Below are 115,343 nucleotides of genomic sequence, written 5' to 3'. Positions count from 1 at the left end.
TCTATCGGTTCTCCTTGCAGCGACGGCATAGATTCGGTGAGGGCGTGTATGATCTCTGCAATGCTTTCCTGACTAAAACCTTTTATTGGCTGCTCATCAATATCGATACCCGACAGTGGCGATATTTCTACTGCTTGTTGCTGTGTTTCTGTGCTTACTTGTAGCACCAGACCTTCTCGCGTCTCAATACGCTGATTTCCCACTGGAAGTAGTTTATCGAGCGGGATCTGATAACGGTATAGACTAAGTGTTAAGAGCGTCATGTTCGATCCTTAAGGAGGTGTAGAGTCAAGGTATCACAAAAAGCTTGGCTACTTGTTAGGTGAATATTATGACCTGCATTTTCGAAATAATGCAGCGTAATGGGCGCCTTGTGTTGCCAGCGCTGTGCCAAATGGGTAAATTTTTGGTCTTCTTTACCTACAAAATAATGCCAATTACTTGCTGATTGGTTAGGTAAATTGGACAAATCTTGTTGCTGCCCTAATGAAGTTGCCAGATAGATGCTGCGAAGGCCTGCGGCGGTATTGTTAGCCCGACGTTTGATCAATTGCGATCGAGTATCATCGGTAAGGTCAGCAAATACGCCTTGGCGATACCAAAGCGACAGAAATTCGCTCATTGTCAGATTTTGCAGGCGTTCATCCCACAGCTCGTCGCTTTGGATTCTATCATCGCGTAACGTCTGATTATCGAGACCATAATGGCAAGATTCGAGTGTTACGCTAAGTATCTTATCTGGCATTAACTGGACAATATGCAGCGCGATGCGGCCACCTAATGAATACCCGAGCAGGTGGAAGCGAGACACATTAAGTGCCGCAAGAGTATGCTCAATCAGTTGTGATACCTGTATAAACCCCGGCTTATCAAGTGTGATGCTAGGGCTATTGCCATGACCTGGTAAATCGAGACAGACACAATAAAAGTGCTGACTCAGGCTTGGCATTAATGCTTGCCAATCTTGCTTATCGCCTAAAAATCCATGTAGTAATACCAGGGCAGGCTTTGACGGATTGCCATAGCAACTTGAGGCTAATATTAGCTCTGTCTTATCCATGCTGAGATTTTTGCTATCTGATTACTGGCCTGATCTTGCGCGACACTCACCTCTATTACTGACGGGCCATGGTGGGCGAGGGCATCACGGTAGACCTCATTAAAGCTGACAATATCATCGACTTGGTTATAGGCAATACCGAACATAGCTGCACCGTAACCGAACTCAAAACCATGGGATAGCCGGTAGTAATCGCTACGCAGTTTCTCATCGGGTACAGGTAATAGATTGAAAATATTGCCGCCATCATTATTGAGGATCACTATCACTAACGGGCTCGATTGTTTGGCTGCGATCGCTAACGAATTTAGATCATGTAATTGAGACAGGTCGCCAATGATAAGCGTTGTCGGCTGTTTCTTATGTGCGGCAATGCCACATGCCGTTGCCAGTAATCCATCGATACCCGATGCGCCACGGTTAGTGTAGACAGAGGATGCCATCGCTGTGATTGGCGCATACATATCATATAGCCGCACGGGTAAGCTGTTACCAATGAACAATTGTTGATCGGTTTGACTTGCAATGGCGCGGATAACTTGCGCCTCACCAAACTCTCCTTGGTCGATCTGCCGCTCAAACAGAGTGGCTAATCTTTCATTGAGCTCGATCAGCGGCGTGGCCCAGTTGGCCTCAGATGATCTTTGCCAAGGTAGTGAGGTAAATGAACTTACTGAGTTTAGCCAGATCTGTTTTGCACTGTGGCTTGGATCTAACCTTTGCTGCAGGGGTAATACTTGCCAGTAGTTTTTCCATTTCTGCTCATCTAGGTAGTTAATCAGGCGTTTAGACAACAAACGTCCACCAAATACTAATACCTTATCGGCCTGTTGCAATAATGCTTTGGCTTTGGGCAGCAAGAGTAATTGATCGATATTGCCGATGGTTGCACCATGCTGTCTCAGCTGAGATTGCGCATCAGTCAGCACTGGCCATCCAAGTTTATGTGCTAGCTCGACAATAAGTTCAGGACGCTGTTGTGGCGCGAGTGTACCGACCACGATAACGCCTTTTCCATGGACAAACCTCGCTAGCGCATCGGGTGTTGGTGCGCTTTCAACTTGGGTCCTAGCATATTGAGTGTAAGGCAATGAGGTATGTTGCCAATTTCCGAGCGTGCTCAAATAGTCGCTAAAGTCGGCGCTCATGGTGTCAGGATAAAGCGGCTCTCGATACATACAGTTAATATGCACGGGCTGAGTTTGGTTAGCGATGGCCGCATCTAAGGTGGTCAGTAGGGCTTCTGGCCGAATGCTCAGATCCGGTGTCGGGAGATTTACCTGCTTGGCATAGTTGGCAAAAATAGCAGGTTGAACAATCGCTTGATTGGCGCCGCAATCGAGCAATTCAGGTGGCCTGTCGCCCGACAATACAATCAATGGCACCTGAGTTAACCAAGCTTCGACGATAGCCGGATACAGATTAGCGACAGCCGTACCAGAAGTGGTAATAATGGCCACGGGTGCACAACTGGCTTTAGCCAATCCCAGCGCCATAAAGGCTAATCCACGTTCATCGAAATGCAGATGTTGCTTTAATTTAGTTTGTTTTGCCGCCGCAAGAGTTAATGGCGTTGAGCGAGAACCCGGCGCCATACACACGTGCTGAACGCCGAGGCGTGCAAGTTCTTCTAAAATGAGGGAACCCCAAAGTAGATTTAATTCGGCTGTTTTTTCAATCTGCATAATTGGTTGGCCAAGGTAATGATTGTATTAGTTTATCTTGAACTTAACTTTAAGGGAAACTAAGCCACTAAACTGTTAATGAAAGCCAAGTTCGTGGCTTAACTTAGTAGCGTAAACAGCTACCCCTGATTATCGATCCACTCGCTCATTACGACATGGGTTTTTATTTTGATGATATCGGTTTGGGCGTCGATGTACTCTCTAATTTCATGTAAGCGCCGCATCGACTCAGCTTGTACATAGACGAGTAAATCCATATCGCCAGTAATACCGCGGCAGGTGACAACTTCAGGGATTGATTGAAACACGTGTACGACATCGGCGCAGCGAGGACAGCGATGTTGGATCTCAAAATAAGCGGAAACGCCCTCTTTTTGAGATTCACTGAGTAAAACCTGATAGCCGCGAATAATACCGGTTTGTTCGAGTTTTTTGATCCGCTCAGACACTGCGCTTCGAGATAGGCTCACGGTGTCAGCGATACTGGAAACGCTTTGTCTGGCATCTTGTCTCAGTGCGGTGATGATTGCCTGATCGAATTTGTCCAAGATTCATTCTCTCTGTAATAAGGCGACGAATTGTCGGTTTATTGTGGAAATTCCGTTAAAATGCAGGTTGTCGGCATAGCTTCGTCGGAATGGTATGACAGTTTGTACCTGCGGCTCAGTCTATACTAAAGCGATTAATAACCCTAGTAGATGAGAAGATGAACCAGATCCAAGGCTCCATAGGTCGTTGGCAGGGCGCAGGTTTGATGGCCACCACTTTGTTAGGTACAGGGGTGTTCATTCTCCCGCAGATGACCATCGCATTAGCTGGGTCGGGCGCATTGCTTACCTGGATATTACTGACCTTGGCTATTATTCCTGTCACTTTGGTATTTGGTCGTCTTGCGGGTGTGTTTCCCCATGCTGCTGGGCCTGCTTATTTTGTCGAAAAGGCCTTTGGTCGCACCGCAGGTCGAACAATAGGTTTGATTTTTCTGTTGGTGGTTCCCCTTGGTGCACCCGCTGCAATTATGATGACGTTTCAGTTCGTTAATGAGCTGGTTCCGCTATCGGGCTGGAAGCAAGTGCTGACCGAGTTGATGCTGTTGGTTGTGCTGCTGGCAATCAATCTCAGGGGTATTCAAGTTTCTGCCAAGCTGCAATTTGCCTTAACGATCGCGATAGTCACAGTTGTGGTGGTCATGTTTGGTGCTGGTGGGGCAAAGTTGAGCGACCTTGAGCTTGCCGTTCCTGCGGCTGGTAGTGATATGAGCTTAGTGATGGCAGCGGCAGGTATCGCTTTCTGGAGTTTTCTCGGCATAGAAGCGATGACCCATCTTGCTGGTGATTTCAAAAATCCAAATAGAGACATGTTACCCTCAATGATTATTGGCACCGTCCTAGTCGGACTCGTTTATGTTGCCTGTACCCTCCTGTTATTATTTGTGCCGCCAACCGATGGTTTAGCTATGGTCGTTGCTTTTGACCAGCTCGTTGGTGGTTATGGCGCACAGATCATCGGAGTGCTTGGCATTGCGGGCGGCTTATCAACGGTAAATGTCTATACCGCCAGTGTCGCTAGATTGATTTGGAGCTTTAGCCGTGAAGGTGTATTGCCACGTTATTTCGATCAACTTAATCAACATCGAGTCCCCGTAAGAGCGCTGACAGCGGTATTGTTGACCATGGCTGGAGTTATCGTACTTACCTACCTGTTTGGTCAAGAACTTGAGCATTTGATTGCCTGGACTAACGGTATTTTTGTCATCATCTATTTTGCAGCAATGCTGGCCGCAGCAAAACTGCTTAGAAAGCGTTATCTGCCGTTAGTGGTTTGTGGCGTGTTGTTTTGCCTGATGATGGCCATCGCGTTAGGAGCGAATATGCTCTACGCCGTTTCATTGACTGTTGTTGTTGCGCCTTTACTGTGGTGGCAAAAGACTCACCATGTCCGTAAAAATATTGCCTTAACTAATCTTTAAGATGGACATTTAAATCTCAAGAACAATAACCCAGTGTTAAGTTTGTCCTTGCCATCACACGCCCACTGCACGAGCGGGCGCTGGCTTGTTCATTAAAAACGTATACCAATCAGTATCAAAATGATCGACTCAGCGTGTTTCTTGGCAACTCATTCAAGGCAATGGATGGTGGAATGGTTATTCCCTTGTGAGGTCTTGTATGTTCCCTACATACAAGACCTCATCAGCGCTAATCTTTAGTGCTAAATCGTCGCTGAGCGATCACATCTTTATACTCATTGGTATCACTGGCGTTCTGGTGAGTTTTTCACGATATAACTCCTTTTGATATCCTTGTGAGATGTTTTTTAGTCTATGTTTTATCTACTATCTGGCAGATATAGTGAGTAAGAATGATCAATGTAACGCTGCTCAATCATATAGATGAACTACCTAGGCTCCCTAAGGCTATTAGTGAACTGCTTGAAACCGTTAACCAAGAAGAGGCTTCTGTAACGGAGATTTCGGCAAAGATAGGTCAAGATCCATTAATTGGAATGCGGGTGTTACGGCTTGCTAATTCAGCTCATTACCGGCGGAGTCGCGAAGTATCATCTATTGAAGAGGCGGTGATTCGATTAGGAATAAAAACCGTTAAAACATTGGTGATTGCTTCTGCGGTTATTAGTGCCTTACCAAAAGTAGAAGAGATTAATGTCGAAAAGTTTTGGGGAAATACGTTTGAAGTGGCTATTACTGCGCAAGAGCTAGCAAGGCATTGTAGTTCCGCTAGTGATACCGCGTTTACTTGTGGGATTATTCATGACATTGGCGATTTGCTGATTGTTTTATTAGAGCCAAATGCCGCTAGTATTATTCATGCCGCGGTTGAAGCCGGAGCCGATAAAGGAGAGGTTGAACAGGCTCAGCTAGGTTTTCAGTCGCATGAGCTTGCCGCACTTTTAGCTCAAAACTGGAAGTTTTCATCTGTACTTATTGCGGGCGTGATGTATCAGAGAAATCCTCAATCAGCAGATCCATTTTCTTCTTATGCCGCCTTAATATGTTTAGCCTATTGGGTAATCAAGCATTGGCCTGATGTGCCGGAAGATCAACAAGCCAGCTCTCTTTTTGCTAAGGGGGTGAGCCTAGGGATAAGGTTAGATGTTACAGGGTTAGTCGATAAACTTAGCGAACAGCGAGGTAAAGGTTTTGAAATGGCTGTTTTATTAACTTAGTTTACCCTACTTATCCTATCCATTTGGTTGGCCTGATATCGCGGCATTGCGCATCTGTATCAATTCGCTATGCTTTAAATGTAATAGCTCCGCAGTACGGCGTATTATCTGGTCTTCATAACGACAAAGCGCTCCATCAGCATAAGCAAGTTTCCACATTGCCAGGATCAGTTGCTGTTTCTGTTCGATAGAGCATTGTGAGTTTATCTCATTGGTAAATTCATAGAGAGAGGTCGAACTACCTTGAATGGTTTTGGCTTCTTCTATTAAGGTTGCAATTTCATTGGGATTTAATGATAGCGAAGCCGCTAGCATCTCTGGTAGTAGTTTGGCCTCCTTATCATCTAGGGTTTCATCGGCGTAGACCACTTCTAATAATAGGCTTATGGCTGCTAGGTGTAGATGTTTGGCCTGCTCCTCTGCGGAGATAGGCTCGATGTGAGAGGTGAGAAATTGTTTTAGTTTTGCGATCATCATTCATGCCCTATTTGAGTCTCATGTTTTTTTAGAACTTGATAATGAAAAAGAGTTCATCTTAATCAGATGAACTCTTTTTCATATAACAGCAAGCAAAGAAGGGACTATAAAATAGCACCTAGGCCTTGCATGAGTAAGTCAGTAGTACCTTCACCCGCATTGGCGTCAAGATAACCTTTAACAATATCAACCATTGGTTTGGCTAGCTCTTTTGAAATACCGAGTTTTTCAAATGAGTCGTATACTTGAGCGCCACCTTGTAAAGATGAACCTAAGTCGCCTGCCTTTGATAATAATCCGGACATACCTGAATCATTGTCTAGGGTTGGAGCTGCACCTAATAAACTATCAATTCCTGGAATCGCACTGGCTATGGGAGCAAAACTATCACTACCGAGGGTTGATTTTGCCAGAGTGAGTAGACTTCCAAGCCCACCTTCTGCCTGCGATTGATTTAAACCTAACTGAGACATCACAGAGCCTACGAGGTCGTTATTCTCTGTTTGAGCTGCAACGGGCTTTGTTTCCTCTTTTTTAGTGAGGTCATCAAACCATCCTGCTGAAACGGGAGCATTTAGGAGCAGAGTTGCGAGTAACACGGGAACAACGGTGGATAATTTCATTTATAGCCATCCTATGGTGAAAACTTCCAAATTTGACAGTTATTTTAGCGCAATTAGGTCTAGATTTTGTATCTATTTTTAGACATCTGTTGTGCATTAAATATGAAATTTCGGTATCCTGTCCGACTTACTGGTTGGTTTACAATTATCTAATGGAAAGACCTATGTCATTATCAGCGATTTTGACCGAAGCATATAACTTCTTTCGCAATCATATTAGTCAGTTAGCAATTCTGACGGTGCCGATTCTATTTATTCAGGTTGGTATTCAAATGTGGTTAGGGATGGAGATTAACAGTGCCGATCTCGAAAACCCACAATTTGGCGCCTCACATATGGTCGCCATGATAGTGTTGTTACTTGTATTTTCTGTGTTAATTGCTTCTTTAACTCTGTTTATGGAAGTGAGATCACATGGTCATGAACCATCAAATGCGATGATTTTAAAGACCAGTTTCAGTTTTGTTCCCGGTTTACTTCTTGCTGGGGTTTTCTCTGGTATGGCGATTATCGCGCCAGTGATGTTGTTTGCCGCGTTTGGACCATTGTGGTTGATTGGCTTAGTGATGAGCATTTACATATTTGCGCGTTTGGCCTATGTAAACTTTATGGTGGTTGTAGAGCGTTTAACACCGCTGACAGCAATTAAAGGTAGTTTTAAATTTAGTGGGCCTATCGTATTTAAAACACTATTACTATTAATGATTTATATTCCATTTTCATTATTTGGTGGTGCTTTATCCAGCCTTGCAGAAAATGTGGGCTTACCTTTAATGTTGATTGTTGAGGTGATAGTGGCCTTCTTTGGCTTGTTTGTTAACGTGGCCTTATTCCGTTTATATATGGTTTCTCGCCCGAATATCGACGAGCAAGTTTAACGACTCTGGCGTTTTTAGGGTCTGAACATCAGACCCTATTTGTCATTTTATCGGAGTGCGAATCGTGTTGACAGATACCCAACTTGTTACGCAATTATCCCCTGAACTTGGCGAAGATTATCGGATTGCTAAAAGTTATGTGCGAGATGTTCCGACTCAAGCACTACTGCATATTCGTAGTTTTACCCATAAGTTGACAGAGTGTCTGGCTAAGTCGCAACACATTGTTTTTGATAGCCCCAATCTATACGACCGCATTGAAACGCTAAATAAAGAGCGAGTGATTAATGTTCGAGTTACTCGAGCTTTACATCGACTGCGCGGTGATGGCAACCGCGGTGCTCACCCTGAAAAATATCATTTGACCACACAAGCGCTCCAAGAGATCGCTGAGCGTTCTATTGAGCGTTTGCTTAAATTAGTGGTCGATCTCTATGCGCATCTTCATCAAAGTGAACCGCCGCAATATCTGTTTGAGCCGTTCGATTCTATTGCTGGTCGCGATTTATGCTATCGGGCTGTAATGGAAAATGATCCAGAGGCGCAATACATAGTCGGCATGTCGCTTAAAACTCGAGCGCTTATCCAACGAGAGCAAGAGCAAGCCCTCGATGATAATGATCAACAACTTGACGTTGTTAACCAAAGCGATGAAAGTTTTAAACAGGCGGGATACTGGTTCGCGCAAGCAGCACCTCATCACGTCGATGCATTGTATGAGCATGGCGTGAGTTTGCTCCATGGATATAGTGGAGAGGTCGATAGAATCGCTGGTGAAAATGCAATAGTTGCAGCGGCTAAAGCTGGCGTAGCCAACGCGATGGCATTACTGGGTTATTTTTACTTAGTGGGTGGCGAACATATAGAAGTGAGTCAAAGTGATGCGCTCCATTATCTGCAAGCCGCTGCTGCTTTAGATCAGTCAGAGGCGATGGCAAATCTTGGCGTGCTTTATTACCAGCAGGCAAATTATATACAAGCCTATCACTATATTTCCTCTGCAGCTCAAGCGGGATTCCCCCATGCACAATATCATTTAGCCTTGATGTTAGCTCGCGGAGAGGGATGTACTGCGGATCCTTTAGCGAGTGAACAGTGGATGGCCGAGGCTGCAGAACAAGGTCAGCTGGATGCGATGCTAAATCGTGCTCAGCAGATGCTCAATAACGAAAACACCTTAGGTGATGACTTCAGCGTTGCTGAGCGATATCTTCGAGAAGTCATCAAGTATGGACATAGCGTTCCTGCAATGATTGAGCTGAGTATCGCTTTAGCTGATGGTATTTTAGGCCGTATCGATGTGGTCGGTTCTGCTGCACTGCTTAAGATGGCGCGGCAACGAGCTAACGAGCGTGAGCTGGAAGTCATCACGCCGTTGTGGAATTCTTTAGTGTTACAGATAGAGAATGTACTTAAGGTCACGACCAACTCAGAAGAGTTAGTCACCCTCCAACGCGCACAAGAGCTTTTGTCTGAGTAATTTGTTAGCGATCACTTTTAAATTGATTACAGTTGAGATGGTGGCACTAGCTCCATTTATTCTGCTTAATCAATTACGCCAACTATTTTGAGTAAAGAGCCAGTTTGATCGAGGAGCAAGCTTTACTCGTTAGGATTGTGTTCAAAGGTACGACCTTGGCGCGGAGTGTTACCAGCAAAAGGGCCTTTATCATTAAACCGACTTGAGGTTTCGGCTGATGCTTGTTCCGCTTGCGGCTCAAAGCCATAAAATCCTTGAGTTTGCTGGCGAAATTTTGCCAGTTGTCGTTTTAAAAATAGACGACCAAACAGGCTCAAGGTGATAAAGCTCAATGCACCAATTAGAATGACAAAGGGAAGCGCTAGCAAGACCAATGTCATGACGATTAAACCGATAGCAAATGCTAGCCAACCTTTGCTACCAGAGAAGCGACTCTGGAAAGGTGTCTGCTGAAATTGATGATAGATCATAGTTTCTCCTATATTTGCTAAGGTTTGATTCTGCACATTGTCTTATGAGATATCACGTTAAATTAGGTTAATCTTTGCCAAAAACTGTAACCAGATATCTTTTCTAGCCAAGCTGCATCTAACAGCCGTTAGCTTAACTTAGCCAACATTAACCTAGGCTGAATCAAGTTTATCTTGTTGGTTAAAAGCGTCCGCGACACTTTTGCAGATGGTCTCTCTTATCCATTTATGCCCTGGTTCATCATTATTGCGCTCATGCCATAACAGTACATAAGCCAATGGCGAAAACGCGAGCGGCAGCGGTAATTCCACCAGTGGATAGAGTTTCTGGGCGTGGCTGGCAAAACTTGAAGGTAGCGTAAAGATCAGGTTGCTATGAGCACAGATACTGGCGGCGCCATAAAAGTCAGGGACGGTCGTACTTAAATGGCGACGATGGCCGAGATCGGCTAAGTGATAATCGAGTGCCCACCATTCATTGCCTTCACAACGCACCTGCACATGAGACATCTCTAGATAGATGTTCAAGTTCCAGTTTCCCGTTTTTAGTGCGGTCAGGATCGGGTGGTTGCGCCGAACTAGGCACACTTGGTGGTCGGTGAATAGGGTTTGATGGGCAATCCCTTCCGGTAATCGGTCGGTAACGATATCCGATTGCGGCGTCATGTCTCGCCCTGCTATACCAAAGTCAATTTGACCTTTTTGTAGTCCAGCTAATGATTCTTCCGTCCAAAGATAGGAATCGAGCCTTAGATTGGGGGCGTTGTTTAGCAGTGGGCCGATAAAGTAAGGGATGAGTGTCTCGTAGGCACTTTCGACCATGGATATGGAAAACTGCCGAGTACTGCTTGCTGGAACAAATCGAGGAGGTTGAGTAAGTTGATACAGTCCTTGCAGCATGTTCGGTAACTGTTGCCCCAATATTACTGCGTGAGCCGTGGGTTTTAGCCCATGAGCGGTGCGAATAAACAACGGATCACCTAAGGTATCGCGCAATCGGTTGAGGCTTTTGCTTAGAGCCGATTGGCTTAAGTGCAAGCGATTCGCCGCACGAGTGACGCTACGCTCTTCGAGTAAGACTTGTAAAATGACCAACAGATTTAAATCGATACGAGCGAGGTTATCCAGATTCATATGATATTCCTTAAAGGAAATTAGCTTTTGAAATTATACCATTTCTGTTCATAACATCATTCATCTAAAATAGACCCTAATTGCTTCACCCTACTTTGATTAGATAAAGAGACCCCATGCGCCGTAATTTGTTACCCATTTTAATGTTAATGGTCGTGCTTAGCCCACTCGCCATCGATATTTATCTGCCTTCAATGCCCACAATGGCAGCAGAATTTGCCGTATCTGCCAGCGATGTCCAATCGACATTAGTTTTGTTCCTATTCGCCATGGGTGTGGGGCAGGTTTTAATTGGTCCGCTGGCCGATAGATATGGGCGCAGACCTATCGCAATGGCTGGAATATTACTCTATATCGCCAGCAGCTTACTCGCTGTCGTCGCGATGGAATTTCATTGGTTGCAGATCGCCCGAGTGCTACAGGGATTAGCGGCCTGTTCCACCTCAATTGTGGTATTTAGTGCGGTACGAGACTGTTTTAGCCCCAAAGAAGGTGCCCGTTACTACAGCTATTTAAACGGTGTGATCTGTGTGATCCCAGCGTTAGCACCGACGCTCGGTGGGCTATTGGCGTTGCAGTTTGGTTGGCGCTCGACTTTTGTGTTTATGACACTGTATGCCATTTTGATCATGATAGTCGTAGGTTACCGACTTCCAGAGACGCGCCCCGCAAACACAGTTACAACTGGGCCATTGTATCGTTGGTCGCGCTATAAGCCGGTATTAGTTGACCCACATTTCTTGTTTTATGCATTTGCCTGTATGGCGGGAATGGCATCAATACTCTGTTATGTATCCTACGCTCCAGTATGGTTAATTGAGCGAATTGGTGTATCTGAGTTGACCTTCAGCGGCTTGTTTGGACTGAATGCTGTGGTCAATATTGTCGCTTGCTTTACCGCTCCTATGGTTATTCAGCGCTTAGGCAATCGTCGCACAGTCGTTATCGCGTTAAATACGCTAGTCGCATCAGCCTTATTGCAGGTCGCTGCACAATGGTTTGGTCCGCAGGTTGGCTTGGCAGCGGCTTTCGCCTTTATGTTACCTATGATGTTGTTATGTATTGGTTTTGCTTTGTTGCTTGGCCCCGCAACAAGCATGGCACTAGCCGGTTTTGGTGAGCGCGCAGGTACCGCCGCGGCCATGTTAGGTTTTATTCAAATGAGTGGCGCATCTATACTCGCGGGAATGATTCAGCAAACGGATTTACCTGCGCCTTACGCTGTAGTGGTTGTGATGGGCGGGTTGGCAACCTTGTTACTGACTATGATGACGATGAGTCGTTTAGATCATTGGCATCAGGAGCAACATGCACATTAATTAATCGCTTTATCCAAAACGCAACACCCTTTAGCCTGTATTACTTGACCATAATGCAGGCTTTTTTTGTACACTATAAATCTATCTTCTTTATTTGAGAATGTTTTGAAACGTCTAAATTGTCCTCATTGCCAGTATCCTATCAATGCTTGTTTATGCGCCAGTATTCGGCCACTTTCTACGAGTGTTGAGCTTATTGTGTTGCAAGATCCTAGCGAAGTTAAGCATGCTAAAAATAGCGTGAAATTGATGAAGGCTGTCATGAAAGATCTGCGGGTGGTGGTTGGGGAGACTACTGAAGATTTTATGTCACTTAGGGCTTATCTCGATGAGCAGACCAAACCTATTTTTGTGTTATATCCATCAGAGGTGAGTCTAAGTGTAGGCGAATTATCGCCACCTAAAGAGGCGATCTTGTTGCTGCTTGATGGTACTTGGCGTAAGGCATTTAAATTATTAAAGCTCAATCCATGGTTGAACCAATACCCTGCGGTGCATCTAGATCTCGACTCTCCCTCCCATTACACCATTCGAAAGGCGAAGCGATCTGACAGCCTATCAACCCTTGAGGCCGCAGCGATGGCGATCAGCATTATTGAGCCCAGTTGCGATGTGTCACCGTTGACGGATGCACTAAGTGCACTGGTTGATCAGCGTTTAATGGCAATGCCACTTTCTGTAAGACAAAGATATTTAAGCTAAAAGTAGTTTTTGCAAAACTTGTGATAAATATCAGTGTTTGCTAATCATCTTTGGGTACGGATCACTTTAATGAGTTTGAAAATCGGGTCTAATAGTCTCAGTCACTTGGATACAGGTGGTTAGATAGTTGTGCCAGTACACTGTCCATGCAGGGAGGCAGTGTTGCGCATATGCAAATTGGCACGGCTATCGGTTCAATGCTCGCTAAAATTAATCGAGTTGAAGTGTTCAGCAGATTCGGGATGACCAAAGAAATATCCTTGTCCGAACCCCTTGCCCATAGTTGATAATATCTGTTTTTGTTTAAGGGTTTCGATTCCCTCAACTACAAACTGAATATCGAGTGCCTGAGCGAGTTGGATCATCGCCTGACATAGTTCTTTCCCTTGTGGTTCACTTAAACGCTCAGCAAACCCAGCATCAATTTTTAAAGTATCGATAGGTAATGTTCCTAGCTTACTTAAGGATGATAGACCCGCGCCAAAATCATCTATAGCGATTCTAACTCCAAGAGATTTAAGCTGATTTAACGTTTGTTTTACTCGCTCTGGTTGCCTTAGTAATGCCGATTCAGTGATCTCAAGCACTAGGCCTTTAGCCGGAAGTTTGCTTACTGCAAGTGCATGTTTTACCTGCTTGAGAAAATCAGGGTGTTCTAGTTGAATAGGCGATACATTGACGCAGGCTTGTAACTGACAACCGTGCTCTTTGCGCCAAGAAGCAACTTGGCTACAAGCTTGGGTAAGGACCCATTGACCTACGGTGATTAATAATCCCGTCTCTTCCAATAGCGGAATAAAGTTAGAGGCTTCGATTAAAGTACCGTCGTTTTTTTGCCACCTGAGTAGGGCCTCAGCTCCAATCACGCGACTGTACTCAAGATCGACGATTACCTGATAGGCCAGTTTGAATTGCTTAAGGCTATGGGCATGGCGTAAATCGTTGAGCATATTTAATTTATGTTCGGCTTCAAGGTGCATATTGCTGTCGTAAAACAGGACGTGATTAGGACTTTTTTTGGCGCAATACATTGCCGTATCGGCTAAGCTCAGTAGCTGTGAGGCTTGGTGTCCATGCTCGGGGAACAACGCTATACCTACGCTAGTACCTAAGTAAAATTTTTGTCCATCGATCTCAAATGGTGCATCGAAGATTGACAGCAGCTGTTGTGAAAAGGCTTCGATTTCTGCGCGACTTTGGCAATCTTGTAATATCAGGGTAAATTCATCGCCACCCAGTCTAGCAATATCGGCTTTTTCGATACAACTGACTTCGAGTCGCGCCGAGACCAATTGCAGCACCTTGTCCCCAGTTGCATGGCCGAAACAGTCATTGATATTTTTGAACCCATTAAGATCCATAAACATCACCGCGCCTAATTTATCTGGATTAGCTTGGTTATCAATTAAAGCCTGATTCAGTAGTTGTTTGAGCTGATGGCGATTGGGTAATCCTGTTAGCGTGTCGACCATCGCCTGTTCGGTTAGACGTAATTCGAGTCGTTTTTGGACACTGATATCGCTAAACAGTGTAACGTAGAATACCTCCCCCTCGATCTGAATTTTTCTACAGCTCTTCCAGGCGGGGAACTGGCTGCCATCGGAGCGTGATTTAGTGATTTCGCCTTGCCAGCTACCTCGCTCTTTTAAGCTTTTTAGATACTCGCTGTTTTGTTGTGCGGCATCTTGATATAAGCCAATTTCTTCCGCTTTTCTGTCGATCAGTTGGTCGGTGCTATAGCCGCAGATACGGCACATGGCCTTATTTACGGCAATTATTTTATGGGAGGCGTCAGTAATATAAACCGCTTCAGCGCTATCCTCTAAGATGCTCGATACTAGCTGCGGAGGTAAGCGTTCAAAACCGTTAGCGATATTACGTCTGACACTGCGGCGGCGATTAGTGGGTTCAAATAGCACTAAATTAACGGGGTGATCTGCCAGTGTTGCAGGGTAAATTGTGACTCTAGTTGGTAACTCACCACCAAGCTGGCTCATATGTAACCAATTAAAGCTTATCTCCTCTCCATTACTGGTTTTATCGATCATTTGTTGTGAATATTCGACACTATTTTTACCTGAAGATTGGATTCGCGGAGAGAAGTCATAAGGAGTCGCATTGATGAAACTATCTTCCTGTGTCTGAAAATAGTCGAGGGTGCCTTGGTTTGCCGCACAAAAAGAGTAATTCTTTAATATTGCTAAGTTCTGGCTGTCGGGCGATTGACACCAAGCTTCAATTTTATGCTGGATGCTCGAGCGAGTGGACGTTAATTGACTAAGTATCTGAAACCATTGGCTCATCCATGGTTCTCCGTTAAAGGATATAATCAATGATCCTATGGCTAACAACGAGTTAATCATTGTTTCATTGTGATAATAGTAAAGTACCTCGAATACTGTTTAGACTCAATTATATAGGTCATATTTATTCGATAATTGGGCTATTTATCCAAACAATTACTACAATACCCTTGCCATAGTTAAGGAATCGTTAGTTGTATAATCTCCATATCAGTTGATCTAGTATCATTAATGACGAAAAGTGGCGGTTATAAAGGAAGGAACATAAAAATGATTGGTGATAAAAATCGAGTTAAACAATGGGGACAGGTGCTGTTTTTTCTGTCTTTAGTGAGCACGAATGTACTCGCTGGTGGTGACAAGAGTCTTTCCGAGAAAGCCGATGACGCTAAGGTGTTATCGCAACAACTTGAACAAACTGAATTAGACAAGGCTCGCCAAGCGGCTAGGGATAACTCTACTCGTGAACAACAAGTATTAAAGGGACTACAACCTCGAGAATGGGAAAGTGACCAAAAAGAGAAAGCCCAGAAGCAGTTTAGTGAGCGCGAGAGCCGCGAGGAAAAGTATTTGCGTGAGGCTAAAGAAGCCGCAGCGCAAGAACGAAAAATCCCTACTCCCTGATCCTTAATCCATCATCCGTTATTGTTAATGGCCTAACTAATACCTAGGAAACCCTGTGAATTGTTGTCCTTTATGTAGCAGCACTGCGTTATCATTTTTTCATCGCGATAAACATAGAGAATATTTGCGTTGCGATGTGTGCCAATTGGTGTCGGTGCCACAGACTTATTTATTAAGCTCTGCCGATGAAAAAGCCTTTTATGATCATCACGAAAACAATAGTGAAGATTTAGGTTATCGACGTTTCCTTGGTCGAACTTGGGAGCCGTTACTTGAGCGTATATCTCCCACCATGCAAGGACTAGATTTTGGTTGTGGCCCTGGGCCAACCATTAGCGTTATGGCCCAAGAGTCTGGACTCGCGATGGAAAACTATGATCTGTATTATTTCCATAGGCCAGAGTTACTCGATCGCCAATATGACTTTATCACCATGACTGAAGTGATAGAGCATGTGGCCGATGCTTCTGCGCTGCTAGCCCAGCTAAACGCTATGCTGAAAGCAAATGGTGTACTTGCGATTATGACTAAGCGGGTATTAGGCGAAGAAGCGTTTAGGCATTGGCACTACAAGAGCGATCTTACCCATATTCGATTTTATAGTGCTGCCACATTCGAATGGATAGCGAACCATTTTCATTGGCAACTTGAAGTCATTGATAATGATGTGGTGTTTTTTACTAAAGCCTAGAATTGTTGTTCTTACTTAACCTGAGCTCGGGTTAAGAGATTGCATAACGCTAGATGAATTAGCCATTTTACGTTCACTATCCCGATTTCAGGTGACTTGGTTTTTTTGCTGTTGAAATAGGTGATTGATAATTACCTTTTGCACAAACTCTTCGACATTGGTATTGGCTTCCTCTATTGAAAAGCCATACTGATATTGGGCGCTATCATCGCTTGGTGGTTGAATGTTTTTGATGGTGATAGGCACCGCTAAGGTTTCTAGTGCATTGTTAATTTTGACTTGAATATAGTAGCGCTGTCCTGGTTGGCAATCTTCAAGACTAATACCTGTGTATCCACCACCTTTAATCGAGATATCTTGTAAATAGCCATTTGATATTGATGTGCTTTCATAGCCATCATCGGTTTCTCTGTGCATCGATGCTGCGACAAATATCGGAATACGCGAGTGTTGTCTTAGCGCTACGCTTTGTAGCTCAGAAGGATATTCGATGATTAACCAACGGCCGGTATGATTAACGAGTGTTTTGATTTTGCTTCTAAAAGCCAAAATACTGGCTTCGGGATCATCACTATTAATAATGCGAACAATCACTCCTTGTCCCTGACGAATAAAGTCTTTGGCCGCTATCCATTGTTTATCATTGCCAAGCGCCAAGATAACCGAATTATTGGGATCAACGCCGATCAGCCGTGTACGTAATCTTATGGGCTGTGTGGGCGTAAGTATTTGTAATTGAGTCTCGGTATTGCAGCTCATGCGGTTGAGATCAGCAAAATTTGTTTCGCTATTATTTAGCAAGATTTGTCTCCCTATCGCAGGATGAAATGAGAAGTGTTTATTATCCAACATGATATCTATAGCAATACGTTACAATTAAGTTGTCAGTACATCAGCATAATACACTTGATTTCATTTGCAATTTAGCCTCTTATAGTGACGTTTGTTTAGGAGCTAATTTGTGACTTAGCCTCCAAACTCCTTTATTTTTATCTGCTCACTAAGAGGGAACGACAGATGATGCGAAAGATAATCGCATTGTGTATGTCGATTGGAGTGTTATTCACTTCAGCGGCGACACAGGCAACACAAGCGGAAGATATTAAAAGCTTCACGCTAGATAATGGTATGAAGATTATGGTGTTGGAGGATTCATCAATACCTAATGCCAACATGTATCTATTTTGGAAAGTGGGTTCACGTAATGAAGTGCCTGGTATTACAGGGATCTCTCATTTCTTTGAACACATGATGTTCAACGGCTCAAAAAAGTATGGTCCTAAGATGTTCGACCGCACTATGGAAGCCGCAGGTGGCGCCAATAACGCTTATACCACAGAAAATATTACGGTCTATACCGACTGGTTTCCATCTAATGCGCTAGAAACCATGTTCGATCTTGAAGCCGACCGTATTGCCAATCTCGATATCAACGAGAAAATGGTAGAGAGTGAGCGTGGCGTGGTCGCATCAGAACGTACCACAGGCTTAGAAAATTCTAACTGGCGAACGCTGCAAGAAGAGATAAAAGGCGCGGCCTTTAGAGCTCACCCTTACAGTTGGTCTGTGATTGGACACGAGTCAGATATTGCCGCTTGGACACTCGATGACTTAGTGCAATATCACAAAACCTATTACGCACCTAATAATGGAGTTGTTGTGATTGCGGGTGATGTAAAACTCAATGAAGTTAAAGCATTAGCTAATAAATATTTTGCACCTATTCCAGCTCAAGCTCCACCACGCGAAGTTAAAACGGTAGAACCACTGCAAAAAGGTGAACGCCGCGTCTATGTACAAAAAGCCTCGGTGAGTACACCGAATGTGATGCTTGCGTATCATGTGCCAGCCACCACCAGTGATGATTATTACGCTTTAGATCTGCTCTCTTCAATCTTAACCACAGGTAACAGCTCTCGTCTCTATCAAGGCTTAGTTGAAAAACAGGTCGCGATTGAAGTCGAAACCTATATGCCGATGAGTTTTGACCCTAATCTTTTTTATGTCATGGGGGTCGCCAATCCCGGTATTACAGCGTTAGAGCTGGAAAAGGGCATGATTGCTGAGATAAACCGCATTGCTCGTGAGGGTGTTAGCCAGCATGAGTTAGAGAAGGTCAAAAACATCAAGTTGATGAACTTCTATCGAGCGATGGAAACCATTAACGGTAAAGCTAATACCGTAGGGACGTATGAGCTCTATTTTGGCAGTTACGATAAACTGTTTAATGCTCCAGAGGCTTATAATAAAGTCACACCTGAAGATATTCAGCGTGTTGCACAAACCTATCTACGTCGCGCTAATCGCACCGTTGCTGTACTGGCGGCTACAGAGGAGAGTGACGAATGAAACTCTTTATAAATTATATTCCGCAGAAATTATCACGACTTGCATCTGTATTTGTCATCGCCAGTGCGGTGGGACTCGCAGGTTGTGCTGCAACTCAACAATCGGTATCTGTCGATACTGGTAGCTTTAAGATGCCTGCCTACGAGCATTATCAGCTAGATAATGGCTTAAGCGTCTACTTGATGCCGCAAAAAGAGGTGCCGCTGATCACCGTTAATGCGGTGGTAAGAGTGGGTGCGGTCAACGACACTACTTCGGGTGTTGCTGGGATGACGGCCCAGTCTTTGTTGCTCGGAGCGAATGGCAAATCTAAGTCAGATATCGAACAGATGGTCGATTTTCTAGGGGCATCAATTGGGGCTCAAGCGGGTAAAGAAGGCAGCTATGTTGGTGCCGACTTTATGGCAAAAGATGTCGATAAGATGTTGCCGTTAGTGCGTGACTTGCTGGTCTCACCCGATTTTGATGCCAGTGAGTTTGATAAGCTGCGTCAACGTGAGATGGCGGGTCTTGCTCAAGCGAAAGAGAGTCCACGCAACGTGATTGGTCGTTACTTCGATAAGTTAGTTTTTGGTCAACATCCGTATGGCAATCCTAGCTCGGGTACTCGTACCTCTTTAGAAGAGTTAAATGTGTCGCAGCTGCGCGCGTTTCATAAGAGTTACTATCAACCAAGCAACAGCTCGATTGCTATCGTTGGTGACTTTGAACCTGCTGTAATGAAAACTAAGCTCGCTAGTTTGTTTGGCACTTGGAGCAACGGTGAGGCAGTACAAGCTCCTATGCTTGCAAAGCAGCAACCAACCCTAGATAAGAGTCGAGTGCTTTTGGTTAATAAAGGTGATGCCATTGAAACGACATTTTTAATCGGTGGTAAAGGTGTTGCTCGCGACAACCCTGATTACGTTGGCCTTCAGGTGGTTAATACCATTTTGGGTGGGCGATTCACCTCATGGTTAAACGATGAATTAAGAGTCAACGCTGGTTTAACCTATGGTGCCCGCTCTGGTTTTACACCTTATTCAAAGGGTGGCGTTTTTAGAATTAGTACCTTCACTAAGAGTGAAACCACTAAGGAGGCTATTGATTTAGCGCTGAAAACCTACGCTAGGCTGTGGGAGAAAGGGATAGATCAGGCAACCCTAGACTCGGCAAAAGCCTATGTCAAAGGACAGTTCCCGCCTAAGTTTGAGACCAGTGGTCAAATGGCTGAGTTATTGTCGGATATGTACTTATACGGCTTCGACGATGCCTTCATCAATGACTTCCAAAAGAATGTCGATGGATTAACATTGGCCGATACCCAGCGACTCATTAGCACGCACTTCCCTCAAGATAAGCTGCAATATGTGCTGATTGGCAATGCGGCAAAAATTGCCGACGTAGCTGCTCAGTATGGCGAAGTGATTCAAGTTGAAATTGATGCTATTGGGTTTGATCAATAGCTACTAAAGCTCATTAATAACAAGCCTCTGAAATGATATCGATTCAGAGGCTTTTTTATTTTTCGTCAGAGTTTAATTGAATGATGATAAACGCTTGCGATGGGATAGTTTGCCGTCGTTGGCGCAAAATGGCACTTTATACTAATTGGTTGTATACCCATACTTAGGGCAACTTGTATCGTTACATAGGATGACATTGAGCTATCTAAAAAAACTACTATTGGCTGGCATAGTGGCCAATATTTGCTGCTTATCTCCGGTTTATGGGATGGAAAAGATTCCACTAGCTAACTTTTGTGATGTGCTTGCAGGTCAGTGGCGTGGCAGTGCATCACAACCACAATCGCAGTCACAACCCAAAATGGTCAGTGTCGAGGCGATCTGTTCCGCCGATAAGCGCCAATTGATCCTCTCTGTCAGCGAGCATGCTCGTTACCCGTTTAGCGAAACTTGGTGGTTTAGAGATGTGGCTCCTGAGGTATCTTTGCTGTATTACAACGGTGTTGATGAGGATAAATACCAAAATTTTAGCCTGTATGAGGATAGCAATGCCTTTACCTTGTTAGGTAAAGGCATTGTGCTGCAGCGACCGGTATTAATCCAGTTAAGGTTTGAGCGTCAGGATAAAGGCTGGTTATGGCTGCAAAACTTGCAATACTTAGATGAGGACGATGACCAGTATAGGTTATATAGAGCCATCGCCATGCAACCACAATGATAACAACAGTGACAACGGCAATTAGCGCAACAATAGACTCGCTAATGATCAATTGCCCGAGTGTGAGCTTAAGAGTGACGGTAAGTGTCGGTTAAAGCGCGCCTTCATAACCAATTTGTCGCCAAGCTTCATAGCTGATGATCGCGACCGCATTTGACAGATTCAAGCTACGGCTACTCGCCGCCATAGGGATTCTTAGGCGTTGAGAGGTGGGTAACGATTCGATAATCTCTATTGGCAAGCCACGGGTCTCAGGGCCAAACAACAATACATCCTCTTTTTCAAAACTCAGTTCGCTGTGCGGGCGACTCCCTTTAGTGGTGCAGGCCATAATGCGTTTACCGGCCATCGCTTCGAGAAAACAGGAAAAGTCCTTATGACGCGTCACCCGTGTTAAATCGCTGTAGTCTAAACCTGCTCGGCGTAGTTTTTTTTCTTCTAAATCAAATCCAAGTGGCTCAATTAAGTGCAGTTGGCAGCCATTATTAGCACATAAGCGAATGATGTTACCTGTATTAGGGGCGATTTCGGGTTCATAAAGGGCGATATGGAACATGCTGGCTTACCTTTGGATAGAAGAGTCGCGATTATACGGTAAAAGTCGATAGTGGAAAACGTCACTGTGAGTGGGATCGTGATTCTCGACATCGCTATCAACATGGCTGCTATTTAGGTTTATATTGCTTAAGGCGGTTATTAATTGATGAGATAGGTATGGAGCTGGCTAAACTTTCACGTATTAGCATGAAACACTTAATCACGTTGCACGTGATGCTGGACACCTTGAGCGTGACAGATAGCGCTCGACGTCTGTGCCTGAGTCCATCAACGGTCAGTAAGACACTGAGTCAACTGCGTAACAGCTTAGATGATGAGTTGTTTTACCGTAATGGTAATAAGTTAGTTGCCACGCCAGTCGCCAGTCGCCCGTCGCCTAGGACCGAGTGTGCATCAAATCATTAATGATATGAATCAGATGGTTAGCCAGGAAACGTTTAATCCTGCAGTGTATGAGGGCTGTTTTTCATTAGCCATGCGTGAAAGCACCTTTGAACTGCTCGCCGCGAAGTTAACCGCCACGGTGCTGAAAACCGCTCCCAATATTCGCTTAACCATCTGTGCCAAGGAGGGAATAGGCTTCGACGGTTTAGTGCAAGGCTCGCTCGATTTTATCATATTGCCCCATGATCGCAGCCAGCCACCTATCACTCAGCAAGACTTGGTATGGGAAACTTTAATCGACGATAAGATGGTGTGCTTAATGAATCCAGCGCACCCGTTGGCCGCTCAAGAGACCATTAGCATGGCTGATTACTTAGATTTTAGCCATGTGGGGATTAGCGACGCCGACTTAAATATTCCCTTCTTTGAGATGCAGTTAGCCCAGCAGTCCCGTCAGCGTGCCACCCCTGTGGTTGTGCCCGATTTTGGCAGCGCGGCGCTAATGTGTCATCACAGTGAACTGCTGTTTACCTGTTCTCGTCACTGGGCTAATACCGCTTTGCAGGCTCGGGGTTTGGTCACTAAGGCCCTGCCGTTTGACTATGGCAAGGTCGCCTACAGTTTAGTTTGGCAGCGTCAGAGCATGAATGATCCCGCTTTGCGTTGGCTCTATCAACAGATAGTGGACTGCTGTCTAGCGGCGTTTGAGTGAAGGTGACATGTTGATTTCTAGCGCCTGCTTTAGTAGGTATTGAGCAGAGTGTTTGAAGGCCAAAACCGTGCTTACACGGGGTCATTTCTCTCTTCGATTTGACTTCATATGGGACTACCAACGCGTTAAAAGCTCACGCGGTGTTGTCGGGTAGACGACACTTGTTGCCAAGTGCCGCCCCCCTAAGAACCCTGCGTGCAACTTTCACTGCACTAGGCTCAAGCCTCCACAAAAGCATCGTTTGATACCCAGCAACTTATAAAGCAGTGAGAGTAGGTTCATTCCAAGCGTTACGAGCTTGCCTTTTCGATTTTCTCCTAGCCAAGTATTCTTGGTATTGAGGATCGAATGGTATAGCCGCACTTCGAATTTTCACATGTCTCTCAATAGGCACTTTGGCTATTTGGAATAGATTGAATTGGCAATCCATATCCTTGACCTTCTGCCAACCGTGAAATTGCCATTGGCCTTTTCGGTTGATGAAGTATTTAAGGGCTACCCAAGTCTTAGACTTTGTTGGGTGACGCCTTACTGCCCAGTGCCATAACGAATAGAATAGTTTGTGCCCAACATACCCGAATACTTGTTTAGCAACGCAATGTCGATAATAATTCGCCCAACCCCTTAGTTTTGGATTTATCAGTTTGATAAGATCGTTAACAGGGATGGTTGCGTGCTTTTTGATGAGTTCGCGCAGGTTACTCAAGAACAACAGCGTGTTGGATTTACTCGGTTTAATGAGCAATTTTCCTTTGTACTTCCTATGATTGAACCCTAAGAAGTCAAAACCATTGCTGATGTGGGTAATATGCGTTTTCTCTTCGGAGAGTGTTAAGCCTCTTTCCGCTAAGAAATCAGCGATCAACGGTTTGATATCGTTCTCGAGCACTTCCTTTGAAGCGCAGGTGACGACGAAATCGTCGGCATATCCAATAAAGTTGGCTCTGGCACCCTTTTTGAGTGCTGTAGACTTTATGCGCTGCTCAAGTCCAGCAAGAGTCATTAGCATCAAGGTGGGGGATATAACTCCTCCTTGTGGCGTGCCCTCATCAGTACGATAAAACAGCCCTTTGTCCATAAAACCAGACTTTAACCATTGTTCCAACATACGTTTATCGATGGCGATGTTATCAACTAGCCATTGATGCCCGATTTTGTCGAAGCAGGATTTGATGTCTCCCTCAAGAACCCATTGCGCTGATTTCTTTTGAACCAAGCATTTGAAGCACTGATCGACTGCGTCAGCAGTGCTACGATTGGGTCTAAATCCATAGCTGTTAGGGTCGGCAAGCGTCTCCGATATAGGCTCTAATGCAAGAAGGTGGAGCGCTTGTTGTGCTCTGTCTATCATGCATGGGATACCAAGAGGTCTAAGTTTGCCATTCTTTTTGGGGATATAGATACGCTTGAGTGGTTTGGCTTGATATGCCTTCCTGCTCAATTGATTTACTGCTTTCATGCGGCGGGTATCTGTATTCCAGATAACACCGTCTATTCCAGGCGTTTTGCTGCCTTTATTTTGTGATACACGCTTAACAGCAAGAAGTTTTGCTGAACGCGAGTGAGTCAGTATCCACTGCAACGCTTTCGCTTTACCGTGTTTCCCTTCTCGTGTTGCCTTTGCAATACGCATCTGAAGCTTTAATACAGGCGGTTCAACGGATTTCCAGTCTATTGACTGCCATTGAGCGCTGTCAGGAGAGGCACTAATTTCTGTTGAAATCATCATTTGCGTTTCTCCTTGAATAAAGTTCTTCAAATTATCTTGCAACGGGAGACCAGTCGGAAGTGGGCTCACTTTCGTGACCAGACACAAGTCTGTATCTGCATCGTTACAATGCAGCCTTTGCTTTTTCCAACCTCCTATACCCACATCGCTATCGGCCAAATCAGCTTTCCCAAAGGGAGCGATATAGGCTTACCGTGTTCCGTATGTCGCGCAATGTCAGGTTAGATGCCCGCTATAGTGCGAAGAGCTTAACGATTACGAAAGAGCATGGGGCAATCTCTTTCCAACTCTCATGCCTTTTGGCTACAGCGTATTAACCACTTCCGCTGTTTCATCACATAACGCACCTTGCGCGGATTCACTTATGTTCATCATACTGACTACCTAGCACTCACCCAATTTGTGGTTATCAGGAGGATCGTTCTCTCACGATTCGGATCCCGATCGGTCTATAACCAATCTTCATTACATTGTCAGAGCCGCTACTTTATTCAGGCTCCTAGGTTCATCTGGTGATACAGATGGTTCACTCAAAAGCGGTGAACAGCGCTTCATACGACCTCACGTCGCACGCCCCAAAATGTGTTAGCTTTGTTTTCGACACACGCATTCGCATTGGGTTATTCAACCTCTTCTACTTGGTCAAATATCATCTATAGCAGCTATCTTCTATCGACCTATTGCCTATTTATTGGCGAAATCAAATCTCCTACCCTTGTTTGAACACACAGTGAAAGCAGGTGATGTAATGGAAAACAGTGCCAGATTGCGGGAGTTCATTCAGTCCTTCACCCATTTGATAGAGCAAGCCGATAATTATGAGGAGCGTATCTTTGTCGAGGGTAAAAACCTGTTATCAGAGCTTATTCGTCATGATGATTGGTTGCCTGAAGAGTTTGCCAAGCCGAGCGTAGAAAGGTATCAGCAGTATTTGCTCTATTGCGATCCGCTGGAGCGTTTTTCCGTGGTGAGTTTCGTATGGGCGCCGGGACAAACCACTCCAGTACATGATCACACTGTGTGGGGCATGGTGGGCGTCATGCGCGGCGCCGAGTTGTGTGAGGAGTATCAGCTTTGTGCTGAGCATCAGCGAGACTCTGCAACCGCTGGTTTGCGAGCCATTGGTTCACATCATTTGCCCACAGGTAGTGTTGATCTTGTATCACCGCGCATCGGCGATATCCATAAGGTATCAAACGCCCTCAAGGATAGGGTATCGATTAGCATTCATGTCTACGGCGCTAATATCGGTGCAGTAAAACGCTATGTTTATGATCTTCATTCTGGGCAGATAAAGCCATTTATTTCAGGGTATTCAAGCAAGGTAATTCCTAATATTTGGGATTGTTCAACAGCGCAGGCTTCTACTTATTGATGTTGCAGGTTGAGTTCGCTAATTTTCTCCCCCCTCTTTTTTTTAACCACATTTGGTGCGATATTGGAAACCATAAGCTGTTATTTAAATTGAATAGATTTAAATTCACAATGACCAAATGAGGTTGGATGTCATGGAAGAAAATTTAGTAAAGCAAGAAGGCTGCTATCTCTCAACATTAGAGCATATGCAAAGTTTTATCGGACGGTGGTTTTATATTTATACCGATAGGGGCGTACTAACACTGACATCTGCATCGTTAACATTCAAAAGTGACAAACAAGTATATGCGATTCCTTTAGATGCAATTTCTAATATTGATTTAGGGAATTATCCACGCACGGCTAAACCTTTTCCTTTGAAGTATATAAAGGTTACGTACAGTGAAGGGGGGGAAAATCACACAGTGATACTAACTCCCAATAAATCATGGGTATCTTCTGTCTGGAAAACGAATAAGGCGGTTGACGACTGGCTGTCGTTATTGACGAGTTCGGTTTCCCAAGTAACCCAAAAGACCCATGCTTAACGCCATAGAAGTGAACCTATGTTGACATTGAGCTGAGTAGGTATTGGTGGAGCGTGTTTGAAAGCCGTACTTTAATGGTTGTTCATTGCTTGTCGTACTGCGTTTGCCTTTTTGCCCTCTTCCTCGGGCCTGAAACAACACCGCTAATCAACCATTTAACTATGGTTTCAAACCAATCGTTTAATGACTGAATTAGGCAGAAGTTCGAATAGAAGGCCGGGAGCCATTTGACTCCCTGCCTGATGATGGCTATTTGGGCTCAAAGGTAAAGGATTGTCCTGCGAGCGCAGCTTCATACATTAAACCGCCTTTGGCGGCAGTAAATACTGCCATGCCATTGATGTAGGCGGCACTTGCAGCCTTGTTGCTGCCCGACTGTCCTGCTCCGGCTGAATTACCTGTTGTACCGACTTGAGCGTTAGCCCCAATATTAATCGCGACCGCCGAGGCGTTGGCGTTGAACTCGAAACTACCGCTAGTAAACTCCTCATAGGCTTTGGCATTTTTGAAAAAGATGATTTCGCTATAGGCTTGTCCGCCTAACTGGAAACCTATCGACAGTTGCGACAAGCTGGTATCACCAGTATGGACGCCGCCTTTATACACGCGACCTTTGCCGTAGGCGGCACCTATACCAATTCCGCCTTTTCCGACAGTTGGAAAGATGGCATAACCATAAGCGGTATTAAAAAATTGCTGGGTATCTGGGGCTTTTTTGAAATTGTTTATCGCTTCACCATAGCCATCAGCGGCAAGTGAAACTTGAGAGAAGAGCAAGCCAAGCAAGACGCAACAGCTAGTCGCTAAGGTTGATATTAACTTTTTCATTTTGGTCTCCAATCATTTAAGTCTGTTTAGCATACGCTCAGATGGAGAGCAATTGAATGGCTGTTGATTAAAAAAGCACCTAAAAAGGTGCTTTTTCATGGTTTGTCAGTTTAGGTTAAGTTATTCAACCTCTTTGCCTAACACGTAGTGTTCAAACCATTTCTGATCCCAGTCCATTTTGGCCGCTCTATGCTGATATTTGCTTAGACCGTGACCCTCTCCGGGGTAGATGACAAGTTCCACAGGCACATTCAGGTAGTGCTTGAGTGCGCGGTAGAGACCCTGCGCATGCCCTAGAGGTACACGTTGGTCATTTTCACCAATATGGATAAGGGTTGGGGTTTTAATCTTATCGGCATGGGTTAATGATGAACCGTGAGTGTAAGCGTCAGGCTTCTCCCAAGGTAGGCCTTGCATAAAGTTGATCACATGGCCAGGGGTATCTTCAAGCATCCATTGTAGGCGTTGATCAAATACGCCGGCGCCAGAACTTGCGGCTTTAAAGCGGGTTGTGGTGCTAATCAATGCGTTGGTGAGATACCCCCCGTTGCTCCAGCCCATGACTGCCATCTTGTCGCCATCCACAATGCCTTGCTCGATAAGATGATCGACACCAGCCATGATGTCGGCCACTTCGATATCGTGTTCGTTGCCGACTAAATCGGTGAGAAATTTGTCGCCATAACCAGTAGAACCGCGGTAGTTAGGCGATAAAAGTGCCCAACCATTGGCAGTAAAGGTTGAGCGACCATAGGAGCGGTGTTGCAACGCGTAAGGAGTTGCAGACGTTGGCCCTCCGTGGATTTGGACGATTAAGGGGAGTGGACCATCCCCCTTTTTATAACCAGCGGGTAGATCCAGAATACCTTCAACTGGGGTGCCATCTGGCGCTGTCCATTTGACTACAGATATTTGCGGTAAGATCCAGCTATCGACTTGTGGGTTAATATTGGTGATGCGCTTATATTTGGCTTTCTTACTGGCAGCATCGGCGATAAACAGATCACTAAAATGATCTAAACCGTTATGACTAAAGGCGAGCTTTTTACCATCGTGGCTAAAGCTGTAGCTGCCGATCACTAAGTCGCCAGCGATGACTGTGCGTGTATCACCTTGTTGGTCACCATCGATTTCGCTACAAAACAGTTTTACGCGAGCATGATCGGCGCCGCGATAGCAGATTTCATTGCTGTTAGGGCGCCACTGGATATCGCTGGAGTTCAGTGTCATATCACCACTGCGGCTCACCTCAATGACGTTGGCTTTATCATTCTTTGGTGTTGCGACAAATAGCTTACCTGGATGGCCATCAAAATCGATTCTAAAGGCTAACTGTTGATTGTTTTCATTCCAGTCGAGCCCAAGTAGCCAGCCGTAAGGTGAAGGAGCGTTATCACGCCAAGCGCTGTCAGGCAGTACTTTGTTAGTGGCCGTTTTAGTGTCGAAAACTTCGATGTCAGACCAACCTTCAAGGTTCACTAGTTCGTTGTCTGTGGTGGTAATTCGGGCAATTTGGCTGGCATCAGCGTTGACATTAAACTCCCAGACCACTTTATCATCATCCAGTAGCACGCTTTGTTGGTAGTGCGCTAAATCGAGCTTGTATAGCGGGTTAGTAGTGACTTTACCATGACCATATTTCGGCGTGCTGTGGCTGGCGCGCATTCCCGCCCATGGATCTTTATCAGTCTTGGTCTTATTGCCGAGAAAATAGAGTGTGCTGCCATCGTCGCCAAGTTGGAAAGCGTTAACACCCTCAACTTCTTTTGTTACTGGCACACTCTCGCCGCCTTGAATTGATAACCTAAAGACTTGGGATTTGCCGTTGTAGGGGGCTTTTTTGTCTTCGTTGGTTTGTTTGCCTATGTAATAAATGTATTGTCCGTCAAGGCTCCATTGAGGGCTTGATTCACTCTCATTAGTGAAGGTTAGGCGTTTGGTTTTGCGGGTTTTGGTGTCGATAAGCCACAGATCTTTTTGCGCTTTATCGAGTTCTTTGTCCCAACGCGATTCTAACCACACTGCCTGCTTACCATCAGGGCTGAGTTGGACATTGCTCATATTCGCGATGTCGAAAAAATCACTATTGGTTATCTTGTGTGTACGTTCTGTTGCGATAGCTTGACCATTAAGGCCGATAAATCCAGCGGAGATCACCGCAAGTACGGTGAGTTTGTTTACCCTTCCCATCTTGATCCCTTCTGTTATCAATTATCATGATTTTTGAGCGCCTGAATGGCTGCCAGATACCTTAACTCAAAATACTAGTCGCTGGAATCGGTTAGCGATTTTTCTCATCTTGCATAACCTGTTGCAGATAGTTGAGCTCTTCGGCATTGAGTAATTGTTGGCTGGCTTTTTGGGCGGAATTGTCACTTATCTGGTTGGATAAGCTTCCTCTAAGGTAAGCTGAGGTCGTGATCTGTTTGAGACCGTATATCGCTAAGGTATATACGGTAAGTAACAAACACAGTCGGGTTATTGCTTGAGCCGTTACCGTTACATGATCACCGAAGTAGAAGGGCAAAATAACCAGCATTGTGCGCACTAACCAATTAGCTAACATGGCGAATGTGAGAGCGAGCAGCCAGCGAAACTTAATATCTTTAAGGCTGTTTTGATGGGCTCGATGAGAGCGTGTTCTAAACTGTTTTAATAGCTTGATGATCAGATAAAAATAGATCGCTGTTTGTAGGCTCAGTAGCCCAGGTAGAATCGAGCCTAGCAGAGTGACATGGCTGAGGCCATTTTGAACGTGTGTATTAGGCGTACTAATATAGGAGCTAAAATCGCTATTGAAGGTGAACACGAGACCGATAGTGATGATTAAAATAAGGGCCGGCGAAAAGTGCCAAGAAAAGCTAATTTGGCGTTTTATATTATGTAAGCTGCGATAACAATATAGGTAAAGCAGCGGCATCATCAGAAAATAGACAGGCACAACTAAAATAAACAGTAACTGCATAGGCAAAGGAGAGTTGTGCTTACTGAGCAGACCGGTAAAAAAATAGAGTGCAAGTAAACTAAACTGGGCGCTGAGTAATTTATGGTTACCGTTTTGGTCGTGGTAAAGATAACGAATATAGATACCCAGCCCGATGCAGTGCAGTCCGCCGAGTAATGAAAGCCACCAATAGCCTTCGAGTAAGAAGTTGTTGTACGTCATATTCATATGATGCCATTGTCAGCGCAAATTACTCATTGGCGCAAGTAGATTGTTTGATTTTACGCCAATAAGGTGTGTGAAGTTAGATCGTTGAAAGTTGTCTGTAGTTAGGTGACGTTAAATTGATGACAGGCTTCGTTAAAATTTAGTCGACATTTTCTGTTTAGCGATTCTGATATGTCGATTGGAAGCGGCTGCTGGTGGCTTACCAGGAGTAGAACCTCGCTCATTAAGTAAGTGGCGAATAGCCATTATAGGGTGGGGCAGTAACATGCGTGGCCCCGAATAGATCATGATCTCGCGCGCTTTGGCTTTTAAATCGGGTTTGTAGCAATGTACTGGGCATTTATTGCACGTAGGCTTAGCCTGACCATAAGGGCAGCGGTCAAGTTTGGTATGAGCGTATTTGAGAAATGCGTGGCAATCGGGGCAGTTTGTTATATCACCTTTTGCTTCACAATGAGCTTTACAATAGATATGTACCATGGCGGCGATGGTATTAAACTCTTGTAGCAGTTTACCACTTAGGATCTCTTCGCTCATGACATATCCGACTTATTTACTAGGTTATAGCTAGATTAGCGCTGGACGAAGATGAATACAAAAACCATGTTTGAATTTATGAAGGTGCGCACAAAATAGAGGTTTAATACAGACAGATTAACCAGAGTTCTGGGTGAGCCTAGTGGTTAATTTAGGGCCAGATCCGCTAATTTGGACACTCTTTTTGATACCCGAGTGAAAAAGAGGTATAAACAATTGATTTATAGCAAGAGAACCGATTGCTAATATCGGTTACTATCTATACATATTTATAAAATGCAATTAGCCTTAACGGCACGGTCAACTAACGGTGGATGATAATGAAATATATAGCCATTATTTTACTTGTAGCTGTCGGAGTGTACTTATACAAACGAGCACAGCGACTAGCACAAGAGGAGCAGCAGGAAGCACAACAACCTGTTGAGAAGATCGTGTCGAGCGAGGAGGTTACGCCTTCGACTCCTGTAGACAACGTCGAGGAGCCAAAAGGTGAAGCTTTAGAGTTTGAATCGGCTGCCGCAGTTGAAGTTGTCAGCGAAGAGGTTAAAACTGCTGCAGAGCCAGAGCCAGAGCCAGAGCCAGAGCCAGAGCCAGAGCCAGAGCCAGAGCCAGAGCCAGAGCCAGAGCCAGAGCCAGAGCCAGAGCCAGAGCCAGAGCCAGAGCCAGAGCCAGAGCCAGAGCCAGAGCCAGAGCCAGAGCCAGCCTATAAGATGGTGGCAGTAACCGATGAGTCGTGGGCCAATGAGAAATTAGCTAAAGCGTTAGCCGAATATCGCTCAGCTCCAGGTGTCGAAGATAAACATCTTGCGCTGCTGCAAGCCATTGCAGAGTGTTATAAGCAGCGTAAGCAAGACAAGTATCGTGATTATGGCGCGGCATTGTCGCCCTATTATCAATCGTTATTTGCAGTATTGCCTACACCAAGTCATGAAAAAGGGATTGGCTTTATGCAATTGGCGACCTTGCTTAACGATAGCGGTGACTTTGATGGTGCCCTAGAGGTTTGTCAGGCAGCGATAAGCTATGGCTTAACCGATGGTACAGTGACAGGGTTTGAGGGGCGCATAACCCGCATCGAAAAAGCCAAGGCAAAAGCGCAGAAGTAATCTACTGCAACGCGGACTCAAGCCGTGTAAAATGCAATAAAATTGACGTTAAAGGCGAACATGGTTTCGCCTTTTTTATGCCATAAGCATTTATCTCTGTAGGTGTGTGGTACAGATGCCGTTATAGCCATAATTGGAGGTTTTATGAATGTTCGCTTGCTCTTGCTGTTAAGCGCTGTGTTACTGGGAGCGACAGCTTGTACTCAGGTTCCTCAATGGACACTATTTTATGTCGCCGACCAAGATAAGATGCCTGAGGGAGCCTTAGCGCCCCATATCGCAGGTTATTACGAACAGCTGGAACAATGTTTAGCGAAAGGGGCGGGTATGGTGAAGCTCAGCCAATCTGGCAAAGGCAGTTATAAATGTGGTTATGAGTGTAAAGATGATCAAACTGGTGATGTGCAATGCGCTCGCTTTGAGCGAGTCCCCGCATTATGAAGTCGGTTTTAGATAGAGAGTCAAAAAGTCTATCGATTAGTGACGATATTTCATTCGACCAATTTGATCGCTTCGCTGATCCCCTAGCTGAAGCGTTGGATTGCCGTGTGATAGAGCGTCATTGGGGCGCAGATCGTCATCAATGGTTATTGGAGTTCGAAGGCACTCTGTTGCAGCTCCACTATGAGTTTTATGGCGATATTTGTTGGTTGTCTGTTGAGCGTGACGATGACTTTGAAGTGCTAGAGTATTTAGCGACATTATTGGAGTTACGTCGATGAGTGATGTTCAAACGAGCGCAAGTTTTCATTATCAAGCGTTAACCCCAGATCTTATTCTCGATGCGATTGAGTCGGTGGGCATTTACCCTGAAACGGGTTTACTTGCTCTCAACAGCTATGAAAATAGAGTGTACCAGTTTCGTAGTGATAGCCATGAGCGCTTTGTCGTCAAGTTTTACCGTCCTCAGCGCTGGAGTAATGAGCAAATTAGCGAGGAGCATCAGTTTTCTGCAGAGCTAGCGGAGCAGGAGATCCCTATCGCGACTCCAGTGATTATTGATGGTAAGTCACTACAGGAATACCAAGGTTATCGCTTTGCCCTATTTCCCTCTATGGGGGGGAGAGCATTTGAAGTCGATAACTTAGATCAGCTTGAAGAGGTCGGTCGCTTTATTGGGCGCATGCATCAATATGGCAAGGCAAAATCGTTTAGTTATCGCGATCGTTTGTCGCCTGAATTGCTAGGAGATGAGTCACTGGCATGGTTAAAGGCCTCAGGCCATGTGCCTCCTAGCCTTGAAACGGCTTATTTTACGATTGTTGAGCAGGTGCTCGATAAAGCTAAGTTGTTGTGGGCGGAGGTCGATGCTAAGGAGATCCGGTTACATGGCGATCTTCATCCGAGTAATATTCTTTGGACACCAGATGGGCCCGGTTTTGTCGATCTCGATGATGCAAAAATGGGCCCTGCAGTACAAGATATTTGGATGATGCTCGCCGGTGATCGCCAACAGCAAACCTTACAGTTAGAGGTATTACTCGAGGCTTATGAGGAGTTTTGTGATTTCGATAAGCGTGAGTTAAAACTTATCGAGCCACTGAGGGCGATGCGAATGCTGCATTACAACGCCTGGCTTAGCCGTCGATGGGAGGATCCAGCTTTTCCAATGAACTTCCCTTGGTATGCGGAAGAGAAGTATTGGGAGCAGCAGATCTTAGCATTTAAAGAGCAGTTGGCGATGCTAGATGAGCCTCCATTAAGCTTACTGCCAAATTACTAAATGGTGTTTAGCTAACCTGAATCCAGGTTACTTAGACTTTTTGTAACTAAAAAATGAACTTATGTGCTTGAGATACACTCGAATGCACATTATGTTATTGTCCAAATTTGTATTGTGACGGTGTTATAGCACCAAAAGGAATGATTATGAAAAAAGCGTTACTGGTTGCACTGGCATTACTCATCGCGCCTATGGCGGCATTGGCTGCGGATTACAAAGAGGGGGTTCATTACACCGTGGTAAATGATGGTCCAGCCACAGCCAAACCTGAGATTGCCGAGTTTTTCTCTTTCTATTGTCCTCACTGTTACAGCTTCGCTAAGGTACAAGTGCCGCAAATTAAAGCTAACTTGCCTGAAGGTGTAGTGTTCAAACAAAATCATGTTGAGTTTATTGGCCGTGAGATGGGACCAGAGATGTCACGAGCATTCGCTGTAGCGCATCAACTCAATGTAGACGAAAAGATCGAAAAAGCCTTGTTTGCAGCAATCCACGATCAGAAACAGCGCTTTGTAAGCCGTGACGATATTCGTCAGGTGTTTATTGCTAATGGTATTGATGGCAAAGATTTCGATGCCGCAGCAAACTCGTTTATGGTGAGCGCTCAGATGGCGCAGATGAAGCGTGCCACTGAAAATGCTAAGTTGTCAGGTGTGCCAGCCTTAGTGGTTAACGGTAAGTATCGCGTCGAAACAGGTGCGATTAAATCTTACGATGAGCTACTCGATATCGCTTATTACCTTACCACCTTGAAGTAAGCCCTCAGTAGGAATTGATATTAAAAGGAGCCTTAGGCTCCTTTTTTGTTTTCAGCCCTAAACCACCTAGTTCGTAGGTGGTTATCATCAATTAGGCTTTGTCTTACATAGTGCGAATCAAGCTTACTGGTTGGTATGATATAACTGTAGTGGCCAACGCCCCATAAAGACCTAGGGCGACGCATTTTCAGGCTTTAGGTTTGTGAGGTCCCATGTTGTGGCACGTCTTCTTGAACAGTGGGATTGAAGCTTTGCTATTTATAGGCCATAAATTATAGACAAAAAAAACCGCATTTCCGGTCGCTATGGAAATACGGCTATTGAGCTAAATAGCTCTATTTACCCTGAGTAACATAACCAATCTACCAGTGTGTCAAAATTTTGGCAAGTGACAAATTTGTGTTTTGTGCTAGCTATTAGTCTGATAGACAACACAAATTTTAGGGTCTACAGCAATCGAGAGCAATTTTTTACAAAAAAATGGTTAAGGAGGTGAAACTATCGTGGTAAAAGGTTTGTCCAACCTAAGAATAATAAGAAATAACGTATAGCCGTTTGCTTGGAGGTCTCTATGAGGGTTTTTCCTGTCTACGCACCAAAACTTATCGTAAAACATGCGCGCATCTTTGTATCTGGAGTGATTTGGGTAAAAGATTTAGGTCGTCTAGAGTTCGATAATGGTCGGTTTTTATTGCCGCGTCAGAGTTTGCCCCAAGTTAAGCAGGCTATCACCGAATTAAACCAGCTGATCCAGAATCAGCATAACGAAGCGAAGACGGCTTAAGTCTTCGCTTGTTTCTGGGCGAATTTACTCGCTCACTTCATCATTTAGCAAGCCAACAAGTCCAGTGACCTTCTCGTTCCACGAGTTTAGGTCTTGGCTTAGTTGTTGGTTCTTTTCTGTTAAGCTGCTATTTTTCTGTTTCTCTTCTTCAAGCTCCATTTTTAGTAGCTCAATCGTTTCGAGTGCAGCTTGGATTTTTGTCTCCAGCTTGGACAGTAGTTCAAGGCTCATCGGGAGTCCTAATAGTTTCTGGATGGGGTTATGATTCTATCAGCGCCTGCGTCTCAGTGAATAGCTAATTTATCTCAATCGAGTAAAAAATAAGCGATAAACAGATTAAACATCGTTTATTTTGTGCCAGCCTTGCTGTAACTGTGTTTTTTGCTTGTTCGCTTGCGTCTTCAGCCTTTGCTCCAGCTGCTATTATCTGCTCTATGGTTTAGATTTTAATGGGCTTTAAACTCATATCACCACGCGTAGACACGATTTATTAAAGGTAATATCAATTAGTATAAAGATGCGATCACTCAGCGACGATTTAGCACTAAAGGTTAGCGCAGAAGAGGCAAGATCTTTTGCACTCCAGCTTAGGTTTCTCAACGGCTAAAACCAGATCAAACAAGGATGCTTTATCTAGTTTTAGAGCGGTATCTCTTACGAGATACTTTTAGCTTTGCTCAGATTGGAGATGAGCTAAGCTTTAAAGACACGAGCGGAGATATTTTTTAGCCTGATGCTTTTGATGTCTTGCCGTAACCTGTTTACTGATTCGGAGAAGTGAGTTTATCAATGTGTTTAATGCGAATGTTTTAGACAAGCGTTCGATGCCATAGATTACCGAATGGCAGTGGCTTTGCCTGTTGATTTGACGCTGGAAAACCCTGAGTTACCTACCGAGTCTGTTTCAAAATCTGTACTCCTTTGTTGATGAAGAGTTTGATGACAGCCCCCATTGTGCTTGACTTTATTGCGGTGCGTCCATAGTCTGCTTAGTCAGTAATCAAGGTGGTATGCAATGCACATAAACTATAATTTAAAACCTGCGTCTGAGCGCCGTACTGAGCAGTTTGAACCAGAAACCAATGTTGGATTCGGTAATTTAAGAACTGATCATATGTTTTTGATGGATTATCGTGATGGGGAGTGGCGAGATCCAAGAATCGTTCCCTATGGACCCTTTGAGGTCGCACCTGGCGCTATTGCGCTGCACTATGGCCAATCAGTATTCGAAGGTGCTAAAGCCTTTATGCATGAAGATGGTGAGATCTATACTTTTCGTTTAGACAAAAACGCCGAACGTCTTAACCGTAGTGCCGATATTCTTTGTATTCCCGCGCTGCCTGAAGCGATGCAGCTTGCCGGTATTAATGCCCTAATCGACGTGGACCGTTTGTGGTTCCCGATGCAAGAGGGGGCCTGTCTTTATATTCGTCCCTTTATCTTTGCCACTGAAGATCGTCTCTCCGTCAGTCCAAGTCAGCAATATACATTTTGTGTAATGCTAAGCCCAAGTGGTGCCTATTACGCTGATGGTTTCGATAAGGCGATTCGTTTGCTGATCACTGAGCGTTTTCACCGTGCGGTGTCTGGTGGTACAGGCGCCTCTAAAGCGGCTGGTAACTACGCTGCATCATTGAAAGCGGGTAAGGCTGCAGCTGAGTATGGGGCAGCGCAAGTGCTCTATCTTGATGCGAATAACAAGCAGATTGAGGAAGTGGGGGCGATGAACCACTTCCACGTGCTGAAAGATGGCACCATTATTATTCCTAAATTTACTGACACCATTTTGAAGTCAATCACTTCACAATCGATATTGGATCTGGGTGAGCAGTTGGGTTGTGAAGTGCGTCAAGAGACGGTGATGTTGGATAAGTTTATTAGTGACATTGAATCTGGTGAGATTATTGAAGCGGGTGGATTTGGTACCGCGGCGGTTGTCTCTCCGGTAGGTTCTTATATTTTCGAAGATAACCGTGTCATCACGGTCGGTGATGGTGGGGTAGGTGAACATACTCGCCGTATCTATCAGGTATTAACCGATATCCAAAAAGGTAAGCGTGAAGGGCCACAAGGTTGGATCCAACACGTTGAACGTATAGCCCTCTAGCTAATACATGACATAAATAAAAAGCGCCTAAGGCGCTTTTTATTTATAAGATCTTCAACATATGTTGTGAGTAATTTTAGCCGTTTTACTGCGCGTTTGAAGTTGATTCAACTTGTTCACTAACGAGTTGAGCTGAATTATATTTGAGTAGAATTTGGTGGATTTGCTCATCTTTTTGTTGCCACACGCCGTTGAGCCAACGTTGGAATTGGGCTCTGCACTCTGCATCGTTAAAATAACGAGTATTATCGACTTCTGGAACGGGTAAGGTTTCAATGCGAATCACGATACGTTTAACTTTGCCGTGCATCACTTCTGCTAGGGTATCGTTTTTTGAGTCAGGGTAGACTAATGTCACGTTGAGCAAGTTAGTAAATTGTTCGCCCATCGCAGAGATGGTAAATGCGATCCCGCCGGCTTTAGGCCGAAGTAGATAGCGATAAGGAGAGCGCTGACGCGCATGCTTCTCTTGTGTAAAGCGGCTGCCTTCAACATAGTTGATGATGGAAGTTGGAATGGTTTTAAACTTTTCACAAGAGCGACGTGTCGTCTCTAAATCTTTGCCTTTTAATTTGGGGTTCTTTCTTAACTGTTTAGCGCTTGTTCGGTTCATGAAAGGCATATCGAGTGCCCAACAACCTAAACCTAGAAAAGGCACAAAAATGAGTTCTTTCTTTAAGAAAAACTTAAGCATAGGGATATTGTTGCGCAGTACATAGGTTAGTGCAGCAATGTCAAAACCACTTAGGTGATTGCTAATAAGTAAGTACCAACCATCTTTCTTAAGTCCTTCTAAACCTTCGATATCCCATTCTATTTTGGCGATAAGGTATAAAATACCGCCATTACAGCAGGCCCAGCCCCACATAAAGCGATTCATTATCAGGGTGAGGACATTTCTAAACGCTGATATAGGTACCAGCAATTTTATTAGGCCACCGACAAAGATTAGGCTGCTCCAAAGCGCAGTATTGATGATCAATAGCAGTGTGCTTAGAGCGAATAATATTGAACCTGGTAAAAAATTTAACATCTTTGTGAAACACCTTTTGAATACAAATTATTGCTTAGCGAGTTTTTCAATAGTGAGATCTTTCTGTTTCCAAATTTGATTGAGCTCGTTTTGAAAGCCGATTTTAAACTCTCTATCATTCATATAATCACCACGCATGGTGGGTGCTATTTCTGATACTTTGATATCGACTCTGATCTGTTTGACTTTGCCTGAAATATAATCCCAATAGCTTGGTGTTTGACCTGGGTAGTAAATTGAAACATCAATTAATTTATGAATTTTCCCGTCCATTGCTGATAGGGCAAATGCCATTCCACCCGCTTTAGGTTTAAGCAAATGTTTAAATTCGGAGTTTTGTTTTTTGTGTTTTTCTGGGCGAAAGCGGGTACCTTCAACAAAGTTCATTACACTGACAGGTTTAGATTTAAACTTGGCACAGGCTTTACGCGTGATTTCAATATCTTTTCCCTTGAGCTTAGGGTTTTTACGCAGTTGAGCGCTGCTGTAGCGGCGCATAAAAGGAAAGTCTAATGCCCACCAAGCAAGCCCTAGAACAGGAACATAAATCAGTTCCTGTTTTAGGAAAAACTTTAAGAACGGGATCTTATAGTTAAATACGCGTTGCAGCACTGGAATGTCAACCCAAGACTGATGGTTCGCAATGACCATATACCACTCTTTGGTCGACAGTTTAGCATTACCTTCGACAATAATTTCTACAGGATGGAATAGGCGCTCTATAACCGTGTTCACACTAATCCATGATGTTGCGCAGTGATCAAGTAGATAACTACAAGCTGTGCGTAAGGGAGTGATTTTGATTAGTTTTATGATACTTACCAATAAGATAGGTATTACCCAGAAGACTGTGTTGACGACATAGCAACTAAAAGCCACGCAGCCTCTTATTAGTGATAAAACCGAGCCCATTTAATTCCCCATTAAAAATTCGGAGACCTATGTTACTCGCCCTAGCGCTTGAGCTCAATGATCACGTGTTAAGCTCTGTGCCGATTACAATTAGAAACCCTAAAAATTCGACAATACCCTAGCAGTTACTCGCCCTAGCGCTTGAGCTCAATGATCACGTGTTAAGCTCTGTGCCGATTACAATTAGAAACCCTAAAAATTCGACAATACCCTAGCAGATACTCGCCCTAGCGCTTGAGCTCAATGATCACGTGTTAAGCTCTGTGCCGATTACAATTAGAAACCCTAAAAATTCGACAATACCCTAGCAGTTACTCGCCCTAGCGCTTGAGCTCAATGATCACGTGTTAAGCTCTGTGCCGATTACAATTAGAAACCCTAAAAATTCGACAATACCCTAGCTATCTTCGTTTAATCGCTTGATGCTGAAAGACCCCGAACCCCGAACCCCGAACCCCGAACCCCGAACCCCGAACCCCGAACCCCGAACCCCGAACCCCGAACCCCGAACCCCGAACCCCGAACCCCGAACCCGAATTAATAACTATTTTTCAGGCTGTTTAATAGCCTATCCATCGCCCTATAGCCTAATGCTTGGGCTATATGGCTGCGATCGACATGGGGTGATTGCGCTAGATCAGCAATGGTTCTCGCGACCCGTTGTAAGCGATGATAGCTCCTTACCGATAGGCCGAGTCTATTGACGCTTTGTTCTAGAAATTCGAGATCGGCTTGAGTAAAGCCAGACGTCTCTGCCAGTTGTTTTCCTGTTAATTCGGCGTTGAGCACGCCTGAGCGATTGAGCTGTGTTTCTCTGGCTAGCTTGACTCGTTCGGCAATGGTTGCGCTTGTTTCAGTTGCCTGTTGTTTTTGAGTCAGAGTCCCCTCGGGAAGTCTGGGGACATCGATGGTGAGGTCAAATCGATCGATAAAGGGACCTGATAACCGTGACAGGTAGCGCTGGATCTGATCAGGTGTGGCCCGAGCATTGGCGGTATCGCCGCAGGGGCTTGGGTTCATCGCAGCGATAAGCTGAAAGCGACTGGCAAAGGTGAGTTTTGCTGCCGCACGTGAGATCACCACTTCACCTGTCTCCATGGGTTCACGTAAGCAATCGAGAACTTTGCGAGGAAACTCGGCAACCTCATCTAAGAAGAGTACACCTCTATGGGCCAATGAGATCTCTCCTGGTTTAGGGTGGCTTCCGCCGCCAACCAAAGAGATCGATGAGCTCGTGTGATGGGGGCTGCGAAAGGGGCGATGATAAAATTGTGACACTGGAATCGCGCGGCCTGCGACAGAGTGTATTGCGGCAACTTCCAAGGCTTCATCGTAGCTAAGTGGTGGCAATAGTTGCATTATTCGGCTAGCGAGCATGGTTTTTCCTGTGCCTGGAGGGCCTAGAAAAAGGAGATTGTGATTACCTGCCGCTGCTATCTCGAGCGCCCGTTTTGCCTGATATTGGCCTATCACGTCACTAAGGCATTTGTGGTTGGAGTCGATCTCAGGCTTTAGCCATTCAAGCCCTTCTGTAATGCTGGGGAGTTGTTGATGACCATGTAGATATTCGCTTAACCCAAGTAGGTGGCTTGCGAAGTAGGTTTTATGATAGCCCACTAAGTCAGCGTCGCTGCGATTATCGAGTGGGATCACCAATGTTTTTGATTGTTTTCTGGCATCGACAATGACGGGTAGAAGTCCAGAGCAGAAGCGAATATGGCCAGACAGCGCCAGTTCACCGACGAATTCGTGATTTTTTAGGGCTGCATCAGGTATTTGTTTTGAAGCCGCTAAAATTCCAATAGCGATGGGAAGGTCGTACCTGCCCCCTTGTTTGGGAAGATCTGCTGGCGCGAGATTGACAGTAATACGTCTTTGGGGGAACTCGAATCCAGCATTGATAAGGGCGCTACGTACGCGCTCCTTGGCTTCTTTGACCGAGGTTTCGGGAAGGCCCACAAGACTAAATGCTGGCAGACCATTACTCAGATGGACTTCAACTGTGACTTCTGGGGCTTCAACGCCAAGACTGGCTCTCGTCGTTACACAGGCAATAGCCATAAACAAATCCTTTTGTTTTTATTGTTTTGCCAAAAAAGAGTGGTTTCATTTTTTGATGTTTAAAGTGTAGCAGTTAACCATTAACTTGTTGTGGTTAACTGGATTTTGCAGGCGAGCGTAGCGATTTATGTTGCCTATTGGCTATTTTCTGATATATAGACGCCATTATCTGTTTACTATCACAAATTAAGATAGGTGCGGCATGGCATTAAATCGTGTCGTTGGCGCAATCCACATCACGTCTTATTAGTGTAAGAGCCGATATAATCTGTAACTCACCCCTTCATATTGTTATGCGCGGCTTTTAACTTATTGAAAGTTCGCCGCTAGTTGGGAGCAGGGTCGCTGTTGGCCTGTCGTTGTAAAGTTAGGTGTAAAATGAGTTTCTTTGATAATGCGATGATTATCTTGTTGTTAATCGGCACTAGCTGCTTCTTTTCCATGTCTGAAATTGCCTTAGCCGCCGCGCGAAAAATTCGTCTGCGTTTAATGGTGGATGAGGGGGATGAACGAGCAGAAAAAGTGCTGAGTTTGCAGTCGCATCCAGGTAATTTTTTCACTGTGGTGCAGATCGGCTTAAATGCCGTCGCCATTATGGGCGGGATCGTCGGTGAATCAGCCTTTACTCCCTATGTTAAAGCCGCACTTGTTCATTGGGTGAGTGAACCTTGGTTAAGCCAAGTTAGCTTTATTGCTTCATTTTCGATAGTGACTAGTTTGTTTATTCTGATCGCCGACTTGATGCCCAAGCGAGTTGCAATGGCAATGCCCGAGCGTGTTGCGGTGACCTTAGTTGGTCCCATGTTAGTCTGCATTCAAATTTTGCGGCCATTGGTGTGGTTTTTCAACGGCTTAGCGAGTATTGTTTTTCGAGTGCTACAGATCCAAACCGTGCGTAATGATCAAATTACCTCTGACGATATCTACGCCGTGATGGCTGCAGGTACCGAGGCTGGTGTATTAGATAAGGGCGAGCAACAGATGATGGAAAATGTGTTTGAGATGCAAACGGTTCCAGTCACCTCTGCGATGACAGCTCGTGAAAGTTTGGTCTACTTCTTGATGCAAGATAGCGAGGAAGACATTAAGCGCAAAATTACCAGTGATCCACATACCAAGTTTTTGGTTTGTGACGGTCAACTCGATACCATTAAAGGTGTTGTCGATGCGAAAGAGCTGTTGATTAGAGTGATTAACGGCCAAAGTATTAGTTTTAAGGGCAGTTCTCTGGTTCGTCCGAGTTTGATTATTCCTGATAGTTTAAGCCTATCTGAGACGATGGAATATTTTAAGAATAGTCGTTCGGATTTTGCGGTAGTGATGAATGAGTATGCCTTGGTGGTTGGTATTGTGACGACCAATGATCTGCAGAGTGCAGTAATGGGTGCCTGGTCATTACATGAAAGTGAGGAGCAGATTATCGCCAGAGATAAAAACTCTTGGCTCGTTGATGGTGTGACTCCGATAACCGACGTGATGCGTGCCTTTGCGATTGAGCAATTTCCCCAGAGTCAAAATTATGAAACCATTGCGGGTTTTATGATGTATATGCTTAGAAAAATTCCTAAGCGTACCGATTTTGTCAATTATGCAGGGTACAAGTTTGAGGTGGTTGATATTGATGCATACAAGGTCGACCAACTTATGGTGACTCGATTAGAAACAATTTCTGAAGTTATCGCTGTACCAGAATAGCACTGCAATGGTGGTGGTTTAGGCTAAGTCGGTTTAAGCTAAGTTTAGATGGAATATGCTTGTCTTGAAGTCACTTCATAGTCACTATTTTTCTGCTTGCTTTGGTACATGGCAATATCGGCATTCTTCATTAATGTTTCTCTATTTTCCCCATCGTGCGGAAATTGAGCGATACCGATACTGATCCCTACAGCGAGCGAGTGGCCCTCACAATAGATATCCTCAATGACTGCGTTGCGGATTTGCTTTGACAGCGTAATGGCATGGTCTAGATCCGCAGAAGGCAGGACGATAGCAAACTCATCTCCGCCAAGCCTGGAAACTAGCGCTGGTGGAGATACTAGCCTGTTGATTCTATCCGTAATAATTTTTAGCACTTTATCTCCGGTGTCATGACCAAGGTTGTCGTTGATCATCTTAAAATCATCAAGATCCATCATAATAAAACTGAAAGGTTTTGAGAGATTTTTACAATGTTGTTCTAATTGTTCATAGAGCAGATGGCGATTTGCCAGTTCGGTGAGTGGATCGTGATTAGCTTGGTAATGCTTCTCTTCAAGTATGTTATGTAACTGTAAGATGGTTTCTTGGCTCATTTTGATAATTATCCAGACAAATATACCGCCTCCACAAAAGATGGCTGATACGATCATCTCTAATGTTTCGGTGGCTATGCCTAATAGCATCCATATAAAACCAATATACCCGACGATAAATATTCCGATCATAAACATCAGCAAACGCCAGCCCAGTGCTTGCTGAGGGTGAAGATGGCAGAGGTGATAGCTGGGAATTAGTGATGCAAGTAGTCCTATCAAGCCAATTAATACGATAAATATGGCGATTGCTGTCATAAGGCTAAGCTCCACCTTTTTTTATTTTGATATTAAGTATAGGTGGCTCGCAACGGATAAGCTTTGCCAGATTTGATTTGTGGATATTTACCTTACAATAATCTGTCGATTGTTAGTGGCGAGCATTCTGCTAGAGCACTTTTATTTATACTCATCGAAGTTATGCCAATGAGTATAAAGAGGTGTTTGCTCTCACTTTTTTATACTGATTGGTATTAGTTTAACTGATTTAACTCTTGCAGAAATGCAGCGATAACTGGTTCATCTTCACGACTCTTTTTGCTGCAACATCCGAGTTCAAATGGCGGAATGGCCACAGGTGATGGCAGCTGTTGAATTCTGTCTTTTACAGGGCTGTTGTGGATCACGACTTCAGGCGTAATACTCACGCCGCATCCCAATGCCACCATTGAAGCAATGGCCTCTTGACCTGAGACTTGGGCATAAACATTGGCATTGAGTCCTAGCTGTTTAAACCAATTATCGATACGGCGTCGTCCGGGGCCGTGCTCAGGGATAATAAATGGGAGTCTGTCCCAAGGGATATAGGACTCGGTAAGTAGTTGTTGCACTGCACATTTAAACGTGGGGGCGATAATGACCAGTGGCACATCATCGATTTTTATAAAGTGCAAAGAATCAGGCAAAGCTTCTGGTAAGGCGGCGATACTGATGTCGGCACGATTTTGGCGCACCATCTCTACTGCATTCGCGGCATCGCCGGTTGTGAGTGCGATTTCTACTAAAGGATGTTCATTTCTAAATCTATCGAGTAATCCTGGCAGGTGACTATAAGCAGCGGTGACCGAACAATAGAGGTTAAGTCGCCCACGTAGCAGATCTTGCTTCGGATCGAGTCTGTACCTGAGCTTACTCCAGTTATCTAAGGTCTGCTCGGCAAAGTGGCGATACTCAATGCCAGCATTTGTCAAAGTGACGCTGCGGTTATCCCGTTCAAACAGTTTGGCCCCCACTTCCTCTTCTAATCGTTGCATGGTTCGAGTTAGTGTCGATGGACTAACATGCATCTGCTGTGCGGTTCTTGCAAAATGTAGGCTGTTAGATAGATGGAGATAGAGCTTTATTGTACGAATATCCATACGGGGACCTTAGGTGATTTGCTTAAACCTTAAACTGTTTGTTGCAACATATGCAATATGACATTCCAAATATATCATTTTAAGCAATGGTTGCTATAGGCTATAGTGATTTTAATCACAGCTTGGCAACATTTGGTCAAGCCAGTTTTTTACGTTTTCATTCAAAGGTGGAACATCTGATGGCTAATTACTTTAACTCTCTGAACTTGCGTCAACAATTAGAACAGCTAGGTCAATGTCGTTTTATGGACCGTAGTGAATTTAGCCAAGGCTGTGACTATATCAAAGGATGGAACATCGTTATTTTAGGTTGTGGCGCTCAAGGCCTTAACCAAGGTTTGAACATGCGTGATTCAGGCCTAAACATCTCATATGCACTTCGTCCACAAGCCATTGCAGAAAAGCGCGCTTCATATCAGAAGGCGACCGGTAACGGTTTCCGTGTGGGGACTTTCGAAGAGTTAATTCCTGATGCAGATTTAGTGCTTAACTTGACTCCCGATAAACAGCACACCGACGCCGTGAACACTGTAATGCCATTGATGAAACAGGGCGCAGTGCTGTCTTACTCTCACGGTTTCAATATTGTCGAAGAGGGGATGCAAGTTCGCCCTGATATCACAGTGATCATGGTTGCGCCTAAGTGTCCTGGTACTGAGGTTCGTGAAGAGTATAAGCGTGGTTTTGGTGTGCCGACACTGATCGCGGTTCACCCTGAAAACGATCCTAAGGGTGATGGTTTTGAAGTGGCAAAAGCTTACGCAAGTGCAACGGGTGGCGATAGAGCTGGCGTGCTGCATTCATCGTTTATCGCCGAAGTGAAATCCGATCTAATGGGTGAGCAGACTATCCTGTGTGGCATGCTGCAAACGGGCGCGATTTTAGGTTATGAGAAGATGGTTGCCGACGGTGTTGAGCCAGGTTATGCCGCTAAATTGATTCAGCAGGGTTGGGAAACGACCACTGAAGCACTTAAGCATGGTGGTATCACCCATATGATGGATCGCTTATCAAACCCAGCCAAGATCAAAGCGTTTGAGATGGCCGAAGAGCTTAAAGGTATTCTTGCACCGCTATTTGAAAAGCACATGGATGACATCATCAGTGGTGAATTTTCTAAAACCATGATGGCAGACTGGGCTAATGATGACGCCAATTTGCTTAAGTGGCGTAGCGAAACCAATGAAACGGGTTTTGAAAATGCGCCACAATGCGACGAAGCTATCGATGAACAAGCCTATTTCGACAAAGGAATCTTCCTTGTCGCCATGATTAAAGCGGGTGTTGAGCTTGCGTTCGATACTATGGTGTCAGCAGGTATTGTTGAAGAGTCGGCTTACTACGAGTCACTGCATGAAACGCCGCTAATTGCTAACACCATTGCGCGTAAGCGCCTGTACGAGATGAACGTGGTTATTTCTGATACCGCAGAGTATGGCTGTTACCTATTTAATCACGCAGCAGTGCCATTACTGCGTGATTATGTAAATCAGATGTCACCAGAGTATCTAGGTGCGGGGCTTAAAGATGAGGGTAATGGTGTCGATAACCTGCGCTTAATCGAGGTTAACGATGCGATTCGTCATACTGCCGTTGAATATATCGGTGCTGAACTTCGCGGTTATATGACCGAAATGAAGCGCATCGTTGAAGAAGCTTAATTAAGTTAATATCACTAGCTTAGCCCAGCTTAACCCTATGGGCTTAAAGCAATAAATACCAAGCTATGTTTGGTCTATGATGACTAAACATAGCGAATAATTTTGTCAAATGAGTGGAAAAGTTATCTCGGTAGTCTTATTTGAAGTCGTCGTTCGACACAGACGATTAATAGTTTTGACAGATAGCAGCAGGTTTTGGTTGTGTTATTCAAGGGCTTTGTGGTATTGATTAAAAGGTCTACTGAATTTTAACATTGTAGATACCGAATTTAAGCAAGCACACTGATTAGGAATACTCAATACACCATGTTCAATCAAGCTGCCCTACTCATTATTGAGATTATTACCGTGGTGATTATTAGATCACAGCGGGGGCATCGCATGGCGCATCGAAGAACCTAACAAGGTCAAGATTGCAACAGAAACCCCCGCTCTGAAAGGACCGGGGGTTTTTTGTTATTAGCGGTTTGAATCGTTTACTTAACCCCGAAAAACTTGAGATGTAGGATATAGCGAATGGAACAAGGGCAGCAGATCAGAGGCGCAGATGCCGTTATCAAAGTACTTGCCGCGCATGGCGTAACCACAGTATTTGGTTATCCAGGCGGTGCAATTATGCCCATCTATGACGCCCTGTATGGTGCGCCAGTAGAACATCTCTTGAGTCGTCACGAACAAGGTGCCGCATTTGCTGCTGTAGGCTATGCCAGAGCAAGCGGTAAAACTGGGGTGTGTTTTGCAACATCGGGACCGGGTGCGACAAATCTAGTGACCGCGCTGGCTGATGCCTTACTTGATTCGGTCCCATTGGTTGCCATTACTGGGCAAGTTTCTACCGCCGTGATTGGCACAGATGCCTTTCAGGAAATTGATGTTCTGGGGATGTCGCTGTCCTGTACCAAACACAGTTTTATGGTAACCGATATCGATGAGCTTGTGCCGACCCTGTATCGCGCCTTTGAGATCGCTGCATCTGGCCGCCCAGGCCCTGTTCTGGTTGATATTCCCAAAGACATCCAAATAGCCATGCTCGATTACAAAACACCGCTATTAGGCTTAACTGCGGAGCCTCAGGCAGATGCAAGCCAGATTGAAGCGGCTAGAGCACTGCTCGCACAATCGAGCAAACCCATGCTTTATGTGGGTGGAGGCGTTGGTATGGCAGGTGCAGTTGAGCAGCTTAGAGATTTTATTGATGTGACAGGTATTCCCTCTGTAGCGACGCTCAAAGGGCTTGGCTGTATTGCCCATGACAGCGAAGGTTACTTAGGTATGCTGGGGATGCATGGTGGCAAAGCTGCGAATATTGCCGTACAGGAGTGCGATTTACTTATCGTGGTTGGTGCGCGTTTCGATGACCGCGTGACGGGAAGGTTAGCCTCCTTTGCCGAACATGCCAAAGTATTACATCTGGATATCGACGTCGCTGAACTCGGTAAACTGCGTCGCCCAGATGTTGCCATTGCTGGCGACCTACGCCAAATTTTGCCCGCTATCGCCCAGCCAATGACTATTACGCCTTGGTTGACAGATGTTGCTAATTTAAAGGTGCAACATCAGTGGAATTATGACCGACCTGGCGAACTCATTTTTGCGCCTAAAATGCTCAATAGCCTTGCAAACAAGCTACCCGAAGACAGTGTGATTGCCTGTGATGTAGGTCAGCACCAGATGTGGGTCGCGCAGCATATGTGGTTTAGACGCCCAGAAGATCATCTATCCAGCGCTGGACTTGGCACTATGGGCTTTGGTTTACCCGCTGCGATAGGCGCTAAAGTGGCACGCCCCGATGCTTGCGTGGTCGCGGTATCGGGTGATGGTTCATTTATGATGAATGTCCAAGAGCTCACCACAGTTAAGCGCCGTCAAATCCCACTCAAAATTCTGCTTATCGACAATCAAAAGTTGGGTATGGTTAAACAGTGGCAACAGCTGTTTTTTGAAGAGCGCTTTAGTGAAACGGATCTATCCGATAACCCTGATTTTGTCACTATGGCGTCGGCGTTTGATATTCCAGGGCGTACCATTACCCACAGCGCGGAGGTTGACGCTGCGCTTGATGAAATGCTTAATACTCAAGGGCCGTTTCTGCTGCATGTGAGAATTGATGAAGCCCACAACGTATGGCCACTTGTGCCTCCTGGGGCATGTAACCGCGACATGATGGATGAGATGGAGAAACAGACATGATCTATAACTTAGCCTTAACCTTAGTTCAGCAACCTGAGGTATTAGAGCGTGTGCTACGAGTGACTCGTCATCGCGGTTTTAGGATCACCACATTAGATATGAAATTGGCTGATAACGGGACAACTCTGGTTGATATGGTGGTAGAGAGTGAACGTGCGCTAGAGCTTCTCAGTCATCAGCTCAATAAACTGATTGATGTCACTGAGTGCAAAGTCTTATCGGCAGAGCAAGTGTCGGCAAAACTGTCGACTAAATTATTACAACCCGCAAGCGCCCTAAACGCTTAAGCCCTATATAGTGAGAAAATATCATGGCCGCAAAAACTGCAGAATTGATTTGGTTTAATGGTGAGATCATGCCGTGGGGCGATGCTAAGGTGCATGTTATGTCTCATGCGCTGCATTATGGAACCTCGGTATTCGAGGGGATTCGAGTTTACGCGACTCACCTTGGTCCTGCCGGATTTCGTCTAACCGAACATGTGCAGCGACTGTATGACTCGGCAAAAATATACCGCATGCCAATTCCTTATCGCTTTGATCAAACGATGCAAGCCTGCCGTGATATTGTAAAGGCCAATCAGCTCGATGGTGCCTATATTCGCCCGCTAGCGTTTTATGGCGATGTGGGGATGGGGATCACTCCACCTAAAGATGCCAAGTGTGAATTAATGGTGGCTGCGTTTCCTTGGGGCGCCTATTTAGGCGAAGATAGTATGGAGCGTGGCGTCGATGTGGCGGTGACCTCTTGGAATCGTCTGGCGCCGAATACCATTCCAACAGGGGCGAAAGCCGGTGGTAACTATCTGTCATCTTTGCAAATTTCAACAGAAGCCAAACGGAATGGCTTTGACGAAGGTATCGCCCTCGATGTTAATGGCCTCGTTAGCGAAGCCGCGGGTGCTAACCTGTTCGTCATTAAAAAGAATAAGCTTTATACCCCACCCGCGACCGCTGCTATTTTAATGGGGATCACCCGTGACACCATTATTACCTTGGCACGAGATCAAGGTTATGAAGTAGTGGAAGAACCTATGTCACGCGAGTTTTTATATTTAGCCGATGAGATCTTTATGACGGGCACTGCAGCAGAGATTGTGCCAGTACGAAGTGTCGATCGTATTGAGGTAGGTGCTGGCAAGCGAGGCCCTATTACTAAAGCGATCCAAGCGAGCTTCTTTGGGCTGTTTAATGGCGAAACAGAAGACAAGTGGGGCTGGCTAGAGCCGATCTAGGATTGACAATACACTTATTGATTTCCCGTATTAAAGGTTAGATTAGTTAAATCGAATTTAGGTTAGTTATAAGCCCGATAACGCTCAGGCGTTATCGCTGGGCAAACATTCAAAGCTAGGCGATCTGATATCGCCTATCGATAAAAAGGAAATAGTCTCATGGCAAAATTACGTTCAGCTACCAGTACCGAAGGTCGCAATATGGCCGGTGCTCGTGCACTTTGGCGAGCGACAGGGGTAAAAGATAACGATTTCGGTAAGCCGATTATTGCCATTGCTAACTCCTTTACGCAATTTGTACCTGGTCATGTTCACCTTAAAGATATGGGCTCGCTAGTGGCGGGCGCGATTGAAGAAGCTGGCGGTATTGCCAAAGAGTTTAATACCATCGCAGTGGATGATGGCATTGCCATGGGCCACGGCGGCATGCTCTACAGTCTGCCGTCACGTGAGCTTATTGCCGATAGCGTTGAGTATATGGTGAATGCCCACTGTGCCGATGCTTTAGTGTGTATTTCTAACTGCGACAAGATCACTCCTGGTATGTTAATGGCGGCGCTGCGTCTTAATATTCCTGTGGTGTTTGTCTCGGGCGGGCCGATGGAAGCGGGCAAGACAAAACTCTCAGATAAGATCATTAAGCTGGATCTGGTTGATGCCATGGTGGCAGCGGCAGACGATCGTATCTCTGATGAAGACAGTGAAAAAATTGAGCGCAGCGCTTGTCCAACATGTGGTTCATGTTCAGGCATGTTTACCGCAAATTCAATGAACTGTTTGACCGAAGCCCTAGGTTTATCATTGCCAGGTAATGGTTCGATGCTCGCGACCCACAGCGATCGCCGCGAACTCTTTTTAGAAGCGGGGCGCCGCGTGATGGAACTGGCGACTCGCTACTACAAGCATGACGATGAGTCTGCATTGCCACGTAATATTGCCAACTTTAAAGCGTTTGAGAACGCCATGGCGCTGGATATCGCTATGGGCGGATCGTCCAATACCGTATTGCATCTGTTAGCAGCGGCTCAAGAGGGCGGTGTCGATTTTACCATGGCCGATATCGATAGAATGTCGCGTCAGGTGCCGCACCTTTGTAAGGTGGCGCCATCGACACCCAAATATCATATGGAAGATGTCCATCGTGCTGGTGGAGTGATGGGGATTTTAGGTGAGCTAGACAGAGCTGGCTTACTGCATACCGATGTGAGCCATGTTGCCGGTGAAAACCTTAAAGCGGTATTGGCTAAATATGATATTGCCCAAAGCAGTGATGAAGCGGTACACAAGTTTTTCTCTGCTGGGCCGGCTGGTATTCCAACAACCAAAGCCTTTAGTCAAGATTGTCGCTGGCCAAGTGTCGATGTCGATCGGAAAGAGGGCTGTATTCGTACCCGTGAATTTGCGTTTAGCCAAGAGGGTGGCCTAGCTGTGTTATCGGGCAATATTGCGCTTGATGGCTGTATCGTTAAAACTGCTGGCGTCGATGAAGCTAATCATACCTTTGTGGGCAGTGCTCGAGTCTATGAGAGCCAAGATGACGCGGTAGCGGGTATCTTAGGTGGTGAAGTGGTTGCGGGTGATGTGGTGGTGATTCGCTATGAAGGCCCTAAAGGTGGCCCAGGTATGCAAGAGATGCTTTATCCTACCAGTTATCTGAAGTCTAAAGGCTTAGGTGCGGCTTGTGCACTGATCACCGATGGTCGATTCTCTGGCGGTACATCGGGTTTGTCTATCGGTCATGTCTCACCAGAAGCCGCTGCGGGCGGCACTATCGGGCTAGTTGAAACCGGCGATCGGATCGAAATCGATATTCCTGCCCGTACCATTAAGCTTGCGGTTAGTGAGATAGAATTGGCCAGCCGCCGTGCAGAGATGCAGGCGCGTGGCAAACTGGCTTGGAAACCCAAAGATCGACAACGCGCGGTATCACTTGCGCTTAAAGCCTACGCCATGCTTGCCACCAGTGCCGATAAGGGTGCTGTGCGAGATGTTAGTAAGCTGGAGGATTAATATGTTGGCATTAGCCTCACAATCTCAGTTAGATTTAGCACACTATTATCTGCAGAAGATCTTACTCTCTTCTGTCTATGATGTGGCTAAAATTACCCCGCTTTCTAGCCTAAATAAACTCTCTGCACGTATAGGCTGCCAAGTGTTTCTTAAGCGCGAAGATATGCAGCCTGTGCACTCTTTTAAGCTGCGCGGCGCTTATAATCGTATCGCTCAGCTTGATGCACAAGAGTGTGAGCGCGGCGTAGTGTGCGCCTCTGCTGGCAACCACGCGCAAGGTGTGGCGATGTCCGCTTCTGCGCGCGGGATCAGTGCTGTGATCGTGATGCCAGAAACCACACCCGAAATTAAAGTGGATGCAGTGCGCCGCCTCGGTGGCACTGTGGTGCTGCATGGTCAGTCTTTCGATATGGCTAATGAGTATGCCCAGCAACTGGCTCAGGATGAAGGGCGCGTATATGTTGCCCCGTTCGATGATGAAGCGGTTATTGCGGGTCAAGGTACAATTGCACAAGAGATGTTGCAGCAACAGCGCGACCTCGAAGTGATCTTTGTGCCCGTTGGTGGCGGCGGCTTGATCGCAGGTATCGCGGCTTACTACAAAGCGGTTATGCCGCAGGTGAAGATTATCGGAGTTGAACCTGAAGACTCTGCCTGCCTAAAGGCCGCACTAGAAGCCGATGAACGTGTGGTGTTATCCCAAGTGGGTTTATTTGCAGATGGTGTGGCGGTAAAACAGATTGGTGCAGAGCCTTTTCGTTTAGCTCGTGAGTATGTCGACCAAGTGGTTACAGTGACCTCAGATGAAATTTGCGCTGCAGTTAAAGATATTTTTGAAGATACCCGCGCGATAGCCGAACCTGCTGGTGCCTTATCACTGGCCGGACTCAAGAAATATATCGGTGACGAGGGGAAAGGCCAGAAGGCTGCGGCCATCTTAAGTGGCGCTAACGTGAACTTCCACAGCTTGCGTTATGTGTCTGAGCGCTGTGAGCTGGGTGAGCAAAAAGAGGCTATTTTGGCGGTTAAAGTGCCAGAGCGTCCTGGCATCTTTTTACGTTTTTGTGAGCTGTTAGAAAAGCGTGCCATGACAGAGTTTAACTACCGTTTTTCTAGTCGAGATAAGGCCGTGGTGTTTGCGGGTATTCGCCTGTCTCATGGGCAGAGCGAGCTCGATGAGATCATCGCGAGATTAGAAGGTGATGGTTTTGAAGTTCAAGATCTCTCTCATGACGAGACGGCAAAATTGCATGTGCGTTATATGGTGGGCGGGCATCCGCCAGAAGAACTCGATGAGCGCCTATTTAGTTTTGAGTTTCCAGAGCATCCCGGTGCCTTGTTTAAATTTCTGACCACTTTACAGAGTAAATGGAACATTAGTCTATTTCACTATCGTAATCATGGTGCTGCTTATGGTCGGGTACTGGCGGGGTTTGAGGTGCCACAAAGCGATGCTATTGCGTTTCAGCAGTTTTTAACCGATGTGGGTTTTGTCTATCAAGAGGAAACTTATAGCCCTGCTTATAAGCTGTTTTTGGATAATCGTGATTCGCATTGAAGATGGTTGTTTAGATAGTGATATTTAACGTTTGAAGAGGCGCCGTAGCGCCTTTTTTTATGTTATCTTGCAATGCATTAAAACCAATAAGATGCCAATTATGGCACTAAAGTAACTGTTAATACGTAGGGAGATAACCGAGCGCTATGGCGAATGTTATCTGATAAAACGACAGTTAGCCTTAACCTTAACTTTTTAAGCCGCGGCTTTAAAGAGGAAATAAGATGTTAGCAGCACCGAAAGTAAACGCATTTAATCCCCCACGTAGAACGCTGATGGGCCCCGGTCCTTCAGATGTTTATCCTGAAGTATTAGCGGCTCAGGCCCGTCCAACAATAGGGCATCTTGACCCGTTATTTGTTGGCATGATGGATGAGCTTAAAGCGCTTATTCAGTATGCGTTTCAAACTGAAAATGCCATGACTCTTGCGGTATCTGCACCGGGTAGCGCCGGTATGGAAACCTGTTTTGTTAATTTAGTCGAGCCCGGTGAAAAAGTGATTGTGTGCCGCAACGGGGTGTTTGGCGAGCGGATGCGCCAGAATGTTGAGCGCGTCGGTGCCACCGCTGTGGTGGTGGACAACGAATGGGGCACACCGGTTTCGGTTAGCGATGTCGAGGCCGCGTTAAAAGCTAATCCTGATGCGAAATTTTTAGCCTTTGTTCATGCCGAAACATCGACTGGCGCCTTGTCAGATGCCAAGCGCCTGTGTGCCTTAGCTAAGCAATATGATTGCCTCTCTATCGTCGATGCGGTGACCTCTTTAGGTGGCGTTGAACTCAAAGTCGATGAATGGGGAATCGATGCTATTTACTCGGGCAGTCAAAAATGTCTCTCCTGTGTGCCAGGTTTATCGCCAGTGTCGTTTTCACCTGCAGCGGTAGAAAAACTTAAATTGCGTAAAACACCAGTACAGAGCTGGTTTTTAGATCAAACCTTAGTGATGGGCTATTGGAGTGGCGATCAGGGGGCTGGTGGTAAGCGAAGCTATCATCATACTGCACCTGTGAATGCACTGTATGCTCTGCATGAGTCGCTTCGTTTGCTTGCCGAAGAGGGGCTTGAAAATGCGTGGGCACGTCATCAAAACATGCATCAAGTGCTGTGTGAAGGGTTGGAGTCATTAGGGCTTAAGTTTGTTGTTGAAGAGCAATCTCGTTTGCCGCAACTTAACGCCGTGTATATTCCTGAAGGTGTCGATGATGCCTCAGTGCGTAAGCAGTTGTTGGAAAACTATAACCTAGAGATAGGTGCAGGCCTTGGCGCATTGGCTGGTAAAGCGTGGCGTATAGGTTTGATGGGCTTTGGCGCGAGACGTGAGAACGTGGCGTTATGTTTACGAGCGCTTGAAGAGGTGTTGCGCTAGCCACGCTTGATGGCTTGCACAATAAAAAAGGGGAATTGAGTTTCCCCTTTTTTGTGACAGATAAAATAGTCGTTCAGTGCTCTTTAATCTATTGTCATGCCAAAGGCGATTAATGCGACGGTTGAGATAACTGTAACTAGTGAAAATATTGTGCCGAGAATCGCAAATATCTTCTTACGCTGTTTTTGACATAATCCCGCTATGCCTAAACCTGTTGCGACCAGCGCTGTGCCGATAAAGGCAAATAGCAGTAGTCCAACGACAATAGCCTCCACTGATTCTTCGTTCATTCCTCCTGGTGTGGTTGCTTCTATCACGCCTGCGACGATTAACAGCCCAAATATGAGCATCATTGAAGTAATGCTCAGTACAAATGATGCAATACCAAGCCCTGAGTGTTTCATTTCGATAGTGGGGCTTGGTGTTATTGCTGGAGTTGTTGGCGCCAGTGCTTCGGTTGCTTCCATGCGTGGGGTCCTTAGGTTCGTTTCAAAAAAATTAAAAAAGTATCGAAAAAATCAGTTAACGTAAAATACGCCTAGCGACTAATTATTTCAATAAAAAATAATGTTAATCATTGGTTTATGGCGTTTCTGTTCTTGTGTTTTGATGCGCATAAAGTGTGCCTTTTTTAGGTCGAGTATAGCGCTTTTTGAGGGATGATTGATCTAGCTTAAAGAGGTCGGCAATTGTTTTTTACCTACGTTGGCAGCAACTAAAATAAGGGTTAAGGAAGCCTAGAGGGCTTGCGCTTTAGGCTGTTCGTAAATCCTCTGCATCAGCCTTGTTTAAGGCGATGCGAGCCAACAAAGGAGTTTGTGATGAAATCATTTTTTCCCTCAATCTTTCATAAAGATGATCCACGCACGGCATTACAGTCGCGGTTAGATAATGTGTTTGATGACTTTGCCAAAGATTGGTTAACGACGTGGCCAAATACCCGTGCAGAGCTTGGCGTTATGCCTGCAATAGATGTGAAAGAGAGTGCCGAATATATCGAGATCAAAGCGGAACTTCCCGATATGAATGAAAAGGATATCAATGTGGATATTCGAGGCAACTACCTCATTATTAGTGGTGAGAAACATAATGAGCAGGAGAAAGATGAAAAAGGCTATCACTTGAGAGAGCGCTCATTTGGGTCTTTCCTACGCCAGATCCCGCTAGGCTTCAACCTCGATGCCGAGCAGATCACCGCTCAATATAAGAAAGGGGTATTGGCGATTCATGTGCCTAAGCCAGCAGAGCTACAACAAGATGCGAAAAAAGTAAAAGTGGCTTTTCATGAGTAGTAAGTCAATCGAAAGTCAGCCAAAAGGCGTCAAATTGGGCGCCTTTTTTATCGATTTATATTAGCTGATGTGAGCAGAAGTCTGACTAGCTGGTGTTCTTGGAAGAACTTTGGCTGTATAGGGGGCGGGTGCCTGAGTAGTAGTAATTGGCGGCTTATTTCGATTTTGCCAATAGAGGAGCGCGGCTGCGCAAAGTATGCTTGCCGATTAAAAACTTGTTCAATGATGATGCATAACGGAATGAGGTCGTTAAGTTTGTAACCACGAGCATATATAAACTAGCCAGTGTAAAGTAATCACTGTTTGCTAGGGTAATCTGTGTTGAATGCCCTCACAAAGGAACAACCATTGCAGTATCCATTTGCCTTGAATGAGTTGCACAAAAACACGCTGAGTAGATCACTTTCTTATATTGATTGATATGACTTGGCTACTGTTTTGAGTTAGAAGGTTAAAGAAAAGCCTAGTCATATTGCTATAACCAGGCTGTTGTGGAGTACTGTCTTTGGCTTCACCAGTTTTGCTTTCGCAAGTCTTGTGTCGCTGCTGACGATTTAGTCCAGCTTATTTTTAAAGATCTTCCCATCTTTCATGATCAGGTCGAAGTTAGTGGCTGCATCGCTAATAAGGTCAATATCCTTCAGTGGGTTACCATTGACTAAGATCAGATCTGCATAGGCGCCCTTACGCACCTCACCGAGAAGCCCTTGTTTATAGGGAGTGCGTGGACCGGCTAGAGTGAGTAATTCTGCGTTATTCGAGGTCACCATCTTCATGATCTCGTAAGGAGTAAACCAGCGCTTCATCTTGGCGACAAAAGTACCTTGCTTGCGCGCTAATTCTTTATCGAAAAGCATGTCAGTGCCCCAAGCCATTTTGACTCCTAACTTTTTAGCGAGTTCGATGACACGATCAGTACCCTCAGTGACTTCTATAAACTTCTTAGTGCTGACGGGGTTGTCAAATTGAATGGCATCATCATCGTTGATAATGGGTTGAACTGACAGCCAAGCGCCTTTTTTCTTCATCAGCTTCAAGGTTTTTTCACTGAGCAAGTTGCCATGTTCAATTGACTTGACGCCCGCTTCGACCGCTACCTGCGCGGCTTCATCGGTAAAGATATGCGCAAGCACGTAGGTATTATAGGTTTCTGCCACTTCGACGAAGGCTTCAAGTTCTGCCTTGGTGTATTGTCGTACATCCAGAGGATCATATAGGGAAGACACACCTCCGCCAGCGGCGATTTTGATCTGGCTGGCGCCCATACGCATCACTTCGCGGGTGCGCAGTATGACTTCTGGTACGCCGTCTGCCTGCAACATCATAGCATTTTTATACCAATACCAGAGTGAGTCAGCGGGATTTGAGGGGACCGCTTGGTAGGGGCGATAGTCAAGATGGCCACCGGTTTGTGTGATTGGAGGGCCAGAAGGAAAGATTCTGGGCCCGATCAGCTCACCCGCATCGATTAATTTCTTGGTTGAGAACGGATTGCCACCCACATCTCGTACCGTGGTAAATCCCCTGAGCAAAGTCTCTTCGGAACCGAGTGCACCACGAATGGCGATCTCCAGAATATCACCAGTAATAACCGTACTTTGCGCTGTACAGCAGTAAGAGGTGTGCCAATGGGCGTCAATCAATCCGGGTATCATGGTGCGGCCGCCACCATCGATGACCTTTCCGCCTGCAACGGCGAGAGGTTCGGTAGAGACTTCGGTGATTAAATTCCCTGTTACGACAACATTCGCATTTTGGATGAGCTTTTCGTTAACGCCGTCGAATACATTGACGTTAGTAAATAAAGTCACGTTACTCGTTTCTTCCGCGAAAAGCGCATTACTACTGAAAACTAATGTTAACGAGGCCAATAAGCCTACTATTTTCTTCATGAGTTCATTTCCTTATGAGATAAGCAAAGACGCTGCCTATCTGTCGTGATCAGTTTTACTCGCTAAAGAGCGAGATATAGAAATCTCTCTGCTGCCCTAAAACATAATAGATAATGTTTGGTGCAGGCTTTAAAAGAGCATTGCTATGCGTGGGTGGTCTTTCGTTTCTTTATGAAGGGAAGAGTAGGGGTAAGACTCTGTAAGATTAAGTTTATGTGTATTGGGCTGCACATATAAGCTCCTTTTATAGGCATCCTTGCTGCCAACTTTAAACTAAAAGTGGTGAGGGTGACTGCAACTGCAAGACAACCCTCTTTAACAGTCTCTGGCTAGCACAGTATCAGCTCTGCATAGATGATGCTATTTCACCGCTTGTGCTGTCATGAAATATTCATTTATGTCAGTAAGATCTGCCTGTCTGCGCCAACAAATAATGTTAACGTTGGCTAAAAAATATACGCCTGCTCGGCGCTAAATACAAGTCGTTGGAGCGACAAGTTGCACCGTTAGCGATGGCTTATGACGAGGGCGATTAAAATCACCCTCGACATCTATCTGGAAATCAGGTTCAGGCGGTATTCTTGCCCCTATTTTTAGGCGGTTAATAGCTGCAATATGATGGCCAGGATTAGCACTGGGCAGACATATTTAACGTAGATAGGCCACATGCGCCAAAAGAATCCTTCTAGGTTAACGCCTTCTTGGGCGGCAATGGAGCTGAGCAGACTATTTCTGTGCCATACCCAGCCGGTATACAAGGCGATACCCAGTGCAATGAAAGGTTGTGCTCGCTCCGTGGTCAAGGTGATCACCAATCCAAATAGGGCATCAAAATTAAACACCATAATTGTTGCCAGCAGTGCGATGACGGTACCGACTAGGTAGGTGGCGCGGTGACGATTGATCTTGGTTTTTTCAACGATATAGCTGGTGGGCACTTCGACGATAGAGATAGCCGATGTTAGCCCTGCTATGGTCATCAAAATGAAGAAGATAATCGCAATAATCTGCCCTAAGTTACTGCCCAAGCTGTCGAAAAGCGCCGGTAATACGGTAAATACTAGGGTGTCGGCATTTAGCAGGCTACCGTCTGCGGCGAAGATCTCGACCCCATTGTGGTGTGCCACGTACATGGCGGGGATGATCATCAAGGCTGCAAGAAAGGCCACGCTGGTATCGGTTAGGGTGACATAAGCGGTCAGCTTGGCCACATTTTCTTGCTGATTCAAGTAGGCGCCGTAGACCATCATGGCACCTGTCCCCACAGTCAGCGAGAAGAAGGTTTGCCCCAAGGCACCGATCAGTACTTGCGGTTCCCAAATGTTGTCAAAGTTTGGCAGTAGCAGGACTCTCAGCCCTTCGCTGGCCCCTGGTTGCATCAGAATATAGCCAACCCCTAATACTAAGATCACCAGCAGTAAGGGCATGAGACGTTTAGACCACAGCTCTATGCCTTGCTGCACCCCTTGGCGGATCACCAGAACCACCATTAGCATGAAGAGTAAGCTAAAGAGTAAATTACGCTCTAACGAGAAGGCCATTAGCCATTGCGATAAGCGCTCTGATCCCATGAGTTGAGCTATAGGTGCTAAGGTAAAACTGACAAACCAGCCTGATAATATGCTGTAAAAAGTGCAGATGAGGGTCGCGGTGATGATTGAGGCGAAGCCTATGGCTTTACCCAAGCCGCGACTTAATGAACTGCTGCCTAACTTGGCCATGGCATCTGCGGGATTGGTCTGGCCATGGCGGCCTATCATAAGTTCGGCGACCAACATGGGATAGCCCAAGATAAAGATGAGCACCAGGTATACCAATAGGAAGGCACCGCCACCATGGGTGGCTGCCTGAGTGGGGAATCCCCAGATATTTCCGACCCCAACGGCGGAGCCCGCCGCAGCCATGATAAAACCTATGCGGGAGCTGAAGTGTCCCGTATCTTTCGCGCTCATTTGTACCTCACCTCTGTGCTAAAGAGGGCGCATCATAGTTCTTTATTATAGTGGGTCAAGGGCGATAAATGTCGTAAGGCCAAGGTGTGACTTGAAACTATTTCAACTAATTTTAAAACTAAGCAATAAATTGCCGTTAAACGGCTTCGGTTAGGCATTTATTGCATAGCTGAGGCTGTGAGTCCGGCAGACGCGATAGGATTGCGCGGCAAAATAAATGAAATTTTGTGCAATCTATCAAGTTATCTCATTAATCTGCTCATCGATTTGAGGCAGTGGAATCGCAGTGCGGTTTTTGACCTGCTTAAGGACGAAGCTTGAGCGTATGCCGGCGATATGTGGACTGCTGGTAAGTTTCGTCAGCAAAAAGTGCTTAAAGGTGTCCATGTTTTTGACCAATACTTTTAACTGATAATCGGCGTCGCTACCTGTCAGTAGGGCGCACTCGAGCACTTCGTCGTAGCTATCTATTGCCTGTTCAAAATCATCGAGAATCGTTTGGGTGTGTTTTTCCAGGCGGACTTGAACATAGGCGGTTAGCGTGAGATCGAAGTAGTTGGCATCGACTAGGGTGGCATAACCGGAAATGATCCCGGCCTCTTCCATTGCCTTAACCCGGCGTGAACAGGGTGAAGGTGACAGGCCTACGCTCGCGGCTAACTCTTGATTGGCCAAGCGTCCATGGGTTTGCAATAGCTTGAGAATCTGAATATCTATCTTATCGAGTTGTAGTTTTGTCATGTTGGTTGCCGGAAAAAGTGAAACCTTAGCTATGCCTGATGGCGCGCCATTTTTCTATGGTCAGCAAAGAGGTGAGGGCGATCAGGCCACCGAGTAAGGTGGCGGCCAAAATATCTTGTGGCCAATGCATGCCGAGCAACATACGGCTAAACCCCATTGCTATCGCCCATAAGCATAACAGAGACGGTAGCAAAACATGTTGCGATAACAGCAGAAAATAACTAATAACCAGGGTCAATGTCACCGCGAACAGAGTGTGACCAGAGGGAAACGAAAACCCCACCTCTTGCTGCCAGTGGTGGCGAATATTGGCCGATAAGTGCATCTCTTGTGAAGGTAAGGATGCCAAGCTGTGCGCCATGATCTCTCGTCGCATGTCGTTCGGCGCTTGATAAAACTGCTTTATAGGCAAGCCTTGGGTTTCCGCCAGAAATTGCACATTGGGTCTGGCTTCAGCGAAGTGAGGCTTTAGAAAATGATTTAGCCCTAAGCTGAGGCCCATGGCCAGAGAGACGCTTAATACCAGCGGTGCGAAGTATCGGCCACGCAGGCGTAAGAAGCAGAGCAGGAGTACCGCTAAGACGGTCAAGATGCCATAGGGAGACGTCCCCGAACTGGTGAGACCATAGGCTACTTGTGCCCTAAAAGAGCTGAGATCCAGTAGAGGAAACATTGTCAGGCCGCTGAGGTAAACGGCGGCGGGAATCAAAGTTAAACCGCCCCAGAGAAGCAGTAGTTTGAACAATGGAGTCTTTGGCATCAATTTCCCCCTCAAAAGCACTAGGCTAACCTATAAGCAGGGTGTTGGGCTAGGCTAGTGTCGGTGAGTGTGATTAATCGGGAGCCGAGCAGCATGCTTCGCTGGCGACTGGCGACTGGCGACTGGCGACGATACTGGCCATTATAGGTAGAGATTGAAAGCCGTGGGGTTGCGGCTGATAGCATAATAAGTACAGCCTAGGCTAATCTACTTGTACAAAAATAATCGCTCTAGATAGAAGAGCGTCAGCGCACTCACCAGCGTTAAGTAAGCGAGTTAACATGAAAATCCCCTTGAATGGCAGTTCACGGGGGAAATACCGCCATTAAACCTTAAGCTCGTCTATAGAGGTGGGCAGACTGATGAGCACTTGTGGTCAAATAAGGGTAATAAAAAAGAGCGCATTGCGCTCCTTTCGTTTTATATTGCTAAGAAACTTATTCAGCTTGATTAAGCTTAGCTTCTAAGGTATCAACCTGTTTTTGTAGAGTCTCTAGCTTTTCACGGGTTTTTAGTAGTACATGTTGTTGTACGTCAAACTCCTCACGAGAGACTACATCTAGTTTCATCAACTGATTCTGTAGGATTTGTTTGCTCTTCTCTTCAAATTCGCCAGCAAACTGCTTAAGACCACTTGGAAGGTTTTCACTAAGCTGTTTGGCAACTTCTTCGATTTTCTTTGGATTGATCATTGTTAATTCCGCTGTTGGCTAATCAAATCTATATGGTTGAGAATTGTACCTGCTTTAAGTTTACATCGATAGTTGGATTTTTTGTCAATCGCGAGGGAGAGATTCTGGTATGATCTTCCGCTGGTTTAAATGTTTTTTATCTGCGTGGTAATGGTTAACTCATGAAGCTCAATCCCGGTCAAAATGATGCTGTTCACTATGTTTCTGGTCCTTGTTTGGTACTTGCGGGTGCAGGCAGTGGTAAGACGCGTGTGATCATCAACAAAATTGCCTATTTGGTGCAAAAGTGTGGTTATCAAGCGCGAAATATCGCTGCGGTCACCTTTACCAATAAAGCAGCCCGAGAGATGAAGGAACGTGTAGCCCAATCTATGGGACGCAAAGAAGCACGTGGATTGTGGATCTCAACCTTCCACACCTTAGGGCTTGAGATCATCAAGCGTGAATATAAGGTAGTCGGCCTTAAGCCGGGCTTCTCTTTATTTGATGATCAAGACACCTTGGCGCTATTAAAAGAGTTAACCGAGAATGAGCTTGATGGCGATAAAGATCTATTAAGAATGCTGACAACGGCTATCTCAAACTGGAAAGGGGATCTGGTTATTCCTGAGCAAGCGAGAAAGATAGCCAAAGATGAGCAGTCGCAGCTTTTTGCTATGCTGTACCAGCGTTATGCCCAGCACATGAAGGCCTATAACGCCCTCGACTTTGATGATCTTATTCTTATCCCTACTCTGTTGTTGCGCCATAACCAAGAGGTAAGGGAGCGTTGGCAGAAGCGGATTCAATACTTGTTGGTGGATGAGTATCAAGACACCAACACCAGCCAATATGAATTGGTAAAGCTATTGGTTGGCGAACGCGCTCGATTCACCGTTGTGGGTGACGATGACCAATCTATATACTCGTGGCGTGGAGCAAAACCACAAAACTTAGTATTGCTTGGCAAAGACTTTCCTTCATTGAGGCTGATTAAGCTTGAGCAAAATTATCGCTCTAGTCAGCGCATCTTGCGTGCTGCCAATATTTTGATTGCCAATAATCCCCATGTTTACGATAAATCATTATTCAGTGAGTTAGCCTATGGCGAACCGCTTCGAGTGCTGATGGCCGCCAATGAAGAACAAGAGGCCGAACGGGTTGTCGCCGAGATGATTCGGCATAAGTTTGTCGGGCGAACTCAATTTGGTGATTACGCGATATTGTACCGTGGTAATCATCAATCGCGCTTACTTGAACGAGCGTTAATGACCAACCGTATTCCCTATAAGTTAAGTGGTGGCACCTCTTTCTTTGGTCGAGCAGAGATCAAAGATATTATGGCGTATCTGCGTTTAGTGGTTAATCCCGACGATGATAATGCTTTTTTACGGGTGGTTAACTTGCCTAAGCGAGGTATAGGCCCCGCGACATTGGAGCGATTGGGAAATTATGCCAATGAGAAACATATCTCTATGTTTGAGGCTATTTTTCAATCGGAATTGAATCATCATCTACCGCCAGCGGCGATGTCGGCGCTATATCAGTTTGGTAAGTTCATCGTTGATACTGGCGAAGAGGCTAATCGAGGTGAGCCTGTTGAGGCGGTAAAACACCTCATTCGTAATATTAATTACGAAGATTACCTTTATGAAACCAGTACCAGTGCTAAAGCTGCAGAGATGCGGATGAAAAATATCTCGGAGTTGTATCGCTGGGTGACCGAGATGCTGCAAGGAGATGACTTAGATGAGGGGATGACACTGCCTGAGGTGGTCACTCGATTAACGCTGCGTGACATGATGGAACGTAACAGTGAAGATGAAGCTGGCGATCAGGTTCAATTAATGACTTTACATGCCTCAAAGGGACTAGAGTTCCCTTATGTGTTCATGGTTGGGGTTGAAGAGCGAATCTTACCCCATCAAAGCAGTATCGATGAAGACAACGTCGAGGAGGAGAGGCGCTTAGCTTATGTGGGGATCACTCGTGCTCAAAAGGAACTGTGGTTTATGATCTGCCGTGAGCGACGTCAGTTTGGTGAAGTGATGCGCTGTGAACCGAGTCGGTTTTTGATGGAGCTGCCACAAGATGATCTCATTTGGGAGAATCGTAAGCCAGCGCAGACGGAGCAGCAGCGAGTTCAATCTGGCAAAGCCAATATTGCCAATCTTCGGGATATGTTTAAAAAATAGTGCACCTTATACCAATGGCATTGGCGAAAAGGGAACAACCTTTCTATCATCCACATCTCTTGGATAAAAAGGTGAGTGTTTTGGGCTGCCGACTTCTTCGTTGAATGTCCTCGCAAGGGAGCAACCCTTCCATCACCTATTCGTCTTGAATTAGCTGCCAAACAACACCTTGAGTAGATCACTTTCTTATACTGATTGGTATTATGGTGTAATGCAATTGGGGGGGCTTCTGCTGCTCTTACTTTAGGCTATGCATATAAACTGGTATCGTCATCTGCTATTGGTAGTGTTTTAGGCTTAATTGACTCACCTAATGCCAGACCTTGACCTGCGAAAAAACCCAAACTCGCGAGCTGTTGCCGCTGCATTTCGGTTTTAACACCTTGTACGTAAAGAGTGAGATCTAATGCTTCAGCGGCTAGCTGGTGGGCCTTAAGTAACTTCTTGTGCTGTGGATCATTTAAGTGGCTAATGTAGCTAGGATCGAGTTTTAGGCCGCTAAGGGGCAAAAAGCTTAAACAACTCAAAGCACTGTGGGCACTGCCATAGGCGCTTAGTCCAATATTGAGTTGTAGTTTACTTAACATATTGAAGGTGTTGATATGACTGTCACTGTCTTGTACAAATGATTTCTCGTCAAAAAATATCCATAAATTATCAGGCTTAAAATAACACTCTTTTATACGATTCTTAAGTTTACGTACCGCATGTTTATGCTTTAAATGTTCGCTTGAGATTTCAATATGCAACTGAGTATGGCTTTCAATGACTGTGGCAAGCTTAGGATAGTCTTTATTAATTTGATCAAATAGATATAGGTCTAACTCTTTGGTTAAATTACAGTGCTCGGCAATATTGTTAAGCTGTGCTTGTTTGATCTTACCTAATTGGGAATGTTGCCAATATAATTTGGGCTCGAGAGCGATGACTTTTTCAGAATCGAGCGTCATCACTGGAAAATATTGTAACGCTAAGGCCTTTTTAGCAATAGCCTCCCGTAGCTCTATCTCTAAAGTGATGTCATGTGATTTCTGTTGACTGATGCTGTTGTCATAGATGACATAACAACCTTTGCCATTTGATTTGGCTTGGTACATAGCGGCATCAGCATCTCTAAGTATAGATTCACTGGTGTCGGTACTGTTTCGACTGCTAAATGAAATACCTATACTTGCACCAGAGGTAAAACTTTGATTTGCCAGTTCATAAGGCTGAGATAGTTCGCCTAAAATGCGCTCGGTTACTTCGATTGCATCGCGGGTGTCATTAATGCTGTCGAGTAATATGACAAACTCATCACCGCCGATCCGAGCTAACGTATCATTGTCTCTAATGCATAAATTCAGTCGACGTGCGGTTTCGATGAGAAATTTATCCCCCTGTAAATGACCTAAAGTATCATTGATCAATTTGAAGCGGTCTAAATCAATAAACAGTATGGCAAACCTATCTAATCCATGACGACGAACATGCTTAATGCCTTGAGATAATCTTTCCATGAAACGAGCACGGTTAGGCAGCCCTGTAAGGGTATCATGGCTAGCATCGTGAACGAGTTGCTGTTCTACCTTACAACGTTGTGCAATTTCTTTTTCGAGATCCTGATTTAGCATTGCAAGCGCTCGGGTGCGCTCTGTGACCTTTTCCTCTAGCTGTTCGTAGCTTTGCCTCAGCGACTCGGCTGACAATTTTCGTTCAATTGCCGTTGCAATATGCTGCGAAACAAAGGTCAGTAGATCTAAATCCTTTTCTTGGTAGGTCTGCGACGGGGTGAAGCTGTAAATCGTCAATGCGCCTTTAACGATACCTTGGATAAATAAAGGCACACCTATCCACTGATAGATGGTTTCGGTGTAATTGAGTTGCGGCGCCTTAGCATAAAGTTGTTTTGAAGCGATGAGTGACTTAATGTCATTGTTATCGAGCAGCAGAGGCTTTTTCTGCTTTAATATAAACTCAGTCAATCCGTCGGAAAAAGGACGTCTTTTAGGTGCGCCTACGTTTAGTTGCGATACATAGAACGGAAATTGTAAGTAGCGATTGCTCTCATCTAATAGACCTATATAACAGTTATTCGCTGGAAGAAGGTGGCTAATCACCCGGTGTAATTCAGCATAAAAGGTGTTGTCATCTAGATTGGAATTGGAAAGCTCGGCAATCTCGAAAAGTGATTTCTGTAAATTTTCTGCTCGACGTCTTTCGGTCACCTCTTGTTTGAGTTTGTCATAGGCCACGCTTAGCTCTTTGGTTCTATGTTTAATAGCGGCTTCAAGATGGTGTCGATGTTGAACTCTCTCTATAACACCTGAAATATGTTGGCTAATGAAGGTCATCAGCTCGACTTCAATATCGCCATAGTTGATTTCTTTGTTATAACTTTGAACCACTATGACACCAATAGCCTGCTCACCATTATAAATTGGAACACCTAACCACAGATGGCAATCGGAACCTCGACTGACGATTTCACCGCTCGAAACAAGCTCTTCGAATTTGTCACTGTCGCACAGTAAAGTCTTTTTTTGTTTCAACACATAACCGGTTAAACCACTAAACAGCTTGCTGGAGATATCTTCTAAAGGATAGAGTTCACTTGGGTGAGGGTCTTTCTCATCAACCCAAAAAGGAATATTGAGATCACCTGTGATTTGATTGAGTATGGCGATGAAAAAATTGTCTGCGGGAAGCAGTTTATTCAGACTACTCTGAATGCCAGAATAGAATTCATCCTCTCGTTCGACTGTAGCCGCAAGATTCGATATGTCGAACAAAGTATTTTGGACTACTTCAGATCGTTTATATTTTAGCGCTAAGCTTTTTAAACGACTAATCCTTTTATATAAGCGCCCAATTTCACGAGGTGAAAGCAGGTCTGTTTTTTCCCTAAACATGGCTCCGCCAATCGTTATTATTATATGCAGCATAAGGATTTTGAATAATATCTATAAATAGCATAAAAAAACATCACTACCAAGTCATTATTTTGACTGTGATAGCTTAAAATTGACTGTTTGTGGTTTAAATTGACATTAATCTGCTAAAAGTTGAGCAAACGAGTAAAAAAATCTGAGTTTGCTATAGACTCTACGTGAAATAATCCATACTATATGCGGCGCTAACAAGGCAGGCACCCATAGCTCAGCTGGATAGAGCGCACCCCTCCGGAGGGTGAGGCCGAGGGTTCGAATCCTTCTGGGTGCACCAGTTGGAGTTGAAGCAAAGTTAGCAAAATAAGTAGTAATATCAGTGGTGATTGTAGCTCAGTTGGTAGAGCCCCGGATTGTGATTCCGGTTGTCGTGGGTTCAAGTCCCATCAGTCACCCCATTACTTCCTTATGAAGTATCGAGGGCGACCTCATAAAACATCTACTACTTGTTTGTTAAAATAGAGACTCGGTGATTAGCGCAGCCCGGTAGCGCATCTGGTTTGGGACCAGAGGGTCAGAGGTTCGAATCCTCTATCACCGACCACATTTAAAAATAGTGATTCTTATTAGAGTCGGTATTTAGTAAAAAAAGATTTTCGGTGATTAGCGCAGCCCGGTAGCGCATCTGGTTTGGGACCAGAGGGTCAGAGGTTCGAATCCTCTATCACCGACCACTTTCGAAAAGCCTTCTGAGAAATCAGAAGGCTTTTTTCGTTTCTAGTGTTCTGCAGAGGAGGGGCCTATAACGGTGTGGGGAGTCACCTTGTATAAGTTTTAATGCAATTGGCATAAACCCGCGATAAGGCTGATATCTACCGTTATAATACCAATTAGTATAAAGATGTGATCGCTCAGCGAGAATTTAGCGCTTATGAGGCAAGGCAACGAGTGAAGAGCATAGTTGTTCTACGGTCAAACTCGTTAACACAGCATCGAAAGCGCTAAAACTCGCCTGTTAGGCGTGTTTTTGGCTTCCTAGTTCTGCGTTGAACGGCCTCACAAGGGAGTGACCATTCCATCGTCCATTCGCCTTGAATTAGTTGCCAAAAAACACGCTGAGTAGATCACTTTCTTATACTGATTGGTATAAATCGTTACTTTTGCATTTCAAGGTGTCTTTTTAATAAAAAGGCTGCCATTTGGCAGCCTTCATATCTAAAGGGTGACTCTTTCAGGAGGGTAAATATAACCCATGTAAGCATTAGTCTTAAGTGGTTCAAATCGAGCCAGTTGTGGCTGCTCCTGAATGCCAGTGACAATGATCTGAATATCTAGCCCTCGTGCTACGTTGACTAGGGCGCGGCATAGCTCGCTACTGTGTTCATTTTCATCGTAATACGCAAAGGATTGATCAAGTTTGACGTAACTCGGTCTGAGCATCTGTAGGTACGACATGGAGCCAAACTGACGACCAAAATGATCTATGCCAAAGTGAGCCCCATTGTCTCTAATGATTGCGCATAGAGCCTGACAGGCATCTGGATCGCTGTAGACACCTGCCTCGGGGATATCGAAAACAATTCTTGGCGCAAGCTCGGTATGACGAAGGAACTTGTTTAGCCAGCGATGGAACTCAGGGTCGCTCAGACTATGGAACGTCAGGTTGATCGCAATCGGTTCAAAGTTACGCTCTAGCAGGCCATTTTCTGCAATGGTTTCGATTAGACAGCGATCCAAGAGGGAACCCAATGACAGCAGTTCGACATAAGGCATAAATTGTCCCGCATGGATCTCTTTATCGCCGATATTGAGTTGGCAATACAGTTCTCGTTGCACGATTTCATTTTTGTCCGAAAGGTAGACTGGCTGCCATTTAAATTGGAAATTCTTATTTGTGATCGCTTCACTTAAGTGATGACGCCACTGCTCTCTGGTATAAAGCTGTTTCTCAGTACTTTCAAACCAATGGAAAACCTTATTGTCGGCCACCGCTTTCTGTAAAGCATTATCCGTTTGTGCCAGTATGTCCGTTACTGTCATATGATCCGTTCTATGGGCAATACCAATGGCAAACTGTTCATTCGGTTTACAGCCCGCTTTTGATATCTCTTGATTTACCGTTCTTATCAAGGTTTGTAAGTACTTATTACTTTGTTCCTGTTCTGCGCTGGTGATTAGGAAAGCAAATTCGTAGGCGGCAATACGGGCAATAACCGAGGGAGCAACTTCATCTAGTTGATCTTTCATTTTTTCTGCAAGTAGACGAATGGTTTCATCGCGCACTTGATAACCGTACTTACTGTGGACCTCTTCAAGCCAGTCAAACTTTGCCATCATTAGGGAGCCATTGTTGGGCTCACTTAACCAGCTATTTAATCTTCCCATCATATATTGACGATTTGGGAGGCCAGAAACTTGATCTACTAAGTTTTTCTTTCTTAGCTCTGTTACTTCTTCATCTAATGAACTAAAAATCTGTTTCAGCTGATGAGACATGCTATTAAAGGCTTCGACAACAGCTTTGAGCTCGGATGTTTTTGGGAGTTTCATATCCGGACCAAATTTGCGTTGGGCTATTTCGGTGGCGTGTTCAGCAATTTCATGGAGAGGTTTGAGAATCCAGGTAAGTCCGAAACGAGCGAGTACAATCGCTAATAAAAACAGTATTGAAATAACGATAATAGCATTAGTCAGGGTGCGCCACAGCTCGTTATAACCAAAGCCAGGATGTGCCGTAATCTCGAGTTGTGCTAATTGCAACCAACCAGATGTGATCGTGCTTTTACGACTAATAGTGTCAAAGAAGCCTAAGTCAATAAACCACTGAGGAACGCCTTGGATCTTGACTGGGTTTTCCCATACTTGTTGCTTACCATCAACTAGCCAAGTCAATTTAACTTGTTGGTAATAGCCACCTTCAAAAATAACATTGATCAGCGTCTCGGCACCGACGATATCTCCAGCCTCAAGATCAGGCACCAACATTATCCCTAAACTATTGCTAGTATTGTTAAGGTCAGACTCCATTTGCTTGGTGAGAAAGCTCTGGGTTTCGGTAAATTGCACATAAGCTAAGCTGATGACAACGACCAGAAACAGGCCAAATAGCAGTGAGTATATCTGTCGAAACAGTGTCATTGTTCTAGCTACTCCAATCTTAATTTAGGCATTTTAAGTCTTTCAACACCCAATCTGTGTTTGAGATCATTCCATTTTTCAAGACGTTCAGATGAGCCCGCTAGCACACCACGTCCTTTCTCTTTGTTTAACCACAGCTGCCGACCATTGAAACTGTATACAGGTATTAAATCTGTACGTTGTGTTGCTGGTTTTATTGCCCGGTCTAAATTATCGAGCACTAACGGGACCGAGCCTGGCGTTTCATAATATGCCAATACCATATGATACTGATTTACCGAAGTCGCTTTAACCATGGTAATACGCATCTTATCGTCGGGCACGCCAAGCTGGAGTAAGGTAAAGTATTTTGCGATAGAGAAATCTTCACAGTCTCCTCCATTCACACCGATAAATTCCATCGGACTCGCCCAATAATTACTGTCGCCCCACAGTTTTATGTCATCGACAAAGCGGAAAAGATTAAAAAAGTTATTTACATTAACGATTTGCTCTTTTTCACTCAGTCCTTGTGATTCATCTAATACTTTGAACCATGCTCTAACACGCTTGCCTGCGCGTTCACCATATCGTGACTCTATTGCTGCGGTAATATGGTTCGCGTCTAAGGTTTGTGTCGGAGAAGCGTATAGGCACGAAAACCCCAAGGCCAGTGCCATAATGCTAAATTGGCAGACCTTAAGGTAACGTTTATGCCGGCCACGTTTAGCTGTCATCTTCTCCGACTATTACTGCTTATTTAACTTGTTCATCTACCGTGTAGATATGCCATTTCATATCGGCAGTCGTATCTTCACCTGTGAGTTCGGCAATAACACGACGGTTTCGAGTATGAGCCATCTTAGTATGAGTCGGATCGACAGGACGGTCATAGCTATAACCTATGGCTGTCACTCGATCACTTTCTATACCAAAGCGTTCTGATAGCAAGGAACTTACGGCATTAGCTCTATTCTGTGACAGAGTTAAGTTATGCTCATAAGAGCCGGTTTTACTACAGTGACCTTCGATTGTCACTTTAGTATTTGGAAACTGCCGCATAAAAGTCGCCACAGTTTCTACTTGGTTATAATATTGAGGGTCGATGTAGAAAGAGTCATTGGCAAAAAGTATCTTAAGCTCCTGACGTTCATTAATCGGTTTGATTTTTCCACAGCCATAGTTGTCAATTGAAGCCCCTTGAACCGTGTCATTACAACGTTCTCTGGCAACGATAACACCATCTCTATCGTTATCGTTGAGGTCAAAGACTTGGTTTGTTGGCTCGTCCATGGTTACTATGTCACGAGAAGCACAGCCGCCAATTAAGGCAAAGCTAAGGATGATAAGTAAGGCTTTCATTATTTAACTCCTCCTTCGTACTCGCGTTCGCCTTTCCATACATCGGGGCGTGTGACACGAAGTGACTCTAATAGTCGTCCTGTTGCGTTTAGAATACGGTATTCTGAGATAATTTCATCGTACTCAGCTTCTAGGTAATCCTTACGAGCTTCAAATAGTTCATTCTCGGTATCGAGTAAATCGAGTAAGGTTCTTTGACCCAGATTAAACTGCTGGCTATAAGCCACTTGTGTATCCTTAGCGGCAATCACATGATCGCGAATATACATTTTTTGTGGTTCAAGCAGTTCGTAGGCATTCCAAGCAAGGCTAACGCCCTCAACGACTTGGCGATATGCACGTTGGCGGATCTCTTTTGCTTCACCCACTTTGTATGCCGCTTCTTTTTCACGGGCTAAATCCTTACCGCCTGCGAATAAGTTATATTTTACCCTGACCATGGCAACAAGATCGTTACTGTGGCCACCGACATTTTGTGAGGCAAATGAAGAGTAACCGTCTTCACCATTTAAATTGTCGTTCCAGTTACCACCAAGTTCTAAAGACAACTTAGGATAATAGTTTGATTGTGCTGAAGACCGTTCATTTTCAGCCGCATTAATATCACTCGATGCAGACTTTAATATCGGGTGATTATCTTGTGCTAGCTTGAGGCTACTATTAAGATCTGTTGGTAACATGTCATCATCAGGTACTGGCACGATGAGATTTTCAGGCTCTTTTTCTACAATGCGCATAAATTGCGCTTTTGCATCATAAAAATTGTTTTTAGCTGAAATTACGTTGGCATTTGCTCGAGCAAGACGACCTGTAATTTGCGAAAGATCTGCGATTGAGCCAAGACCTGAGTCGGTACGCTGCTTAATTTGCTCGTAAATGTCTTTATGGCTTTGAAGGTTCTTTTCGGCAAGGGTTAGCACTTGTTCACTACGGATATAGTTAACATAAACCCTTGCTACTTCAAGTGCCATATCTTCCGCTGCGGCGAACAGAGCCCATTGATCGGCGCTTGCTTCAAAGCTATAACGATCAACTTCGCTAGATGTGTAGAAACCATCAAATAGCATCTGCTTGATGCTAAAGCCGACTTCACCGCGCATTAAGTCGATGACTCCTTCGTCGTCAACGTCACCTTGATTTTTCTTTCTTCGTGTTGATGGACTGTTGGTTTGCTCCCAACCATAGCCACCACTAATATCAATTGTTGGCATATAGCCAGCTCTTGCCTGATTAACTTGCTCTTCTCTCGCTTTAAAGCGATTAAATGCGATGCGAATATCTGGATTGGTATCCAGCGTATGTGCAACTGCTTGCTCTAACGTTTGGCTAGAACAGACTCCTGGCAGTAACATCGCGCTAACAGCGAGTGCTAAGGCACTTCGCTTTAGCTGACGTACGGTTTGCTTACTCATTGTTTAACCCCCCTGGTTATTTGTTGTGAACTTAGCGTTCACGTAGGGCAGTATCTCTTGCCCTCAAAATTGGATTAAGTATGTACTCAAGAACGGATCTTTGCCCAATAATCACATCAACTGAGGTTAACATCCCCGGAATAATGGGCATTAGGGTTCCATCGTCTTTAGTCAAACTTGATAGTTCAGTTCTAACCCTTACAAGATAGAAACTGTTTCCCTCTTCGTCCTGTGTTGTATCGGCACTAATGTGCTCTACAACGCCGTTTAAGCCACCATAACGGGTGAAGTCATATGCGGTGACTTTAACAACGGCGGGTAAGCCAGGATGTAAAAACGCGATATCTTTCGGTAAAATTTTTGTCTCAATTAGCAACTGATCTTCCGATGGCACAATCTCGATAATATCAATGCCGGGTTGAACGACGCCCCCAAGCGTATTGATATGGACTGTTTTAATCGTGCCATTCACTGGCGAAACAATTTCTGCTTTGCTGACCTTATCTTGAGCGCCAACTTGTGCTTCGTTCATGCGTGACAAGCGAGTCTGCATTTCATTGAGTTGTTTTCGCGTATCTTCAGCGAATACTAATAATGCCTCTCGTCGCTTTAATATTGCTTCATCTTGGGATGCCTTTACTTTAGGACGTAATAGCCTAACGGAAGCTAATTCCCCGCGAATGTCATTCACAATACGTTCGAGTTTCAGTAGTTCAACTTCTGGCACAATGCCTTTATCAGCGAGCGGGCGTGTCAGTTCCAATTCACGGCTAACTAATTGAAAACTCTTCGTAAGAGTTGTTATTTTGGATGCTAATTCTTCAGTTTCTTGCTGTTTTTGTTGGATCTGTCTGGCTAAAATTTCGAGCTGATTACTGAGATTATCTAAGCGCCCCTCATACTCCTCTCTTTGACGGCGGACTAAGTCGGGCTCTTCTTCAATTAATGATTGAGTAAATTGTAGAGGTTGTTTGACGATTTTGACCTGTTCACGCCAGTCGGTCGCCACATCTGAAATGGTGATGCTATTCAGTTCGGTACGTAGACGCAAAACGTTGGCTTGTAGGCTATATACCTCTTGTTCCTGCTGGGCATAATCAGACTTAAAGCGAGTATCATCGATACGAACTAAAGGCTGGCCTTTAGTGACAATCATACCTTCTTGAACATAAAGTTCCTGCATGATCCCGCCATCTAGACTTTGAATCACTTGTATTTGCGAAGAGGGGATCACTTTGCCTGTGCCCGTTGTCACTCTATCAAGTTCGGCAAAGTAGGCCCAAAGTAAAAAGCATAATGCCAGCGCCGAAAGCGCCCAGATAATCAGGCGATGGCTGGTTGGTGCGTCGGTCATCATGGCACCATAGACATCATCGACCATCTCTAAGTCGTGGGTAGTTAGATGCTTACTCACTCTTTGGTCCTCCAGCTAGTAAGCCTTTGGTAAGCTGATTAAGCACGGTATCTTTAGGACCGTCGGCAACCAGATGACCTCGGTCTAGGACGATGATGCGGTCGACTAGATTCAGTAGATGCATTTTATGAGTGATCAGTATCAACGTTCTCTCTTTGGTCACGTTCTGCATTGCCCTAATAAACTGTTTTTCAGCACGGGCGTCTAAACTTGCGGTGGGTTCGTCCATCAAAAGCACTGGCGGATCGTTTAAAGTTGCTCTGGCTAGTGCAATGGTTTGGCGTTGGCCCCGAGATAGTGATTGTCCACCTTCACCGACCTGCTGATCTAAGCCTTCAGTTTCGATATCAGTAAATTGATTTACGCCCGATAATTGCACCGCTCTAATCAATTGGTGTTCTGTGACCTGACGAGTACCAAACAAAATATTATCGCGGATTGAGCCATGGAATAGCGTGATATCTTGCGGAAGGTAGCCAAAGTTTCTGCGAAGATCTGTGGGGTGAATTTGAGCCGAGTCCAAGCCGTCATAGCGTAGGCTGCCTTTTGACGGTTGATATAGTCCCACAAGAAGTTTCGCTAAAGAACTCTTACCCGAGCCGTTGCGGCCAATGATCGCAACTCGTTCGCCCGGCGCAATGGAGAGTGACATAGGGTGCAGTACTGGTCGTTCAGAACCTGGATAATTAAAGCTGATATGGTCAGCATTTATCTGTCCTTGAAGTCGTTGCTTACTGACGAGGTGACCCTTATTCTCAAATTCATCTTCTTGGGTCATGATCTGGTCGAGTTGCCGCAGTGCGCTTGCAGTATGGTTGCCGCGAGTCATTAGCCCTGCAAGCTGCGCCATAGGCGAAATTGCTCGGCTGGATAAGATCACTGCGGCGATAATCCCACCCATAGAGATATCGTTATCCGCCACGCGATAAACACCGAGAATAACGACACATACTACAGACAGCTGTACGGTGAAGTTGGCTATATTGGTAACCGATGTTGATATCTTCTTGGCTTTGAGTTGCCAATTGGCTGTGTGGCCAATCATCTGCTGCCAACTTTTTTGTACGAGTCCTTCAGCGCCGCTCGATTTTATTGATTCAAGAGAAGCTAACGATTCAATTAGGTGACCATGCTTTAGGCTCGCAAATTTATTACTTTCCTCAATAGCCGCTTTCAAGCGAGGTTGCATTATCAAGGTGTAGATGATGATTATAGCGCCACCAACTAGAGGAATTAATGCGAGATCGCCTGCGACGATATAGATGATGATCACGAAGAAGACCGCAAATGGTAGGTCGACCAGTGTCGTTATCGTTGCGGATGTCAGGATCTCTCGGATACTGTCAAATTCACCGAGTTGCCTCGCCATCCCACCAACACTCGGAGAGCGTTTTTCTAACGGAATACCAATGGCTTTAGCAAATAATCTTGATGAAACAATGATATCAACCTTTTTCCCTGCTACATCAATTAAATAGGCGCGAAGTTGCCGCAAAATCAAATCAAAAATGTAGGCAATACCCGCGCCGATAGCCAATACCCAAAGTGATTCAAATGCGAGATTAGGAACCACCTTATCGTACACATTCATGATAAACAGGGGGGAAACCAAGGCAAACAGGTTCACCAATACTGATGCAATAAGGGCGTCGCGATAGATTGGAGCCGAATCCTTTAGAGTTTGCAGCAACCAGTGCGATTTGTTGTCATGCTGGTGCAGGTCAAAGCCCATATCACCGCGATATTGCTGCTTAACGAGAAACAGGTAACCAACATACATGGCTTCAAGAGCTTCAATAGAAAGTTGCTCTTCACCACCCGTTTCAGGCAGTTGAATCACGGCTCTATCGTTATCGAAGTTAATTTCTCGTAGCAAACATGCCTTTTTATCTTTCAGTAATAAGATACAAGGTAAAAAAATAGGCGAGATTTGATCTAAACCTTTGCGGGTTAACTTGGCAGTAAGACCTGCTCGTCCTGCGGCTTGTGGCACTAATTCTGGTGTTAAAACACTACCAGACAGGGGTAAACCTGCAGCTAAGGATTCGCTAGAGCATGGGCTGCCAAAATATTCGGTCAATAAGACTAAACTGTCTAACAAGGGATCGACAGTCACTCTTTGAGAGGCTGAAACCGTCCATTGCTCAGTTTTTGGAGACGCTGTTGATTGCACCTTAAAAACTTATCCTTAAGATTTTATTAAAAATTATGTTAAATGAATTATAGAAGGAATAGTTACACATAACAAAAGTATTAATAGCACCAATCAGCGAAATCGCTAATTGGTGCTATTAGTTGTGTTTTACCTAGATCTATAGTGTCGAATGATACAGTGGATCATGATCGCTAAGTGGATTGAACGTTTCAGTTCCAGTCGCACTGCTGCTAGCGGATGAGTCACTAACAATCAGCGCACTTTCCCCATTATTATTCAGCAGTGAGTTGATCACCTCTGCGTCACTATTAGCACCTAGTTCTGTGAACAAATCTACACCATCGAGAACAATCATTTGGTCGACGTTACCGTCATGATTGGCGTCGACCTCTATTGTTGTTGAACCATTTTCGACAGTGAAATGCAGATAATTTGTCAAATTACCCGTGTTTTCACCTTGTAATAGATCGCTCAGATCGAGCTTATCTTGATTAACATTAAAGTCGGTAATATGGTCGGTGCCCGTGTCACCTTGTTGCCATACAAAGGTATCTGCATTGGTGTCGGTAGATGAACTTCCTCCCGTGAGAGTGTCATCGCCCAATCCACCTATCAAGGTGTCCTCTCCCATGCCACCAATAAGCTCATCATTGCCACTACCGCCGAGCAATAGATCATCGCCGCTGCCACCGTGAAGAGTATCATTCCCGCCTTGGCCGAACAGGATATCGTTACCACTATTACCTGCAAGAATATCATCGCCATCATCGCTGCGAGATGTATCAAATAGCGACGGATTGGCTGACACATATGCGTGAACATCCTGAACTGAAATATCGGCCAGATTCTCACCAGTTTGCTGCGCAACAAACTTTTGCAGCGCTGGATAACCTTGACCTTCGATACCGTCAAACTGGACTAGGTCGCCAAAGACAACATCGTTGCCTTCACCAGCGTTAACCGTGTCATCACCCTGAAGCAGCGTCTGCTTTGAGCCTAAGATGATACTCGCTAGATCGCTGATATTAATATTGGTGGCGACATTACCATCTGAATCATAAGGGGTAAGCTTATTAAGGCTAATACCGTTGCCTATGCCGATAGCTTCGACATTAGACAGGGTGTTCAGCACTTGGAAGGCTGCTTGTGCCTCAGATTCAGCATTAACCCATTCTCCATTGATATAGTTATCACCAGACGCGAATTTCGTGATCGTATAATCGCCCTTTTCGTCGACTCTTATGCTACCGGTTTGATAATGCTTCCATGACAGATCTTCCATATACCAGCAGTTAATCGTACCGTACTCATCGACAATGACTTTGCCCCAGAGGGTTAACTCTTTACCTGGGACATAACCATCGAGAAGATCGGATAATGTCTTGTCCAATGACTCGCCGATAGGAAAATCATAAACCAACACATCTTTCGGATCGGCATCCACGTTATAGTTGTAGTTGTTGGTTTCACCATCTGTAATGAAGTAAGTTAGGTTAGTGCCTGAATTACTCGCCGCGGAGCCATTGTTAAACCAATCGATGGCAGTTTCAAAGGCTGCTTCGTAGTTGGTGTTACCATCATCATCTATGCTATCTAATACATTTGAGAGTTTGGTGATGGCATCTGTGTCAGCAAGATCTACCGCAATATTGGCTTTGCTACCGCTATCAAAATCAACCAATAAGACATTCACAGTTCCCGAAGTTTCAGTACCAACACTGGCTTTTAGCGTGTTAAATACCTGTAACAACTGCTCTTTCGCGGTATGAATTTGGGTTGACCCCATGCTACCAGATGAGTCTAAAATAAAGGCAATATTGTAGTTTTCGCCTTGTACAACTTGAATACCGGTAGTATCGCTTACAATAACATCATTGTCGTCAGTCCCATTAATGGTGTTATCACCATGGGTACCGCTGTCGTAGGCATAATCGCGAACAACGCTTAATGGTGTAACGGCAAAGTGGCCATTGGTACTATCACCGTCGGCATCGGTCGCAGTCACATTAAAGTCCAACTGTCCATCAGATGTTTGTGCAATCGCTTTGTATTGGTAAAACTCCCATTGTCCTGTGCTTGGGGTAAACTCGACTTTAAATACCAGTTCCCCCGAATCTGTTTGACCTATGAGTGTATTGCCAGACTGTGAGGTCAAAATGCTTTGGCCGTCACTAGTAAATAGGCCGCTCTCATCAGTACCATTAAATACCAGAGAGCCCTTACCATCCGCTCCCCAGTCTATATCGGCTGTGCCCGTAGCATAACCGGAAGCGATATCTTCATTGCCTAAAAATTCGATTCCCTTGATGGCAAAATCGCTATTGTCAGTCGGGTTGTTAACGCCATTGTCGAGGGCTCGAATAACCATTTGGTCGAAGCCACCCTCCAATACCTCAAAGTCTTTGGCATAGTTTCCACTACCTGCATCCGAGTTAAAGGTTTGCGAAGTTATAAGCTGTCCATCGCGATAAAAATCGACCACACCGACTTCACGTTCGCCTCCATACATAAACTCGAATTCAAGCGTTACACCATAAGCCAGTTTGCCAGCGTCAAGAGTAATAATGACTTCTTCCGACGCTGATGTGCCATCGGCAAACTGACGGAAATCAACTTCACCGGGAAGATCAAGATATGGAGTGCCAACACTTTGAACTCCGATACCGGCCCAATGCCCGTGTATGGTAGATGCGGTTAGTGTTGAATTGGTACTGGAGCTAAATCCATTCGCAGTGACAATAAACCCATCAAAATCAAGTGAGTTATGATATCCCGAGCTATTAGTAAATGAAAAACTACCAACTAATGTGTCCGGGATATCTGTATCTGATACCGTGACTGCTGCAGAATCAGCAATTTCTGGCGCGTCATCATTCACTTGCACAGTAATGTTAGATGTTGCACTATTTCCTCGAGCGTCGACGGCTATTACAGTAATGCCACTGATCTCTAAGTTTTCGGTGCTAACGTTATGCGGGAAGGTATCTAAAAGCTCAGCGGTGACAGAAACGTTGCCCTCTTTGCCACTTTCGATGCTTGTACCGTTGAGGGTTAGGCGGATAGCTTCTTTACCCATGAACGTGCCAATGAGCTGGCCGTTATCATTGAATTCCCACTTTATGTTGGCGTTAACGCCTGATACTTGAATATCGTCAGTATTACCAAATTGGAACCCAGTAATTGATTCGCTGCCAGATTTGAAGCGTAGCGACTGTGAATCTGACTCGGTACCATTGTTGTAAAGATCGGCTTCACTTAGCAGAGATACCGCATTTGAGGTTAGAGCCGTTGGCACCGCAGTTTGCGCGTCGAGATGGATATTAATTGTATCTTGGCTGGAGTCTCCGTCGCTATCTGTGATAACAACGTCGAAGTCTAAGTCAAGATCGCGTGTAGTGGTGACAATCGTACCTACCGAAGTGCCTGTTAACTGGAATTGTGTATTACCAATAGCCATTAACTTGATGTAGCCAATTTCACCAAGATCTGAAATCGTTTCTCCAGAAAGTATCGTGCCTGTGCCGAGTAAAGTTCCATCTTCGGCGTATGCCTCGTAAGCGACTTTAGTTGTCGCGGCATCTGCAGATTTAAATTCAAATAAAAAGCTAGCACTAGCAACATTTTCGGCGTAGTCAACGACAAGAACTTCTGAGCCATCGACTAATACACCATCTTCAACACCAAATGCGCCTTGGTTACCATTGACTCGAAGCGGTTTGCCATCAGCGCCTTCAGCTGAAAGAGTAAATGTTAATTCAGAACCATTAGGTATTGCTGAAATACTTTTATAGATGTTGTAGTTACCATCCGCATCTGTGGCGATGTAGAAGGCATCCTCCATCCCACCCTTGCCGAGAATGGTTGTGACTTCAGTAGATTCAATCTGATCGATACTAGATTCAAATTTAAATTGATAACTACCAATATCATCTCCAGTATTCGGGTCAATGCCGCCAGCATTTGGATTAATATTGAGCGTAAAGACTAACTCAAAGTCGGCGTTGTTTGCATCGTATTCACCTGGTGTTACGCCATTCTTAATTGTATAGGCGATTAACTGATCAGGATTGGCTGGATCAACAAAGTAATAAACCACCTTGCCGCCTGCTGTGATGCCTGAGTCGACGAAGTTGTTTGTACCATCATAGTTGGCATTGTTAAGAATGTTAGCCATGAGACTCGCAGAGTAGTCGTCGTTTAGTACATTGTCATTTCCATCTGCACCATCAACAGTAATCGTACCATTAATGAACCCGGCACTATTGGAGCTAGTTTCATCGCTGGCGACTGCTGTGATCGTATCATCTAAGATTGTGATATTTAGATTGTTACTTATAACACTTCCATCTGCACTAACCGCCTCAATCACAATGCCATTAACTAGTGAATTAAGGTTTTCGCCATTGAGTCCATTGACATGCTCTACGTTATCTAGCAGTTCTACATTGACCGTAATATCACCAGAAGAACCAGCTGCAATAGGATCACCACTTAGCGTTAACTTTATTACCTCAGCTCCCTCCACTGATCCGACTAAGGCGCCATTTACAACAGTCCAGACGATGCTGACACCAGCAGCTAGATTAGTCGCTGCTGTAATAGAAGACGCATTAAAACGGAATTGCGTAAGCTCTTGATTACCTGCTGTAAAACTTATCGTATTAGAAACAGTATCAGGAATATTATCGCGTAAAGTGCTTTCATCAACTGTGATATTAGTATTACTAGGTTGATGTACCTCTGCGGTATCAGTGCCTTGCGCCGAGGTGTTGCCGGCAGCATCGGTTTGGGTCGCGGTGACGGTGATACTTTGTCCGTCAGCAGGCGTGGTTTCAGTCCAGCTGATCACGCCGTTATTGTAGCTGTAGTCGGTTGCTTCATCGCCATTGGCAAAGCGTAGAACGCCATTGTCATAGCTTAAGGTGAAGGCTGCGCCGCCATTGATGGTCAGGGTCACTACGCCGCCCGCTTCAAAATCAGTGCCGTTGATGGACACGGTTAACTGCACATCATCGTCGCCAATTTCAGCCGCGGTTAAGGTGCCATCACCCGGGGTGCCGTCATCGACAATCAACACGGTGGGGGCGTTCGGTGCGGTGGTGTCACCGACTTTAGCCGTATCAGAGGCTTCGGCCGAGGTGTTACCCGCTGCATCGGTTTGGGTCGCGGTGACGGTGATACTTTGTCCGTCAGCTGGGGTGGTTTCAGTCCAACTGATCACGCCGTTGGTGTAGGTGTAGTCACCAAAGGTCAGGGTGCCGCTGCCATTGTCCGTGAAGTCACTGAAGCTCAACGCGATGGCTGCGCTGCCATTGATGGTCAGGGTCACTACGCCGCCGGCTTCAAAATCAGTGCCGTTGATGGACACGGTTAACTGTACGTTATCGTTGCCAATTTCCGCCGCGGTTAAGGTGCCATCATCTGGGTTATTGTCATCGACAATCAACACGGTGGGGGCGTTCGGTGCGGTGGTGTCACCGACCTTGGCGGTATCCTTGCCTTCAGCCGAGGTGTTGCCGGCCGCATCGGTTTGGGTCGCGGTGACGGTGATACTTTGTCCGTCAGCTGGGGTGGTTTCAGTCCAACTGATCACGCTGTTGGTGTAGGTGTAGTCACCAAAGGTCAGGGTGCCGCTGCCATTGTCCGTGAAGTCACTGAAGCTCAACGCGATGGCTGCGCTGCCATTGATGGTCAGGGTCACTACGCCGCCGGCTTCAAAATCAGTGCCGTTGATGGACACGGTTAACTGCACATCATCGTCGCCAATTTCAGCCGCGGTTAAGGTGCCATCATCTGGGTTATTGTCATCGACAATCAACACGGTGGGGGCGTTCGGTGCGGTGGTGTCACCGACTTTAGCCGTATCAGAGGCTTCGGCCGAGGTGTTACCCGCTGCATCGGTTTGGGTCGCGGTGACGGTGATACTTTGTCCGTCAGCAGGCGTGGTTTCAGTCCAACTGATCACGCCGTTGGTGTAGGTGTAGTCACCAAAGGTCAGGGTGCCGCTGCCATTGTCCGTGAAGTCACTGAAGCTCAACGCGATGGCTGCGCTGCCATTGATGGTCAGGGTCACTACGCCGCCGGCTTCAAAATCAGTGCCGTTGATGGACACGGTTAACTGTACGTTATCGTTGCCAATTTCCGCCGCGGTTAAGGTGCCATCATCTGGGTTATTGTCATCGACAATCAACACGGTGGGGGCGTTCGGTGCGGTGGTGTCACCGACCTTGGCGGTATCCTTGCCTTCAGCCGAGGTGTTGCCGGCCGCATCGGTTTGGGTCGCGGTGACGGTGATACTTTGTCCGTCAGCTGGGGTGGTTTCAGTCCAGCTGATCACGCCGTTATTGTAGCTGTAGTCGGTTGCTTCATCGCCATTGGCAAAGCGTAGAACGCCATTGTCATAGCTTAAGGTGAAGGCTGCGCCGCCATTGATGGTCAGGGTCACTACGCCGCCCGCTTCAAAATCAGTGCTGTTGATGGACACGGTTAACTGCACATCATCGTCGCCAATTTCAGCCGCGGTTAAGGTGCCATCGTCTGGGTTATTGTCATCGACAATCAACACGGTGGGGGCGTTCGGTGCGGTGGTGTCACCGACTTTAGCCGTATCAGAGGCTTCGGCCGAGGTGTTACCCGCTGCATCGGTTTGGGTCGCGGTGACGGTGATACTTTGCCCGTCAGCAGGCGTGGTTTCAGTCCAACTGATCACGCCGTTGGTGTAGGTGTAGTCACCAAAGGTCAGGGTGCCGCTGCCATTGTCCGTGAAGTCACTGAAGCTCAACGCGATGGCTGCGCTGCCATTGATGGTCAGGGTCACTACGCCGCCGGCTTCAAAATCAGTGCCGTTGATGGACACGGTTAACTGTACGTTATCGTTGCCAATTTCCGCCGCGGTTAAGGTGCCATCATCTGGGTTATTGTCATCGACAATCAACACGGTGGGGGCGTTCGGTGCGGTGGTGTCACCGACTTTAGCCGTATCAGAGGCTTCGGCCGAGGTGTTACCCGCTGCATCGGTTTGGGTCGCGGTGACGGTGATACTTTGTCCGTCAGCTGGGGTGGTTTCAGTCCAACTGATCACGCCGTTGGTGTAGGTGTAGTCACCAAAGGTCAGGGTGCCGCTGCCATTGTCCGTGAAGTCACTGAAGCTCAACGCGATGGCTGCGCTGCCATTGATGGTCAGGGTCACTACGCCGCCGGCTTCAAAATCAGTGCCGTTGATGGACACGGTTAACTGTACGTTATCGTTGCCAATTTCCGCCGCGGTTAAGGTGCCATCATCTGGGTTATTGTCATCGACAATCAACACGGTGGGGGCGTTCGGTGCGGTGGTGTCACCGACTTTAGCCGTATCAGAGGCTTCGGCCGAGGTGTTACCCGCTGCATCGGTTTGGGTCGCGGTGACGGTGATACTTTGTCCGTCAGCTGGGGTGGTTTCAGTCCAACTGATCACGCCGTTGGTGTAGGTGTAGTCACCAAAGGTCAGGGTGCCGCTGCCATTGTCCGTGAAGTCACTGAAGCTCAACGCGATGGCTGCGCTGCCATTGATGGTCAGGGTCACTACGCCGCCGGCTTCAAAATCAGTGCCGTTGATGGACACGGTTAACTGTACGTTATCGTTGCCAATTTCCGCCGCGGTTAAGGTGCCATCATCTGGGTTATTGTCATCGACAATCAACACGGTGGGGGCGTTCGGTGCGGTGGTGTCACCGACTTTAGCCGTATCAGAGGCTTCGGCCGAGGTGTTACCCGCTGCATCGGTTTGGGTCGCGGTGACGGTGATACTTTGTCCGTCAGCTGGGGTGGTTTCAGTCCAACTGATCACGCCGTTGGTGTAGGTGTAGTCACCAAAGGTCAGGGTGCCGCTGCCATTGTCCGTGAAGTCACTGAAGCTCAACGCGATGGCTGCGCTGCCATTGATGGTCAGGGTCACTACGCCGCCGGCTTCAAAATCAGTGCCGTTGATGGACACGGTTAACTGTACGTTATCGTTGCCAATTTCCGCCGCGGTTAAGGTGCCATCATCTGGGTTATTGTCATCGACAATCAACACGGTGGGGGCGTTCGGTGTGGTGGTGTCACCGACCTTGGCGGTATCCTTGCCTTCAGCGGAGGTGTTGCCGGCTGCATCGGTTTGGGTCGCGGTGACGGTGATACTTTGTCCGTCAGCTGGGGTGGTTTCAGTCCAACTGATCACGCCGTTGGTGTAGGTGTAGTCACCAAAGGTCAGGGTGCCGCTGCCATTGTCCGTGAAGTCACTGAAGCTCAACGCGATGGCTGCGCTGCCATTGATGGTCAGGGTCACTACGCCGCCGGCTTCAAAATCAGTGCCGTTGATGGACACGGTTAACTGTACGTTATCGTTGCCAATTTCCGCCGCGGTTAAGGTGCCATCATCTGGGTTATTGTCATCGACAATCAACACGGTGGGGGCGTTCGGTGCGGTGGTGTCACCGACTTTAGCCGTATCAGAGGCTTCGGCCGAGGTGTTACCCGCTGCATCGGTTTGGGTCGCGGTGACGGTGATACTTTGTCCGTCAGCTGGGGTGGTTTCAGTCCAACTGATCACGCCGTTGGTGTAGGTGTAGTCACCAAAGGTCAGGGTGCCGCTGCCATTGTCCGTGAAGTCACTGAAGCTCAACGCGATGGCTGCGCTGCCATTGATGGTCAGGGTCACTACGCCGCCGGCTTCAAAATCAGTGCCGTTGATGGACACGGTTAACTGTACGTTATCGTTGCCAATTTCCGCCGCGGTTAAGGTGCCATCATCTGGGTTATTGTCATCGACAATCAACACGGTGGGGGCGTTCGGTGCGGTGGTGTCACCGACTTTAGCCGTATCAGAGGCTTCGGCCGAGGTGTTACCCGCTGCATCGGTTTGGGTCGCGGTGACGGTGATACTTTGTCCGTCAGCTGGGGTGGTTTCAGTCCAACTGATCACGCCGTTGGTGTAGGTGTAGTCACCAAAGGTCAGGGTGCCGCTGCCATTGTCCGTGAAGTCACTGAAGCTCAACGCGATGGCTGCGCTGCCATTGATGGTCAGGGTCACTACGCCGCCGGCTTCAAAATCAGTGCCGTTGATGGACACGGTTAACTGTACGTTATCGTTGCCAATTTCCGCCGCGGTTAAGGTGCCATCATCTGGGTTATTGTCATCGACAATCAACACGGTGGGGGCGTTCGGTGCGGTGGTGTCACCGACTTTAGCCGTATCAGAGGCTTCGGCCGAGGTGTTACCCGCTGCATCGGTTTGGGTCGCGGTGACGGTGATACTTTGTCCGTCAGCTGGGGTGGTTTCAGTCCAACTGATCACGCCGTTGGTGTAGGTGTAGTCACCAAAGGTCAGGGTGCCGCTGCCATTGTCCGTGAAGTCACTGAAGCTCAACGCGATGGCTGCGCTGCCATTGATGGTCAGGGTCACTACGCCGCCGGCTTCAAAATCAGTGCCGTTGATGGACACGGTTAACTGTACGTTATCGTTGCCAATTTCCGCCGCGGTTAAGGTGCCATCATCTGGGTTATTGTCATCGACAATCAACACGGTGGGGGCGTTCGGTGCGGTGGTGTCACCGACTTTAGCCGTATCAGAGGCTTCGGCCGAGGTGTTACCCGCTGCATCGGTTTGGGTCGCGGTGACGGTGATACTTTGTCCGTCAGCTGGGGTGGTTTCAGTCCAACTGATCACGCCGTTGGTGTAGGTGTAGTCACCAAAGGTCAGGGTGCCGCTGCCATTGTCCGTGAAGTCACTGAAGCTCAACGCGATGGCTGCGCTGCCATTGATGGTCAGGGTCACTACGCCGCCGGCTTCAAAATCAGTGCCGTTGATGGACACGGTTAACTGTACGTTATCGTTGCCAATTTCCGCCGCGGTTAAGGTGCCATCATCTGGGTTATTGTCATCGACAATCAACACGGTGGGGGCGTTCGGTGCGGTGGTGTCACCGACTTTAGCCGTATCAGAGGCTTCGGCCGAGGTGTTACCCGCTGCATCGGTTTGGGTCGCGGTGACGGTGATACTTTGTCCGTCAGCTGGGGTGGTTTCAGTCCAACTGATCACGCCGTTGGTGTAGGTGTAGTCACCAAAGGTCAGGGTGCCGCTGCCATTGTCCGTGAAGTCACTGAAGCTCAACGCGATGGCTGCGCTGCCATTGATGGTCAGGGTCACTACGCCGCCGGCTTCAAAATCAGTGCCGTTGATGGACACGGTTAACTGTACGTTATCGTTGCCAATTTCCGCCGCGGTTAAGGTGCCATCATCTGGGTTATTGTCATCGACAATCAACACGGTGGGGGCGTTCGGTGCGGTGGTGTCACCGACTTTAGCCGTATCAGAGGCTTCGGCCGAGGTGTTACCCGCTGCATCGGTTTGGGTCGCGGTGACGGTGATACTTTGTCCGTCAGCTGGGGTGGTTTCAGTCCAACTGATCACGCCGTTGGTGTAGGTGTAGTCACCAAAGGTCAGGGTGCCGCTGCCATTGTCCGTGAAGTCACTGAAGCTCAACGCGATGGCTGCGCTGCCATTGATGGTCAGGGTCACTACGCCGCCGGCTTCAAAATCAGTGCCGTTGATGGACACGGTTAACTGTACGTTATCGTTGCCAATTTCCGCCGCGGTTAAGGTGCCATCATCTGGGTTATTGTCATCGACAATCAACACGGTGGGGGGGGTCGGTGTGGTGGTGTCCACACCATAACCTTCAGTGTCAGTAACCGTGATGTTATTACCCGCATCATCAGTAGTGATGACTGACGCGGTGATGCTATTTGTGCCTGCATTAGCTAATACGCTAGCATCGACCATGGTGCTAAAGCCTAATACGCCGTTGCCTAAGTCAACAACGGTCGCGGTGGCGATCTCGTTGCCATTGAGGGTCAGGGTGACGATGTCGCCAAGCTGAACGTCGCCGCCGACAGTACCGCTGAGGGTGACGCTGCCTTCGCTTTCGGCCTGATTAATGATGTTGTCATCACCGACCACAATAGGGTTGAGGTCGATGGTGGCGCTCGCTTGTGTGTCTAAAATTGCTGAATCGGTACCCGGAGCAGATATGTTTCCAGCTTGATCGGTGATAGTCGCAGTAACGACTATTGCGTTTCCTTCACCTGGGGACGGTAAAAACAGATTTACACTGCTGTTAGTGATATGTTCCTGAGTCAGAACAATTGAGGTTCCATTTACAGTAAGGGTATCGCCGACATTTGCCCCTGTATTTTTTAAACTAATGGTTACATCAATTGTTGAGCTGCCATTTAACTCATTGTTGCTGATAAATGCATCGTTATTCTCATCGGTGTTGATCGTAACAGTTGGGGCGCCATCGATAATAGGCGTCACTTCAATGGTTAAGGTCGCATTTGCACCGGTATTGGTGGTGTATGTGATTACAGGTACGCTGCCGTTCCAGTTGTCGTTTGGCGTGAAGGTATATGAGCCATCGGTGTCGATGACTAATGCACCGCCGTCGAGTTCAACGGTGGTGCCAGCGGTAACGGTTTCGCCGTTCACGGTGAAGCTGACGACCGACAGCTCGCTGTCGATATCACTGTCGTTGTCTAAGACATTGCCAGTGGCAACGGTATCTTCGGCGATGGTGTTGCTATCGTTAGCTAATACAGATGTATCATCAACAGGCGTCACTTCAATGGTTAAGGTCGCATTTGCACCGGTATTGGTGGTGTATGTGATTACAGGTACGCTGCCGTTCCAGTTGTCGTTTGGCGTGAAGGTATATGAGCCATCGGTGTCGATGACTAATGCACCGCCGTCGAGTTCAACGGTGGTGCCAGCGGTAACGGTTTCGCCGTTCACGGTGAAGCTGACGACCGACAGCTCGCTGTCGATATCACTGTCGTTGTCTAAGACATTGCCAGTGGCAACGGTATCTTCGGCGATGGTGTTGCTATCGTTAGCTAATACAGATGCATCATCAACAGGCGTCACTTCAATGGTTAAGGTCGCACTTACACCGGTATTAGTGGTGTAGGTGATGATCGGAACTGTGCCGTTCCAGTTGTCGTTTGGCGTGAAGGTATATGAGCCATCGGTGTCGATGACTAATGCACCGCCGTCGAGTTCAACGGTGGTGCCAGCGGTAACGGTTTCGCCGTTCACGGTGAAGCTGACGACCGACAGCTCGCTGTCGATATCACTGTCGTTGTCTAAGACATTGCCAGTGGCAACGGTATCTTCGGCGATGATGTTGCTGTCGTTAGCTAATACAGATGCATCATCAACAGGCGTTACTTCAATGGTTAAGGTCGCACTTACACCGGTATTAGTGGTGTAGGTGATGATCGGAACTGTGCCATTCCAGTTGTCGTTTGGCGTGAAGGTATATGAGCCATCGGTGTCGATGACTAATGCACCGCCGTCGAGTTCAACGGTGGTGCCAGCGGTAACGGTTTCGCCGTTCACGGTGAAGCTGACGACCGACAGCTCGCTGTCGATATCACTGTCGTTGTCTAAGACATTGCCAGTGGCAACGGTATCTTCGGCGATGGTGTTGCTATCGTTAGCTAATACAGATGCATCATCAACAGGCGTCACTTCAATGGTTAAGGTCGCATTTGCACCGGTATTGGTGGTGTATGTGATTACAGGTACGCTGCCGTTCCAGTTGTCGTTTGGCGTGAAGGTATATGAGCCATCGGTGTCGATGACTAATGCACCGCCGTCGAGTTCAACGGTGGTGCCAGCGGTAACGGTTTCGCCGTTCACGGTGAAGCTGACGACCGACAGCTCGCTGTCGATATCACTGTCGTTGTCTAAGACATTGCCAGTGGCAACGGTATCTTCGGCGATGGTGTTGCTATCGTTAGCTAATACAGATGCATCATCAACAGGCGTCACTTCAATGGTTAAGGTCGCACTTACACCGGTATTAGTGGTGTAGGTGATGATCGGAACTGTGCCGTTCCAGTTGTCGTTTGGCGTGAAGGTATATGAGCCATCGGTGTCGATGACTAATGCACCGCCGTCGAGTTCAACGGTGGTGCCAGCAGTAACAGTTTCGCCGTTCACGGTGAAGCTGACGACCGACAGGTCGCTGTCGATATCACTGTCGTTGTCTAAGACATTACCAGTGGCAACGGCATCTTCGGCGATGGTGTTGCTGTCGTTAGCTAATACAGATGCATCATCAACAGGCGTCACTTCAATGGTTAAGGTCGCACTTGCACCGGTATTGGTGGTGTAAGTGATGACAGGTACGCTGCCATTCCAGTTGTCGTTTGGCGTGAAGGTATATGAGCCATCGGTGTTGATGACTAATGCACCGCCGTCGAGTTCAACGGTGGTGCCAGCAGTAACAGTTTCGCCGTTCACGGTGAAGCTGACGACCGACAGCTCGCTGTCGATATCACTGTCGTTGTCTAAGACATTGCCAGTGGCAACGGTATCTTCGGCGATGGTGTTGCTATCGTTAGCTAATACAGATGCATCATCAACAGGCGTCACTTCAATGGTTAAGGTCGCACTTACACCGGTATTAGTGGTGTAGGTAATAACCGGGGCTGCACCATTCCAGTTGTCGTTTGGCGTAAAGGTGTATGATCCATCGGTGTTGATGACTAATGCACCGCCGTCGAGTTCGACCGTGGTGCCAGCGGTAACGGTTTCGCCGTTCACGGTGAAGCTAAACACTGACAGGTCGCTGTCGATGTCGGTATCATTGTCTAATACGTTACCTGTGGCGACGGTATCTTCGGCGATGGTGTTGCTGTCGTTAGCTGTGATGGTGGGGGTGTCATCATTACTAACTAAACCTGAAGTTGAGGCTAATTCAGATTGAGCAACCTCGTCGGAGTTAAAACCCGTCGTTGCAATTGTTTGAGCGCCACTTCGACTCAAAGATATAAAATCGGATCCGCCTTCATTACCTTGAACACCGCCAGCGGCAGTTTCTGGGAGTGTTGCTGTTGGATCATCTCCGGCGGCAATAAGTGCTTGTAATTGCTCTATTTCATTTAAGGCGTTGATATCATCACCAGCCGTTATTTCTTCTGGGGATATATCCGTACTGTTATAAGTACTACCATCCTGATATACGATCTCAAGGGTTGATTCTTCAGGAATAGAAATTATTGTGCCAGAAGGGATGAAGTCCCCAATAGTCGCAACTTTACTACCTGTATCTAATTGAATCGATACATTTCCTTGAGTGTTTGTGACTTGTCCATTTTGAGCTGTAACTAATGATTTCATTCCTGCCCCCGCAGATTAAATAAATACAATCGTAACCAGTTGGTTGTAATTGTTAGCGCACTTTATCGCCAAGAATTAGATGCTAACAGTGATGTTGACAAGAGTCAATTTTTTGACGTAAAGAGATTGCTAAAGTAAATGGGAGAATGAATTACTAAGATGAAAAGCAGCAAAAAGGCCAAACTTTTTGATGATTCGTTTGGCCTTCTATTGTGACATTTATATGTTAAATCTTAAGGTATCGTATCTATGACTAGATTTTCATTGTTAAGCAAGTTAGTAATGATCTGGTTATCACTAAGTGAGTTATTTGCTGTCAGGTCAACGTTCTCAATAACTATGATTAAGTCGGTTAAACCATCGTGATTTGCATCAACAGAAATTTCAGTATTACCACCGCTAAAGTTAAATTCTAGATATTGCTCCAGACTAAAGTTGCCGGTCTCCTCATCAATTAGGATATTTGAAAGATCTAAAGCGTCGTAATTCACGTCAAAATTAATAAGGGTATCGGTGCTTCCATCAGCTGACCCCTGATTCCACACAAAAGTGTCTCTGTCTGTATCGATTCCAGCATCCATCGTATCGCTGCCAGTACCACCAATTAGTACGTCACTACCTACACCACCAATAAGAATATCGTTATCACCTTGTCCAAATAAGATATCATTACCATTACCTCCATAGATAGTATCCCCGCCATCGTCTGCTCCAGATATATCAAACTCTTCAGTGTGCTCAGATATGTAGCCGTGTATCTCAACGTCGCTAATATCATTGATATCAATATTCGTTTGAGTTGCCACATATTCTTTTAAGGCCTCGTATCCTTGAGTGCTAATTCCTGCAAATTGAGCTAAGTCACCAAATACTATATCGTGTCCCTCATCAGCTGTGATGACATCATTACCAGGAAGAAGGCTAGATTGAAGAATTGCATTGGCTAAGTTATTCACGTCAACATTATTCAGGATTTGCCCATCAGAGTCGAAGTCTTCAAGTATGTTAGTATTGATGTTATTGCCAAGTCCGATTGCTTGTATGATTGACAATGCACTTAGTAGGTTGAATGCAGCTAAACCGTTTTGGTAACTGCTATTAGGTATTCCACCATCGGAAGTTGGTCTTCCATCTGTAATGAAGTACGTGAGGTTGCTACCGCTATTTTGAGATGCCAATCCAGTTGCAAACCAATCGTAAACCTCGTTAAAGGCGGCATAGTAATTAGTTTGACCTCCGCTACTCATTGACTCCATTGCGGTGCTTATCTGCGATAAGACATCATTTGCTGTTAAGTTTATTGAGATAAGTGTTTGAGCCGAACTGGCAAAATCAACCAATAAAACATTTACGGTTCCTGAATTAGGCTGATTCGCATTCGTAATTAGCTGTTCGATAACGCTGAGTATTTGTGATCTTGCTGTATTCACTCCTGAATTCCCCATGCTACCAGAGGTATCTATGAGAAAAGCGATATTGTAGTTTTCACCAGGGATAATGCTTGTGGTGTCGCTAACAATCAGATCATTACCGTCACTGCCCTGATGTGTATCATCGCCAGGATTTAATGTCTGGTGATTGAATATTTCAATATCAACAGCGGCAGAATCTGTTCCACCATTGCCATCACTTATTTCATAAGTAAATCTAACTGGGGCTGAGCTATTACCATTATGCTGATAGGTATAGCTACCATCTTCTTGAATAGTTAACACTCCTCCCGCAACATTAACAGTGGCAACTCCATTAACAAACGTGAGTTCTGCACCATTGATATGGGTAACTCTGAGGTTATCTCCATTAGCATCGGTATCAGAGCCTGATCCTGTGTCATCAGTTATCACATTGGAGCTAATTATTCCGCCGCTATCGACCTTGTATGCATTGTCGATTGCGTTAGGCACGTAGTTATCAGGAGTAAGCGTGATGTAAAAATGGCCGTTATTGTCATTAGTAAATGGTATTGCATCGCCATCATTGTCAGTGGCAGTGTATGCAAACTCAAGATCGATAGGAGTATTGAATATGACGCCAGAAGAGGATAATCCGTTGATTTGGAAATCTTCTCCACTAACGTGAAAGATCTCAATCGACATAATTGACAAACCATTGTGCTCTAATTCTTCAATTAAAAACACACCGTTGGTAGTTGTTATATCGACGACTTTTGTTGAGTTATCTGAATAAGTTATTATGTATTGGATGTTAGCTGACCCAGTATGGCTACCGTTGTTATTCGTTCCCAAATTAATGGCTAATAAAGAGGTACCATCTACACCATATTCAATTTTAATTGACTCATTCTCACTTATGGAGGTCTGCGGCCCGACTCCAATGCCGTGACTATTAGAGTTAATTTGAGAAGAAATACCGTTCGTGTATCCTGTAATTGTTGAGATAACACTAGTAGCTTGTCCATTTTGAGCATAAATTGAACCGTCAGAATCAACATAGTAAGTTAGGTTATTACCCGCTGGTGCCGAACCTATGTTGTAATCAATTATCGCTTCTTGGTCTACTTCCTGAAGTAGTACGAACTGATAGTCGTAATGACCATCAGCATCTAATACGGCAGTTAACGTAAATACATCCACACTGTTAGCAGTGGCAGTCAATGTATTGCCATTCATTGTGTAAACAAGATCGTAACCGTCGTGCTGTAAACCAGTCGTAATGAGTTCGAAATCGACACTTCCGAAACCATCAGCACCAGGATTAAATAGGTCTGCTGTGACAGTACTACCTATGCTATGGGAAATATCATGTACTAATGATTCGTCAACTTGGTCTACTCCAGAGTCATCTTCAATTGTGACACTAAAGGTTGTTGATACATCAGCTGAACCATCATTAATTGTGACACCAAAGCTTAACTGCATAATATCTTCAATGCTGTTAAGTGCATGATCTACAGGAGCTAAAAGATTAACTGTATAAGCCACGCTATAACCAGATGCATCCCCAGTTACAGAACCAAGCACTATAGTCATGATCGCAGTGTTACCAACTGAACCTGTGAGAGTGTTGGTTTGACTATTCCAACTCCAACTGACTAACTGTCCATCGGAATACACATCTATGCTTGGGCCTGACAATGAAATGGCAAAAGCACTACTGTCAGCGGCATCGGGATCCGTAAAGGTAATCACACCATCATTGGTTTTTAAATCAGTGTCATCAGAAGGATCACCGATATTATCAGTAATACCAGCCAATAAGCCTTCTTCAGATACAACTGTTGCACCTGCATTAATTACAGGCAGATCGTTAACAGGCGTGACCGTAATGGTCACGGTGGCAGTATCAGTATCGGTACCATCGCTTAAGGTGTACTCAAAGCTTGGTGGTGTTTGAGTGGGATCTGAGCCATCGTGTTGATATTCAAAGGTACCGTCGGCCTTAATGCGCAGGGTGCCGTTATCAATCGAGAAGTTTTGACTCCATCCGTCAGGGTCAAAGGTAAGCGCAACGCCATTCACTTCGGTGACAATGAGTGTTCCGCCATCACCGCCATCACTGTCGACCAGATTATCGCCATCGTTATGGGTAATAACATTTCCTTGGGCTAAGGCCCCTTCATTAATGCTAAAGCTATCATCTTCAGCAAAAGGCCCATCGTTAACAGGCGTGATCGTGATGGTCACGGTGGCAGTATCAGTATCGGTACCATCGCTTAAGGTGTACTCAAAGCTTGGTGGTGTTTGAGTGGGATCTGAGCCATCGTGTTGATATTCAAAGGTACCGTCGGCCTTAATGCGCAGGGTGCCATTATCAATCGAGAAGTTTTGACTCCATCCGTCAGGGTCAAAGGTAAGCGCAACGCCATTCACTTCGGTGACAATGAGTGTTCCGCCATCACCGCCATCACTGTCGACCAGATTATCGCCATCGTTATGGGTAATAACATTTCCTTGGGCTAAGGCCCCTTCATTAATGCTAAAGCTATCATCTTCAGCAAAAGGCCCATCGTTAACAGGCGTGACCGTAATGGTCACGGTGGCAGTATCAGTATCGGTACCATCGCTTAAGGTGTACTCAAAGCTTGGTGGTGTTTGAGTGGGATCTGAGCCATCGTGTTGATATTCAAAGGTACCGTCGGCCTTAATGCGCAGGGTGCCGTTATCAATCGAGAAGTTTTGACTCCATCCGTCAGGGTCAAAGGTAAGCGCAACGCCATTCACTTCGGTGACAATGAGTGTTCCGCCATCACCGCCATCACTGTCGACCAGATTATCGCCATCGTTATGGGTAATAACATTTCCTTGGGCTAAGGCCCCTTCATTAATGCTAAAGCTATCATCTTCAGCAAAAGGCCCATCGTTAACAGGCGTGATCGTGATGGTCACGGTGGCAGTATCAGTATCGGTACCATCGCTTAAGGTGTACTCAAAGCTTGGTGGTGTTTGAGTGGGATCTGAGCCATCGTGTTGATATTCAAAGGTACCGTCGGCCTTAATGCGCAGGGTGCCATTATCAATCGAGAAGTTTTGACTCCATCCGTCAGGGTCAAAGGTAAGCGCAACGCCATTCACTTCGGTGACAATGAGTGTTCCGCCATCACCGCCATCACTGTCGACCAGATTATCGCCATCGTTATGGGTAATAACATTTCCTTGGGCTAAGGCCCCTTCATTAATGCTAAAGCTATCATCTTCAGCAAAAGGCCCATCGTTAACAGGCGTGACCGTAATGGTCACGGTGGCAGTATCAGTATCGGTACCATCGCTTAAGGTGTACTCAAAGCTTGGTGGTGTTTGAGTGGGATCTGAGCCATCGTGTTGATATTCAAAGGTACCGTCGGCCTTAATGCGCAGGGTGCCGTTATCAATCGAGAAGTTTTGACTCCATCCGTCAGGGTCAAAGGTAAGCGCAACGCCATTCACTTCGGTGACAATGAGTGTTCCGCCATCGCCGCCATCACTGTCGACCAGATTATCGCCATCGTTATGGGTAATAACATTTCCTTGGGCTAAGGCCCCTTCATTAATGCTAAAGCTATCATCTTCAGCAAAAGGCCCATCGTTAACAGGCGTGACCGTAATGGTCACGGTGGCAGTATCAGTATCGGTACCATCGCTTAAGGTGTACTCAAAGCTTGGTGGTGTTTGAGTGGGATCTGAGCCATCGTGTTGATATTCAAAGGTACCGTCGGCCTTAATGCGCAGGGTGCCGTTATCAATCGAGAAGTTTTGACTCCATCCGTCAGGGTCAAAGGTAAGCGCAACGCCATTCACTTCGGTGACAATGAGTGTTCCGCCATCGCCGCCATCACTGTCGACCAGATTATCGCCATCGTTATGGGTAATAACATTCCCTTGGGCTAAGGCCCCTTCATTAATGCTAAAGCTATCATCTTCAGCAAAAGGCCCATCGTTAACAGGCGTGACCGTAATGGTCACGGTGGCAGTATCAGTATCGGTACCATCGCTTAAGGTGTACTCAAAGCTTGGTGGTGTTTGAGTGGGATCTGAGCCATCGTGTTGATATTCAAAGGTACCGTCGGCCTTAATGCGCAGGGTGCCATTATCAATCGAGAAGTTTTGACTCCATCCGTCAGGGTCAAAGGTAAGCGCAACGCCATTCACTTCGGTGACAATGAGTGTTCCGCCATCGCCGCCATCACTGTCGACCAGATTATCGCCATCGTTATGGGTAATAACATTCCCTTGGGCTAAGGCCCCTTCATTAATGCTAAAGCTATCATCTTCAGCAAAAGGCCCATCGTTAACAGGCGTGACCGTAATGGTCACGGTGGCAGTATCAGTATCGGTACCATCGCTTAAGGTGTACTCAAAGCTTGGTGGTGTTTGAGTGGGATCTGAGCCATCGTGTTGATATTCAAAGGTACCGTCGGCCTTAATGCGCAGGGTGCCGTTATCAATCGAGAAGTTTTGACTCCATCCGTCAGGGTCAAAGGTAAGCGCAACGCCATTCACTTCGGTGACAATGAGTGTTCCGCCATCGCCGCCATCACTGTCGACCAGATTATCGCCATCGTTATGGGTAATAACATTCCCTTGGGCTAAGGCCCCTTCATTAATGCTAAAGCTATCATCTTCAGCAAAAGGCCCATCGTTAACAGGCGTGACCGTAATGGTCACGGTGGCAGTATCAGTATCGGTACCATCGCTTAAGGTGTACTCAAAGCTTGGTGGTGTTTGAGTGGGATCTGAGCCATCGTGTTGATATTCAAAGGTACCGTCGGCCTTAATGCGCAGGGTGCCGTTATCAATCGAGAAGTTTTGACTCCATCCGTCAGGGTCAAAGGTAAGCGCAACGCCATTCACTTCGGTGACAATGAGTGTTCCGCCATCGCCGCCATCACTGTCGACCAGATTATCGCCATCGTTATGGGTAATAACATTCCCTTGGGCTAAGGCCCCTTCATTAATGCTAAAGCTATCATCTTCAGCAAAAGGCCCATCGTTAACAGGCGTGACCGTGATGGTCACGGTGGCTGGTGTACTGTCGGCTAATCCATCGTTGTCGATAGCATGATAGGTAAAGGTAGTTTGGCCATTCCAGTCATCCTCGGGAATAAAGCTGAGGTTTGCTGCTTCAGCAACCAAGACTGTCATACCTATTGTCACCGGAACACCATTAAGGATGAGTGTGCCGTTATCCGGCAAACTATCAATAATGAAGCTGACTACAGTTCCATCAAGATCTGTGCCGATTAGTTCAGGGACAATGATTGCGGTATCTTCAGCTCCAGACACTATAAGATCATAGGTTTCAGGAGCATCGTTAGTGCCGGTAATGGTAATTGTGACCACTTGGGTGTCGGTGGCACCAAATTCATCTGTGACGGTAACTAAGAAGGTTTCAATGACTTGTTGTCCTTCCGAAAGGGGGGTTGCGGCGTTATTATCGAGTGTGTAAGTCCACTCTCCGGTTATTGGATCTATATTGAAACTGCCGTAAGTAGAAGTGTCGTTGCCACTCCAAGTATGGCTGGCTCCGTCATCAACATCGCTCACTGTGAGCGTCCCAGTTGCGATTTGGCTTCCAGCTGGTTGTGCATTTTCGTCGAATTCTGTTACAGCACCAGTAGCATCAACTTCGGTTGATGTGATAACCGGGCTATCGTTGGTGCCAAGCACTGTGATGGTGACCACTTGGGTATCCGTAGCACCGAACTCATCGGTGACTGTAACCAAGAAGGTATCTATCGCGCTTTGGCCTTCAGCCAAGCTGTCGGCTGCATCATTATCTAAGGTGTAGGTCCATTCACCATTAGTGCTATTGATGCTAAAGCTACCATAACTACCAGTATTGTCACCACTCCAAGTGAGTACAGCACCCGTATCAGGGTCAGTTGCTTCAAGAATTCCATTAACAAATTCTACGCCGAGAATAATAGTATTATCGTCTTCATTACCTGCTTCGATTACTGTGCCTGAGCTATACCCTTCAGTCTCTTCGCCACTAAGTGGAGGAGTAATTATGGGGGTATCATTGGTACCAGTGATAGTTATCGTCAAGGGTACTAATACTGAGTCGCCGTCATTGTCGGTTAGCAGGTAGTTAAAGCTTTCAATGATCTGCTCACCTAAGGCTAACGACTGGATATCAGAAGAGTCATTGTTTAGCTGGTAGGTATAGCTACCATCAGCAAAAATCGTTAGTAAACCGAATTCACCTTGAATGGCATTCGATGTTGAAACGGCGACAGATGTGCCTTGTGCGTTAGTGATCGCGGTAACTTCTGCTGAGTCAGCACCTAAGGTGTCATTAGCCAGTAAATTGCCTGCAATTTGTGCAGCACCATCTTCGGATACGCTATTGGTGTCGGCCAAACCTTCGGGCTGGTCGTCAACAACATTAACGGTAATGCTACCGTTGGCCACATTACCTGCACCGTCAACCAATTCGATATTAAATACAAATTGCTGTTGGTCATTAGCACTATGATCGACATTCGAATTGAGAGTGTAATCATAGATAAACTGACCTGTTGAACTGTCAAATTCGGTGATGGTTAATACGCCATTTTCGGTATTAATAACGATGGGGCCTGCAAATTGGCCATTGTTGATAATATCGATTCCATTGATCGTTAAGCTGGCGATACCTGCTTCTGCATTCGCTTGAATGTTTGCTGCCAGTTTCGTCAGTAATGATGATGGATCGCTACCTTGTGGAAGATTCGCTTCAAAAATGGAAAAGCTTGCTGAGGTCAATGTGGGGGCCGCGAACGTTTGCTCTGGAATAATCTCGGTTTCTGGGGGGGTATCTGCCGCTAGAGTAAAACCAGTCGTATCCCACCCCGCACCAGCGAGGGTCTCATCTCCAGTACGCCCTAAGGTAACAAAGTCTGAACCGCCTTCGTTACCAGCAGTACCTGCTCCTGCTGCGGTTTCTGGCAATCCTTGAGTAGGATCATCTCCAGCTAGAATTTGAGCTTGTAAAGCTGCAATCTCGGGATCCAGAGCAACAGGCACATCAGTCAGTTGATTTGCCGAATCGGTATCGCCTGAGTCGCTTGCTACTTCTTGAATTGGAGTTTGCTCAACTAAATTTGCCTGAGTTGTTAATGTGCCGTCTTCATATTCTAAGTTGAATTTTGCTTGTGGGGAAAAAATCAGCTGCTCACCAGATCGGATAACGTCGCCAATTTTGACATCTCTGATATTTCCCTGTTCATCTTTAACCTTGAGTTGACCGACAAGATTAACAACTACCGCGTCCTGTGTTGTGATTGATGCACCCATAATCATTTCTCGCTTTGCTTAGGGTAGATCTAGAGCGCTACTACACTACGTTCACTCTAGCTAATTAGCCTGTTTGTTTATTCGTCTGTAGTAAGTGTGGTTGGCTTTGATTTAGAGTCAAATAAGGTGGAATTGGTAAGAAAAATGACCTAAAAAGGAGGTTTTTAGTTGAGGTAGGTAATAGTTTGTTTTAATGACATTTATCTTCGGGCATTAATTAAATAAGTTAATGCTTAAACAATAAACCACCCTAAGAGGTGGTTTATTAGTTAAAAAAAGTATAAAAAAGCGTCAAAATATTGCCGCTTTACGATAACTTTGCAAGGCAGCATTCTGTTCACCAAGATGCTCTTGTGCTTCTGCTAGGGCTAGCCAAGCGTTTTTAGATGGAGTTTGATGACAGACTTTTTGCCACCATTTTTGAGACTCTCTATATTCTTTGCTTTGATCATAGAGGCTAGCAATACAAGCTTGGTAATTGGCATCGTCGGCATATTTTTTTTCAAGATCGAAAATGTGTTTTCTTGCATCGAGATCTGCTGGAGATAAGATTGTTGCTATCGCCTTAAAAATATCTTGGTTTGGTGTGTTTTTTAGCGCCTTAAACAACATCTTCACCGCTTCGTCTTTTCGATCAAATTTTGCAATACCTATCGCATATTGGGCTATAAAAGCGGATTGCTTGCGTTCTGATCGACTTAACCAATGCCAAGCCTTTTCTAATTCTTGTTCATTTTTATCTGCAGCTGAATTTAAGAGTGCTCGATTGGTTTTATCATTTAAGTCGTTAAATTCGTCTTGAGTGAGAATATTTCGTTTGTTGGCTATAGGTAATAGTAACTTAAGCGCATTCCAATCTTCTTGAGCTTGATAAAGTTCGATAGCAAGGCGCAATAATGGTCTTTTACTCTTACTTGTTGGATTGAGTTGATCCAAAATAGCCCGAGCTTGTTCCAATTCTCCTTGTTGCAGCAGATAGCGTAATCGAGTCGTTTGCACCGCTGCCGAGGCTTGAGGATCTTTCTCTGCTTGTAACAGGTATTCATCACGGGCGGCTGTATTATTTTGATGTTGTGCAGCTCTTGCCGCTGCTAATAAATTGAGTGCCGGAATCTCACCTTTATTAGCGCCTTTCGCCATCGCTATTTCCGCTTCAGCCCAATCTTCTTCTGCTAATGCTAGCGCGCCATACAAAGTGTGTTTTCTTGCTTTCTTTCGCCGCCATTTTTCGGGAAGTAAGCGACTATTTAATATCAGATTTATAGTCCAAACGACGAATGCCTCTACACAGACAAGCAGCGCATAAAATAAGATCGCAGCAAATAAAGCAAAAATCAGGCTAGTCTCTAACTCTTGATCACCTATTGCGACATAAAGGTAACCATTTAGCCCTGAAAGATAAGGACTGATGATTAAACCAATGAGAATGATAACAAGATAGATCAGCGCTTTAATCATAGTGGCTTCTCCAGATCGCTAACAAGACTTCCATGTGTAACCAGCTGTTGTAGCAGTGGTGTTGCCGAAAACTGGTTGATTGTGGGCGATTGAAGCTCTAGGGTCACTAAAGCATCTAGGGCCGCAACAGTTTGCTCCGTTTTACTGTCAGATAGGTCGAAATATTGATAAATCCATTTTCTTGCCAAGGTAATAGACTGACGGTAGTTAACCTGATCTTGTCGGAAAAGTGCAAGCTGAGCCTGTAAAAGTTTATTGCGGACATTTTCGACTAGATACCATTGTTGATCGGGTGCCAGCAAAGGGGCGTGATCAGTAGTGCGTTGACGAATCACTACAAACTCTTCGATAAGTGCCTGCCATGACTTTGCTAAATTGCTTTGCCAATCTTCGATTGAATCAGTCATTGTGAGTGAGTCATCGGTGGTGGTGATGTCTGATTTACTTCGATTTAATTTAAGTTGTTGCAAGCTCTCTATCATACTATCTAGAGTCAGTACCGTACCCGCGACATCGGTGGTTTTAATTGCAGCGACCTCGGTCATATCTTTTGCAAGTGCTTTACGCAGAGGTGTAAGAGACGGGTCTTGCATCGTTTGGATACGGTCATCGGCTGCCTGTAGTAAGCTAAGCGCTGTTTGAGGGTCTTTTTCTAGCCATAATTTACTGCCTGCCATTCTGACAAGATATTTGGCTTCTTCTGCCATCCAATGGTTAGGATTTTGCTGAGCGAGTTTGTTAACTTGATCTTGTAATTGATTTTGTGATTCAGAAACATGAGTCAATTTATTTGCAAGATCCCGCTCAACTGAGCGTTGTTGTTGCTCTAAATGAGTAATACGAGCTAGAGGATCATCAAGCCGTTGTTGTAGCTGTTGGGTTAGCTCGGCCGCACGTTCTTTCTGAACGGTGAGTTCTTGGTACAGATAGAATCCGCCAGTTGAGGTGGCAAATAGCAATAACAGAATAAGAATGAGGTTAAATAGGAAACCCCAAGAAACACCGCTAGATACCTTATTATCTTGAGGGGCCTCAGTTGATGGAGCAGACGCAGAGGCTTCTGCAAAGGTCGCGTCTACGGTGTCACTAATTTCAGGTGTTGGTGCTACCGCTTTGCTTTGTTGCATATTATTGTCCATTCAACAGATTCCTTGAAGACGTAAGACTACTTGGCTATGCAGGAGGTTGAAAGGTTTACTTGGATAAACCTAAAGCTATAAGTACTGCATTGCTATTCGCTGCTTGAGCATTTGTTACTTGTGTAAAACCCGCTTGTATAGCTTGTTCATGCACACGAGAGCTGGGCACTATAATATGACAAGCGTGCAGCCAAGCAAATAGTTCTTTAGGTACAAGTGTTAGTAGATTAGAGAGAACTTCGCCACTGGTGACGACAATCGTATCAATATGCTGTTGTTGCCAATTGAGTGCAATCGCCTTATCTAAGGCTGGGCATGCGCGTTGATATACTTGCCAATAGCTCACATTAGCCCCTCTTGCCGTTAGTTGTTGCGCAAGGGTTTCCCGTCCTCCGACACCTCGCACTATGGTAAGGTTTTGTCCATCAAGACGCTGTAGCGAGGGCAGTGTGAGTAGTCCTTCGGTCTGCTGACATTCAGCAGGTGCTTCCATTGCCTCAATCCCCAATGCATTTAGGGCCAAGTAGGTTGCTTTACCTACAGCATAATATTTGGCTGACGTTGGAAATTGATTATTAAGTGCTTTTGCTGCGTATTCAACTGCATTGGTACTTATGAATATAATGATGTGTGCGTGATTAAACGCGGTTATAGCTTCGGTGTTGTCAATGTCTTCGGTGGCGACAACTTCGAGCAACGGTGTGACAATAAATGGGATCTGTCGCTCGGTTAATGCATCGCACATTGACTGATTGCGCCCCTTAGGGCGCGTCAGTAACACTTTCATGTTATTTACTTAGCGTATACAGCGTCTAAGATCTCCTTAGCGCCTTTAGCGAGTAATTCTTCAGCTAATGCGATACCCAAGGCTTCAGCATCTGTTTTAGCTCCAGTGGTGGTACCTTCGATAATCTGGCTACCATCAGGGTTGCCCACTAATCCGCGAAGCGTTAACGTCTCTCCAGTGATTTCTGCATAAGCACCAATTGGTACCTGACAACCACCCTCTAAACGTGTGTTCATCGCGCGTTCAGCGATAACTCTGTAGCGAGTTTCGAGATGTTCAAGCGGTGCAAGTAGTGCTTTAACACGCTCATCATTGGTGCGACACTCGATACCAACGGCGCCTTGCCCATTGGCTGGTAATGACTCTTCTGCGGAGATAAAGCTGGCTATCCGCGCCTCAAGTTTTAGGCGTTTAAGTCCTGCTGCCGCAAGAATGATTGCATCATAGTTGCCCGCATCCAGTTTAGCTAGGCGGGTGCCAACATTGCCTCGTAGGTCACGGATTTCTAGATCTGGTCGTGCGGCTCTAATTTGGCACTGACGACGTAAACTCGATGTTCCCACTACTGCACCTTGTGGTAACTCACTGATTGTTTTGTATGTATTTGATACAAAAGCATCGCGTGGGTCTTCACGCTCACAGATTACCTGCAGACCCAAGCCTTCAGGAAAATCAACAGGGACATCTTTCATTGAGTGAACTGCGATATCCGCCAGATCTTCAAGCATGGCGACTTCAAGTTCTTTTACGAATAAACCTTTACCACCAACTTTGGCTAGCGGTGTGTCTAAGATCACGTCACCTTTAGTGCTCATTGGAAGCAATTCAACGACTAACCCTGGATGAATCTTTTCTAGTTCAGCTTTTACAAATTCTGCTTGCCACATTGCGAGTGGACTTTTACGTGTAGCGATACGAATAACGTTTTGAGACATGCTCGATATTCCATCAATGGCCATAGTTGCGCTAATGCTAACATTGGTTTGGATCATATGTAAGAAACCACTGTTGATTCTTTGACATATACCCGTTTATCTAAAAAGTAATACAAATTAAAAGTGTGATCCGCCTCTCATTTACTTGCGGTTTTTCAATGAACTGTTTAGCATATTAACAGATAGTTATTTGGGATTAGGTGTTAACACTTTGAGTGAGCAAGAGCATTTTATTGAAACTGCCGATCGCTTAAATCAGGTCCGTTTTGCTCGGGCCTTAGCAATGCTTACGCCCTTACAGCGTCATCTTTTCTATTTGATTCCATTATTATTTCATTATCACCGCTCTGAGTACCCAGGTTATAATGGCCCGATGACGCCTTCAGGCGTTGCAAGTTATTTCCCTGAAGAAAAAGCAATAGAGGCGTGCAGCACATTAGGTTTGGCTGAGCCAGTAGTTGCGCATATTCAACAAAATGCTATTTATGGCGTTTACTCTATGGGAAGTACTGCCACTTTTGGTCAAAATCCCAAAAGTGATATTGATGTTTGGGTTGTATATGATCCTACCCTATCTAACGATGAACGACTTTTTCTGCAGCAAAAGTCTGCGCTATTGACTACCTGGTTTGCAAGCCATCAACTGGAAGTGAATATCTATCTGGTTCACCCCAAGCAGTTTTTAGCTGCCCATAAAGATGAAAGTAATCTTGGGGCTGCAATGGACTGTGAAAATAGTGGTAGTGCTCAGCACTGGTTATTACTTGAAGAGTTTTATCGCAGTCATATTTGTTTAGGTGGAAAACCTGTTGCGTGGTGGCCAGATGCAGCGACTCCAGATAGTCATATCTTTTTAGGTGATGTTAGAAATTTACCCGCCAGTGAGTATTTTGGCGCGTCATTGTGGCAACTTTATAAAGGACTTGATAAACCCCATAAGGCACTGCTTAAGGTTATGTTGCTCGAAGCTTATGCCAGTGATTATCCTGATACTGAACTAGTGACGAGCCAAGTATGGAAAAATACCATTGCAGGAGACTTCTCTGCATTTAATGATGCCTATTTTTTGCTTTATCAATCGATTGAACGCTATTTAAATCATAAAAATGATAAGCGTCGGTTGGAGATTGTACGTCGCTGTTTCTATCTTAAATGCGGTATCAGGCTTACGGTTGCAGATCATCCAAAAGACTGGCGCTATTTTAAATTACAGTATTTAGTTGATAGTTGGGGGTGGTCAGAGAATCTACTGAGCACGTTAGATCAATGTGCTACCTGGCATTGTGGTCAACTGCAGTGGTTTAACGAACAACTTAATGAACTGATGCTTGGCAGTTATCAAACACTACTGCGTTTTGCGTCAGAAAATAAACTCAGCGAGAGCCTAAAAATCTCTGAACTTGGGTTGTTGACTCGTAAGCTTCATACTTACTTTAGCGATAATAATGAGCAGATCATTAGGTTGAACCGGCTCTGGAGTGGTTCAATTGCTGAACCCTATTTGACCGTCATTTATAGCCATAATACTCAAGAGTTTTATCTCTATCGCTGTCCTCCTGAATCCAAAAACTTTATGGGTAATCGCGCTGTTTATCACTCACATAGTAAAGCTAAGTTACTTATTTGGGCGACCTTAAATGGTGTCTCTACCATAAATACTAAATGGTATGACTTTGGTGGTAATCATTGGCATAGCAAACAACTGACTAAAGCCGCAAGACGTTTGCCAAACATGTTGAAGGAAGGTGATTGGCGAGCTTCAAAGTTGGATCTGTGTAAGCCTTGGCACTTTAAGAAAATGATTTTTTTGATCAACTTTAATAGTGATTCAACGGTGAGTTGGCGGGGGCAGGAGATTATGGTGGATTATATGAATGCCAATATCTTTGCGCTGGGCCGAGATAATATCAATATGTTGCAATCATTGGACGTCATTAGCCAAAACAGTTGGGGCGAATGGCACTGTCATCGATTTGATGGCAAGCAAGCGATCCTTGATGCGTTGGTTTATATCACCCCTGGAATGCAGAGATCTACAGGTGACGTCGAAGTCGGAGTGGTTAGCTGTTCTACTCGCCTGGCTAGTCAATTTGAACGTACAGTGACTCAGCTAGTACGTCGAGCTCAATTGCTCAGTACTAAGGTTAACAGTTCATCTACAATGGTGCATCCACTGCAGGTAGGAGAGATAAAGTACGGTCTTTTCTTTAATTCGAAAGGAATGGTGTATCAAGATCTGAGTGATTCTAAAGCTTTTTATCAAAAATTATCTAAGAGACGAATATTAGAATTGCCCCGCCCCAATTTAGGTAATGAACCTTTTAGCAAAATCCCTGAGGTGATCCAAGAGTATGCCGCTATTGGGGCTATTCAATATTTCTTGCGCCAAGTGGAAGAGGGGATAGATGTGTTTGTTTTGGATGAAAAAAATGATATTAATCATTATGTTCAGCCAGGGAGTAACCTCGATGAGTTAGTTAGCCAGGTTAGCCATCATCATGCATTTGCAGAGTCATATATTGAGAAAGAACGCTTTAATTTACCGCAGTTTTTTAGATTAGTGCGAATAGATGGCCGACTCACAGCGTTACCGTTTGGGGTTAATGTTGATGAGGCCGCTGTCGAGTTTTAGCGGTGCGCTTCTCTCGTTCTGAGCGAGTGGCACACCGCTTATTCATTCACGCTGATTAGAGCTTGAGATCGATACCGCCTTGACGTCGAATCGACTCAATTACAAACGGCATGAACTCACCGGCGTCGCCGCGTTCATCAAGCCATTGTTCATCAATATAGGAAAAATGATAACCACCAAATTGGGTGGCAACCCAGATTTGATGCAAGGGTTCTTGCTTATTAATGACTATTTTAGAGCGATCTTGAAATTCGAGCTGTAATACGTTTCCAGAGGCATCGATATCAATGTCGGCGTCTTGTTCATCGATAGCATTTTCTATGGCATCTTCTATCGCTGTAAACATTTCATCAGCGAGCTTATGGTACTCGGAGTCAGTCATTGCCATGGCAAAGATCCTTCAATGGAGTGGTTTTCTGAACCAATATAGTAGCAACGGCACTCTTGATGCTCCATAGATTTTTAACACATTAGGCCATAACGGATAAAAATATTCATATTGATGAATATTTGGCTCATATCTGCTTGACGTTTTAGGGTTATCTCTGCAAACATCAGAGGCCGTATACCTAAGCCAGTCTGTTGGCTTATATCGCTGTCTGGGTCTAGGTTTTTATCTCATTATTTTGAGATAGGCTTAGGTAGCTGAGGTGATAAAACATCGTTTTTTAGCGGTTTTTGTGGTTTTTTATGCTGTTTTGCTAAAAATAACCTATTTTGTGTGAGTTAATCATGCATCTAACAAAGATGGTTTAGGTATATAAAAACTCTAACCGATAGATAAACTGTGGCGTATTAACCTCGTCGCTTATTGTCCCTTAAATTCCGGAATGTCTGATGTTGAGAAATATGAAGCTGATTTCACTAGTGCTGCTGGTTGGTTTGTCCATGGTGGCTTGTGGTCAAAAAGGGCCATTGTACAAGACGCCAGAGGTGCAAGATAATCAATCCTCACAGCAACAAGATAAGCCCGCAGAACCAGCGACAACACAGAAGAAGGATTAACACAGTGGATTACTTTCTCTATAAAAATAATGAGCTTTATGCTGAGCAGTGTCCGGTTGCGGAACTGGCCCAACGCTATGATACGCCATTGTATATCTATTCTCGTGCTACGTTAGAGCGTCATTGGCATGCATTTGATCAAGCGGTGGCTAACCATCCGCATCTTATCTGCTATGCAGTTAAAGCTAACTCAAACTTAGCGGTTTTAAATGTATTAGCGCGTCTTGGCAGTGGTTTCGATATCGTGTCTGGTGGCGAGTTAGCCAGAGTGATTGAAGCCGGTGGCGATCCTAATAAGGTGGTATTTTCAGGGGTGGGTAAAACTGTCGCAGAGATGGAGATGGCACTTAAGCTTGGTATCTACTGCTTTAATGTTGAGTCTGCTGCAGAGTTAGAACAGCTTAATCTTGTTGCACTGCGACTGGGTAAGATAGCGCCGGTTTCACTGCGTGTTAACCCCGATGTCGATGCTGGCACTCATCCCTATATTTCAACAGGGCTCAAAGAAAACAAGTTTGGTATCGCGATGGAAGATGCCGAGCGGATCTTTGTGCGCGCGCATCAGTTACCAGGACTTGAGGTTAAAGGCGCTGATTGTCATATTGGCTCGCAGTTGACTGAAATCCAGCCTTTTCTTGATGCAATGGAAAGGATGTTAGGACTTATCGATCGCCTTGCTGAGCAAGGGGTTATCATTTCTCATCTCGATGTAGGCGGTGGTTTAGGGGTGACTTATGATGATGAGCAGCCGCCAGAGCCTAGCGACTACGCCGCAGCTCTGCTTGATAAGTTACAAGGTCGAGATCTCAAGCTTATTTTCGAACCAGGACGGGCTATTGCGGCCAATGCTGGCATTTTCGTTACTCAAGTACTTTATTTAAAAGAAAATAGCGACAAAAATTTTGCTTTAGTTGATGGAGCGATGAATGATTTAATAAGGCCTTCACTCTACAGCGCTTGGCAAAATATCATTCCGGTAAAGCCAAGAGAAGGTGTCGCTCTCAACTATGATATCGTTGGCCCAGTGTGCGAGACAGGTGATTTTCTGGGTAAAGATCGCATGTTGAATCTGCAAGCCGATGATCTGCTTGCTGTGCGTTCATCTGGAGCTTATGGTTTTACCATGTCATCGAACTATAACTCTCGCCCACGTGTTGCTGAGGTCATGGTTGATGGCGATAAGCATTATTTGGTGAGAGAGCGAGAAAAAGTATCGCAACTGTGGCAAGGTGAACAACTGCTGCCGTAAACTGGGGCAAGTGAAAGTTAGATAGATCGTTATTTTAAGGAAAACTCTTTTGATCCTATTCACCAAAATGCATGGTTTAGGCAACGACTTTATGGTGGTCGATGGCGTGACCCAAAACGTCTATTTTTCGCCTGAGCAGATAAAGCGCTTGGCTAATCGAAACTTTGGCGTGGGTTTTGACCAGCTATTATTGGTGGAGCCTCCCTATGATCCCGAGTTAGATTTTCATTATCGTATTTTTAATGCCGATGGTAGTGAAGTGGAGCAGTGCGGTAATGGCGCGCGTTGTTTTGCGCAGTTCGTTAGAACGAAAGGTTTGACTAATAAGCAAAAAATTAAGGTTAGCACCGCTTCTGGTAAAATGACCTTACGCTTAGAGCGCGACGGAAATGTTACCGTCAATATGGGCGTGCCTATTCTAGAGCCAAATCGCATCCCATTTAGTGCCAAAAAAGTAGAAAAAACCTATTTGCTACAAACCGAGCATGACAGCGGTATTCAGACATTCTTGTGTGGTGCGGTTTCTATGGGGAATCCCCATTGTGTGCTCGATGTTGAAGATGTCGATAACGCAGAGGTGGAAACGATAGGTGCATTGCTTACTAACCATGAGCGTTTTCCCAAAGGGGTAAATGTGGGTTTTATGCAGATTATCAATAGTGGTCATATCAAACTGCGAGTATACGAGCGTGGTGCCGCTGAGACCTTAGCTTGTGGTAGTGGTGCATGCGCTGCTGCCGTTGTTGGACAGTTACAAGGAAAATTAGATCGTCGTGTGAGAGTCGATCTGCCTGGTGGCACTCTTACCATTAACTGGGAAGGTGAGGGCAAGCCTTTATGGATGACGGGACCAGCGGAACATGTTTACGATGGACAGATATAGCAATGAATGATGCCATGAATAAAAAAACGGAATTACCTTTCGATGAGATATTGATCCGTGAGTATCTGCTCGATAATCCAGATTTCTTTAGCCGTTATCCAGAGTTATTGCTTGCGATGCGTATTCCTCATGCTGAGCGTGGCGCAGTGTCTCTTGTTGAGCGTAAACAGGAGATGCTAAGGGCTAAAGTTGCCCAGCTTGAAGAGGAGATCACATCTTTGTTATCGATGGCGTCGCGTAACGAAAAAATCTTCATGTTTAATACGGCTCTGTCTCTTAAGCTGCTGCAGGCAGAAGATCTAGGTGAACTAAGACAGCTGTTATCAGTTGAATTAAAAGAGCAATTCCAATTTACTCATGTTCGCTTAATCACAGTGCATGATATTGATAGTGATCTATCCCATATCTGGAGTGATCGCTTAAAGCAGGGGTACTATTTCGGTCGTTTGACTCAAAATGAGTCGAAGCGCCTATTTGGTTGTGATGTCGGCTCTGTTGCGCTATCTCGTTTGTCGGAGCAATGCGGACAAGTGATTTTTGCTATCGCCAGTGCCGATCCTATGCATTTTCATCCCGACATGGACAACCTGTTGTTAGACCAGCTAAAACAGTTACTCGATCACCTGCTGCCAAAGCTTTGATCTGATGACATCAGCACATTGGCTTACGCGCTTTGAAACTTATCTAGCTTCAGAGCGCCAACTCTCCTCTCATACCGTTCGTAACTACTGCTTTGAGCTACAACGCGTGGAAAAACTATTGCCAGCTGATATGGGATGGCATCAAGTCACTGCTGAAGAGCTGCAAGCTGTACTTAATAAGCTACATCGCCAAGGCCTTGGCGCACGTTCAATCGCGCTGTGCTTATCGGCCATCAGGCAATTTTTTTATTATCTGCTGCAGGAATCGCTAGTCACTCTTGATCCATCGGCAAACTTAAATGCGCCAAAACAGGGTAAACCACTACCGAAGAATATGGATCTTGATTCGGTTACTCACTTGCTTACCATCGATGATGACTCGCCGTTAGCGATGCGAGACAAAGCAATAATGGAGTTGTTTTATTCATCAGGGTTACGACTTGCTGAGCTCGCCGCGCTAAATACCTCAGATATTAACTACAATGAACAGCAAGTTAAGGTGATGGGCAAAGGTAGTAAGGAACGAATTGTTCCGATTGGGCGTATGGCGATAGAAGCGATAGCGCTATGGTTGTCTATTCGGTTAACTTTGCCCTGCGAAGATGATGCCTTGTTCGTGACGGCGAAAGGTAAACGCCTTGCACATCGCTCTATTCAGGCACGTTTAAATAAGTGGGGGCAAGAGCAAAGCTTAAGCATGCATGTACATCCGCATAAGTTAAGACACTCATTTGCGACCCATATGCTGGAATCGAGTGCCGATTTACGTGCAGTTCAAGAGCTATTAGGTCATGCAAATTTATCCACGACCCAAGTATATACCAGTCTCGATTTTCAACATTTAGCTAAAGTGTATGATGGTGCTCACCCGAGAGCAAAAAAGCGAGGTAGTAATGATTAATGTCTCGATTCGTCTCCGTCCTTTTAGTGCCATCAGCTTCGATCTGGACGATACCTTGTATGATAATCGCCCCATCATCATGGCCGCAGAGCAGCGGCTACTTCATTACCTTACAGAGCATCATCCGCCAACCCAAGCCTGGGGGCTAGAGGATTGGCAAGCGCTCAAGCGTCAGCTAATTAAGCAGTGTCCCTCGCTGGCTCATGATACCTCGGCGTCGCGTCTGGTGACTTTAGAGCAGGGGTTGATGATTTTAGGTTATACCAAGGCCGAGGCGGCCAAAGGCGCGCAGCTGGCGTTAGCCTATTTTGTTCGCCAGCGCTCCGATTTTGTTGTCGCCGATGAGGTATTAGGCAAGCTAAAAAGACTCGCCGAGTGCTATCCGCTGATTGGTATTACCAATGGTAATGTCGACGCTCACCGTATCGGTTTAGGAGAGCTATTTGAGTTTGTGCTGCATCCTGGTAATGGTACACGCATGAAACCCTATCCAGATTTGTTCTATCAGGCCTGCCATCGTCTCGACATAAGCTGTGATCAGCTATTACACCTAGGTGACAGCTTTAAGGCCGATGTTCAGGGTGCCCGTCGCGCCGGTTGTCAGTCAGTTTGGCTTAATCCGGCTGTGGGGCGGGAACCATTGCCTGCCGCCATGGGACAGTTACCCCATATCACCTGTAGTAAACTGGATGATCTATTGGTGCTATTTGACGCCTAGGTCGTAGCATTCATTTTTTGTCACTTATCACAGTCGTTTAGGTTGTTTTGATCTATTGTCTTTTATCTGATTTCAAGGATTGAGAGGATAAATGATGAAACGGTTACTGCCTGTGTTGCTCGCGGTTTGGGCGCCGTCCGTGTTTGCTCATGAGATCACTGACGGGGCAGGTTTTATGACGGGATTCAATCACCCCGTACTCGGATTTGATCATCTGTTGGCCATGTTGAGTGTGGGTTTGTTGAGTACTCAGCTTGGGGGACGGGCGATTTGGACTGTGCCTTTAGCTTTTATGGCCTTCATGTTATTTGGCGGGGTATTGGGGCTCTATGGTGTTGCGCTGCCCTTTGTGGAGTTAGGCATTGCATTGTCTGTAGTGCTACTCGGCTTGGCCATTGCTTTAGGTAGGCAGATTCCTCTGTTGCTCGCCATGGGGTTTGTCGGTCTGTTTGCTATCTTTCATGGTCATGCCCACGGCGCCGAGATGCCAGCGCTGACTAGTCCGGTGCTTTATGCCTTAGGTTTCCTCAGTGGCACCGCCGTTATCCACCTGCTTGGCGTGTCGCTCGGCTTCATCATGCAGCAACTCAGCCGTAAACGGCCCCTGCTGCGTCTTAGTGGCGGCGCCATCGCTTTAATTGGTGGCTATCTGATAATGGGCATCTAAAGCGCTTTGTTGAGGTGATCCGATAATGGAGCACCTCAAAATTCGGCGATTAAATGGCCAATGCCTTAGGGAAGAGAATGTTGTTTTCGACGTGTATGTGCTGTTGCAGGTCGGTGGCAAACTCTTCCAGGGTGGCGTAACAGATACGCCAGGTGGTGCAGGCATGTGCTGGCGGCGTAAAGTCGTTGGTGAGGGTTCTTAGGCGCTCAATAATTTCACTCGCTTGGTCATGCTCATGTTCCATGGCGTTGATCGGATTACCGATATGACCGAAGCAACCGTTGACCTGTTCACCATTTGCCATAGCGCGAATGGCTGGAAAGAGGATCTGCTCCTCTTTCATCAGATGTGGCATAAGATCTTCGATCAGTGCGCGTATCCAACCTGCGAAAGGTTTAATCTCGTCATAATGCTCGCCATGGGCGCGTACCATCTTCTGGCTATATTCAATTAGTAGTGGAGCTTTTTCTCTGACGAAACTGTGATGGGTCGCTTCGATGTAGTCGAGCAGTTCTGATAAAGGTAACTGATCTAAACCTTGCTGCTTCTCGCCTTCGATTCCGAGTGCCATTAATGCTTCAATGAGTTGCGCTTCATCGACGTCAAAGCGCTTAATTGCGCGCTCTAGAGATATCCCGCCCCCACAGCAAAAATCGATACCAAACTGGCTGAACAGATGTGCACTGCGAAAATCATTTGCAACAATTTCGCCAACGCGAGAGGCAAGTAGGTGTTCTTTAGTTTGAGGCATGTGGTGCTCCGATATTTGCATGAGTTTAAGTGACTGCTTAAAGCTGCATGTTATTTACGTATTTTGTTTGCCTCAATGATTACCTGAGTAAAATGCTCGGGTAATCACACTTTTCTCCATAAAATATCTCAATCTAGGTAGAGTCAAATGTTGCGCTTAGCGTGTGCGGTTTGAAACGCCACGACTTAACTTAGTGCTGATACCTATCTTGTATCGCATGGGGCACCAGCGCTGTGAGAGTAAGCACACTCGTCATAGGCAAGCTAGCGATGCTAGAGGTTAGGCACTGAAAATACGAGCTTAAAGCGTGATAAAGAAAAGCCCTACAATGTAGGGCTTTTCTATGAGTCTTAGTAAGGGTTAACGTTATTGCTAAAGCTTACTGAGATTGACTCATGATCCAGTGGCTTAATAGACGCACACCATGGCCGGTGCCGCCAGCGGGCGTAATGCCTTCATCTTTGGCTGCGAGTGCGCTACCCGCAATATCAAGGTGTGCCCATTTGGTCTCGCCGCTAAATTGCTTTAAGAACACCGCCGCAGTGGTCGCGCCGGGGCCGCCATAGCCCGCATTTTTGAGATCGGCAATCGGGCTCTTTAACAGATCTTCATAGGCCAAAGGCAAGCGCCATAGCTTTTCATCAACGGCGCTACCTGAGAAAGTTAACTCATCGACTAAAGTGTCATCGTCACTAAATACCGCGGTATAACGTTTCCCTAATGCCCTTACTTTTGAGCCTGTTAAGGTGGCAATATCTACCATCACTTTAGGTTGGTAGTGTTTTCGCGCGTACCACATGCCGTCCGCAAGGATGAGTCGCCCCTCTGCATCAGTGTTGAGTACTTCTACACTGAGTCCTTCAGCCGTCATCAGTACATCACCGGGGGCAAAAGCGGTATCTGAAACCATGTTTGCCGCCATAGGCATCACGCCGACCACATTGGCTTTCGCTTTTTGCAGCGCCATCGCCTTAATCGTGCCGAGTACCGCTGCTGCGCCTGCCATGTCAGATTTCATGCGTGATATGGAGTCGCCCGTCGCTTTGATGTTGTAGCCGCCAGAATCGAAGGTGATGCCTTTGCCGACTAATGCGATAGGCGCATCGTGATTACCTTGCCAATGGGCAATGACTAAGCGCGATCCCGCTTGTGAGCCGCGACCAACTGCATGGAGTGCACCCATGCCTAATTTTTCAATTTGCTTGGCATCTAAGATGGTGATCTTGACCCCTAATTTTTTGAGTTCTTTTGCAGCGTTGGCAAAATCGACTGGCGTCATGGCACTTGGCACCTCAGAGGTGAGGTCACGTGCTAGAAATACCCCTTTTTCAATGGCGGCGAGTTGCTGGTATCTATCAGTCGCTGCGCTAGGGTTGGCAACGCTTACCGTATAGTGCTTTTCGGCAGGCTTTTTCTCGGTGAGATATTTATCGAACTGATAAGCGCGTAGGTTAATTCCGTGAGCCAGCTCGGCGGCGAAATTGGCGTTGCTCATCCCATTGCTTATGCCTGTTGTCAGTAGGTGGATATTCTCATTATCAGTGCTGCGCAAGTGAGCGGTGATCTCTGCGCCGAGTTTATTGATGTCACCAGGCTGCTTTGCTTCACCAACACCAACCACAAGTAAGCGTTTAGCCTTAATACCGTGTGGCGATAAAATTTCAACGAGTTGTTTTGCCTCGCCGCTAAAACCTTGCTGTGCTAGT

The 115,343-nt window shown here is 45.7% G+C and carries 82 protein-coding genes, 4 tRNA genes and 1 pseudogene (2 of these 87 cut by a window edge); 43 read left to right on the top strand and 44 right to left on the bottom strand.

Annotation, left to right across the window (positions count from 1 at the left end):
- From menC to K0I62_RS17945, 4 genes are all read right to left on the bottom strand, one after another.
- Positions 1-263, bottom strand: the 5' portion of a protein-coding gene (gene menC, locus K0I62_RS17960) for an o-succinylbenzoate synthase (protein WP_220069385.1). The gene continues 769 nt to the left of window position 1, outside the view; only the first 263 of its 1,032 coding nucleotides appear in the window; the start codon lies at positions 261-263; the stop codon falls past the left edge of the window.
- The gene (gene menH, locus K0I62_RS17955) at positions 260-1,060 is read right to left on the bottom strand and encodes a 2-succinyl-6-hydroxy-2,4-cyclohexadiene-1-carboxylate synthase (protein ID WP_258405042.1); all 801 of its coding nucleotides are present in this window, start codon (positions 1,058-1,060) and stop codon (positions 260-262) included. The genes menC and menH overlap by 4 nt, the downstream gene beginning before the upstream one ends.
- The gene (menD, locus tag K0I62_RS17950) at positions 1,042-2,745 is read right to left on the bottom strand and encodes a 2-succinyl-5-enolpyruvyl-6-hydroxy-3-cyclohexene-1-carboxylic-acid synthase (RefSeq protein ID WP_220069384.1); all 1,704 of its coding nucleotides are present in this window, start codon (positions 2,743-2,745) and stop codon (positions 1,042-1,044) included. Before menD ends, menH begins: the two co-directional genes overlap by 19 nt.
- Before the next feature lie 119 nt (positions 2,746-2,864).
- On the bottom strand, positions 2,865-3,293 hold the full coding sequence (locus tag K0I62_RS17945) for an Lrp/AsnC family transcriptional regulator (protein WP_220069383.1): 429 nt from the start codon (positions 3,291-3,293) through the stop codon (positions 2,865-2,867).
- A 158-nt stretch (positions 3,294-3,451) separates the two neighbouring features.
- Here K0I62_RS17945 and yjeH point away from each other — a divergent pair, with 158 nt between their 5' ends.
- Together yjeH and K0I62_RS17935 are read left to right on the top strand one after the other, a co-directional pair.
- Positions 3,452-4,714, top strand: coding sequence for an L-methionine/branched-chain amino acid transporter (gene yjeH / locus K0I62_RS17940; protein WP_220069382.1), 1,263 nt, complete (start codon positions 3,452-3,454; stop codon positions 4,712-4,714).
- Between the two features lie 392 nt (positions 4,715-5,106).
- A complete protein-coding gene (locus tag K0I62_RS17935) occupies positions 5,107-5,931 on the top strand; it encodes an HDOD domain-containing protein (protein WP_220069381.1) in 825 nt (274 codons plus the stop codon).
- A gap of 15 nt (positions 5,932-5,946) precedes the next feature.
- On the opposite strand, the gene K0I62_RS17930 is transcribed toward K0I62_RS17935, so the two are convergent.
- Positions 5,947-6,405, bottom strand: a complete 459-nt coding sequence (locus K0I62_RS17930; RefSeq protein ID WP_220071444.1) for a tellurite resistance TerB family protein — start codon at positions 6,403-6,405, stop codon at positions 5,947-5,949.
- 107 nt (positions 6,406-6,512) lie between these two features.
- Positions 6,513-7,031 (bottom strand): DUF2780 domain-containing protein, encoded by a 519-nt coding sequence (locus tag K0I62_RS17925; RefSeq protein ID WP_220069380.1) that lies wholly within the window; start codon positions 7,029-7,031, stop codon positions 6,513-6,515.
- A 164-nt stretch (positions 7,032-7,195) separates the two neighbouring features.
- Here K0I62_RS17925 and K0I62_RS17920 point away from each other — a divergent pair, with 164 nt between their 5' ends.
- Both K0I62_RS17920 and K0I62_RS17915 read left to right on the top strand, forming a co-directional pair.
- The gene (locus K0I62_RS17920; RefSeq protein ID WP_220069379.1) at positions 7,196-7,909 is read left to right on the top strand and encodes a hypothetical protein; all 714 of its coding nucleotides are present in this window, start codon (positions 7,196-7,198) and stop codon (positions 7,907-7,909) included.
- A gap of 49 nt (positions 7,910-7,958) precedes the next feature.
- Complete coding sequence (locus K0I62_RS17915; protein ID WP_220071443.1) at positions 7,959-9,389, top strand: DUF4145 domain-containing protein; 1,431 nt, start codon at positions 7,959-7,961, stop codon at positions 9,387-9,389.
- Positions 9,390-9,511: 122 nt separating this feature from the next.
- Here the strand turns inward: K0I62_RS17915 and K0I62_RS17910 are convergent, their stop codons facing one another.
- Positions 9,512-9,859: a hypothetical protein gene (locus K0I62_RS17910; RefSeq protein ID WP_220069378.1), complete on the bottom strand. Its 348-nt coding sequence runs from the start codon at positions 9,857-9,859 to the stop codon at positions 9,512-9,514.
- Between the two features lie 153 nt (positions 9,860-10,012).
- Complete coding sequence (locus tag K0I62_RS17905) at positions 10,013-10,993, bottom strand: LysR family transcriptional regulator (protein ID WP_220069377.1); 981 nt, start codon at positions 10,991-10,993, stop codon at positions 10,013-10,015.
- A 116-nt stretch (positions 10,994-11,109) separates the two neighbouring features.
- Between K0I62_RS17905 and K0I62_RS17900 the strand changes: the two genes are divergently transcribed.
- Complete coding sequence (locus tag K0I62_RS17900; protein ID WP_220069376.1) at positions 11,110-12,312, top strand: multidrug effflux MFS transporter; 1,203 nt, start codon at positions 11,110-11,112, stop codon at positions 12,310-12,312.
- 105 nt (positions 12,313-12,417) lie between these two features.
- Positions 12,418-13,014, top strand: coding sequence for a tRNA-uridine aminocarboxypropyltransferase (locus tag K0I62_RS17895; RefSeq protein ID WP_220069375.1), 597 nt, complete (start codon positions 12,418-12,420; stop codon positions 13,012-13,014).
- Between the two features lie 194 nt (positions 13,015-13,208).
- Here K0I62_RS17895 and K0I62_RS17890 read toward each other — a convergent pair whose 3' ends face one another.
- A complete protein-coding gene (locus K0I62_RS17890) occupies positions 13,209-15,317 on the bottom strand; it encodes a putative bifunctional diguanylate cyclase/phosphodiesterase (protein ID WP_220069374.1) in 2,109 nt (702 codons plus the stop codon).
- Positions 15,318-15,587: 270 nt separating this feature from the next.
- Between K0I62_RS17890 and K0I62_RS17885 the strand changes: the two genes are divergently transcribed.
- Positions 15,588-15,941, top strand: coding sequence for a hypothetical protein (locus tag K0I62_RS17885; RefSeq protein ID WP_220069373.1), 354 nt, complete (start codon positions 15,588-15,590; stop codon positions 15,939-15,941).
- Between the two features lie 55 nt (positions 15,942-15,996).
- On the top strand, positions 15,997-16,632 hold the full coding sequence (locus K0I62_RS17880) for a class I SAM-dependent methyltransferase (RefSeq protein ID WP_220069372.1): 636 nt from the start codon (positions 15,997-15,999) through the stop codon (positions 16,630-16,632).
- Positions 16,633-16,719: 87 nt separating this feature from the next.
- Here K0I62_RS17880 and K0I62_RS17875 read toward each other — a convergent pair whose 3' ends face one another.
- Positions 16,720-17,433 carry a flagellar brake protein gene (locus tag K0I62_RS17875; RefSeq protein ID WP_220069371.1) on the bottom strand — a complete coding sequence of 238 codons (714 nt, stop codon included), beginning with the start codon at positions 17,431-17,433 and terminating at the stop codon, positions 16,720-16,722.
- Between the two features lie 216 nt (positions 17,434-17,649).
- On the opposite strand from K0I62_RS17875, the gene K0I62_RS17870 reads away from it, so the two are divergent.
- The 3 genes from K0I62_RS17870 to K0I62_RS17860 all read left to right on the top strand — a co-directional run bounded on the left by K0I62_RS17870 (position 17,650) and on the right by K0I62_RS17860 (position 21,144).
- The gene (locus K0I62_RS17870) at positions 17,650-18,981 is read left to right on the top strand and encodes a M16 family metallopeptidase (protein WP_220069370.1); all 1,332 of its coding nucleotides are present in this window, start codon (positions 17,650-17,652) and stop codon (positions 18,979-18,981) included.
- Positions 18,978-20,426 carry a M16 family metallopeptidase gene (locus K0I62_RS17865; protein WP_220069369.1) on the top strand — a complete coding sequence of 483 codons (1,449 nt, stop codon included), beginning with the start codon at positions 18,978-18,980 and terminating at the stop codon, positions 20,424-20,426. Before K0I62_RS17870 ends, K0I62_RS17865 begins: the two co-directional genes overlap by 4 nt.
- A 196-nt stretch (positions 20,427-20,622) precedes the next feature.
- Positions 20,623-21,144, top strand: a complete 522-nt coding sequence (locus K0I62_RS17860) for a hypothetical protein (RefSeq protein ID WP_258405041.1) — start codon at positions 20,623-20,625, stop codon at positions 21,142-21,144.
- A 91-nt stretch (positions 21,145-21,235) separates the two neighbouring features.
- On the opposite strand, the gene trmL is transcribed toward K0I62_RS17860, so the two are convergent.
- On the bottom strand, positions 21,236-21,700 hold the full coding sequence (gene trmL / locus K0I62_RS17855) for a tRNA (uridine(34)/cytosine(34)/5-carboxymethylaminomethyluridine(34)-2'-O)-methyltransferase TrmL (protein WP_220069368.1): 465 nt from the start codon (positions 21,698-21,700) through the stop codon (positions 21,236-21,238).
- Positions 21,701-21,858: 158 nt separating this feature from the next.
- Between trmL and K0I62_RS17850 the strand changes: the two are divergent.
- Positions 21,859-22,798 (top strand): annotated as a pseudogene (locus K0I62_RS17850) (LysR family transcriptional regulator).
- A gap of 256 nt (positions 22,799-23,054) precedes the next feature.
- Here the strand turns inward: K0I62_RS17850 and ltrA are convergent.
- On the bottom strand, positions 23,055-24,527 hold the full coding sequence (ltrA, locus tag K0I62_RS17845) for a group II intron reverse transcriptase/maturase (RefSeq protein ID WP_220071441.1): 1,473 nt from the start codon (positions 24,525-24,527) through the stop codon (positions 23,055-23,057).
- Positions 24,528-25,275: 748 nt separating this feature from the next.
- Here ltrA and K0I62_RS17840 point away from each other — a divergent pair.
- The gene (locus K0I62_RS17840) at positions 25,276-25,902 is read left to right on the top strand and encodes a cysteine dioxygenase family protein (RefSeq protein WP_220069367.1); all 627 of its coding nucleotides are present in this window, start codon (positions 25,276-25,278) and stop codon (positions 25,900-25,902) included.
- A 133-nt stretch (positions 25,903-26,035) separates the two neighbouring features.
- Positions 26,036-26,431 carry a hypothetical protein gene (locus K0I62_RS17835; protein ID WP_220069366.1) on the top strand — a complete coding sequence of 132 codons (396 nt, stop codon included), beginning with the start codon at positions 26,036-26,038 and terminating at the stop codon, positions 26,429-26,431.
- Positions 26,432-26,680: 249 nt separating this feature from the next.
- Here K0I62_RS17835 and K0I62_RS17830 read toward each other — a convergent pair whose 3' ends face one another.
- The 4 genes from K0I62_RS17830 to K0I62_RS17815 all read right to left on the bottom strand — a co-directional run bounded on the left by K0I62_RS17830 (position 26,681) and on the right by K0I62_RS17815 (position 30,968).
- Entirely contained in the window at positions 26,681-27,259 is a 579-nt protein-coding gene (locus tag K0I62_RS17830; RefSeq protein ID WP_220069365.1) for a lipid-binding SYLF domain-containing protein, read from the bottom strand.
- A 120-nt stretch (positions 27,260-27,379) separates the two neighbouring features.
- Positions 27,380-29,449 carry a S9 family peptidase gene (locus tag K0I62_RS17825; RefSeq protein ID WP_220069364.1) on the bottom strand — a complete coding sequence of 690 codons (2,070 nt, stop codon included), beginning with the start codon at positions 29,447-29,449 and terminating at the stop codon, positions 27,380-27,382.
- 91 nt (positions 29,450-29,540) lie between these two features.
- Positions 29,541-30,431, bottom strand: coding sequence for a hypothetical protein (locus K0I62_RS17820; protein WP_220069363.1), 891 nt, complete (start codon positions 30,429-30,431; stop codon positions 29,541-29,543).
- A gap of 132 nt (positions 30,432-30,563) precedes the next feature.
- On the bottom strand, positions 30,564-30,968 hold the full coding sequence (locus tag K0I62_RS17815; protein ID WP_220069362.1) for a nitrous oxide-stimulated promoter family protein: 405 nt from the start codon (positions 30,966-30,968) through the stop codon (positions 30,564-30,566).
- Positions 30,969-31,288: 320 nt separating this feature from the next.
- On the opposite strand from K0I62_RS17815, the gene K0I62_RS17810 reads away from it, so the two are divergent.
- From K0I62_RS17810 to K0I62_RS17785, 6 genes are all read left to right on the top strand, one after another.
- Positions 31,289-32,077, top strand: coding sequence for a tetratricopeptide repeat protein (locus K0I62_RS17810; protein WP_220069361.1), 789 nt, complete (start codon positions 31,289-31,291; stop codon positions 32,075-32,077).
- 144 nt (positions 32,078-32,221) lie between these two features.
- A complete protein-coding gene (locus K0I62_RS17805) occupies positions 32,222-32,518 on the top strand; it encodes a hypothetical protein (protein WP_220069360.1) in 297 nt (98 codons plus the stop codon).
- Positions 32,515-32,799 carry a DUF3630 family protein gene (locus K0I62_RS17800; protein ID WP_220069359.1) on the top strand — a complete coding sequence of 95 codons (285 nt, stop codon included), beginning with the start codon at positions 32,515-32,517 and terminating at the stop codon, positions 32,797-32,799. Before K0I62_RS17805 ends, K0I62_RS17800 begins: the two co-directional genes overlap by 4 nt.
- A complete protein-coding gene (locus K0I62_RS17795; RefSeq protein WP_220069358.1) occupies positions 32,796-33,800 on the top strand; it encodes a serine/threonine protein kinase in 1,005 nt (334 codons plus the stop codon). Before K0I62_RS17800 ends, K0I62_RS17795 begins: the two co-directional genes overlap by 4 nt.
- Positions 33,801-33,946: 146 nt before the next feature.
- On the top strand, positions 33,947-34,558 hold the full coding sequence (locus K0I62_RS17790; protein ID WP_220069357.1) for a thiol:disulfide interchange protein DsbA/DsbL: 612 nt from the start codon (positions 33,947-33,949) through the stop codon (positions 34,556-34,558).
- Between the two features lie 571 nt (positions 34,559-35,129).
- Positions 35,130-35,342: a DUF1107 domain-containing protein gene (locus K0I62_RS17785; RefSeq protein WP_220062762.1), complete on the top strand. Its 213-nt coding sequence runs from the start codon at positions 35,130-35,132 to the stop codon at positions 35,340-35,342.
- A gap of 24 nt (positions 35,343-35,366) precedes the next feature.
- On the opposite strand, the gene K0I62_RS17780 is transcribed toward K0I62_RS17785, so the two are convergent.
- The gene (locus tag K0I62_RS17780; RefSeq protein WP_220069356.1) at positions 35,367-35,573 is read right to left on the bottom strand and encodes a cell division protein ZapB; all 207 of its coding nucleotides are present in this window, start codon (positions 35,571-35,573) and stop codon (positions 35,367-35,369) included.
- Positions 35,574-36,357: 784 nt separating this feature from the next.
- Here K0I62_RS17780 and K0I62_RS17775 point away from each other — a divergent pair.
- Positions 36,358-37,449 carry a branched-chain amino acid aminotransferase gene (locus K0I62_RS17775; protein ID WP_220069355.1) on the top strand — a complete coding sequence of 364 codons (1,092 nt, stop codon included), beginning with the start codon at positions 36,358-36,360 and terminating at the stop codon, positions 37,447-37,449.
- 85 nt (positions 37,450-37,534) lie between these two features.
- Here K0I62_RS17775 and yihG (K0I62_RS17770) read toward each other — a convergent pair whose 3' ends face one another.
- The 3 genes from yihG (K0I62_RS17770) to K0I62_RS17760 all read right to left on the bottom strand — a co-directional run bounded on the left by yihG (K0I62_RS17770) (position 37,535) and on the right by K0I62_RS17760 (position 41,455).
- On the bottom strand, positions 37,535-38,482 hold the full coding sequence (yihG, locus tag K0I62_RS17770) for a 1-acylglycerol-3-phosphate O-acyltransferase, YihG family (RefSeq protein WP_220069354.1): 948 nt from the start codon (positions 38,480-38,482) through the stop codon (positions 37,535-37,537).
- A 27-nt stretch (positions 38,483-38,509) separates the two neighbouring features.
- Positions 38,510-39,394, bottom strand: a complete 885-nt coding sequence (gene yihG / locus K0I62_RS17765) for a 1-acylglycerol-3-phosphate O-acyltransferase, YihG family (RefSeq protein WP_220069353.1) — start codon at positions 39,392-39,394, stop codon at positions 38,510-38,512.
- Positions 39,395-39,931: 537 nt separating this feature from the next.
- Positions 39,932-41,455: a YifB family Mg chelatase-like AAA ATPase gene (locus K0I62_RS17760; protein WP_220069352.1), complete on the bottom strand. Its 1,524-nt coding sequence runs from the start codon at positions 41,453-41,455 to the stop codon at positions 39,932-39,934.
- A 378-nt stretch (positions 41,456-41,833) separates the two neighbouring features.
- Between K0I62_RS17760 and paeA the strand changes: the two genes are divergently transcribed.
- Positions 41,834-43,150, top strand: a complete 1,317-nt coding sequence (gene paeA, locus K0I62_RS17755) for a polyamine export protein PaeA (protein WP_220069351.1) — start codon at positions 41,834-41,836, stop codon at positions 43,148-43,150.
- A 44-nt stretch (positions 43,151-43,194) separates the two neighbouring features.
- Here paeA and K0I62_RS17750 read toward each other — a convergent pair whose 3' ends face one another.
- On the bottom strand, positions 43,195-44,004 hold the full coding sequence (locus K0I62_RS17750) for a GGDEF domain-containing protein (RefSeq protein WP_220069350.1): 810 nt from the start codon (positions 44,002-44,004) through the stop codon (positions 43,195-43,197).
- Positions 44,005-44,219: 215 nt separating this feature from the next.
- Positions 44,220-45,104 (bottom strand): HTH-type transcriptional activator IlvY, encoded by an 885-nt coding sequence (gene ilvY / locus K0I62_RS17745; RefSeq protein ID WP_220069349.1) that lies wholly within the window; start codon positions 45,102-45,104, stop codon positions 44,220-44,222.
- A 179-nt stretch (positions 45,105-45,283) separates the two neighbouring features.
- On the opposite strand from ilvY, the gene ilvC reads away from it, so the two are divergent.
- From ilvC to K0I62_RS17710, 7 genes are all read left to right on the top strand, one after another.
- Complete coding sequence (ilvC, locus tag K0I62_RS17740) at positions 45,284-46,765, top strand: ketol-acid reductoisomerase (RefSeq protein ID WP_220069348.1); 1,482 nt, start codon at positions 45,284-45,286, stop codon at positions 46,763-46,765.
- A gap of 516 nt (positions 46,766-47,281) precedes the next feature.
- A complete protein-coding gene (gene ilvG, locus K0I62_RS17735) occupies positions 47,282-48,955 on the top strand; it encodes an acetolactate synthase 2 catalytic subunit (protein ID WP_220069347.1) in 1,674 nt (557 codons plus the stop codon).
- Entirely contained in the window at positions 48,952-49,242 is a 291-nt protein-coding gene (gene ilvM, locus K0I62_RS17730) for an acetolactate synthase 2 small subunit (protein WP_220069346.1), read from the top strand. The genes ilvG and ilvM overlap by 4 nt, the downstream gene beginning before the upstream one ends.
- A gap of 23 nt (positions 49,243-49,265) precedes the next feature.
- Positions 49,266-50,189, top strand: coding sequence for a branched-chain amino acid transaminase (locus tag K0I62_RS17725; protein ID WP_220069345.1), 924 nt, complete (start codon positions 49,266-49,268; stop codon positions 50,187-50,189).
- Between the two features lie 159 nt (positions 50,190-50,348).
- Positions 50,349-52,199, top strand: a complete 1,851-nt coding sequence (gene ilvD, locus K0I62_RS17720) for a dihydroxy-acid dehydratase (RefSeq protein WP_220069344.1) — start codon at positions 50,349-50,351, stop codon at positions 52,197-52,199.
- Position 52,200: 1 nt separating this feature from the next.
- Positions 52,201-53,757, top strand: coding sequence for a threonine ammonia-lyase, biosynthetic (gene ilvA / locus K0I62_RS17715; protein ID WP_220071440.1), 1,557 nt, complete (start codon positions 52,201-52,203; stop codon positions 53,755-53,757).
- Between the two features lie 224 nt (positions 53,758-53,981).
- Positions 53,982-55,124, top strand: coding sequence for a pyridoxal-phosphate-dependent aminotransferase family protein (locus tag K0I62_RS17710; RefSeq protein WP_220069343.1), 1,143 nt, complete (start codon positions 53,982-53,984; stop codon positions 55,122-55,124).
- A gap of 83 nt (positions 55,125-55,207) precedes the next feature.
- Here K0I62_RS17710 and K0I62_RS17705 read toward each other — a convergent pair whose 3' ends face one another.
- Entirely contained in the window at positions 55,208-55,591 is a 384-nt protein-coding gene (locus K0I62_RS17705; protein WP_258405039.1) for a hypothetical protein, read from the bottom strand.
- 354 nt (positions 55,592-55,945) lie between these two features.
- Here K0I62_RS17705 and K0I62_RS17700 point away from each other — a divergent pair, with 354 nt between their 5' ends.
- Entirely contained in the window at positions 55,946-56,416 is a 471-nt protein-coding gene (locus tag K0I62_RS17700) for an Hsp20/alpha crystallin family protein (protein WP_220069342.1), read from the top strand.
- Between the two features lie 554 nt (positions 56,417-56,970).
- On the opposite strand, the gene K0I62_RS17695 is transcribed toward K0I62_RS17700, so the two are convergent.
- From K0I62_RS17695 to ubiK, 5 genes are all read right to left on the bottom strand, one after another.
- On the bottom strand, positions 56,971-58,308 hold the full coding sequence (locus K0I62_RS17695) for a metal-dependent hydrolase family protein (protein ID WP_220069341.1): 1,338 nt from the start codon (positions 58,306-58,308) through the stop codon (positions 56,971-56,973).
- Positions 58,309-58,901: 593 nt separating this feature from the next.
- Positions 58,902-60,260 (bottom strand): sodium-dependent transporter, encoded by a 1,359-nt coding sequence (locus K0I62_RS17690; RefSeq protein ID WP_220069340.1) that lies wholly within the window; start codon positions 60,258-60,260, stop codon positions 58,902-58,904.
- A gap of 237 nt (positions 60,261-60,497) precedes the next feature.
- Positions 60,498-61,001, bottom strand: a complete 504-nt coding sequence (locus tag K0I62_RS17685) for an Lrp/AsnC family transcriptional regulator (RefSeq protein WP_220069339.1) — start codon at positions 60,999-61,001, stop codon at positions 60,498-60,500.
- Between the two features lie 25 nt (positions 61,002-61,026).
- On the bottom strand, positions 61,027-61,761 hold the full coding sequence (locus K0I62_RS17680; protein ID WP_220069338.1) for a phosphatase PAP2 family protein: 735 nt from the start codon (positions 61,759-61,761) through the stop codon (positions 61,027-61,029).
- A gap of 437 nt (positions 61,762-62,198) precedes the next feature.
- Positions 62,199-62,453, bottom strand: a complete 255-nt coding sequence (ubiK, locus tag K0I62_RS17675) for a ubiquinone biosynthesis accessory factor UbiK (RefSeq protein WP_220069337.1) — start codon at positions 62,451-62,453, stop codon at positions 62,199-62,201.
- Between the two features lie 161 nt (positions 62,454-62,614).
- Here ubiK and rep point away from each other — a divergent pair, with 161 nt between their 5' ends.
- On the top strand, positions 62,615-64,627 hold the full coding sequence (gene rep / locus K0I62_RS17670) for a DNA helicase Rep (protein WP_220069336.1): 2,013 nt from the start codon (positions 62,615-62,617) through the stop codon (positions 64,625-64,627).
- Positions 64,628-64,875: 248 nt separating this feature from the next.
- On the opposite strand, the gene K0I62_RS17665 is transcribed toward rep, so the two are convergent.
- Positions 64,876-67,518, bottom strand: coding sequence for a bifunctional diguanylate cyclase/phosphodiesterase (locus K0I62_RS17665; protein ID WP_220069335.1), 2,643 nt, complete (start codon positions 67,516-67,518; stop codon positions 64,876-64,878).
- A gap of 236 nt (positions 67,519-67,754) precedes the next feature.
- On the opposite strand from K0I62_RS17665, the gene K0I62_RS17660 reads away from it, so the two are divergent.
- The 4 genes from K0I62_RS17660 (at position 67,755) to K0I62_RS17645 (ending at position 68,228) form a co-directional block, all read left to right on the top strand.
- Positions 67,755-67,831: transfer RNA gene (locus tag K0I62_RS17660), tRNA-Arg, on the top strand.
- 45 nt (positions 67,832-67,876) lie between these two features.
- Positions 67,877-67,952, top strand: a tRNA-His gene (locus K0I62_RS17655).
- Between the two features lie 69 nt (positions 67,953-68,021).
- A tRNA-Pro gene (locus K0I62_RS17650) sits at positions 68,022-68,098 on the top strand.
- 53 nt (positions 68,099-68,151) lie between these two features.
- Positions 68,152-68,228: transfer RNA gene (locus K0I62_RS17645), tRNA-Pro, on the top strand.
- Between the two features lie 481 nt (positions 68,229-68,709).
- Here the strand turns inward: K0I62_RS17645 and K0I62_RS17640 are convergent.
- The 12 genes from K0I62_RS17640 to hemC all read right to left on the bottom strand — a co-directional run bounded on the left by K0I62_RS17640 (position 68,710) and on the right by hemC (position 104,190).
- A complete protein-coding gene (locus K0I62_RS17640; RefSeq protein ID WP_220069334.1) occupies positions 68,710-70,632 on the bottom strand; it encodes a bifunctional diguanylate cyclase/phosphodiesterase in 1,923 nt (640 codons plus the stop codon).
- Positions 70,633-70,640: 8 nt separating this feature from the next.
- Complete coding sequence (locus tag K0I62_RS17635; RefSeq protein ID WP_220069333.1) at positions 70,641-71,348, bottom strand: transglutaminase-like cysteine peptidase; 708 nt, start codon at positions 71,346-71,348, stop codon at positions 70,641-70,643.
- Between the two features lie 19 nt (positions 71,349-71,367).
- Complete coding sequence (locus tag K0I62_RS17630) at positions 71,368-71,973, bottom strand: OmpA family protein (RefSeq protein ID WP_220069332.1); 606 nt, start codon at positions 71,971-71,973, stop codon at positions 71,368-71,370.
- The gene (locus tag K0I62_RS17625) at positions 71,973-73,385 is read right to left on the bottom strand and encodes a TolC family outer membrane protein (RefSeq protein WP_220069331.1); all 1,413 of its coding nucleotides are present in this window, start codon (positions 73,383-73,385) and stop codon (positions 71,973-71,975) included. Before K0I62_RS17625 ends, K0I62_RS17630 begins: the two co-directional genes overlap by 1 nt.
- 31 nt (positions 73,386-73,416) lie before the next feature.
- A complete protein-coding gene (locus K0I62_RS17620; protein ID WP_220069330.1) occupies positions 73,417-74,799 on the bottom strand; it encodes an HlyD family type I secretion periplasmic adaptor subunit in 1,383 nt (460 codons plus the stop codon).
- Positions 74,792-76,972, bottom strand: coding sequence for a type I secretion system permease/ATPase (locus K0I62_RS17615; RefSeq protein ID WP_220069329.1), 2,181 nt, complete (start codon positions 76,970-76,972; stop codon positions 74,792-74,794). The genes K0I62_RS17620 and K0I62_RS17615 overlap by 8 nt, the downstream gene beginning before the upstream one ends.
- Positions 76,973-77,111: 139 nt before the next feature.
- On the bottom strand, positions 77,112-91,157 hold the full coding sequence (locus K0I62_RS17610) for a cadherin-like domain-containing protein (RefSeq protein WP_220069328.1): 14,046 nt from the start codon (positions 91,155-91,157) through the stop codon (positions 77,112-77,114).
- Between the two features lie 233 nt (positions 91,158-91,390).
- A complete protein-coding gene (locus K0I62_RS17605) occupies positions 91,391-99,871 on the bottom strand; it encodes a retention module-containing protein (RefSeq protein ID WP_220069327.1) in 8,481 nt (2,826 codons plus the stop codon).
- 291 nt (positions 99,872-100,162) lie between these two features.
- Entirely contained in the window at positions 100,163-101,329 is a 1,167-nt protein-coding gene (locus tag K0I62_RS17600; RefSeq protein WP_220069326.1) for a heme biosynthesis HemY N-terminal domain-containing protein, read from the bottom strand.
- Positions 101,326-102,468 (bottom strand): uroporphyrinogen-III C-methyltransferase, encoded by a 1,143-nt coding sequence (locus tag K0I62_RS17595; protein ID WP_220069325.1) that lies wholly within the window; start codon positions 102,466-102,468, stop codon positions 101,326-101,328. The genes K0I62_RS17600 and K0I62_RS17595 overlap by 4 nt, the downstream gene beginning before the upstream one ends.
- 55 nt (positions 102,469-102,523) lie before the next feature.
- Positions 102,524-103,255: a uroporphyrinogen-III synthase gene (locus tag K0I62_RS17590; RefSeq protein WP_220069324.1), complete on the bottom strand. Its 732-nt coding sequence runs from the start codon at positions 103,253-103,255 to the stop codon at positions 102,524-102,526.
- 5 nt (positions 103,256-103,260) lie between these two features.
- Positions 103,261-104,190: a hydroxymethylbilane synthase gene (hemC, locus tag K0I62_RS17585; RefSeq protein ID WP_220069323.1), complete on the bottom strand. Its 930-nt coding sequence runs from the start codon at positions 104,188-104,190 to the stop codon at positions 103,261-103,263.
- 211 nt (positions 104,191-104,401) lie between these two features.
- Between hemC and K0I62_RS17580 the strand changes: the two genes are divergently transcribed.
- Complete coding sequence (locus K0I62_RS17580; RefSeq protein ID WP_220069322.1) at positions 104,402-106,822, top strand: class I adenylate cyclase; 2,421 nt, start codon at positions 104,402-104,404, stop codon at positions 106,820-106,822.
- Positions 106,823-106,877: 55 nt separating this feature from the next.
- Here the strand turns inward: K0I62_RS17580 and cyaY are convergent, their stop codons facing one another.
- Positions 106,878-107,210: an iron donor protein CyaY gene (gene cyaY / locus K0I62_RS17575; RefSeq protein ID WP_220069321.1), complete on the bottom strand. Its 333-nt coding sequence runs from the start codon at positions 107,208-107,210 to the stop codon at positions 106,878-106,880.
- A 461-nt stretch (positions 107,211-107,671) separates the two neighbouring features.
- On the opposite strand from cyaY, the gene lptM reads away from it, so the two are divergent.
- The 7 genes from lptM to K0I62_RS17540 all read left to right on the top strand — a co-directional run bounded on the left by lptM (position 107,672) and on the right by K0I62_RS17540 (position 112,886).
- A complete protein-coding gene (gene lptM, locus K0I62_RS17570; protein ID WP_258405038.1) occupies positions 107,672-107,827 on the top strand; it encodes an LPS translocon maturation chaperone LptM in 156 nt (51 codons plus the stop codon).
- A 4-nt stretch (positions 107,828-107,831) separates the two neighbouring features.
- Positions 107,832-109,076 carry a diaminopimelate decarboxylase gene (gene lysA / locus K0I62_RS17565; protein WP_220069319.1) on the top strand — a complete coding sequence of 415 codons (1,245 nt, stop codon included), beginning with the start codon at positions 107,832-107,834 and terminating at the stop codon, positions 109,074-109,076.
- Positions 109,077-109,125: 49 nt separating this feature from the next.
- Positions 109,126-109,959 (top strand): diaminopimelate epimerase, encoded by an 834-nt coding sequence (dapF, locus tag K0I62_RS17560; protein WP_220069318.1) that lies wholly within the window; start codon positions 109,126-109,128, stop codon positions 109,957-109,959.
- Positions 109,960-109,961: 2 nt separating this feature from the next.
- Positions 109,962-110,600, top strand: coding sequence for a DUF484 family protein (locus K0I62_RS17555; RefSeq protein ID WP_220069317.1), 639 nt, complete (start codon positions 109,962-109,964; stop codon positions 110,598-110,600).
- Between the two features lie 4 nt (positions 110,601-110,604).
- Complete coding sequence (xerC, locus tag K0I62_RS17550; RefSeq protein WP_220069316.1) at positions 110,605-111,501, top strand: tyrosine recombinase XerC; 897 nt, start codon at positions 110,605-110,607, stop codon at positions 111,499-111,501.
- Entirely contained in the window at positions 111,497-112,219 is a 723-nt protein-coding gene (locus K0I62_RS17545; protein WP_434086856.1) for an HAD-IA family hydrolase, read from the top strand. The genes xerC and K0I62_RS17545 overlap by 5 nt, the downstream gene beginning before the upstream one ends.
- A gap of 94 nt (positions 112,220-112,313) precedes the next feature.
- A complete protein-coding gene (locus tag K0I62_RS17540; RefSeq protein ID WP_434086855.1) occupies positions 112,314-112,886 on the top strand; it encodes a HupE/UreJ family protein in 573 nt (190 codons plus the stop codon).
- Between the two features lie 49 nt (positions 112,887-112,935).
- On the opposite strand, the gene ric is transcribed toward K0I62_RS17540, so the two are convergent.
- Both ric and K0I62_RS17530 read right to left on the bottom strand, forming a co-directional pair.
- A complete protein-coding gene (gene ric / locus K0I62_RS17535) occupies positions 112,936-113,658 on the bottom strand; it encodes an iron-sulfur cluster repair di-iron protein (RefSeq protein ID WP_220069313.1) in 723 nt (240 codons plus the stop codon).
- 358 nt (positions 113,659-114,016) lie between these two features.
- A protein-coding gene (locus K0I62_RS17530; RefSeq protein ID WP_220069312.1) for a leucyl aminopeptidase crosses the window boundary here: on the bottom strand, positions 114,017-115,343 show its 3' portion. It continues 200 nt past the right edge of the window; only the last 1,327 of its 1,527 coding nucleotides appear in the window; the start codon falls outside the window, past its right edge; the stop codon is at positions 114,017-114,019.

The organism is Shewanella psychrotolerans (assembly GCF_019457595.1).
GTDB lineage: Bacteria > Pseudomonadota > Gammaproteobacteria > Enterobacterales > Shewanellaceae > Shewanella > Shewanella psychrotolerans.
The sequence above is the reverse complement of the archived record's forward strand: the minus strand, read 5'-3'. Positions and strand labels throughout refer to the sequence as shown.

Excerpts from the sequence above, each read along its gene's own strand:
- K0I62_RS17635 (WP_220069333.1), bottom strand. The coding sequence starts at position 71,348 with ATGACAGCTAAACGTGGCCGGCATAAACGTTACCTTAAGGTCTGCCAA.
- K0I62_RS17900 (WP_220069376.1), top strand. The coding sequence starts at position 11,110 with ATGCGCCGTAATTTGTTACCCATTTTAATGTTAATGGTCGTGCTTAGC.
- lptM (WP_258405038.1), top strand. The coding sequence starts at position 107,672 with ATGAAGCTGATTTCACTAGTGCTGCTGGTTGGTTTGTCCATGGTGGCT.
- K0I62_RS17835 (WP_220069366.1), top strand. The coding sequence starts at position 26,036 with ATGGAAGAAAATTTAGTAAAGCAAGAAGGCTGCTATCTCTCAACATTA.
- paeA (WP_220069351.1), top strand. The coding sequence starts at position 41,834 with ATGAGTTTCTTTGATAATGCGATGATTATCTTGTTGTTAATCGGCACT.
- K0I62_RS17810 (WP_220069361.1), top strand. The coding sequence starts at position 31,289 with ATGAAATATATAGCCATTATTTTACTTGTAGCTGTCGGAGTGTACTTA.
- K0I62_RS17920 (WP_220069379.1), top strand. The coding sequence starts at position 7,196 with ATGTCATTATCAGCGATTTTGACCGAAGCATATAACTTCTTTCGCAAT.
- yjeH (WP_220069382.1), top strand. The coding sequence starts at position 3,452 with ATGAACCAGATCCAAGGCTCCATAGGTCGTTGGCAGGGCGCAGGTTTG.
- K0I62_RS17825 (WP_220069364.1), bottom strand. The coding sequence starts at position 29,449 with ATGGGAAGGGTAAACAAACTCACCGTACTTGCGGTGATCTCCGCTGGA.
- K0I62_RS17555 (WP_220069317.1), top strand. The coding sequence starts at position 109,962 with ATGAATGATGCCATGAATAAAAAAACGGAATTACCTTTCGATGAGATA.
- K0I62_RS17630 (WP_220069332.1), bottom strand. The coding sequence starts at position 71,973 with ATGAAAGCCTTACTTATCATCCTTAGCTTTGCCTTAATTGGCGGCTGT.
- K0I62_RS17890 (WP_220069374.1), bottom strand. The coding sequence starts at position 15,317 with ATGAGCCAATGGTTTCAGATACTTAGTCAATTAACGTCCACTCGCTCG.
- K0I62_RS17885 (WP_220069373.1), top strand. The coding sequence starts at position 15,588 with ATGATTGGTGATAAAAATCGAGTTAAACAATGGGGACAGGTGCTGTTT.
- K0I62_RS17595 (WP_220069325.1), bottom strand. The coding sequence starts at position 102,468 with ATGGACAATAATATGCAACAAAGCAAAGCGGTAGCACCAACACCTGAA.
- K0I62_RS17795 (WP_220069358.1), top strand. The coding sequence starts at position 32,796 with ATGAGTGATGTTCAAACGAGCGCAAGTTTTCATTATCAAGCGTTAACC.
- xerC (WP_220069316.1), top strand. The coding sequence starts at position 110,605 with ATGACATCAGCACATTGGCTTACGCGCTTTGAAACTTATCTAGCTTCA.
- ric (WP_220069313.1), bottom strand. The coding sequence starts at position 113,658 with ATGCAAATATCGGAGCACCACATGCCTCAAACTAAAGAACACCTACTT.
- yihG (WP_220069353.1), bottom strand. The coding sequence starts at position 39,394 with ATGGGCTCGGTTTTATCACTAATAAGAGGCTGCGTGGCTTTTAGTTGC.
- K0I62_RS17540 (WP_434086855.1), top strand. The coding sequence starts at position 112,314 with ATGAAACGGTTACTGCCTGTGTTGCTCGCGGTTTGGGCGCCGTCCGTG.
- K0I62_RS17865 (WP_220069369.1), top strand. The coding sequence starts at position 18,978 with ATGAAACTCTTTATAAATTATATTCCGCAGAAATTATCACGACTTGCA.
- K0I62_RS17605 (WP_220069327.1), bottom strand. The coding sequence starts at position 99,871 with ATGGGTGCATCAATCACAACACAGGACGCGGTAGTTGTTAATCTTGTC.
- K0I62_RS17725 (WP_220069345.1), top strand. The coding sequence starts at position 49,266 with ATGGCCGCAAAAACTGCAGAATTGATTTGGTTTAATGGTGAGATCATG.
- K0I62_RS17625 (WP_220069331.1), bottom strand. The coding sequence starts at position 73,385 with ATGAGTAAGCAAACCGTACGTCAGCTAAAGCGAAGTGCCTTAGCACTC.
- K0I62_RS17665 (WP_220069335.1), bottom strand. The coding sequence starts at position 67,518 with ATGTTTAGGGAAAAAACAGACCTGCTTTCACCTCGTGAAATTGGGCGC.
- rep (WP_220069336.1), top strand. The coding sequence starts at position 62,615 with ATGAAGCTCAATCCCGGTCAAAATGATGCTGTTCACTATGTTTCTGGT.
- K0I62_RS17700 (WP_220069342.1), top strand. The coding sequence starts at position 55,946 with ATGAAATCATTTTTTCCCTCAATCTTTCATAAAGATGATCCACGCACG.
- ilvM (WP_220069346.1), top strand. The coding sequence starts at position 48,952 with ATGATCTATAACTTAGCCTTAACCTTAGTTCAGCAACCTGAGGTATTA.
- menD (WP_220069384.1), bottom strand. The coding sequence starts at position 2,745 with ATGCAGATTGAAAAAACAGCCGAATTAAATCTACTTTGGGGTTCCCTC.
- K0I62_RS17685 (WP_220069339.1), bottom strand. The coding sequence starts at position 61,001 with ATGACAAAACTACAACTCGATAAGATAGATATTCAGATTCTCAAGCTA.
- K0I62_RS17750 (WP_220069350.1), bottom strand. The coding sequence starts at position 44,004 with ATGACAGCAATCGCCATATTTATCGTATTAATTGGCTTGATAGGACTA.
- ltrA (WP_220071441.1), bottom strand. The coding sequence starts at position 24,527 with ATGATGATTTCAACAGAAATTAGTGCCTCTCCTGACAGCGCTCAATGG.
- K0I62_RS17800 (WP_220069359.1), top strand. The coding sequence starts at position 32,515 with ATGAAGTCGGTTTTAGATAGAGAGTCAAAAAGTCTATCGATTAGTGAC.
- trmL (WP_220069368.1), bottom strand. The coding sequence starts at position 21,700 with ATGTTCCATATCGCCCTTTATGAACCCGAAATCGCCCCTAATACAGGT.
- ilvA (WP_220071440.1), top strand. The coding sequence starts at position 52,201 with ATGTTGGCATTAGCCTCACAATCTCAGTTAGATTTAGCACACTATTAT.
- K0I62_RS17830 (WP_220069365.1), bottom strand. The coding sequence starts at position 27,259 with ATGAAAAAGTTAATATCAACCTTAGCGACTAGCTGTTGCGTCTTGCTT.
- K0I62_RS17695 (WP_220069341.1), bottom strand. The coding sequence starts at position 58,308 with ATGAAGAAAATAGTAGGCTTATTGGCCTCGTTAACATTAGTTTTCAGT.
- K0I62_RS17610 (WP_220069328.1), bottom strand. The coding sequence starts at position 91,157 with ATGAAATCATTAGTTACAGCTCAAAATGGACAAGTCACAAACACTCAA.
- K0I62_RS17590 (WP_220069324.1), bottom strand. The coding sequence starts at position 103,255 with ATGAAAGTGTTACTGACGCGCCCTAAGGGGCGCAATCAGTCAATGTGC.
- K0I62_RS17905 (WP_220069377.1), bottom strand. The coding sequence starts at position 10,993 with ATGAATCTGGATAACCTCGCTCGTATCGATTTAAATCTGTTGGTCATT.
- ilvC (WP_220069348.1), top strand. The coding sequence starts at position 45,284 with ATGGCTAATTACTTTAACTCTCTGAACTTGCGTCAACAATTAGAACAG.
- K0I62_RS17785 (WP_220062762.1), top strand. The coding sequence starts at position 35,130 with ATGAGGGTTTTTCCTGTCTACGCACCAAAACTTATCGTAAAACATGCG.
- K0I62_RS17780 (WP_220069356.1), bottom strand. The coding sequence starts at position 35,573 with ATGAGCCTTGAACTACTGTCCAAGCTGGAGACAAAAATCCAAGCTGCA.
- K0I62_RS17760 (WP_220069352.1), bottom strand. The coding sequence starts at position 41,455 with ATGGCTATTGCCTGTGTAACGACGAGAGCCAGTCTTGGCGTTGAAGCC.
- K0I62_RS17640 (WP_220069334.1), bottom strand. The coding sequence starts at position 70,632 with ATGACACTGTTTCGACAGATATACTCACTGCTATTTGGCCTGTTTCTG.
- ilvD (WP_220069344.1), top strand. The coding sequence starts at position 50,349 with ATGGCAAAATTACGTTCAGCTACCAGTACCGAAGGTCGCAATATGGCC.
- K0I62_RS17820 (WP_220069363.1), bottom strand. The coding sequence starts at position 30,431 with ATGAATATGACGTACAACAACTTCTTACTCGAAGGCTATTGGTGGCTT.
- yihG (WP_220069354.1), bottom strand. The coding sequence starts at position 38,482 with ATGTTAAATTTTTTACCAGGTTCAATATTATTCGCTCTAAGCACACTG.
- hemC (WP_220069323.1), bottom strand. The coding sequence starts at position 104,190 with ATGTCTCAAAACGTTATTCGTATCGCTACACGTAAAAGTCCACTCGCA.
- K0I62_RS17815 (WP_220069362.1), bottom strand. The coding sequence starts at position 30,968 with ATGAGCGAAGAGATCCTAAGTGGTAAACTGCTACAAGAGTTTAATACC.
- K0I62_RS17910 (WP_220069378.1), bottom strand. The coding sequence starts at position 9,859 with ATGATCTATCATCAATTTCAGCAGACACCTTTCCAGAGTCGCTTCTCT.
- ilvG (WP_220069347.1), top strand. The coding sequence starts at position 47,282 with ATGGAACAAGGGCAGCAGATCAGAGGCGCAGATGCCGTTATCAAAGTA.
- K0I62_RS17930 (WP_220071444.1), bottom strand. The coding sequence starts at position 6,405 with ATGATCGCAAAACTAAAACAATTTCTCACCTCTCACATCGAGCCTATC.
- K0I62_RS17690 (WP_220069340.1), bottom strand. The coding sequence starts at position 60,260 with ATGAGCGCGAAAGATACGGGACACTTCAGCTCCCGCATAGGTTTTATC.
- K0I62_RS17805 (WP_220069360.1), top strand. The coding sequence starts at position 32,222 with ATGAATGTTCGCTTGCTCTTGCTGTTAAGCGCTGTGTTACTGGGAGCG.
- K0I62_RS17600 (WP_220069326.1), bottom strand. The coding sequence starts at position 101,329 with ATGATTAAAGCGCTGATCTATCTTGTTATCATTCTCATTGGTTTAATC.
- K0I62_RS17790 (WP_220069357.1), top strand. The coding sequence starts at position 33,947 with ATGAAAAAAGCGTTACTGGTTGCACTGGCATTACTCATCGCGCCTATG.
- menH (WP_258405042.1), bottom strand. The coding sequence starts at position 1,060 with ATGGATAAGACAGAGCTAATATTAGCCTCAAGTTGCTATGGCAATCCG.
- K0I62_RS17870 (WP_220069370.1), top strand. The coding sequence starts at position 17,650 with ATGATGCGAAAGATAATCGCATTGTGTATGTCGATTGGAGTGTTATTC.
- K0I62_RS17935 (WP_220069381.1), top strand. The coding sequence starts at position 5,107 with ATGATCAATGTAACGCTGCTCAATCATATAGATGAACTACCTAGGCTC.
- K0I62_RS17775 (WP_220069355.1), top strand. The coding sequence starts at position 36,358 with ATGCACATAAACTATAATTTAAAACCTGCGTCTGAGCGCCGTACTGAG.
- K0I62_RS17705 (WP_258405039.1), bottom strand. The coding sequence starts at position 55,591 with ATGGAAGCAACCGAAGCACTGGCGCCAACAACTCCAGCAATAACACCA.
- ilvY (WP_220069349.1), bottom strand. The coding sequence starts at position 45,104 with ATGGATATTCGTACAATAAAGCTCTATCTCCATCTATCTAACAGCCTA.
- K0I62_RS17680 (WP_220069338.1), bottom strand. The coding sequence starts at position 61,761 with ATGCCAAAGACTCCATTGTTCAAACTACTGCTTCTCTGGGGCGGTTTA.
- K0I62_RS17710 (WP_220069343.1), top strand. The coding sequence starts at position 53,982 with ATGTTAGCAGCACCGAAAGTAAACGCATTTAATCCCCCACGTAGAACG.
- K0I62_RS17840 (WP_220069367.1), top strand. The coding sequence starts at position 25,276 with ATGGAAAACAGTGCCAGATTGCGGGAGTTCATTCAGTCCTTCACCCAT.
- ubiK (WP_220069337.1), bottom strand. The coding sequence starts at position 62,453 with ATGATCAATCCAAAGAAAATCGAAGAAGTTGCCAAACAGCTTAGTGAA.
- K0I62_RS17925 (WP_220069380.1), bottom strand. The coding sequence starts at position 7,031 with ATGAAATTATCCACCGTTGTTCCCGTGTTACTCGCAACTCTGCTCCTA.
- cyaY (WP_220069321.1), bottom strand. The coding sequence starts at position 107,210 with ATGGCAATGACTGACTCCGAGTACCATAAGCTCGCTGATGAAATGTTT.